The sequence below is a fragment of the Listeria grayi genome, from assembly GCF_900638015.1.
Classification (GTDB): domain Bacteria; phylum Bacillota; class Bacilli; order Lactobacillales; family Listeriaceae; genus Listeria; species Listeria grayi.
In genome coordinates this window covers 455,687-571,029 of record NZ_LR134483.1, presented here as the reverse complement: position 1 = coordinate 571,029, position 115,343 = coordinate 455,687, and the positions used below count along the sequence as shown (strand labels likewise).

The 115,343-nt window shown below is 42.5% G+C and carries 111 protein-coding genes and 3 pseudogenes (2 of these 114 running past the window's edge); 25 read left to right on the top strand and 89 right to left on the bottom strand.

Features of this window, described 5'->3' with window-relative positions; translation table 11 throughout:
- From EL241_RS02705 to fdrA, 6 genes and pseudogenes are all read right to left on the bottom strand, one after another.
- On the bottom strand, nucleotides 1–1,210 hold the 5' portion of the coding sequence (locus tag EL241_RS02705; protein ID WP_003757760.1) for an amidohydrolase family protein. The gene continues 17 nt to the left of window position 1, outside the view; only the first 1,210 of its 1,227 coding nucleotides appear in the window; it begins with the start codon at nucleotides 1,208–1,210; its stop codon lies off the left edge, out of view.
- Nucleotides 1,211–1,230: 20 nt separating this feature from the next.
- A complete protein-coding gene (locus tag EL241_RS02700) occupies nucleotides 1,231–2,589 on the bottom strand; it encodes a hypothetical protein (protein WP_003757758.1) in 1,359 nt (452 codons plus the stop codon).
- Between the two features lie 34 nt (nucleotides 2,590–2,623).
- Nucleotides 2,624–3,571 carry a carbamate kinase gene (gene arcC / locus EL241_RS02695; protein WP_126320328.1) on the bottom strand — a complete coding sequence of 316 codons (948 nt, stop codon included), beginning with the start codon at nucleotides 3,569–3,571 and terminating at the stop codon, nucleotides 2,624–2,626.
- On the bottom strand, nucleotides 3,568–4,407 hold the full coding sequence (locus EL241_RS02690; protein WP_036107794.1) for an oxamate carbamoyltransferase subunit AllH family protein: 840 nt from the start codon (nucleotides 4,405–4,407) through the stop codon (nucleotides 3,568–3,570). The genes arcC and EL241_RS02690 overlap by 4 nt, the downstream gene beginning before the upstream one ends.
- Nucleotides 4,408–4,411: 4 nt before the next feature.
- Nucleotides 4,412–5,665, bottom strand: a complete 1,254-nt coding sequence (locus EL241_RS13775; protein ID WP_232020862.1) for a YlbE family protein — start codon at nucleotides 5,663–5,665, stop codon at nucleotides 4,412–4,414.
- A gap of 18 nt (nucleotides 5,666–5,683) precedes the next feature.
- Nucleotides 5,684–7,402, bottom strand: a pseudogene (gene fdrA / locus EL241_RS13770) (acyl-CoA synthetase FdrA); the annotation flags it as partial.
- A gap of 194 nt (nucleotides 7,403–7,596) precedes the next feature.
- On the opposite strand from fdrA, the gene EL241_RS02680 reads away from it, so the two are divergent.
- Nucleotides 7,597–9,225, top strand: coding sequence for a PucR family transcriptional regulator (locus tag EL241_RS02680; RefSeq protein WP_036107790.1), 1,629 nt, complete (start codon nucleotides 7,597–7,599; stop codon nucleotides 9,223–9,225).
- 88 nt (nucleotides 9,226–9,313) lie between these two features.
- Here the strand turns inward: EL241_RS02680 and EL241_RS02675 are convergent, their stop codons facing one another.
- The 3 genes and pseudogenes from EL241_RS02675 to EL241_RS02665 all read right to left on the bottom strand — a co-directional run bounded on the left by EL241_RS02675 (nucleotide 9,314) and on the right by EL241_RS02665 (nucleotide 12,835).
- On the bottom strand, nucleotides 9,314–9,865 hold the full coding sequence (locus EL241_RS02675) for an NADPH-dependent FMN reductase (RefSeq protein WP_036107788.1): 552 nt from the start codon (nucleotides 9,863–9,865) through the stop codon (nucleotides 9,314–9,316).
- Between the two features lie 193 nt (nucleotides 9,866–10,058).
- On the bottom strand, nucleotides 10,059–11,399 hold the full coding sequence (locus EL241_RS02670; protein WP_003757744.1) for a PTS sugar transporter subunit IIC: 1,341 nt from the start codon (nucleotides 11,397–11,399) through the stop codon (nucleotides 10,059–10,061).
- Nucleotides 11,383–12,835 (bottom strand): annotated as a pseudogene (locus EL241_RS02665) (glycoside hydrolase family 1 protein). Before EL241_RS02665 ends, EL241_RS02670 begins: the two are co-directional and overlap by 17 nt.
- A 163-nt stretch (nucleotides 12,836–12,998) precedes the next feature.
- Here EL241_RS02665 and EL241_RS02660 point away from each other — a divergent pair.
- On the top strand, nucleotides 12,999–13,715 hold the full coding sequence (locus tag EL241_RS02660) for a GntR family transcriptional regulator (RefSeq protein ID WP_003757739.1): 717 nt from the start codon (nucleotides 12,999–13,001) through the stop codon (nucleotides 13,713–13,715).
- On the opposite strand, the gene EL241_RS02655 is transcribed toward EL241_RS02660, so the two are convergent.
- The 19 genes and pseudogenes from EL241_RS02655 to ssuE all read right to left on the bottom strand — a co-directional run bounded on the left by EL241_RS02655 (nucleotide 13,709) and on the right by ssuE (nucleotide 32,179).
- Nucleotides 13,709–14,548: a fructosamine kinase family protein gene (locus tag EL241_RS02655; protein ID WP_036107783.1), complete on the bottom strand. Its 840-nt coding sequence runs from the start codon at nucleotides 14,546–14,548 to the stop codon at nucleotides 13,709–13,711. The genes EL241_RS02660 and EL241_RS02655 overlap by 7 nt on opposite strands.
- 118 nt (nucleotides 14,549–14,666) lie before the next feature.
- Nucleotides 14,667–15,389: a hypothetical protein gene (locus tag EL241_RS02650; RefSeq protein WP_126320327.1), complete on the bottom strand. Its 723-nt coding sequence runs from the start codon at nucleotides 15,387–15,389 to the stop codon at nucleotides 14,667–14,669.
- A gap of 166 nt (nucleotides 15,390–15,555) precedes the next feature.
- Nucleotides 15,556–15,993 (bottom strand): Lrp/AsnC family transcriptional regulator, encoded by a 438-nt coding sequence (locus EL241_RS02645; protein WP_077912834.1) that lies wholly within the window; start codon nucleotides 15,991–15,993, stop codon nucleotides 15,556–15,558.
- A 35-nt stretch (nucleotides 15,994–16,028) separates the two neighbouring features.
- Nucleotides 16,029–17,144, bottom strand: coding sequence for an alanine dehydrogenase (gene ald, locus EL241_RS02640; RefSeq protein ID WP_126320325.1), 1,116 nt, complete (start codon nucleotides 17,142–17,144; stop codon nucleotides 16,029–16,031).
- A 16-nt stretch (nucleotides 17,145–17,160) separates the two neighbouring features.
- Entirely contained in the window at nucleotides 17,161–18,444 is a 1,284-nt protein-coding gene (kynU, locus tag EL241_RS02635; RefSeq protein WP_036107770.1) for a kynureninase, read from the bottom strand.
- On the bottom strand, nucleotides 18,441–19,634 hold the full coding sequence (locus EL241_RS02630) for an MFS transporter (RefSeq protein ID WP_036107769.1): 1,194 nt from the start codon (nucleotides 19,632–19,634) through the stop codon (nucleotides 18,441–18,443). Before EL241_RS02630 ends, kynU begins: the two co-directional genes overlap by 4 nt.
- Before the next feature lie 259 nt (nucleotides 19,635–19,893).
- Nucleotides 19,894–22,095, bottom strand: coding sequence for a Cna B-type domain-containing protein (locus tag EL241_RS02625; protein WP_052009278.1), 2,202 nt, complete (start codon nucleotides 22,093–22,095; stop codon nucleotides 19,894–19,896).
- A 459-nt stretch (nucleotides 22,096–22,554) separates the two neighbouring features.
- Nucleotides 22,555–23,397, bottom strand: coding sequence for a pyridoxamine kinase (locus tag EL241_RS02620; protein ID WP_050777018.1), 843 nt, complete (start codon nucleotides 23,395–23,397; stop codon nucleotides 22,555–22,557).
- A 126-nt stretch (nucleotides 23,398–23,523) separates the two neighbouring features.
- A complete protein-coding gene (locus EL241_RS02615; protein WP_036107767.1) occupies nucleotides 23,524–24,651 on the bottom strand; it encodes an amidohydrolase in 1,128 nt (375 codons plus the stop codon).
- Nucleotides 24,644–25,951, bottom strand: a complete 1,308-nt coding sequence (locus EL241_RS02610) for an LLM class flavin-dependent oxidoreductase (RefSeq protein ID WP_036107765.1) — start codon at nucleotides 25,949–25,951, stop codon at nucleotides 24,644–24,646. The genes EL241_RS02615 and EL241_RS02610 overlap by 8 nt, the downstream gene beginning before the upstream one ends.
- The gene (locus tag EL241_RS02605; protein WP_003757716.1) at nucleotides 25,952–26,221 is read right to left on the bottom strand and encodes a glutaredoxin family protein; all 270 of its coding nucleotides are present in this window, start codon (nucleotides 26,219–26,221) and stop codon (nucleotides 25,952–25,954) included. It lies immediately after the preceding gene.
- Nucleotides 26,208–27,221 (bottom strand): MsnO8 family LLM class oxidoreductase, encoded by a 1,014-nt coding sequence (locus EL241_RS02600; protein WP_036107763.1) that lies wholly within the window; start codon nucleotides 27,219–27,221, stop codon nucleotides 26,208–26,210. The genes EL241_RS02605 and EL241_RS02600 overlap by 14 nt, the downstream gene beginning before the upstream one ends.
- Nucleotides 27,218–28,000, bottom strand: coding sequence for an amino acid ABC transporter ATP-binding protein (locus tag EL241_RS02595; protein ID WP_003757712.1), 783 nt, complete (start codon nucleotides 27,998–28,000; stop codon nucleotides 27,218–27,220). Before EL241_RS02595 ends, EL241_RS02600 begins: the two co-directional genes overlap by 4 nt.
- Complete coding sequence (locus EL241_RS02590; protein WP_036107761.1) at nucleotides 27,997–28,704, bottom strand: amino acid ABC transporter permease; 708 nt, start codon at nucleotides 28,702–28,704, stop codon at nucleotides 27,997–27,999. The genes EL241_RS02595 and EL241_RS02590 overlap by 4 nt, the downstream gene beginning before the upstream one ends.
- A 16-nt stretch (nucleotides 28,705–28,720) precedes the next feature.
- Nucleotides 28,721–29,437 carry an amino acid ABC transporter permease gene (locus EL241_RS02585; protein WP_036107759.1) on the bottom strand — a complete coding sequence of 239 codons (717 nt, stop codon included), beginning with the start codon at nucleotides 29,435–29,437 and terminating at the stop codon, nucleotides 28,721–28,723.
- 14 nt (nucleotides 29,438–29,451) lie between these two features.
- A complete protein-coding gene (locus EL241_RS02580) occupies nucleotides 29,452–30,249 on the bottom strand; it encodes an amino acid ABC transporter substrate-binding protein (protein WP_036107755.1) in 798 nt (265 codons plus the stop codon).
- Between the two features lie 14 nt (nucleotides 30,250–30,263).
- Nucleotides 30,264–31,070, bottom strand: a pseudogene (locus tag EL241_RS02575) (amino acid ABC transporter substrate-binding protein).
- Nucleotides 31,071–31,083: 13 nt separating this feature from the next.
- Nucleotides 31,084–31,623 carry a GNAT family N-acetyltransferase gene (locus EL241_RS02570; RefSeq protein ID WP_036107752.1) on the bottom strand — a complete coding sequence of 180 codons (540 nt, stop codon included), beginning with the start codon at nucleotides 31,621–31,623 and terminating at the stop codon, nucleotides 31,084–31,086.
- Nucleotides 31,624–31,636: 13 nt separating this feature from the next.
- Entirely contained in the window at nucleotides 31,637–32,179 is a 543-nt protein-coding gene (gene ssuE, locus EL241_RS02565; RefSeq protein ID WP_003757701.1) for an NADPH-dependent FMN reductase, read from the bottom strand.
- A 226-nt stretch (nucleotides 32,180–32,405) separates the two neighbouring features.
- Between ssuE and EL241_RS02560 the strand changes: the two genes are divergently transcribed.
- Complete coding sequence (locus tag EL241_RS02560) at nucleotides 32,406–33,305, top strand: LysR family transcriptional regulator (protein WP_036107748.1); 900 nt, start codon at nucleotides 32,406–32,408, stop codon at nucleotides 33,303–33,305.
- A 4-nt stretch (nucleotides 33,306–33,309) separates the two neighbouring features.
- On the opposite strand, the gene EL241_RS02555 is transcribed toward EL241_RS02560, so the two are convergent.
- Nucleotides 33,310–34,074, bottom strand: a complete 765-nt coding sequence (locus tag EL241_RS02555) for a flavodoxin family protein (protein WP_126320323.1) — start codon at nucleotides 34,072–34,074, stop codon at nucleotides 33,310–33,312.
- A gap of 135 nt (nucleotides 34,075–34,209) precedes the next feature.
- Complete coding sequence (locus tag EL241_RS02550) at nucleotides 34,210–35,178, bottom strand: YeiH family protein (protein ID WP_232020861.1); 969 nt, start codon at nucleotides 35,176–35,178, stop codon at nucleotides 34,210–34,212.
- A gap of 152 nt (nucleotides 35,179–35,330) precedes the next feature.
- On the opposite strand from EL241_RS02550, the gene EL241_RS02545 reads away from it, so the two are divergent.
- On the top strand, nucleotides 35,331–36,215 hold the full coding sequence (locus tag EL241_RS02545) for a LysR substrate-binding domain-containing protein (protein WP_036107741.1): 885 nt from the start codon (nucleotides 35,331–35,333) through the stop codon (nucleotides 36,213–36,215).
- 181 nt (nucleotides 36,216–36,396) lie between these two features.
- Here the strand turns inward: EL241_RS02545 and EL241_RS02540 are convergent, their stop codons facing one another.
- Nucleotides 36,397–37,251 carry a CPBP family intramembrane glutamic endopeptidase gene (locus tag EL241_RS02540; protein ID WP_036107737.1) on the bottom strand — a complete coding sequence of 285 codons (855 nt, stop codon included), beginning with the start codon at nucleotides 37,249–37,251 and terminating at the stop codon, nucleotides 36,397–36,399.
- A gap of 124 nt (nucleotides 37,252–37,375) precedes the next feature.
- Here EL241_RS02540 and EL241_RS02535 point away from each other — a divergent pair, with 124 nt between their 5' ends.
- Nucleotides 37,376–38,278 (top strand): MerR family transcriptional regulator, encoded by a 903-nt coding sequence (locus EL241_RS02535; RefSeq protein ID WP_036107735.1) that lies wholly within the window; start codon nucleotides 37,376–37,378, stop codon nucleotides 38,276–38,278.
- Between the two features lie 116 nt (nucleotides 38,279–38,394).
- Here the strand turns inward: EL241_RS02535 and EL241_RS02530 are convergent, their stop codons facing one another.
- The 5 genes from EL241_RS02530 to norA form a co-directional block, all read right to left on the bottom strand.
- On the bottom strand, nucleotides 38,395–39,201 hold the full coding sequence (locus tag EL241_RS02530; protein WP_036107731.1) for an ABC transporter ATP-binding protein: 807 nt from the start codon (nucleotides 39,199–39,201) through the stop codon (nucleotides 38,395–38,397).
- A complete protein-coding gene (locus EL241_RS02525) occupies nucleotides 39,201–40,241 on the bottom strand; it encodes a FecCD family ABC transporter permease (RefSeq protein WP_036107729.1) in 1,041 nt (346 codons plus the stop codon). Before EL241_RS02525 ends, EL241_RS02530 begins: the two co-directional genes overlap by 1 nt.
- Nucleotides 40,238–41,233 (bottom strand): FecCD family ABC transporter permease, encoded by a 996-nt coding sequence (locus EL241_RS02520; RefSeq protein WP_382311535.1) that lies wholly within the window; start codon nucleotides 41,231–41,233, stop codon nucleotides 40,238–40,240. Before EL241_RS02520 ends, EL241_RS02525 begins: the two co-directional genes overlap by 4 nt.
- A 28-nt stretch (nucleotides 41,234–41,261) precedes the next feature.
- Nucleotides 41,262–42,299 carry an iron-siderophore ABC transporter substrate-binding protein gene (locus EL241_RS02515; RefSeq protein WP_036107726.1) on the bottom strand — a complete coding sequence of 346 codons (1,038 nt, stop codon included), beginning with the start codon at nucleotides 42,297–42,299 and terminating at the stop codon, nucleotides 41,262–41,264.
- A 133-nt stretch (nucleotides 42,300–42,432) separates the two neighbouring features.
- Nucleotides 42,433–43,575, bottom strand: coding sequence for a multidrug efflux MFS transporter NorA (gene norA / locus EL241_RS02510; protein ID WP_003757679.1), 1,143 nt, complete (start codon nucleotides 43,573–43,575; stop codon nucleotides 42,433–42,435).
- 122 nt (nucleotides 43,576–43,697) lie between these two features.
- On the opposite strand from norA, the gene EL241_RS02505 reads away from it, so the two are divergent.
- The 3 genes from EL241_RS02505 (at nucleotide 43,698) to EL241_RS02495 (ending at nucleotide 45,957) form a co-directional block, all read left to right on the top strand.
- On the top strand, nucleotides 43,698–44,228 hold the full coding sequence (locus tag EL241_RS02505) for a TetR/AcrR family transcriptional regulator (RefSeq protein ID WP_003757677.1): 531 nt from the start codon (nucleotides 43,698–43,700) through the stop codon (nucleotides 44,226–44,228).
- Between the two features lie 79 nt (nucleotides 44,229–44,307).
- Nucleotides 44,308–45,378, top strand: a complete 1,071-nt coding sequence (locus EL241_RS02500) for an LLM class flavin-dependent oxidoreductase (protein WP_126320322.1) — start codon at nucleotides 44,308–44,310, stop codon at nucleotides 45,376–45,378.
- A 12-nt stretch (nucleotides 45,379–45,390) separates the two neighbouring features.
- Nucleotides 45,391–45,957, top strand: a complete 567-nt coding sequence (locus EL241_RS02495) for an NADPH-dependent FMN reductase (protein WP_003757673.1) — start codon at nucleotides 45,391–45,393, stop codon at nucleotides 45,955–45,957.
- 43 nt (nucleotides 45,958–46,000) lie between these two features.
- Here the strand turns inward: EL241_RS02495 and EL241_RS02490 are convergent, their stop codons facing one another.
- The 11 genes from EL241_RS02490 to EL241_RS13880 form a co-directional block, all read right to left on the bottom strand.
- Entirely contained in the window at nucleotides 46,001–46,864 is an 864-nt protein-coding gene (locus EL241_RS02490) for a PRD domain-containing protein (protein WP_126320321.1), read from the bottom strand.
- A gap of 6 nt (nucleotides 46,865–46,870) precedes the next feature.
- Nucleotides 46,871–47,647, bottom strand: coding sequence for a sulfite exporter TauE/SafE family protein (locus EL241_RS02485; protein WP_036103276.1), 777 nt, complete (start codon nucleotides 47,645–47,647; stop codon nucleotides 46,871–46,873).
- Complete coding sequence (locus EL241_RS02480; protein ID WP_036103273.1) at nucleotides 47,647–49,113, bottom strand: sulfatase; 1,467 nt, start codon at nucleotides 49,111–49,113, stop codon at nucleotides 47,647–47,649. The genes EL241_RS02485 and EL241_RS02480 overlap by 1 nt, the downstream gene beginning before the upstream one ends.
- 1 nt (nucleotide 49,114) lies before the next feature.
- Nucleotides 49,115–50,227, bottom strand: a complete 1,113-nt coding sequence (locus tag EL241_RS02475; protein WP_036103271.1) for a radical SAM/SPASM domain-containing protein — start codon at nucleotides 50,225–50,227, stop codon at nucleotides 49,115–49,117.
- 19 nt (nucleotides 50,228–50,246) lie between these two features.
- Entirely contained in the window at nucleotides 50,247–51,653 is a 1,407-nt protein-coding gene (locus EL241_RS02470) for a PTS transporter subunit EIIC (RefSeq protein ID WP_126320320.1), read from the bottom strand.
- Nucleotides 51,654–51,857: 204 nt separating this feature from the next.
- A complete protein-coding gene (locus EL241_RS02465) occupies nucleotides 51,858–53,189 on the bottom strand; it encodes a GntT/GntP/DsdX family permease (protein WP_036103267.1) in 1,332 nt (443 codons plus the stop codon).
- A 16-nt stretch (nucleotides 53,190–53,205) separates the two neighbouring features.
- The gene (locus EL241_RS02460) at nucleotides 53,206–54,207 is read right to left on the bottom strand and encodes a sugar kinase (RefSeq protein WP_126320319.1); all 1,002 of its coding nucleotides are present in this window, start codon (nucleotides 54,205–54,207) and stop codon (nucleotides 53,206–53,208) included.
- A gap of 17 nt (nucleotides 54,208–54,224) precedes the next feature.
- Complete coding sequence (dagF, locus tag EL241_RS02455; RefSeq protein WP_036103265.1) at nucleotides 54,225–54,965, bottom strand: 2-dehydro-3-deoxy-phosphogluconate aldolase; 741 nt, start codon at nucleotides 54,963–54,965, stop codon at nucleotides 54,225–54,227.
- Nucleotides 54,965–56,080 carry a DgaE family pyridoxal phosphate-dependent ammonia lyase gene (locus EL241_RS02450; protein ID WP_036103260.1) on the bottom strand — a complete coding sequence of 372 codons (1,116 nt, stop codon included), beginning with the start codon at nucleotides 56,078–56,080 and terminating at the stop codon, nucleotides 54,965–54,967. Before EL241_RS02450 ends, dagF begins: the two co-directional genes overlap by 1 nt.
- A complete protein-coding gene (locus EL241_RS02445) occupies nucleotides 56,070–57,173 on the bottom strand; it encodes an amidohydrolase/deacetylase family metallohydrolase (protein WP_036103259.1) in 1,104 nt (367 codons plus the stop codon). The genes EL241_RS02450 and EL241_RS02445 overlap by 11 nt, the downstream gene beginning before the upstream one ends.
- Nucleotides 57,174–57,238: 65 nt before the next feature.
- Entirely contained in the window at nucleotides 57,239–57,940 is a 702-nt protein-coding gene (locus EL241_RS13880; protein ID WP_003757646.1) for a GntR family transcriptional regulator, read from the bottom strand.
- A 150-nt stretch (nucleotides 57,941–58,090) separates the two neighbouring features.
- On the opposite strand from EL241_RS13880, the gene EL241_RS02435 reads away from it, so the two are divergent.
- Complete coding sequence (locus EL241_RS02435) at nucleotides 58,091–59,023, top strand: DMT family transporter (RefSeq protein ID WP_036103253.1); 933 nt, start codon at nucleotides 58,091–58,093, stop codon at nucleotides 59,021–59,023.
- Nucleotides 59,024–59,172: 149 nt separating this feature from the next.
- Complete coding sequence (locus EL241_RS02430; protein ID WP_036103250.1) at nucleotides 59,173–60,696, top strand: AMP-binding protein; 1,524 nt, start codon at nucleotides 59,173–59,175, stop codon at nucleotides 60,694–60,696.
- Nucleotides 60,697–60,837: 141 nt separating this feature from the next.
- Here the strand turns inward: EL241_RS02430 and EL241_RS13755 are convergent, their stop codons facing one another.
- Entirely contained in the window at nucleotides 60,838–61,224 is a 387-nt protein-coding gene (locus tag EL241_RS13755; protein WP_003757640.1) for a 3D domain-containing protein, read from the bottom strand.
- 251 nt (nucleotides 61,225–61,475) lie between these two features.
- Here EL241_RS13755 and EL241_RS02420 point away from each other — a divergent pair, with 251 nt between their 5' ends.
- From EL241_RS02420 to EL241_RS02410, 3 genes are all read left to right on the top strand, one after another.
- A complete protein-coding gene (locus EL241_RS02420; RefSeq protein WP_036103244.1) occupies nucleotides 61,476–61,868 on the top strand; it encodes a DUF4064 domain-containing protein in 393 nt (130 codons plus the stop codon).
- A 215-nt stretch (nucleotides 61,869–62,083) separates the two neighbouring features.
- The gene (locus EL241_RS02415) at nucleotides 62,084–62,950 is read left to right on the top strand and encodes an LptM family lipoprotein (RefSeq protein ID WP_036103241.1); all 867 of its coding nucleotides are present in this window, start codon (nucleotides 62,084–62,086) and stop codon (nucleotides 62,948–62,950) included.
- A 135-nt stretch (nucleotides 62,951–63,085) separates the two neighbouring features.
- A complete protein-coding gene (locus EL241_RS02410) occupies nucleotides 63,086–64,453 on the top strand; it encodes an amino acid permease (protein WP_003757635.1) in 1,368 nt (455 codons plus the stop codon).
- A gap of 40 nt (nucleotides 64,454–64,493) precedes the next feature.
- Here the strand turns inward: EL241_RS02410 and EL241_RS02405 are convergent, their stop codons facing one another.
- The 12 genes from EL241_RS02405 to EL241_RS02350 all read right to left on the bottom strand — a co-directional run bounded on the left by EL241_RS02405 (nucleotide 64,494) and on the right by EL241_RS02350 (nucleotide 77,722).
- The gene (locus EL241_RS02405; RefSeq protein WP_036103238.1) at nucleotides 64,494–66,254 is read right to left on the bottom strand and encodes an oligopeptide ABC transporter substrate-binding protein; all 1,761 of its coding nucleotides are present in this window, start codon (nucleotides 66,252–66,254) and stop codon (nucleotides 64,494–64,496) included.
- A gap of 18 nt (nucleotides 66,255–66,272) precedes the next feature.
- Nucleotides 66,273–67,175: an ABC transporter permease gene (locus tag EL241_RS02400; RefSeq protein ID WP_036103235.1), complete on the bottom strand. Its 903-nt coding sequence runs from the start codon at nucleotides 67,173–67,175 to the stop codon at nucleotides 66,273–66,275.
- Nucleotides 67,176–67,194: 19 nt separating this feature from the next.
- Complete coding sequence (gene opp4B, locus EL241_RS02395; RefSeq protein WP_003757628.1) at nucleotides 67,195–68,163, bottom strand: oligopeptide ABC transporter permease; 969 nt, start codon at nucleotides 68,161–68,163, stop codon at nucleotides 67,195–67,197.
- The gene (locus EL241_RS02390) at nucleotides 68,163–69,104 is read right to left on the bottom strand and encodes an ABC transporter ATP-binding protein (RefSeq protein ID WP_036103232.1); all 942 of its coding nucleotides are present in this window, start codon (nucleotides 69,102–69,104) and stop codon (nucleotides 68,163–68,165) included. Before EL241_RS02390 ends, opp4B begins: the two co-directional genes overlap by 1 nt.
- Nucleotides 69,105–70,112 carry an ABC transporter ATP-binding protein gene (locus tag EL241_RS02385; protein WP_003757622.1) on the bottom strand — a complete coding sequence of 336 codons (1,008 nt, stop codon included), beginning with the start codon at nucleotides 70,110–70,112 and terminating at the stop codon, nucleotides 69,105–69,107.
- Between the two features lie 357 nt (nucleotides 70,113–70,469).
- Nucleotides 70,470–71,195 carry a DUF981 family protein gene (locus EL241_RS02380; RefSeq protein WP_036103229.1) on the bottom strand — a complete coding sequence of 242 codons (726 nt, stop codon included), beginning with the start codon at nucleotides 71,193–71,195 and terminating at the stop codon, nucleotides 70,470–70,472.
- Between the two features lie 301 nt (nucleotides 71,196–71,496).
- The gene (locus tag EL241_RS02375; protein ID WP_003757618.1) at nucleotides 71,497–71,748 is read right to left on the bottom strand and encodes a hypothetical protein; all 252 of its coding nucleotides are present in this window, start codon (nucleotides 71,746–71,748) and stop codon (nucleotides 71,497–71,499) included.
- Nucleotides 71,749–71,762: 14 nt separating this feature from the next.
- Complete coding sequence (locus tag EL241_RS02370) at nucleotides 71,763–73,067, bottom strand: PTS sugar transporter subunit IIC (protein WP_003757616.1); 1,305 nt, start codon at nucleotides 73,065–73,067, stop codon at nucleotides 71,763–71,765.
- A 304-nt stretch (nucleotides 73,068–73,371) separates the two neighbouring features.
- Nucleotides 73,372–74,127, bottom strand: coding sequence for a MurR/RpiR family transcriptional regulator (locus EL241_RS02365; protein ID WP_003757613.1), 756 nt, complete (start codon nucleotides 74,125–74,127; stop codon nucleotides 73,372–73,374).
- A gap of 97 nt (nucleotides 74,128–74,224) precedes the next feature.
- The gene (locus tag EL241_RS02360) at nucleotides 74,225–75,211 is read right to left on the bottom strand and encodes a sugar kinase (RefSeq protein ID WP_036103224.1); all 987 of its coding nucleotides are present in this window, start codon (nucleotides 75,209–75,211) and stop codon (nucleotides 74,225–74,227) included.
- Nucleotides 75,208–75,861, bottom strand: coding sequence for a bifunctional 2-keto-4-hydroxyglutarate aldolase/2-keto-3-deoxy-6-phosphogluconate aldolase (locus tag EL241_RS02355; RefSeq protein ID WP_003757611.1), 654 nt, complete (start codon nucleotides 75,859–75,861; stop codon nucleotides 75,208–75,210). Before EL241_RS02355 ends, EL241_RS02360 begins: the two co-directional genes overlap by 4 nt.
- 25 nt (nucleotides 75,862–75,886) lie before the next feature.
- Complete coding sequence (locus EL241_RS02350; RefSeq protein ID WP_126320317.1) at nucleotides 75,887–77,722, bottom strand: glucose PTS transporter subunit IIA; 1,836 nt, start codon at nucleotides 77,720–77,722, stop codon at nucleotides 75,887–75,889.
- 255 nt (nucleotides 77,723–77,977) lie between these two features.
- Here EL241_RS02350 and EL241_RS02345 point away from each other — a divergent pair, with 255 nt between their 5' ends.
- Complete coding sequence (locus EL241_RS02345) at nucleotides 77,978–79,177, top strand: enolase C-terminal domain-like protein (RefSeq protein ID WP_036103222.1); 1,200 nt, start codon at nucleotides 77,978–77,980, stop codon at nucleotides 79,175–79,177.
- A gap of 37 nt (nucleotides 79,178–79,214) precedes the next feature.
- On the opposite strand, the gene EL241_RS02340 is transcribed toward EL241_RS02345, so the two are convergent.
- From EL241_RS02340 to EL241_RS02315, 6 genes are all read right to left on the bottom strand, one after another.
- Complete coding sequence (locus tag EL241_RS02340; protein WP_036103219.1) at nucleotides 79,215–79,937, bottom strand: GntR family transcriptional regulator; 723 nt, start codon at nucleotides 79,935–79,937, stop codon at nucleotides 79,215–79,217.
- A gap of 125 nt (nucleotides 79,938–80,062) precedes the next feature.
- Nucleotides 80,063–82,654, bottom strand: a complete 2,592-nt coding sequence (locus tag EL241_RS02335; RefSeq protein WP_126320316.1) for an alpha-mannosidase — start codon at nucleotides 82,652–82,654, stop codon at nucleotides 80,063–80,065.
- Between the two features lie 14 nt (nucleotides 82,655–82,668).
- Nucleotides 82,669–83,775: a PTS fructose transporter subunit IIC gene (locus tag EL241_RS02330; protein WP_003757600.1), complete on the bottom strand. Its 1,107-nt coding sequence runs from the start codon at nucleotides 83,773–83,775 to the stop codon at nucleotides 82,669–82,671.
- A gap of 11 nt (nucleotides 83,776–83,786) precedes the next feature.
- Nucleotides 83,787–84,107: a PTS fructose transporter subunit IIB gene (locus EL241_RS02325; RefSeq protein ID WP_003757598.1), complete on the bottom strand. Its 321-nt coding sequence runs from the start codon at nucleotides 84,105–84,107 to the stop codon at nucleotides 83,787–83,789.
- The gene (locus tag EL241_RS02320; RefSeq protein ID WP_036103215.1) at nucleotides 84,104–84,568 is read right to left on the bottom strand and encodes a PTS sugar transporter subunit IIA; all 465 of its coding nucleotides are present in this window, start codon (nucleotides 84,566–84,568) and stop codon (nucleotides 84,104–84,106) included. Before EL241_RS02320 ends, EL241_RS02325 begins: the two co-directional genes overlap by 4 nt.
- Nucleotides 84,568–86,541, bottom strand: coding sequence for a BglG family transcription antiterminator (locus EL241_RS02315; protein ID WP_036103212.1), 1,974 nt, complete (start codon nucleotides 86,539–86,541; stop codon nucleotides 84,568–84,570). Before EL241_RS02315 ends, EL241_RS02320 begins: the two co-directional genes overlap by 1 nt.
- Nucleotides 86,542–86,698: 157 nt before the next feature.
- On the opposite strand from EL241_RS02315, the gene EL241_RS02310 reads away from it, so the two are divergent.
- Complete coding sequence (locus tag EL241_RS02310) at nucleotides 86,699–87,556, top strand: GRP family sugar transporter (RefSeq protein WP_036103210.1); 858 nt, start codon at nucleotides 86,699–86,701, stop codon at nucleotides 87,554–87,556.
- Between the two features lie 85 nt (nucleotides 87,557–87,641).
- Here EL241_RS02310 and EL241_RS02305 read toward each other — a convergent pair whose 3' ends face one another.
- The 4 genes from EL241_RS02305 to EL241_RS02290 form a co-directional block, all read right to left on the bottom strand.
- On the bottom strand, nucleotides 87,642–90,839 hold the full coding sequence (locus EL241_RS02305; RefSeq protein ID WP_036103206.1) for a CDP-glycerol--glycerophosphate glycerophosphotransferase: 3,198 nt from the start codon (nucleotides 90,837–90,839) through the stop codon (nucleotides 87,642–87,644).
- Nucleotides 90,840–91,012: 173 nt separating this feature from the next.
- Nucleotides 91,013–92,092: a hypothetical protein gene (locus EL241_RS02300; RefSeq protein WP_036103202.1), complete on the bottom strand. Its 1,080-nt coding sequence runs from the start codon at nucleotides 92,090–92,092 to the stop codon at nucleotides 91,013–91,015.
- Entirely contained in the window at nucleotides 92,089–92,973 is an 885-nt protein-coding gene (locus tag EL241_RS02295; RefSeq protein WP_036103200.1) for an ATP-binding cassette domain-containing protein, read from the bottom strand. Before EL241_RS02295 ends, EL241_RS02300 begins: the two co-directional genes overlap by 4 nt.
- A gap of 1 nt (nucleotide 92,974) precedes the next feature.
- Complete coding sequence (locus tag EL241_RS02290; protein WP_036103198.1) at nucleotides 92,975–93,343, bottom strand: GntR family transcriptional regulator; 369 nt, start codon at nucleotides 93,341–93,343, stop codon at nucleotides 92,975–92,977.
- Nucleotides 93,344–93,544: 201 nt separating this feature from the next.
- Between EL241_RS02290 and EL241_RS02285 the strand changes: the two genes are divergently transcribed.
- Entirely contained in the window at nucleotides 93,545–93,985 is a 441-nt protein-coding gene (locus tag EL241_RS02285) for a hypothetical protein (RefSeq protein WP_036103195.1), read from the top strand.
- Nucleotides 93,986–94,028: 43 nt separating this feature from the next.
- Here the strand turns inward: EL241_RS02285 and EL241_RS02280 are convergent, their stop codons facing one another.
- Nucleotides 94,029–95,000: a Gfo/Idh/MocA family protein gene (locus EL241_RS02280; RefSeq protein ID WP_036103192.1), complete on the bottom strand. Its 972-nt coding sequence runs from the start codon at nucleotides 94,998–95,000 to the stop codon at nucleotides 94,029–94,031.
- Nucleotides 95,001–95,135: 135 nt separating this feature from the next.
- Here EL241_RS02280 and EL241_RS02275 point away from each other — a divergent pair, with 135 nt between their 5' ends.
- The gene (locus EL241_RS02275) at nucleotides 95,136–95,501 is read left to right on the top strand and encodes a cupin domain-containing protein (RefSeq protein WP_052009038.1); all 366 of its coding nucleotides are present in this window, start codon (nucleotides 95,136–95,138) and stop codon (nucleotides 95,499–95,501) included.
- Here the strand turns inward: EL241_RS02275 and EL241_RS02270 are convergent.
- The 3 genes from EL241_RS02270 to EL241_RS02260 all read right to left on the bottom strand — a co-directional run bounded on the left by EL241_RS02270 (nucleotide 95,498) and on the right by EL241_RS02260 (nucleotide 98,506).
- Nucleotides 95,498–96,817 (bottom strand): FAD-dependent oxidoreductase, encoded by a 1,320-nt coding sequence (locus EL241_RS02270; protein WP_232020845.1) that lies wholly within the window; start codon nucleotides 96,815–96,817, stop codon nucleotides 95,498–95,500. The two genes, EL241_RS02275 and EL241_RS02270, sit on opposite strands and share 4 nt — an antisense overlap.
- Nucleotides 96,818–96,906: 89 nt before the next feature.
- On the bottom strand, nucleotides 96,907–97,857 hold the full coding sequence (locus EL241_RS02265) for an alpha/beta hydrolase (protein WP_003757584.1): 951 nt from the start codon (nucleotides 97,855–97,857) through the stop codon (nucleotides 96,907–96,909).
- Nucleotides 97,858–97,963: 106 nt separating this feature from the next.
- Nucleotides 97,964–98,506, bottom strand: a complete 543-nt coding sequence (locus EL241_RS02260; RefSeq protein WP_036103187.1) for a DUF924 family protein — start codon at nucleotides 98,504–98,506, stop codon at nucleotides 97,964–97,966.
- Between the two features lie 109 nt (nucleotides 98,507–98,615).
- Between EL241_RS02260 and EL241_RS13875 the strand changes: the two genes are divergently transcribed.
- The gene (locus EL241_RS13875; protein WP_077912677.1) at nucleotides 98,616–99,230 is read left to right on the top strand and encodes a pentapeptide repeat-containing protein; all 615 of its coding nucleotides are present in this window, start codon (nucleotides 98,616–98,618) and stop codon (nucleotides 99,228–99,230) included.
- Nucleotides 99,231–99,234: 4 nt separating this feature from the next.
- Here EL241_RS13875 and EL241_RS02250 read toward each other — a convergent pair whose 3' ends face one another.
- Genes EL241_RS02250 through EL241_RS02230 form a run of 5 tightly spaced genes read right to left on the bottom strand, consistent with a single transcriptional unit; the run spans nucleotide 99,235 to nucleotide 102,433 of the window.
- Nucleotides 99,235–99,990, bottom strand: coding sequence for a class II aldolase/adducin family protein (locus EL241_RS02250; protein WP_036103183.1), 756 nt, complete (start codon nucleotides 99,988–99,990; stop codon nucleotides 99,235–99,237).
- 18 nt (nucleotides 99,991–100,008) lie between these two features.
- Nucleotides 100,009–100,227: a hypothetical protein gene (locus EL241_RS02245; RefSeq protein WP_036103181.1), complete on the bottom strand. Its 219-nt coding sequence runs from the start codon at nucleotides 100,225–100,227 to the stop codon at nucleotides 100,009–100,011.
- Nucleotides 100,228–100,239: 12 nt separating this feature from the next.
- Entirely contained in the window at nucleotides 100,240–101,601 is a 1,362-nt protein-coding gene (locus EL241_RS02240; RefSeq protein ID WP_036103178.1) for a PTS galactitol transporter subunit IIC, read from the bottom strand.
- Between the two features lie 49 nt (nucleotides 101,602–101,650).
- The gene (locus EL241_RS02235) at nucleotides 101,651–101,956 is read right to left on the bottom strand and encodes a PTS sugar transporter subunit IIB (protein WP_036103175.1); all 306 of its coding nucleotides are present in this window, start codon (nucleotides 101,954–101,956) and stop codon (nucleotides 101,651–101,653) included.
- A 12-nt stretch (nucleotides 101,957–101,968) separates the two neighbouring features.
- Nucleotides 101,969–102,433: a PTS sugar transporter subunit IIA gene (locus tag EL241_RS02230; protein WP_036103172.1), complete on the bottom strand. Its 465-nt coding sequence runs from the start codon at nucleotides 102,431–102,433 to the stop codon at nucleotides 101,969–101,971.
- 233 nt (nucleotides 102,434–102,666) lie between these two features.
- On the opposite strand from EL241_RS02230, the gene EL241_RS02225 reads away from it, so the two are divergent.
- The 3 genes from EL241_RS02225 (at nucleotide 102,667) to EL241_RS02215 (ending at nucleotide 104,891) form a co-directional block, all read left to right on the top strand.
- The gene (locus tag EL241_RS02225) at nucleotides 102,667–103,425 is read left to right on the top strand and encodes a DeoR/GlpR family DNA-binding transcription regulator (protein ID WP_036103169.1); all 759 of its coding nucleotides are present in this window, start codon (nucleotides 102,667–102,669) and stop codon (nucleotides 103,423–103,425) included.
- A complete protein-coding gene (locus EL241_RS02220) occupies nucleotides 103,426–104,370 on the top strand; it encodes a 1-phosphofructokinase family hexose kinase (RefSeq protein WP_126320313.1) in 945 nt (314 codons plus the stop codon).
- Between the two features lie 92 nt (nucleotides 104,371–104,462).
- Complete coding sequence (locus tag EL241_RS02215; protein WP_036108258.1) at nucleotides 104,463–104,891, top strand: YybH family protein; 429 nt, start codon at nucleotides 104,463–104,465, stop codon at nucleotides 104,889–104,891.
- Nucleotides 104,892–104,932: 41 nt separating this feature from the next.
- Here the strand turns inward: EL241_RS02215 and EL241_RS02210 are convergent, their stop codons facing one another.
- From EL241_RS02210 to EL241_RS02200, 3 genes are all read right to left on the bottom strand, one after another.
- Nucleotides 104,933–106,066, bottom strand: a complete 1,134-nt coding sequence (locus EL241_RS02210) for an MFS transporter (protein ID WP_036108261.1) — start codon at nucleotides 106,064–106,066, stop codon at nucleotides 104,933–104,935.
- Nucleotides 106,067–106,130: 64 nt separating this feature from the next.
- A complete protein-coding gene (locus EL241_RS02205) occupies nucleotides 106,131–106,682 on the bottom strand; it encodes a TetR/AcrR family transcriptional regulator (protein WP_036108264.1) in 552 nt (183 codons plus the stop codon).
- Between the two features lie 75 nt (nucleotides 106,683–106,757).
- Nucleotides 106,758–107,249: an AAA family ATPase gene (locus tag EL241_RS02200; RefSeq protein ID WP_036108267.1), complete on the bottom strand. Its 492-nt coding sequence runs from the start codon at nucleotides 107,247–107,249 to the stop codon at nucleotides 106,758–106,760.
- A 260-nt stretch (nucleotides 107,250–107,509) separates the two neighbouring features.
- Here EL241_RS02200 and EL241_RS02195 point away from each other — a divergent pair, with 260 nt between their 5' ends.
- Nucleotides 107,510–107,887 (top strand): hypothetical protein, encoded by a 378-nt coding sequence (locus EL241_RS02195; protein ID WP_126320312.1) that lies wholly within the window; start codon nucleotides 107,510–107,512, stop codon nucleotides 107,885–107,887.
- Between the two features lie 33 nt (nucleotides 107,888–107,920).
- Here the strand turns inward: EL241_RS02195 and EL241_RS02190 are convergent, their stop codons facing one another.
- Nucleotides 107,921–108,685 (bottom strand): MerR family DNA-binding transcriptional regulator, encoded by a 765-nt coding sequence (locus EL241_RS02190; RefSeq protein WP_170166137.1) that lies wholly within the window; start codon nucleotides 108,683–108,685, stop codon nucleotides 107,921–107,923.
- A 74-nt stretch (nucleotides 108,686–108,759) separates the two neighbouring features.
- On the opposite strand from EL241_RS02190, the gene EL241_RS02185 reads away from it, so the two are divergent.
- Entirely contained in the window at nucleotides 108,760–110,106 is a 1,347-nt protein-coding gene (locus EL241_RS02185) for an MATE family efflux transporter (RefSeq protein WP_126320310.1), read from the top strand.
- A gap of 22 nt (nucleotides 110,107–110,128) precedes the next feature.
- Complete coding sequence (locus EL241_RS02180; protein WP_036108273.1) at nucleotides 110,129–110,617, top strand: GNAT family N-acetyltransferase; 489 nt, start codon at nucleotides 110,129–110,131, stop codon at nucleotides 110,615–110,617.
- A gap of 396 nt (nucleotides 110,618–111,013) precedes the next feature.
- Here the strand turns inward: EL241_RS02180 and pdxT are convergent, their stop codons facing one another.
- Entirely contained in the window at nucleotides 111,014–111,586 is a 573-nt protein-coding gene (gene pdxT / locus EL241_RS02175) for a pyridoxal 5'-phosphate synthase glutaminase subunit PdxT (protein ID WP_036108275.1), read from the bottom strand.
- Nucleotide 111,587: 1 nt separating this feature from the next.
- The gene (gene pdxS, locus EL241_RS02170; RefSeq protein ID WP_036108277.1) at nucleotides 111,588–112,475 is read right to left on the bottom strand and encodes a pyridoxal 5'-phosphate synthase lyase subunit PdxS; all 888 of its coding nucleotides are present in this window, start codon (nucleotides 112,473–112,475) and stop codon (nucleotides 111,588–111,590) included.
- A gap of 121 nt (nucleotides 112,476–112,596) precedes the next feature.
- Between pdxS and EL241_RS02165 the strand changes: the two genes are divergently transcribed.
- Nucleotides 112,597–114,027 carry an aminotransferase-like domain-containing protein gene (locus tag EL241_RS02165; RefSeq protein ID WP_036108279.1) on the top strand — a complete coding sequence of 477 codons (1,431 nt, stop codon included), beginning with the start codon at nucleotides 112,597–112,599 and terminating at the stop codon, nucleotides 114,025–114,027.
- 118 nt (nucleotides 114,028–114,145) lie between these two features.
- On the opposite strand, the gene EL241_RS02160 is transcribed toward EL241_RS02165, so the two are convergent.
- The 4 genes in view from EL241_RS02160 to EL241_RS02150 are tightly spaced (at most 8 nt apart) and all read right to left on the bottom strand, a layout consistent with a single transcriptional unit that may run on beyond the window.
- The gene (locus tag EL241_RS02160) at nucleotides 114,146–114,421 is read right to left on the bottom strand and encodes a hypothetical protein (protein ID WP_036108282.1); all 276 of its coding nucleotides are present in this window, start codon (nucleotides 114,419–114,421) and stop codon (nucleotides 114,146–114,148) included.
- 8 nt (nucleotides 114,422–114,429) lie between these two features.
- Nucleotides 114,430–114,603 carry a hypothetical protein gene (locus EL241_RS13605; protein ID WP_159099871.1) on the bottom strand — a complete coding sequence of 58 codons (174 nt, stop codon included), beginning with the start codon at nucleotides 114,601–114,603 and terminating at the stop codon, nucleotides 114,430–114,432.
- Nucleotides 114,600–115,235: a hypothetical protein gene (locus EL241_RS02155; RefSeq protein ID WP_036108285.1), complete on the bottom strand. Its 636-nt coding sequence runs from the start codon at nucleotides 115,233–115,235 to the stop codon at nucleotides 114,600–114,602. Before EL241_RS02155 ends, EL241_RS13605 begins: the two co-directional genes overlap by 4 nt.
- Nucleotides 115,235–115,343, bottom strand: partial view of a DUF5344 family protein gene (locus EL241_RS02150; RefSeq protein ID WP_036108289.1) — the final stretch only. The gene runs 182 nt beyond the window's last position; only the last 109 of its 291 coding nucleotides appear in the window; the start codon falls outside the window, past its right edge — the gene reads right to left on this strand; it ends in the stop codon at nucleotides 115,235–115,237. The genes EL241_RS02155 and EL241_RS02150 overlap by 1 nt, the downstream gene beginning before the upstream one ends.

The window sequence follows — 115,343 nt, the reverse complement described above, 5'->3', positions numbered from 1 at the left end:
TTACTTCTTTGGTCGTTTCTACGGTCACGCGGCCGCTTTTGATCACAAATAGCCGTTCTGGGATGTCGATAATAGCATCATTGACCACTTTTGTATCTAATAACACTACATCTGCTTGATTGCCGACTGCAATGCCATATTTTTTAAGTCCGATCGCTCTGGCTGGATTAGTCGTGATCATCGGTAAAACGGAAGGCAGGTCATCAGCACCACCCAAATGCGCTACTGGTACTGCAAGCATGGCGATTTGCACTAGATCGCCATTGCCGTATGGTGTGAAAGCATTGCGAATGTTGTTAGTCGCCAAGCACACATTAACGCCGGCATCGCGTAATTTACGAATCGGTGTCACGGCACGGCGGACATTATATGGATCTTTCCGGGCACCCAAGTGCAGATCCGTTGCCGGCAATGCCATCACGCTGATGTCGGCTTTCGCCATTGCTGCAATGATCGGTGTTAGTTTTTCTTCCGGTAAAGCGTGCAGCGCAGTTAGATGACCTACTGATACGCGGCCTTGATAGCCCTCTGCAATTGTTTTTTCGCAAAGGTATTCGATCGATATCTCATCAGCTTCATCAGCAAAGTCTTGATGTAGATCGACATCCGCACCGTATTTCTTTGCGATCTCAAAAACAAGATCGATATGTTCTTTTGCAGGTGCATCGTTGTAAGGGATCCCGCCGACAACATCGGCCCCCATTTCCATAGCTTCGTACATCATTTTTTCCGTTCCTGGTGCCTTAAAGATACCTTCTTGCGGAAAAGCGACGACTTGCATATCTACCAGATCTCTATACTCTTCTTTTAGGCGAAGAATCGTTTTGAAGCCGGTAAAGCCTTGCGCTGGATCGAATTCCGAATGAGTCCGGATCGATGTGACGCCATGTGCGATCACCATTTCTAAGGCTTCTTTTGCCCGGCTGTACACATCCTCTTCCGTGAAAGTCGGTTTTAATTCAGCGGTTACGGCGATTGCTTCTTGCAACGTCCCCGACTGATTGGGTTTGCGACTTGCGATCAATGCTTTATCTAAGTGGATATGGCTTTCTACTAGGCCCGGGATCAGCACGCGGCCTTCCCCTTCGATCACACGATCTGCTGTTTCTGTGATGGTTTCGTTGATTGCGATAATGGCACCTTTATCGATTGCCACATCTTTTAATGGTTCACCGTCTTTAAGACGAACTTGTTTGATTAATAAATCCATTTTCTATCACCTCATCCTTTTTATGCGAAAATCAATGCAATGATAAGTAGCAGTACCGAAGCTAAACTTATCCACTTCACGTTTCCTTTTACAACCTCTAAAATCGGTATCTGGAATCCGGAAGATAATGCCTGCATCGTAATATTGACAAAACTCATTTGACTTCCAAGCCCGACCCCGATCGTTACAAAACCTAATGCAAGCGGTGAAAATCCTAATGATACGGCAACCGGAAGCACGAGTGTCAGTACCGAGCCGACATAGGCGCCAGCAGGTATACCAATCAAAATACCTGTTATCACGGCAACTGGAACAACCACAGCTTCCGGTGCTGATCTTGCAACACCGGCGATAACACCGAATGTACCAGTTTCTGCAATAATGTTGATAAAGGATAAGAAAATCCCTACTTGGAATAATCGTGTCAAAATGTATGTAGAACCGTCTACCATAGATTCTACCGTCTGATTCATTTTAAATTCTGTACACAAGAAAATCAAAATAAAGGTAACGACCATGTAAACTAATGGCGATAATAACTCAAAGCCGATCAATTTATTGACTACCGGTCCTAAAATAACGGCAAATAGTAAGAAAATAGCTGGAATGGTGATCTTAAATAATTGTTTGTTGTTCATATGTTGGAAGGTGTCGTTCTCATCCTGTTTGAAGCCGACGTTTCTTCTTTTTGTTCCCCAATAAGCTAAGATCACGGCAACAAGGACGAAAAACAGCCAGTACGGACGCATTGTTGCTACATAAGAGCCGACACTGATATCACCTAATTGCGACACGATGCTCGATTCTAATGATGCCGGTGAGGTGGTAAAAGATACTGCCGCTGCCAGCGACATCCCGGCAATCAATTCTGGAATAACACCAACTGCTGCAAACGCTAGCGGAGCAATAACCATTGCACTACCGCCGCCGATACCGGACATGTAAGTGGCTGCTGCGAGCAAGATAACGATAAAGGCAGATACTAATTCTACGCGTCCTTTCGTTGCTCGTTTTGCCAGTGTAAGTGCTGCGGAATAGCCACCCGATTTAAAAACCGCCATGGCGATCGCTGAGTTGATGATCGGTACTGTGTTTGTCAGCATTGTCGGAATCGTTTCGATAAACTGTTTGTTTGCTTCCGCTAAGCCGATTCCCCCGATCAGCATGGCGATCACGCCGCCCACAAGTCCTGCAATGATCATATCCACTTTTAAGAATAAAAGCAGCAAGACGATGATAAGCGGGATAATCACTAAAATAGCCATGAATCCTTTTGGATGAGCGGCTTTATCGATCTCTGCCGCATAAACAGGAATCGCGGATACGAGATAAAATACGATCCCAAACAATGCCATGATAAGCGTTCTTTTTCTGGTCATGCCGTTGTACCTCCTTTTTTTGGCCAATCTGTTTTTACGAAACTGTATGACTTGCTTTGGAAATCACGGTTCCCTCTTCGGGATGCTGTAAGTTTTCTAAAGAAGTGATAATTGCTTGTTTCCCAGTACGTTCGACAAAATCGATCGCTGCTTCGACTTTCGGCAGCATGCTTCCTGGCGGGAATTGTCCTTCTCCCGCCCAAACGCGTAGTTCTTCAGAGGTGACGTGTCCTAATTTCTGCTGATTCGGTTTGTTGAAATTCACATAAACATTATCGACACCTGTCAAAATAATGAGGATATCTGCATCAATGTCGGCAGCCAAACGCTCCGCGGCAGAGTCTTTATCGATCACTGCTTCGATACCTTGATAACTGTCGCCATCTTGATAGATCGGAATGCCTCCGCCACCACAAGCAATCGTGATAACGGCTTCGCTGACAAGATTGGCAATGACTTTGCTCTCCTTGATCGCCAGCGGTTTTGGCGAAGAAACCACGCGGCGAAAACCACGGCCGGAATCTTCAATAAAACGAAAGGCCTTATTATTTGCTGCAGCTGTTTTCACTTCTGCTTCTGATAAGAAAGGACCGATCGGCTTAGTAGGATTCAAAAAGGCATCGTCTTGTTTATCAACTATGATCTGTGTCAATACTGTAGCAACTTCCCTATCGATATGATGCGCCGCTAACGCATTGTCCAATGCGTTTTGCAGCCAATAGCCGATACTGCCTTGTGTCATTGCCACGGCAGCGTCTAGCGGCATTGCTGGATTTTCTTCTGAATCGCTTGCTGCCTGTTGCAAGATCAAATTTCCAACTTGCGGACCATTGCCGTGAGCGATCACCAATTCATCGCCATTTTGGATAAAATTCAGCAAATATGCTACTGTTTTCTCAATATTGGCTTGTTGGGCTTCTGCGGATGCGTCACCGTCTAAAATGGCATTACCGCCTAATGCGACCACAACTCTTTTTTTCATAATGCTCCCCCTATGTGTTTCGTATGATTTGTTATTTTTAAATAAATCAGTGCTGCTTGCATACCAAGCAATGTGTCATTCCCAGATGTATGTCCCAGCTGCAGCAGCTTTTGGAAGGCTTCTTGCTGCATTTTTTCACCTTCCGCTGTCAAACTGTCAAAAAGTGCTTCGCTTACTTGCCCTTCGCAGACTGCTTCTATATAGGAGGCTGCTACACTAGTAGTTTTTTCCAGCGGCAGGCTGCGGAGAGCCTTTAGCCATAATGGTAAAAGCGAGGCATTGGCGATTTGCAAAACGGCGGTGTAGCCGACCAGCATATCATCTCCAGAAGGTGTCAATCCTTCGCCCAAACCTAGCATATCAAGTTGCAAGCTACGATGATCCCTCTCTACTAACGGAGTGGCTAACTTTGTCAGCGAGCGTGCCAATTTTTCATGGGAAGGGAGCGTAAGTAGTGGTAAATTTCCCAGCTGATCTGCTGCCTTTCCACTCGGTAGCTTCAGCGAACATTGTTTGAGTTTTGACAAGTCCAGATGGATAACTCCCCCTCTGGTGAAAATACGCAGTAAGCCGGAACGGAACAGAACTAGATCATCGATCGAAGCAGTTGCCAGTAACGTGCGTATGCCTGCTCGAGTCAATGTACAACCATTGCAGGAAAGTCCGGCAGTTTCTTCCCCGATGTGAAATAGAAAACCTTCCGCTTCAATGTTCAAGCTGGTTTGAAAGATACTTCGCACATAGCCGGCTCGTCCTTCTTCAAGGCGGCGCAGCGCGTAACTGCTGCATGCCGTCCCCTCTGAAGTCAGCGAAATAGTCCCAACGGAAGAATTCACGGTCTTACACCAGATCCCATTTTTCAGCAAAGGCAACTAGTGCTTTTTCAAAACATTGGATCGGTGCGCGAACGGTTCCTGCACCAACTTGGCCCAGACCTGCCACTTTACCTGCAATCCCGGTATTGATGAGTGGTGTGATTCCTGTTTCGACGACTTTGCAGATATCGATCCCTAGCGGTGTGCCTTGGAAATCCCAAGTCGGGATCGTGAAATTCGCATTGTTGGCGATACAGATCTCATCCATCTCGTCACTCACGCGTTTGGCGTCATCAAATCCGCCTGCTCCAACAAAACGTGTCACGCCTGGTGCAGCAATCATTGCCATACCGCCAAAGCCGACTGTTTCTGCAATCGCACTGTCACCCATATCCGGATTTGCGTCTTCTTGGCTGAACCCTGTGAAAAATAATCCCTCTGGAGTATTAACAGGTGCTGTGAACCACTCTTCGCCTAGTCCGCTTACTTTGATCCCGAAGTTTTGACCATTGCGTGATAAGGTTGTCACGATAGTTCCTTCTTCCACCAGTTTCGCTGCATCGACGATCGATTTCCCAGTAGCCATCATAATATTGAGGAAAAATTGATCGGTATCAGCTAAAAATTGAATCACTGCTTCTTTTTTATCATCGGTAATATCAAGTGCTACGATCAGCGGTGCGACTTCTTTTAGGAAAACAAGGCTCGCCGCAATATTACGTTGGTGGAATTCATCTCCCATCGTGATCGCTTTTGCCATAATAACATTGACGTTGATGCCTTCTTTTTTGGAACGGATCGCTTCTCCTAAAACTGGGCCTAATGTATCTTTCATCCAAGTCAGACGGTCGATCACTTCGCTGTCGTAAGCACCAAAGCGTAGCACCCGGCCGATTCCTTCGTTTAATGTACAGTAAGCGCGATTTCCTTCTAAGCGATTTTCTACAACTAAGACAGGCATGCTGCCGGATGTGATTCCACCCATCGGGCCGACTGCATTGACATGATGACAGGGGATCAAGTTGATCTCGCCGTTTTCCAGTAAGGAACGTGCTTCGCTTTCTTCTTTTGCCCAGCCTTCAAAAAGGACAGCTCCGACGCAAGAACCTTGCATTGGATCAGACATATCTTCATATTTGATCGGTGGCCCTGCATGAAGTAGCGTTTTGCTGTTCAATTCATCGATCACACTGCCAGCCGGTACAACATCTACAAGATAAGGCGAACCTTGTCTGAAACGATCGACAACGGCATTATTCTGTTGACCAAGGTCTTTCAGCTGTTTGATTTTTTGCAGTATCTGGATCAACTTCACATTGCCACCAGCAGCTGGTTTCCAATCAAATTGAACGGATCTACTACCGAATTTTTGGATCGGTTCATTGAAATCAGCAATGCCGATATTGATGACTTCTGGTTTTTGATTTAAAAAGGCGATGATATTTTCGTTTGCGGCTGGTAATTCGATTTTTTCGCCTTGGTATGCTTCTTGTGTTTTAGCAGTTGCTGTGATGTGTTTGCTTAATAATTGCAAGCTGTAATCAACTGCTTGTGCATTGCTGTCTGTGACATGCATGCCTGCTTTTTCAAGCACTTTTTTTGCAGCGTCGAAATCTTGTGGATCGTTTTTCGTACCAACGATCGTCCCGACAATATGAAGCGAGCGAGTCGCTTTTGTTGCTTCGGCAAGCACTTCTTCGATCACTGGTGCCAATGTTTCTGCCATGTCTGCCGCTCCATAGCCTAAAACAACATCTAGCAAAATGATCCCGGTGCTGTCTTCTTGTGCTGTTTCTTTTATTTTCTGAACGCGGATCTCTGGATCGATCATTGGATGCGGTCTGCCTTGCGTATAAAGATCGTCCCCTAAATCAAGTATCTCGTGACCGTGCGCTCGTAGAACATAGCCTTCTTCTTTGATAACGCCACCCAGGTCAAGTGCTTCTGAGATCAACATCCCTGCTTCATTTGCAAGCGTACCGCCCGAATACAATCCCTTGATCACCTTACCTTCAAGTTTGGCATCCTTTTCTACTTGCGGTTTAGGGATCTCAGCTTCGATCGACTTCCCTTGTGATAGCGCCACTGCCAAGTGAGCTGTTTCTTCGAGCGTATGTGCAAAATAGACTTCGCCTTCATGTGCTGTTGGATTTTCTCCCAAGAACACTGCTACGACAGGTTTATCAATACCATGGAGCAATGTCACGACTTCATCGCGAACTTCCTTTGCAGGCGGCTTGGAGATCACGACGATCACCTCAGTTGGATCGTGCTCTGCAAGTGCTAATAACGTATCTTTCATTGTAATAGCGCCAACTTCATCGGATAGATCGCGTCCGCCTGTACCGATCGCATGCGTTACCCCGCCGCCTAAGCGGTCGATAATCGTGGATACTTCTTGGATCCCCGTCCCAGAAGCACCAACAATGCTGATATTCCCGGGGCGGATCACATTAGTGAAAGCTAATGGAATACCACCGATCAGGCCGGTTCCGCAATCCGGACCCATTACAAGCAATCCTTTCTCATGCGCTTTCTTCTTCAAACGAACTTCTTCTTCTTTAGGCACGTTGTCACTGAATACAAACGCATTTAGCCCATTATCCAAAGCATTCTCGATCTCAGCTGCAGCATATGTTCCTGCTACCGAGATCAATGCGAGATTAGCATCAGGCAAAGCTTTTAAGGCACCATCCCAGTTTCTTACGGAAGCTGGTCCATTGCCTGTATCTTCTTTTTTCACAGCAAGATCTTTTAAGAACTGATCGATTGCTTGTAGAGCCTCTTCTTCTATATCTTTACTTTCGATATCTAAAACGATCATCATATCATTCGAAGATGCTTTTTCAGCTTCTTCTGTAAGCAGCCCGGCTGCGTCAAAAATGGATTTATTGGCATCTGTCCCCATCATAACTTGGAGTTTATGGATGCCCTCCATTTTACTGATTTCTTTGGTCAGTAGCATGAGGCTGATTGAATCTTGATAGTTATTCGGCTTGATTACTGTACTTAACACGATAAACTTCCCCCAATCTCTTCTATAGCTTCATTCTATTCCAATTATTCGGCAATTACATTCTCATTATCAGATAAACAAATTCCATATTTTTATCTCTAAGGGATAAAAGAAAGCGAAATCATAACTTTACATTTTATCCTTTCCAGTGTAAAGTATGTTTTATGATTAGTTCCTGAGAGGAGAAAATGACGATGACTGTTCTTGTTCGCGACTTACTTTCGCTACATTCTTTCCAAAATGCCAAGCTTGTTACTGGCCAAACGGGCATTCACAATGAGGTCGATAATATCATGATCATGGAAGCTCCTGATATCGAAAATTGGGTCACTCCAAATGAACTGCTGTTAACGAGCTTATATGGTTTTTCTAATTACAGCGAAGCAGAGTTGGAGTCATTTATCGCGAAGATCCATCATTTTGAATGCGCTGGTCTTATTGTCAAAACGGATCGCTTCGTTTCGCAGATTCCCAAAGCGATTATGGATAGTTGTACGAAATATCATCTGCCACTTTTCCAGATCGAACGTGACATCAAATATAACGACATTATGGTAGAAGTCATGCAGTTGCTCTTTAACGAGACGAATATGCTGCTTCAGCAATACCGGCTCATCAACCAAAAATTTATTTCCCTTGCGATGAATGGGACTTCTTACAAGGAGATCCTCGTGCTGTTGGAAAAACTGATCAACAATCCAGTATATTTATATAAACAATTGCATACTTCTGCCAAACCGATTTTGAGTGGGGATGAAGATTCAGAAGACGTAATGATTCTCTCTGATCTTTCTTCTGTCGAAAAGAAAGAACATACTAGTTATCACTACAAAGAACGGAATTTCCGCTATAAAAATAACGATCCGCAAGTGTATCGCGAGATCGTCGTTCCTATTCCTCAAATCAAAGAGGAAAATCTTTATTTAGCTATTCGGGAAGCGGGAAAAGCCGTAGTCGCAATCGACTACATGGCGATCGAAAATGCGATCAGCTTTATTCAAATGGAGTATTTGAAGCAGGCTTCCATCAGAGAGATGAAATATGGTTATTCCAACGACTTGATCGATGATCTGATCTCCGGCAAAGTTGATTCCAAGGCACAGCTTGAAATGATCCTAAACCAGTTTCGCATGGATATCGGCGGGCGTTACCGCTTTTTAACTGTCGAATCGAAGAATATCAACAATCAGCTGACGACCGACTTCAACAAATCGGATAAACATACCAATAATCTGATCGCTGCCTTCAAGAAAGTCTGGCCGGATATCGTTTACCGGATTCGACCTTATCGGATCAACTTTATTCTAAACACAAAAAATGAAACGATCATTACGCTGAAAAAGAAGCTCCAACAGCTGATCGATCAAACTAAAAGCCAACATTCCTACTTGCAGATCGGGATCAGCGAGGAAGGCACTGTCGACCTATTTCCGAAGCATTCGCAACAAGCATTGGAAACGCTGCAGCTAGCGGCGAAGATCTATCCGCAGGCTTTCGTTATTTCATATGGCGATCTCGGTTTTTACCGCCTATTATTGAAACTGCCGAAAGACAGCAATTTCCTAGACTTTGTCCCCGAAGAACTTATCCAGCTGCAAACGCATAAAAATGAATTATATCGTACGCTTGTCACATATCTGGATAATAATCAAAATATCAAAGCAAGTGCCGCAGCATTATTTATCCATCCAAAGACGATGAGCTACCGCATGAATAAAATCATTTCGATGCTGCAGATCGATTTGACGAATGCAGATGAAGTGACCCAGCTCAATATCGGGGTGCGGCTTTTGAAAGTCGCAGAAGAACGACTAGCAGACTGAACAAAAAAAGCGCATGAAGTCCTATTAATACTAGCCCCAGAAAGGATGGTTCATTAATAGTAACTTCATACGCTTTTTATTTATAAACTCAACGAATGCTTTTAAGTGCTTTACTCCACGACAGTAATTGATCAAGTAATTCGATCAATTCTGCATCATGAAATTCTGCAGGTGTGAATTCACTCATATTCAAAAAGTCTGTCATCAACGATAAATTGACTGTGCGTTGAACCGATGCAAGACCTTGCTCTGCAACGACAACACGCAAGTTTTCGATAGAACGAGCTGCTCCTAATCCGCCATACCCGATAAAGCCGACTGCTTTGTTTTTAAATTCTGGTTTCAAAAAGTCTAACGCATTTTTGAACGCTCCGGCTACCCCATGGTTATATTCTGCTGTGATAAAAATATAGCCATCGAAAGACGCGATTTTTTCAGACCAGTCGCTGATTGCTTTTTGTTGCCCTTCTGTCGGAACCTTTCCCAGAAATGGTAAGTCATAATCTGCAAGATCTACTAATTCATAGCTTGCTTCTATATCTTTATTGAAACCCGCCGCTTTTTCTAAAGCCCAATCTGCAACGGCCTTACCGTTTCTTCCTTCTCTGACACTGCCTAATATAATTCCAATTTTCACCATACGATCACCTCATTCAATTATTGATCAGAAACACAAAATGTTATTTACTAACCAAAAGTAAGTATACACTCTTACTTTTAGTAAGTAAACCTTTTTGCTTTATTTTTTTGGACTTTTTCTTTTTGTCTTACTACTAATGCCTGCAAAAAAGCATCTCCACTATTGTGAGAAGATGCTTTTTAACGCGAACAAATTAATTTTCCTGTTCCACTTTGTTTTCTTTTTCAGAGGCAAACGCAACTCGTTCATCCAATCGTAAGAACGGCAGGTATATAAAGATCGTTATCACGATTATGACAACCTGCAAAGCTGCTGCCCGCCAGTCACCGCCTGTTGCCAAGAATCCAGATAAGATCGGCGGGGTCGTCCATGGTGTCTGAACGACAACGTGATTGATCCAGCCGGCTGCAGTCGCATAGTATGCCGTTGTCAGCGAGAAGATCGGTGCGATCACGAACGGGATGATCAGCATTGGGTTGAAAACGATCGGTAATCCAAAGATGATCGGTTCACTGATATTGAAAATCGATGGTGCCGCTGATAATTTGGAAATATCTTTATAATCTTTTCGTCTGCCGAAAATAAAGATCGCGATCAGCAAGGAAATCGTATTTCCCGAACCACCCATAACGGCAAAAGTATCTTTGAAGGCCATATTGATGATATGTGGGATCGCTTGATGATGTGCATAAGCAAGCATATTTTCCTGCATATTTTGCAGTAAAAACGGATCTAGTAGCGGACCGGAAATGACCGCTTGGTGAATCCCTAATCCAAAGAATAGATTGGCGATCGACGTGATCAGCAAGAATCCAGGCAAACTTGTAGTTACATAGCTTAATGGTTTTGTGATGATCGTAGAGATCAGTGTATTGACATCCATATTCGCAAATGTTTGAACAACAAAGCTCAAGATTCCGAAGATAACAACGACCAGCATAATTGGGATCAATACGTTAAAAGAGCGGATAACTGCCGGCGGGATATTCCCGCTAATGTTGATTTGCATCCGTTTATTTTTAGACAGTTTGATAAATACATCCGTTGCCAGCAAGCCGACGATGATCCCCACGAACAGTCCAGCTGCGCCTGTGTAGCTTACAGGAATGATATTTGCAATCTCAACTGCTTTTTTGGCACCAGTTGGTACCATGTCCGCAACAAATGGCGTTACCACAATGATGGAAGAAAATGATACTAATATCGGAGCGATAAAATTCGTATAATTGCGGTTTAAACATAAATGATAGGACACCGCGATCGTTACCAGCAAAGTGATAACACCAAGCGTTCCGTTCGAGATCGATATCCCGATACTTTGCCAATGAGCAAGCGATTCAGAGGAAACGACATGGCTCATAAAACCAGATGGATCTAAAATCACTGAATTGATCAGTGTGATAAAACCCGCTAAAATCATAAAGGGCATAATACTTGCGAAAGCATCACGAAGAGAACGCAAATGAATTTGTCCTCCCAGCCTTTGTGCAACATTGATAAAACCATCTAATACTTTTTTATTGGATGAAGCCATTATCAATTTCCTCCTTTTTTCGTCCCTGCCAATTTAGTTACTTCATAGTCAAATCCGTTTTGATCTGCCATTTCCTTAAAGAACTTACCACTCTTCTTGATTGTCCGCTTCTGTGTTTTCAGATCCAGTGACACTAAGCCATAACGATTTTTGTAGCTATTGATCCACGACCAGCAGTCGATGAACGTCCATAGATGATAGCCACGGATCGCACATCCTTCTTCAATCGCCTGATGCACATATGCCAAGTGGTCTTTGATAAAATCGATCCGGTAATCATCTATCACTTGACCTGACTCATCCATAAAACGTTCTTCATCCGCTACACCCATCCCGTTTTCCGAGATAAAGGCTTCAATGTTGCCATAGTTGTCACGGATATCGATACAAAGATCATAAATACCGCGTTCATAAATTTCCCAGCCGCGATAAATATTCATCCGTTTCCCCGGCATATCATGTGCTTCAAAGAACCAGTCCGGTAAAAACGGTCCCTTCTCATTGATCGCTGTTAGTCTGGCTTTCACTCGGCGCGGCTCATAATAATTAAGCCCCAAGATCTGCGAAGTATTTTCCTTGATCGTTTGCAGTTCCTCCGGCTCCACTTGTGGCAATTGGTCATACTCGCTCAAAAGCGTCGTCAAACGTTCCGGAAATGTCCCTTTTACCATTGGGTCTAAAAAGCTGCGGGTATAAAAAGCATCACAGATTTCTGCCGCTTCCAGATCAGCTGGATGTTGACTGCGCGGATAGGTGGGACTTAAATTCAAGATCACGCCTATTTTCGAATCTAGGTCGCGTTCCTTAAACGCCTTTATCGCTTCAGCGTGCGCTAGAATCGTGTAGAATGCTGCTTGCGCGCCACGTTTGAAGTCGATCAAGTTCGGATAATGGAAGTCTTCCAAATACCCGCCTAATATCGGACCTAGTGGCTCATTAAAAGTGAACCAATGGTAAACCTGATCCCCAAATGCGTCGAAACAAGCCGAGGCATAATGAACATACGCGTCCACTACTTCTCTTGCTTCAAAACCACCTTTTTCTTGAAGTGCAAATGGCATATCAAAATGATACAAATTGGCAAACACCTTGATACCGCTTTCATTCATACGTGAAAATAAATCCCGATAAAAAGCGATCGCCTTCTGATTTACTTCACCAGTGCCCCCATCCGGAAACATTCGTGCCCACGAGATCGATACTCGAAATGAATTATGTCCCGTTTCTTTCATCAATGCGACATCTTCTTGATAACGATTAAAATGATCGGTCGTCACTTCTGGTCCCACGCCTTGATAAAAGCGGTTCGGATCTTGCTCATACCAATGTTCCCAGATTGTTTTCGCTTTCCCTGTGTCGCCTTTTCCTTCTGCTTGTTCTGCTGACCATGCCGAGCCCCACCAGAAGTCTTTCGGAAATGTTAAAAATGTTTTCATGTTCACGCCTCCTTCATTACAGCCTAAATATAACACAGCTTCTTATAAAAGACAATATCTTTTTAAAAAGATATATACTTTTACTGAAAAGAACGTGTTTTTAATTAGAAGACATGATAAGTATATGTTATACTATACTTATTACCAATGAGGGGTGGAAAATTTGACAGAGATGGCAAAATACATGCAGATTTACATGGATATTAGAGAGAAGATCAACCAAAACCATTATGAGATCAATGAAAAATTACCGGATGGCAATTCGCTTGCTGTTCACTATCAATGCAGTAAATTAACGGTTAAAAAAGCATTAGATATGCTAGTGCAGGAAGGAATGATCATTCGCAGGCGTGGCTCGGGAACATTTGTTAAATCACATGCACCGAATGCCAACGAATTTATTCTTTCTCCGCTTGCTGGGCTTGCAGATACCGTTGGGAGCGACCATATCCACTCCACAGTTGCTGTCTTTTCGATTGAAAAACCCTCCGCAGAGATCGCTCAAAAACTGGAGATCGAGGATGCTTATATCTACCGGATCGTCCGCGTGCGGGAAGTCGATCATCGTCCCTATTCGATCGAACATACTTTTATGCCGCTTTCGATCATTCCCGGTTTAGAACCGAAACACCTAGAGGGCTCTGTCTACAATTACATTCGTGAAACCTTGCATTTAAGAATCAAGAGCAACCATGTCTGGATTCGCGGTGATCGTTCCAACGCTGAAGACAGCAAGCTTTTGAACCTAAAAGAACCTACTTTTATGATGGAGATCGAAAAAGTAGGTCATTTAGAAGATGGCCGTGTTTTTGAATACTCAATCACGCGCCATACTTATGAAACTTTTGTTTTTGAAACTGTTTTTGTCCAAAATCAATAACTTTTCAAAATGCGATCAATGGAACCTAGATAGCTCGTACCGAAGACATTTAAGTGCACGAGCAAATAATATAATTGGTACCAAGCTATCCGCTCATCGGCATCATCACGAAGCGGATAGTTTTTTTGATAGGCTTCATAAAAAGCATCATCAAAACTGCCAAATAGTTTTGTCATGGCGATATCTACTTCCCGATCGCCGTAATAAACCGCTGGATCAATAAATGTTACTTTGTTTTCCCGATTGAATAACACATTCCCGCCCCAGAGGTCTCCATGCAGCAGACTCGGCTCCACTTCGATATTCGTATAGGTTTTACGAATCTGCTCAGCCAATCGTTGCCACTGCGTCTCCCGATTTGCATTCCAATAACCATTTTGAATAGCAAAATCGATTTGTGGCTGTAGACGGTTTTCAATGTAAAATTCCGCCCAATCTGCCTTCCAGCCATTGTATTGCGGCAGGCTGCCGATATAATTATCCTCTTCCAGCCCAAATGCATCTGCTGTCTGCCGGTGTATCTGTGCTAATTGTTCCCCTAATTCCGCTGGGTTACTGCGGTTTCCCGGTTCCACATAGGTCATCAATAAAAAAGCGTCGCTGTCCGTTTCTCCGGTTTTCAATACAGTCGGCGTATTTACTACTTTATTTAACTTTTCCAATCCCATCGCTTCTGCTTCAAAAAAGTCGGCATCCGTTTCCGGCTGCACTTTCAAGAAGTATTCCCCAGTTTCCGCGATCACTTGATAGTTGTCGTTGATATCTCCTCCTGCAACGGGTTTGATTGCATGGATCTCCCCAACTTCTAATAGCTCTTTCCATTTCGTATCCACCAAAAAAACCTCCTTTGTTAGTTATTACCACAATAACAGTGATGGTAAAACTATATTTGGAAGTTTCATGCTATAAAAAAAAGAAATGGAGATCATTATCGTGATCTCCATTTCTTTTTTATTTTGCCACGCGGAAATTATAATCGCTGTATTTCCCTGCGTCATATCCTTTATAGCGGAAAGTATACAGGGCATCGCCATTGTTATTTTCGACAAAGCCATATGCTTTCAGTTTTGCTTTTAATTGGTTTGCTCTGCCTTTATTAACAAAGTAATAATAATTGGAATAAGCACTTTGACTTTCGTAGTCTCGTTTTGTTTTATGTTTGATTGCTTTGAATGCTTTACGAACCTTGCTGACTTTATAGTCGATATTGATATTTAAAGAGGTTGTATAGTAATTTTTTCCTTTATAAGTGATTTGTACAAGATAGTTGCCTGGTTTTTTATGACTGACAAGGGAAGCGCCTTTCGCATTCTTCAAATGGGTAGAGCTTGTTTTTTTCGCATTCTTGTATACGAAGATGTTTTTATAGTTGGCTTTGTATACCCATGTTGGTTTTGTGTACATTTGTGACTTTGCAACATAACCGCTTGTTTTCCCAACTTTTACTTTGAAGTAACTTGCTTTTTTACTTGTTTTCGTACCTACTTTTTGATTTTGATTCAATAACTTGAGTTTTTTTGATTTCGTACTTTTGCCTTTATAAATATAGGCACCTTCTTTAGCATAATAGGAGATCGTTTTTGCTGCAGCTGTTGCTTTAGGTGGATTCAATCCGGCAACAACACTTAAAGCTAAAATTAAAACTAGACCTAATTTCATTAATTTTTTGTACATTTTATGTCCTCCTTTTTAAGTTGTTGTACTCTATTAAAGTATACTGCATTTACGCGCCACAAAATGTGACAAACTTTCGAACTTTTTTGTGAAGCGCCTTATTTATTTGCACAAATGACAATGATTTTTGCTTAAAATAAAAAAGCTCGAGTAGATTCGAGCTTTTTTATTCAATTCGGATTTCCCGCTCGATCGGCGATTCTAGAATAATCGACGTATTGATCGTGCCATATGGCATAAGCTGATTCAGCAAACGATCGATCTCTGCAATATCTTGGGCCCGACCTTTCACGATATAATTTTCGCCGCCGGTCACAGCATGTGCTTCCGTAATGTTCGGATAGCTTTTGAGGACCTCGACAAGTTCGTGGATCGTTACTTGGATATTGCTGATCTTAATAATATACGGGATAGTCAAGCCCAACTTAGCTTCATTGATCTGGATCGTAAATTTCTCGATTACTCCATTTTCGATCAATCGATCCATGCGTGTTTTAACGCTGGGTTCCGATAATGAGATTTGCTTGGACATTTCCTTGATAGATATGCGGCTGTTGTGCTGTAATAACTGTAGTATTTTTTTATCGATCTCATCCATTTTCATCACCGTTTATATTCTATCATAAAATGTCATAACGGTTACAGTAAATCCGCGATAGCGCTGTATGGAAGTTGTTGTTCTTCGCTTACTTTTTTTATGGTGAGTTTGCCATCTATGGCATTGATCCCCTTCGCTAGAGCTTCGTCATTTTTTGCTGCTTCACGTACTCCTTGGTTTGCGATTTTGACAGCATAAGGCATAGTTACATTAGTCAATGCTAATGTGGAGGTCCTTGGCACAGCGCCTGGCATATTGGCAACTGCATAATGGACGACGCCGAATTTTTCATAGGTGGGATCATCATGGGTCGTGATCCGGTCTGTTGTAGCGAAAATCCCTCCTTGGTCGACCGCAATGTCTACTAAAACAGATCCCGGCTTCATCGAGCGCACCATTTCTTCGCTGACAAGTTTTGGTGCTTTGGCGCCGCCTGGCAAAAGAACAGCCCCGATGACAGCATCGGCATCTTTTACGACTTCTGCGATTTGATGGCTATTCGACATGCGGGTTTGAATCGCGTTCCCAAATAAATCATCTAATTGCGCCAGCCGTTTGGCGCTGACATCTAAGATCGTAACATTGGCACCAAGTCCGATCGCGATTTTCGCTGCGTTCGTTCCTGCCACGCCACCACCGATGATGACGACTGAGCCACGCTCTACCCCGGGAACCCCAGACAATAAAATCCCTTTTCCACCATGTGGTTGTTCCAAGATTTGCGCAACTACTTGGGCAGACATTCTGCCCGCTACTTCACTCATCGGCGTCAGAAGCGGCAGACTTCCGTCAGAAAGCTGTACTGTTTCATAAGCAATTGCTGTCATTTCACTTGCTAAAATCGCTTCGGTCAGCTCTTTAGCTGGTGCTAAGTGGAGATACGTAAATAAAATCAGATCGGAACGGAAATACGGATATTCTTCCGGAAGTGGTTCTTTTACTTTCATGACCATATCTCCCTGCCACGCTTCCTGTGCCGTTTCCACAATTACTGCACCAGCTTCTTGATATTCTTTATCTGCGAAACCGGAACCTTCGCCAGCTTGCTTTTCGATCTGAACTTGATGACCGCTTTTTACCAGTTGTGAAACTCCTGCTGGGGTGATCGCTACTCGGTTTTCACGATTTTTGATTTCTTTTGGTACACCTATTTTCATGTTTGTTTCCTCCTTTTTATACGACTAACCCGCGTTTGTCGCTGTACTCCAGGAATGTCTTTTCAACAAAGATCTCCTCTAGTATCTCTACTACCCGATAAACTTCCTCATAAGACGTATAAAATGCAATTGGTGCTAAACGAATGACATTTGGTTCTCGAAAATCTGGGATCACACCTTTATCTTTCAACGCCAGCGAAATGCGGTAAGCCTCATCATGTTCCAGACAAACATGTCCGCCGCGCGCCTCGTTTTCCCTTGGATTTCCCACGCCGTAGCCATATGCCTGCAATTTCTCATCGATCAAATACATCAAATAGGCAGTGATCTGCAGTGATTTTTTTCTGATAGCTGGCATTCCAACTTGTGCAAAAATCTGCAATGCCCCTTCTAGTGGTGCCATGGAGAATAGTGATGGTGTTCCCACTTGCCAGCCGCTAGCGTCAGGTGCTGGTTCAAATGTATGTTTCAATTGGAATTGTGTTTCATCTTTATTCCCAAACCAGCCTGTCATCCCCGGCATTTTCGCAAAGTGTTTCTTATTGATGTAAAGACCGGCAATCGAGCCTGGACCGCCGCCTAAGTATTTATAGGTACACCAGACAGCAAAATCAGCCTGCAGTTCGGTAAAATCCATTTCGATCGCCCCAATCGCATGACAGAGATCCCAACCGATATAAATGCCACGTTCCCGAGCTGCTGTTGTGATTTTCTTCATATCGAGGATCTGGGCACTGCGATACAGTACTGCCGGCAACAAAATGAGCGCTACATCTGGCGTCATGGCTGCGATGATTTTCTCTGCTGACAATGTCTTGCCGTCCTCACTTGCCACCACTTTGACAGCTTCGCTTGGGTCCAGCCCCTTTAATCGAACTTGGCTGTCCACAGCGTATCGGTCTGTCGGGAAATTCAAGTCATCCACCAAAATTTTATATTTTTCCGTAGTCGGCTGATAAAACGTACTGATACATTGATGGATATTCGCAGTGGTACTGCCGGCAATTGCGATCTCGCTAGCATCTGCATGAATCAGAGGAGCCGTCAATGCAGCAAGTTTATTGGAATAATGATAATACTTGCCATCTTCCACATTCCAGATCTTGATTCCTTCTTTTTTCCATACTTCCATCATTCTTAACAACGCGGCCTCAGCTTCTTTAGAAGAAAGCCCTAAGGAGTTGCCGTCCATATAAATTTCCCCAGGTTGAATATAGAAATGTTCTCTCATCTGCTTTAAATCATCTTGCTGATCCAATTCCCTCGCATAAGTTAGTCCGGTTTCAAATTTAGTTGTCATGATAATTCCTCCTCTTGTAATGATAATGTTCGCGTACTTGTGAGCCAGAAGAAAAGCGCTGCTGTAAATCCAATCGCTGCCACTCCTGCTAAAAGAAATATGCCAAAGCGCCAAGATGTTTTCTCAATCATTTTCGTAATGATCGGGGCGCCGATGAAAATGCCTAAATAATAAAGTAGATTGACCAGTGACATACTGTAACCGATCATCTTGCTATGTTTCGCAATGTGCGGCACCATGATCGTAACGGCGGATGACGAAAGACTCGCCGCCACCGATAGGCAGAAGATCTGCAGGATGTAAGTGGATGCACTCAAGTATGCACTGCCGAGACAAGCACACACCATTAGCAGAAAAGCAGTACTGATAATCAATCCCGGTTTTTTCGTCTTGTCGATCAGGTAGCCTGCCAGCACTCCAAATGGAATCCCGAAAAGCCCGAATAGACTTGCATAAAAATTAGCGACCGTCTTCGATAATCCATAATAATCAGTAAATAGCAGTGGATAAATATTGATAAAGGTGAATAACACGAATGCCATACAACCCTGCATCACCGCTAGTAGCCAGATCTTTTTATTTTTAGCCGCCATCCTAAACAAACCTTGCTCCCCAGCACTTCCCTCCGCTTTTGAGGAAGGCGCATCGAGAAACAGTGCAAAGCAGAAAAATAAAAGCAGACTAAGACAGCCGGTAAAGATCCATAACGACTGCAGACCAAACTGCGCCGCCATCGGTGCAAAGATATTCATGGCGATCAGTGACCCGGCAGCAGAAAAAGTCGTAAATATCCCGATCGCCGTACCACTATTATCGCTCTCCTTAAACCAATAACTGATCAGAACCACACCAGTCATCACGATCGTAGAAAACGATATCCCCTCAACAGCCCGTGAGATCAGCATTACCGTATAGTTCGAACTGACCGCTCCAAGAAAATTTCCTAATGCTAGACAAGCGGTTATGCCTAATAATAGTTTTTTCGCTCCAATTCGGGCAACGATCATACCACCGGGCAACGCAATAAAAATCCCTGAAACAGTGAAAATCGACATTAGCCAAGATAATGCGGAAACAGATGTGTCGAACTTTGCTGCCAATTCTGGAATGACAGGCGGTACTTTCAACTGACTTAACGAAATAACGACCCCACCTGCATAAAGAAGTAAAAATTTGCCCCATCGACCCATTCTTTTAACCTCCCCTTTTTAGTAAGCGCTTTCATTTATAATTTTATATTGTCTGCTCATTTCTGTATATAGCTTTCATAAGGAAATCGAGTACGATAACTTTATTAAATAAGTTTTTTAAGGTTTTTGTTTTCAAAAAGACAAAAATCTTTTTCGATCCATACTTAGCTCTCTTTTAAAGTTGTTCAATCAAAAAAACGGACGTCCTACTCGTTCACAAATGAAAAAGTAGGACGTCCATTTTCGGTTGAAATTACTATTATTTTACAAGATATTTTATATATTTTTTGCGAAGTATATAGGCAACTGCTGCAAGAATAATGATTCCTAATGCTACTGCACTTACGGATAATGTATCTCCCGTAGCAGGCAGATGTTTTTCGATCGTTCGGTGGATGTGATTTCCCGCAGGATCAGGGTCTTCAGGTTTATCGGGATTGGAATGATGTGGCGGCACCACACTATGATCGCTAGGGATATATTTATTCGTAAAGTCAAAACCGTCTTGTATCGTTTGATATCCTTTGACAGCCTTTTCTTTTACTGTATACGTGTACTGCTTTCCTTGCTTATCATATTTAGGAAGTCCATCGAATAAATACTTCCACTCCATTTTCTCATCGACTTTCTTGGATTTGAAGTATTTTCCATTCTGATAAAGCTTGATCGTAATACTAGTTGGTCGCTTACCGGCTTTATCATGATCGTCTTCCCATGTCTTAGTACCGGATACACTTGTTGCTTCTATGTTTTCTTTAGTTACATGGACTGCTCCTTCTGCACCAGCTTGTACCTCAAAGGGAATAGGAGATGGATCTAAAATATAACCGGCGGGTGCTTTAGTCTCGATAAATCGATATTTCCCTGGCGCCAGCAGGCCTGACTTCACCAATCCGTCCCCATCAGTTTTCAATTCTTTTTTCACTGTTTTGCCAGAAGCATCGATCACTTTAAATACCGCTCCGGCTAATGGATCTTTGGTCCTCGCATCAGATTTTTTTAAGATCGCACTGCCCTCTAAGGTAGTTGTAGCATCATTACTGTAAATATTTGTGCCTTCATAATTGATATATGCCTTATTCGTCACTTCATCCCCTTGTTTGGCCATCGGGTTAGAATAATCCACTTGAAAATCGATGGTCTGATTCGTTCCTTCGATGATGTCCTTCAATACCGTATAAGTGACCGTATGGCTTTTAGCATCGTATTCCCCTTTAGAAATCGCCTCATTATCGCGCTTCACGGTATGATCAAAAGTCGTATAGTCCGGCAGTGGGTCAACAATTTTAGTTCCGGCCGGGATGTTCCCACTTTTAGCTTTTGCTGTTAGCGAGTAAATAAATGTTCCTTTTGTTGTCGAGATTGTTGATTGACTAACCTTTTTAGAGAGCGTAATAAAATGGTAATTCGAACTATCCAACATCAGCGGTTCAGTTGCCGTTCTAAGCGTTGATCCATTACTCTCTAGTGTAGCCGTATTCATCTTGACTCCAAAGGTATCCGCCGTACTTCCGTCTTCTACTTTTTCTGCATACATAACGACAAAACTGTCTTTGGGAGTCAAATCACCAAAGTTGATAGCAAATCCATTTTTATCACTAGTGATTTTATCTGCATAATCAGCTGTGACAAATTTCCAAGCTATCGGGTTGCCGGTTTCGTTTTTATCCGTTACTTTAGCTATCTGAATATGTTGTACGGGCGTTTTATCTCCGCTAACTGGAATATATTTTCCCGGATCATGTAATTCTGTTTTTTCTGGCGTTTTATCTCGTAAAACAGCATTTTTTACATTTTGTTGATTATAGTTGACGACAATGGCAAAAATGTTGGAAGCCGGGTTATCCATACTCATCACTGCTGCACTGACTCCATCCACTGTTTTATGTGGTCGCGTGCTGAATTTGGATAATAGCGGTAAGCCCGAATTATCCGTTTGGATCTTGGATTGGTCTGTATCTTGACTGACTATTTTATCCCCTTTCGATAAGTCAGCTTGAAATTTCACATTATCTGGAACATTTTCGTCATTTTCTTTATAAACAGGAGCTTGATATTTGATTGTAAAGGTTTCCCCTGTAGCTTCATTGGGCTCGATCTTAGTATGATCATAAGCCACATTCAACACATAGTTACCCTCGGAATCCTCTGTTAACGCAGGATCTAGCAAATAAAACGGGTCTCCCAGAATCAAATTATTTGTTAGATCATTTTTCTGTGCAACACTATTTTGGGGAATCTTTATTTCTATTTTCCCATCTTGATCCAACTTTCCTGCTGAGGCGGACAATGTAACTTTTAATTCGACTTGTTGTCTAGAAGATATGGTATCTGGGGAAGTGATCGTTACCCCTGGATCATCCCCTGCTTTTGCATGTACTTGGTTAACGGCAGTCGTTCCCCCTAAACACATACCAAAAATCAGGATACTGGTGATGATAATCTGCACTACTTTTCTCATGATTTATTCCTCCTTTGATCTGGATGTTAAATATATTACTTTTTGTCCACTGAAAAAGTATATACGATTTAATATACAAAAGGAATGAATTATTTGTGACGATATTTTGTCTTTTTATTGACGAATGTACAAGAAGATATGTTTTTAGTAATGATGTTTTTTTCGCTCTATTTAAGCAATTAAGGTACACACACTCTCTGAATGCTGCTAGTTTCCTGCTAAACCTAATCTACAAAAAAGATATCGTTCCGCCTATTGGCTTTGCATAAAAAAAGACCCTTTTGATTATTTATCAAAAAGGTCAGCTACTATTAGTTGCTCCAATATAATAAAGGACAGCTAATTAACAAAGGAAGTATTTATAATATCATATCGTTCTTGTAAATACATAAAAATGTCCTAAAAGGTCTCTATTATGTCTTAAACGCTTAAAAATCCAGCCCATCATCTATATTTGCATCACCGATACGCTAGCCGCATCATCCGCATCGACAACTCCGGTAAAAATGGTTCAAACTGGATTCCATAGCGGACATCTTCCACTTCTTCATACGTGCTTTCAATAATCTTACTGGTAAAATTGATTGCTAAAGCCACTGCCTCTTGCAAGGATGCCCCGTGCACAAGTGCCCCTGTAACAATGCTGGCAAATAAATCACCGGTGCCAAAGTAATGGCCAGGTACTTTCGGAGCAAATTCATGGGAAAGGCGTGCTTCGGATTGTGACATAAAGCTGGCACCGATATCTGGTCCCCGCTCCGTTCCAGTAATAATGACATTTTTCGGTCCTAAGCGGAATAAGGCTTGAAAATCTAGCAAGAGTTCGCTCCTGCTTAACGTTGGATTATATGCTTCACCGATCAACAGTGATGTTTCTGTCAGATTGGGAACGATGACATCTGCTTGCGCCACCAGTTTTTCCATTTCTTTCACATAAGCTGCATCAAAACCGCGATAAAGCTGACCACGGTCTGCCATGACAGGATCTACTAATAAAAAGCCGTTTTCATTTAAAAGCGCTTCTTTTGCCTCTGCTAAAAGTTCGATTTGCGCTCGTTCCCCTAAATAACCGGTATAGATCGCGTCAAATCGTATGTCTAGCGATTTCCAATGTGCGATCATTTTTTTCATTTCTTCTGTCAGTGATAAATAGCTATTTCCCGCAAATCCCGTATGTGTAGATAAAACTGCAGTTGGAAGGACACTTACTTCGATTCCCATGGCAGAAAGCACTGGCATGGCGATCCCAAGCGCAACTTTTCCGACGCCTGATAAATCATGTGCAATCAATACTTTTTTCATTTTTATATCTCCCTCTAATCGCATAGAATGATTTCTTACCAAGCATACTAAATTGGCTCCGCATAGTCAAAAGCAAGCCTTTACATTTAGGCATGCAGAAAAAAGAACCGAATCGGAATCCGGTTCTCATTTTGCGAGATAAGCGAGGGCAACTGCTTCAAAATAATGAGCTGCTTGGAGAATCACCGCTTCATTTGGTTCGATTTTAGGATGATGCAAGTCGAATTCCGACTCGGATCCGATCATCACAAAGGCGCCTGGCACTTTTTCTTGATAAAAAGCAAAATCTTCGCCGATCGCCATTTCCTGTAGTTCCCGTGTAGTCAATCCCAATTCCGAGGCCACTTGAAAAGCAAGTTCCGTCAGTGCTTCGTCATTGTTTGTTGCCGGCGCGCCATTATACCAGTTAAATCTAATTTCTGTATTTGTCAGGTGGGCAAGTCCTTCTGTGACCCGTGTCATTTCGGCTTGGATCTGTTGCCGTACGCTTTGATCAAACGTGCGAACGGTTCCTTCCAAATAGGCTTGTTCCGGCAACACATTCCAAGTTGAACCACTGTGGAACTGAGTAACGCTGATTACGGCGTGGCTGGCTGGTGAGATCACTCTGCTGATGATCCGTTCCAAATTTTGGACAAGTTCTGCTCCGGCACTGATCGCATCTTTTCCTTCGTTCGGTTTGGCAGCATGCGCGCCTTTTCCAGTAATCGTTACTTCAAAACGGTCAACGCTTGCAGTCAATGCGCCTGTCTTCGTTCCAAAAGTTCCGACTGGAAGCGAAGGATCATTATGAAACCCGAAAATCGCTGCTACCCCTTCCAAAACGCCGGCTTGCAAAATGCTGCTGGCACCGTGACTTGTTTCTTCTGCGGGTTGGAAAATAAAGCGGACGGTTCCGGCCAGATCGGCGCGGTGTTCTTGGAGTAACAGAGCAGCACCGAGAAGAGCAGCGGTATGGATGTCATGTCCGCAAGCATGCATGATGCCAGGATGAACAGAGCGGAATGGCAGCTCTGTCTGCTCCTGGATCGGTAGCGCATCAATGTCTGACCGTAACGCGATCAATTTACCAGGTTTATCGCCCGCGATTTCAGCAATGATACCTGTTTTGAGTGGAAAATCCAAGATGGGAATGGCTGATTCTTCTAAAAATGCCCGTATTTTTCTAGTCGTTTCAAACTCTTGGTTAGAAAGTTCCGGATGCTGATGCAGATCGCGGCGGACTGCCGTCAATCTCTCTTCCAAATTACTCACTATAGATCACCTGCTGATCACTTGGGATCGGCAAATCCAAATTTCCTCTTAACAAGTTACTAGCATATTCTGTTTTATATAAACCACGTTCTTGCAGGATCGGAATGACTTTATCGACAAAATCGGTCAAGCCATGCGGATTATCAGAAGAGATAATAAAACCATCGGCTGCTTCGTTGACAAACCACTCTTCGATCAAATCAGCCACCCGCTCTTTAGTCCCAATAAAAATCGGGCGCGGCGTCGCTGCTTCAATGGCAACTTCTCTAAGCGTCTGCCCTAATTCGCGTGACCGCCGCTTGATGCGATCTGTTGTGCTTTGAAAGGCATTTTTTCCGATGTCGCCCAACTCTGGGAAAGGTTCATCCAATTCATGTTTTGTAAAGTCATAATCGTCAAAAAACCTTCCTAAAAAAGTGACAGCGTGTTCGATCGGTACCAATTCTGCATACTGCTGATATTTCTCTTCTGCTTCTTCCGCAGTCTCTCCAATGATTGGTCCGATGCCCGGAAAAATCTTTGGATCATGGCCGTAAGCCGCCGCCTTCGATTTGACATCTTGGTAAAACGCCTGCGCTTCTTCTAAAGAATTAGCGTGGGTAAAAATCGCATCGGCATTTTTAGCAGCAAATGCTCTTCCAGTTTCTGAGGAGCCTGCTTGAAAAATCACCGGCTCGCCTTGTTCGCTTCGAGAAACATTCAGCGGACCCTCCACTTGAAAATACTCCCCTTTATGATGCAGCGGATGTAGCTTTTCCGAATCAAAAAACTGGCCGCTTTCTTTGTCATAAGTAAAGGCGTCATTTTCCCACGATTTCCATAAGCCGCGTACTACATCTAAATGCTCCTGCGCGATCTGATAACGTTCGGAATGTGGTGGCAGGTTTTTTTTACTATGATTGCGGGCCGCCCCTTCTTGCGGAGAGGTGACTAGATTCCAACCGGCGCGTCCGGCGCTGATCTTGTCCAATGACGCTAGCTGGCGTGCCAAGGTAAAAGGCTCTGTAAAGGAAGTTGAAAATGTCCCTACTAAGCCGATATGATTGGTTGCAAGTGCCAGTGCTGACAAAATCGTGATCGGTTCAAAGCGGTTTAAGAAATGTGGAATCGATTTTTCGGAAATAAACAAACCGTCTGCAATGAAGAGAAAACTGAATAAGCCGCGTTCTGCCGTTTGTGCTCTCTGAATATAAAAATCTAGATTCGTGCTTGCCTTAGGATCGACATCTGGATGACGCCACGCATCCATGGAACCGCCGACACCGTGAATGATCGTTCCGAATTCTAATTGTTTCCCCATTCAATTCGCCACCTTTGCAATCGCATTTTTTACATGATCCAAACCAACTTCGATCACCGCATGATAATCGCCTGTTTCTTGATTCCCGATTTCCACTACCGGCACATGTCTGATGCCGTATTTGGTATCTAAGACATCTCTTAAATAATCATGTTCTGTCACATCGACTTCCTGATAAAGAATCTCCTCGGTCTCAAAATATTCCTTGATTTCTTGGCAATAGTGACATCCTTTTTTACTCCAAATAACGATATTATTAGATACGGACATGTGCTTCCTCCTCCACAGCTTCTTTCAACCATTGGTATGACTGCTGTTTTTTCGTTTTATTTTTGATCGGGGTGAGTGCTAAAAAATCGTTGATCTGATACGTTTTCGCAAGTCTATGGATCTCTTTTCCGACTATCTCTTTCACGCCAGTAATGACGCCAGCTTTTTGGATAATGAGCTCATAATCCTGCGTAACATTTTCCAAATAGGCTTCTGCACGCTCTTTTGTTCCGACATTGACACGCTTTCCATCGGCAAGTACGATTTTAACGGACTCTCTGGTTTCTACATATGCATGTGCTTCTTCGGCTTGCTCACTGATTGCAACGATCGCCGCCAGCTGGAATGATTTTGCTGCGTCGTTGCCAGTAAAGTTTGCTTCATATGCTTCCCGTGCTTCTTTTAAAACCGTTTCTTCTCCGTTGATAAAATAGGCAAAGACAAATCCAACACCAGCTTTGGCTGCCATTACAGCACTTTCAGCACTTCCGCCTAATAGAAATACCGGCACTTCTTCTTGCGGCAGTGGTCTCGCTTGCAGATCTACATACTTCCCGCGCGGATCCTGTCTGGTGAACGTCAGTAGTTCAGCCAATTTTGCTTCAAAGCTTGTTTTCTCCGCTTTGAATTCTGCTTGAAGTGCTTCCGTTGCCAGTTGGAAACCGCCCGGCGCTTTTCCGACACCTAATGCGATCCGGTTGGGCGCCAGATTAGCTAAGACATGAAACTGTTCGGCTACTTTAAAGGGACTATAGTGCTGAAGCATGATCCCACCGGAAGCCAACTGAATGGTTGTTGTTTTGGCAGCTAAATAGCTGAGCAGGATCTCTGGTGCTGGGCCGACGACTTCTTCGGAAGCGTGATGTTCTGCCACCCAAAAGCGATGATAGCCGATCTGTTCGGCAAACTTGGCAAGTTCCACGGTGTTTCGCAGTGTTTCCCCAGGCGTTTCCGCTTCACCAGCAATACTTTGATCTAAAATACTGAGTCTGATTGTCATATCACCCGCTCCTCCTTTGGGACTTCTTTGATCTGATATAAGTAATCCGGTGAAACCCGGCGCAGAAATTGTTTGGTTCGTTCTTGCTGCGTATTTTCAAATACCTCTTTCGGTGTGCCTTGTTCGACAATGATCCCGCCGTCCATGAAGACAACTTGATCGGCTACCCGCTTGGCAAATTCCATCTCGTGGGTAACGACGATCATCGTTACACCTAGACGCGCGATCTCCAGCATCACCTCCAGCACTTCCCCTACTAGTTCTGGGTCAAGCGCGGCCGTTGGTTCATCAAACAAGATGACTTCCGGGTTGATCGCAAGTGCTCTTGCGATTCCCACCCGTTGCTTTTGCCCACCGGACAATTGACTGGGATAAGCGGATAATTTATCTTTCAGTCCAACTTTCGTCAACTCTTCGATCGCCCGTTCTTTCGCGATTTTTTTCGGGATCTTCCGAGCGATCACTAATCCTTCCATGACATTTTGCAAAACTGTCTTATGGGCAAATAAATTATAATGCTGAAAGACCATCGCCGTATGCTTACGCAGCGCAAGCACTTCTGCTTTCTTCGGATTCGTCGTTTGGATCACTTGCTCGCCGATCGCGATCTCGCCTTGTTCCGGACGTTCAAGCAAGTTTAGGCAGCGCAAGAAAGTCGTTTTGCCCGAGCCACTTGGGCCTAAAATCGTCACAACTTCGCCTTTTTTCACTTGCAGATCAATACCTTTCAAGACTTCATTATCACCAAAACGTTTGTGAATATTCGTTGCCTGAATCATCTAACCCCTCCTTGATAAACAGTCAATTTTTTCTCCAATAATGCGTGGATCGCCTCAATGATCATCGTGAGTAGCCAATAAATGATCGCCGCTGCGATAAATGCCTCTAAAAACGCGTAGTTATCGGATGCCACGATTGTTGCTGTCCCCGTTATTTCCGGTACTGCCACGATCGCTGCAATCGACGTGGTATGCAGAAAGCCGATCGCCAAATTGGTAAAGTTCGGCAGCGCGATAATGAAGGCCTGCGGGAAAAGTACCCGTCGCAACATTTCACGATGTGTCATCCCAATGGAATAGGCAGCCTCGATCTGTCCAGCATCGACTGCGATGATTCCGGAGCGGATGCTTTCAGTTAAATAGGAACCGGCAGTGAAGGACAACGCAATGATCACAAAAATCGCTACCGGGATCTTATTTGCCGAGAGACCTAGGTCAAACTGCGAACTTAATTTATCAACGATGAGTGGGATCCCCAGATAGATAAGCATGATATGCAGGATCGCTGGTGTACTCCGGAAAAAAGAAACATAAAACTTACTGATTGGTTCCAAAATGCGCACATGTTTGATTTGGATAAAAGACATCAAGATCGCGATCAAAAAGCCGAACAATAGTGGAAAGAACGTCATGGCAAGTGTCAGCGGAATCGTTTTTACCATCGCTGTCAATGCTGTCCCAATAAAAGGAATATCTAATCCCATTTTTTCTTCCCCTCCTTTATATCTCCATATCGTAAACGGTGATAACGCGTGTATCATCCCGTTTCATAAACCGTTCTACCCATTTGAAGCCTTGTTCTAGTACAATCGCCGTTAAGTAATAAATAACTGCCAGTGCAATGTAAACTTCCAAAGAATGATTGCTGGAAGAAATCAGTGTCTGTCCTCTCCCTGACATATCCATGACACCGATTGAAAAAGCGAGGGATGTATCTTTCAGGAAACCGATGATCACATTGCCGAAATTAGGCATAGCTTGCAAAAGTGCTTGCGGCAGAACGATTCGCAGAAAAGTTTGTCTGCCGGTCAAGCCGATGCTGTAAGCCGCCTCTTCCTGTCCCTTTTCTACACTGTTCACTCCGGCGCGGACGATTTCTGCGATTCCGGCCGCGCTACTGAGTGCGTAAGTCGCGATCGCTGCGTACAGCGGGTCCATTTTGGATGTATCGATTCCTACCAGCGCAGTGATGGCCGGGATTCCATAAAAGACAATGAATAGCTGCACCATGATCGGTGTGCCGCGGAAAAAAGATATATATAATTTTCCGAGCTGACTTAAAACAGGAACACGGTAAATTCGAGTTAATGCCAGTAACAATCCCAAAATAAAGCCGAAAATCAGGGAGACAATCAAAATATAGAGCGTGATTGGTAAATATCCTAATAATGTCGGGATAAAGTCCCCGATCATTTTGATACTGAAACCTTTATCCATTTGCATTCACCTTCTTAATACTTCGATTTAGAATAATCTGCACCAAGCCATTTTTCGCTTAGTTTTTTCAAAGTCCCGTCATCAATGATCGACTGCAACGCTTTGTCGACATCTTTGCTTAATTTAGTTTCTTTCTTATGGAACATGAAGTAAACTTTTGCGTTTGACAATACATCGCCGACTACTTTTTCTTTGATGTCGCTTGTTTTATTTTGGAAATCCACGGCGAAAGGAGTTGAGATCGTTGCATCAGCGCGGCCCGTTTTCAATTGATTAGCCGTATCATTGGAGCCTTGACCTGCATAAGCGATCTTGAATTTATTGCCATTTTCTTCATTTACTTTTTTGAGGACAGTTGCTTCATTACTTGTTGCGCTAGTGATCACACGTTTTCCTGCTAGATCGTCAATGCTTTTGATTGTCTTATTGTTTGCTAAAACTGTGAGTTGGATCGGGAAAACATTATACGCTACGTCATTAAATAAGAATTTTTGTGCCCGTTCTTTATTTTTTTCCATTTGGTGGGCGACCATATCTACTTTTTGGGAGCCGAGACTCACTAAGAGGTTAGAGAAGTCCATCGTTTTGAATTTAAATTTATAATTCGGCAGTCGTTTGTCGATCTCACGAATAAGTTCTACATCGTAGCCAGTCAATTTACCATTTTTATCAATAAAGCAAATGTTGGGAAATTGTGTTCCCGTTCCAACGGTGATCGTTTGTACCTTTTTGTCTGAGGCATCGGCGTTGGAGCAGGCCGTCAGTACTGTGAGTAATAGAACTGCAAGAATGCTTATTAATTTCTTTTTCATAAATATCCCCCTTTTTATTTAGCAAAGCTGGACTTGGAATAATCGCCGCCAAGCCACTTTTCACTCAATTTTTTTAATGTTCCGTCTTTTTCAAGTTCTTTGATTGCCGTATCCACTTCGTCCGCTAATTTTTTATTGTTTTTGGCAAAAATGAAATATACTTTGGTATCCAGGATTACTTTGCCAACTGTTTTTTGTTTTGCTGATTGTGTTTTGTTTTGAAAATCAACTGCAAACGGTGTGGAAAGTGTCGCATCTGCGCGTCCCGTTTCGATTTGGTTGGCGGCATCATTGGAGCCTTGGCCCGCATAGCGTAAATGGATCTTGTTGCCATTTTTCTTGTTGTAGTTGCGGATATAATCCGCGGCATTGCTGGTCGCGCCGACAATAACATTCTTGCCGTTTAGATCATCTAAGGTATGGATACTGTTATTGCTCTTTTTCGTGGTGATGTAGAGCGGTGAATAATTATATGGTTCTTGATTGAATAAAAATTGCTTTTCCCGTTCTTTGTTTTTCGCCATATTATGTGCCACGACATCGATCTTGCGATTTGCCAAACTTGTTAATAGGTTGGCAAAATCCATCGTTTTGAATTTAAATTGATAATCGGGAAGTTTCTTGTCGATCGCCCGCATAACTTCCACATCGTAACCAGTCAGTTTTCCGTTTTTATCAATAAAGCAGATATTCGGAAATTGTGTTCCAGTCCCAATAATAACTTGTTTTGGCCCACTTGATGCCTCCCCTTTTGCTCCTCAGCCCGAGAGCACGAGTGCCAGCAAAATTGCCCCTAAGATAATACGCCACTTTTTTCGCATTTGAACTCCCCTTTCATGTCCAGCTTGGAATTCCAAGCAAGCTTTCATCGAAACGTTCTGGTATCAATACTTTTCGCATCATCACCCCAACATCGCCATCGGGTGATTCATGTTCAAAATATACTTCATAGCCGCGTCTTTCATACATCGCCAGCAGCCATGGATGCTTCTTCGCTGAAGTCCCGAGTGTGAGCGCCGGTGCTTTGAGGGTATCTCGTAGCACCCGTTCTTCCACATAGGTCAACAATTTATTCCCGACTCCTTGGCCTTTGAGTTCCGGCTTCGTTGCAAACCACCAGACAAAAGGATATTTAGAAGGCGGGTTATTGCTTTCCCATGGAAAACGAATCGTGATCGTAGAGATGATCTCTCCATCGCGTTCCAATACAAACGCTGAGGAACGGATAATGTTTTCCGTTACCAATTCCAATGTAGCATTAGCCGATGGCCAGTCGATTCCCAAATCGCGGATCGGTTCAAAAGCATCTCTCAATAATTGTAAAAATGCCGGAGCATCCTCCACTTCTGCTAAACGAAAAATATCTGTCGTCATCTTGATTACCTCCTTATATATGAATCGGTCTTTTGAGTGCATCTTCAAACTCAGCAAGTGTTTGTGTCAGTCTGCTTTCTACTTCCTCTGCCAATTTAAATGTATTTTCCTCCGTAAGTTCTATTTGTTTATCGACTACGAATCTTCCGCGATGGATCAGCTCGGCACCAAGTTCTTTGATGACCGGATCCAAGGTGTATTGAATCGCTAGCACGTGGCCAACGGATCCTCCGATCGCAAGTGGTAAAACCGTCTTTCGTTCAAAAGCCTTTGGTGGCAGCAAGTCGAGGTAAGTTTTCAAGATACCGGAATAGGCTGCTTTAAAAATAGGAGTAAAAATAATGATTCCATCCGCTTCTAAAACTTTCTGATTAGCAGTTTGGATATCTACAGCTGCATAGTCAGCTTCGATCAGTGCACGTGCTTCGAGCTGATGCACTTGGATAATGTCGATCTGAATTCGTTCCCGTTCCAAGTACTGCTTGGCGAACTGGATCAGCCCTGTCAGTCTAGATCGTTCCCGATTACCTCCGGCGATAAAAACAATTTTGGTCATTTCATTTCCTCCCTTTTCAATTCATACTCAACTACTTGGTTTTAATTACTATAGCGGATAAACGCATCCTTTTCCAATCAAAAAAAGTAATATCACACTTTAGTATTCTTAATAATTACCTATTCCCAACGTTATTCTTAGTATTTTAATCGGAATAACCATTGAATCTAACATCGCTTCATTGTATAATGTTAGAAATATCCAAAAAATCAAGGGGGCGATTTTATTGGAACTACGAGCTATCCAAACATTTACAACGATAGTCCAAGCCGGCAGTTTTCAAAAGGCGGCCAAGATATTGAATTATTCTCAGCCAACGATCTCGATGCGAATCAAACAGCTAGAACAGGACCTTGGCGTCCAATTGTTTGAGCGCGGGAAAAGTTTGAAGCTGACAAAGGCTGGCAACATTTTTTATGAGCGTTCCAAGCAACTTTTGATCCAATATGAAGTGCTGGATCATACGATCTTCGACTTGCGTGCTGGCAATACTGGCGAGATCAAGATCGGTATTTCCGAACCAACTGCGAGCCTGGTACTTCCACACGTACTAACACCGTTTTTAGAAGAATATCCTAACTTGAACATTACCATTCTGGTGGAAGATGCGAATACCTGCAGCAAGAAGTTAGTGAAAGGTGAGATTGATTTTGCGATTTGCGGGGAGCCGGAATTGATATTGGAAAATTATTACAAAGTCTTCTACCGAGATTCACTCGATATTTTAGTCGCGGAAAAAAACCCGCTGGCATCGAAAGAAAGCGTGACGCTAGCAGATCTGAAAGAGGAGCGTTTTATTTTCACGCCTGCTAATTGCCCGATTCGGATCCAAATCGAGCAGGAATTGAAGCAGGCAATCGGCAGTACGTACAAGAAAATGGAGGTCTCCAGTAGCATGGCGCATAAGCATTATGTAGCGCAGGATCTGGGCATTTCTATTTTCACGAAAACAGCGCATTTGAATACGGTTCCGGGCACAAAAGCGATTCCTGTGGAGGATCTCGATATCCATCCGCCAATCGGTATTTTGACTAACCAAAAAAAGGAATCCTTCGATATGATGACCGAAGAACTCCTTGAGCGGATAACCGCCTTTTTCCAAGCAAAAACGGAATTATCTTTATGAACGGCTATTTCCGCTTGTGATTATGAACTGTTAGTGAATGTAGCATAATGGAAAGAAAGAGAAAGAAGATAATAACAAAAACAGCATAATCCACCCAAAAATTCGTCGTGTTGAACCAGCCGATCTTTTCAATCCCGACTTGGATACCACGAACGATCAATGTCGAAACTGCCAGCATAACGAATAACTGCACATATCTTTTCAAAATAAATCCTCCTCTGTCTAATTTTTGCCCGATTCTGCTCCCTACTTGTTTTGCTTCTTCTCTTTTTTTGGTAGGAAGCTGTTTTAAATGATAAGTTCCCGGCAGCACGATCTCGCCTACGCGGTGCATTCCTGCTGCTGTGAATACTTGGTCGATCGTATTGAATGTGCCATTTGTTACTCCAGCTACGATGTTTTCAAAAGCACTTTTATAACATGAGGTAATGGAAATATACGTTTTATTTTTATAGCGCGTCGGCTTGACGTCGCCTCTTTTCGTCGTCGCTACAAACCTCGGCCGCATTGCATCTAAAAAGTTCTTCGCCAAGCCGCTGATGCCTCCCCAATATGTGGGAGCCGCTAAGACGATACAGTCCGCATCTTCAATTTGTCGGCTGATTTTATTGATGACTGGGCCATTCATTTTCACATCATGATCCGCTAAATAAATGCAGTCGACTTCATTTCCTGCTTCAGCCGCGCCATCTAAAACAGCGTGGAGCATTTCGGCTGTCAGTCCCTCTTTATTGGTCGTCCCCAGAATCCCAATGACTTTTTTCACCATTCATTCGCCTCCTTTTTGTTCAGATTATCACATGTAAACGGAAATGAAAATAGGGGATTTGCCTCGGGTAATAAAGAAAGAAGAAAATCACCTACATGATTTTCTTCTTTCTCATAAACCTATTCTTCATTTTTCTTATATAGAAAAATAAGTAGCTACCGCCAGCAGAATGGAAGTGATCCCCATCGCCAACAACGGACGCAGCGCTTTTTCTTTCAATCCTTTCAAATGAACATTAAGTCCTAGCCCAGTCATCGCCATCGTTAGCAAGAACGACGTCAAAAAAGAGATAAAAGCTAATAGCTGATTTGAAAGATGGATGTAATTGCCAAGAACGTAGCTACCGAATAAACTCATCGCGATAAAGCCAAGCAGGAACCATGGGAAGCTCACTTTCGTTTGCGTCCCGCCTGATTGTTTTTCGCGGCGTTTCATCCAATATACTAAAATAAAACTTAAAGGTACTAATAAAAGTACTCGGCCCAGTTTTGCTAGTAAGGCGATCGCAAGCGCATCTTTCCCAGCCGGCTCTGCAGCCAGGGCAACGTGCGCGATCTCATGCAGACTTACCCCTGACCAAATACCATATTGTGTTGCTGATATCGGCAGAAATTGTAGCAATACGGTATAGCCGACCGCAAATATCGTTCCGACTAAAGCGATGATCCCGGCTCCGATCGCCGAATCCTCTTCCTTTGCTTTCAAAATTGGCGAAACAGCCGCGATCGCTGCCGCTCCGCAAACGCCTGTCCCGATTCCTAGCAAGAGTGCCAGCTGCATATCTGCTTTCAGCCACTTCGCGATCAGTAGCGTCAAGCCGATCGAAAACAGAATCGTTAAGATATCTCGAGCTAAAAGGCCTAGTCCTTGATGTAACACCGTATCAATGTTTAATTTCAAGCCAAACAAAATAATCGCAAAGCGCAGTAATTTCTGCGAAGAAAATTGAACGCCACTGCGGATTTTTTCCGGATACCCGGCGATTTGACGATAAATGATTGCTAAAATAATCGCACAAGCCAGTGGTCCTAACAAATGCAGACCTGGTAATGCTGCCAGCAAATAGCCGGCTACTGCCACTATAAAGGTGAAAATTATCCCCATCGCAAAGGGAATTGCTTTTTTATTTACCACTTATCTGTTACCCCCTTCATTCTCTCTTTACTATAAGCGGAGATCAATCATTAGTAAAATCAATTATTTATATATTAATCATTGAGATTTTCTATTATAATCAGAGAAAAGGAGGTTTTCAAGTGGAACATTTACTAACCGTTTTTATCGCTGTCACAGAGCATGGCAGTTTTACTAAAGCAGGCAGCTATCTTCATTTGACTCAGCCAACAGTCACAGCTAGTATCAAACAGCTGGAACGTAAATATAATGCTGTTTTATTAGACCGCACTAACAAATATGTTCGCTTGACCAAATCCGGCGAAGTTGTCTATCATTATGCAAAAAAAATGCAGCAGTACCAGATCAAGATGGAAAACGTTTTGGCCGATATGCACCAAAACGCCGCCGGTACAGTAACTATCGGCGCCAGCTATACCTACGGCGAATATATGCTTCCCGCTGTTATCGCCAAATTGCGAGCTACTTATCCCAATATCACGCCAGTCATCACGATCCAGAATTCAGAAAACATTTTAGACTTGCTGGCACATAACCAGCTGGACATCGGCATTATTGAGAAAAAACTGACCAACGATGTACTTACTATTCAGCCATTTCAAAATGACGAATTGGTATGTGTTTTCCCAGCAGATCATCCCGCTCTTCAAAAAAATCCATTGCTCCCAGCAGATTTAACTAAGGAAGATTGGATCATTCGTGAGGAAGGATCTGGAACAAGAGAAATGCAGATGGCTTTCTTGGAACGCGAAGCAATCCGTCTAGAAAAAACACCACTTGTTTTCAGCAGTACACAGCCAATCAAGGAAGCGATCAAACTTGGACTCGGAATCTCCTTACTGTCACGGTTGTCAATACAAGCTGAGCTAGCAAGCGGTGAATTCCTTATGATCCAAGATCCAGCATTCACGATCAGCCGCTCGTTTTCGCTGGTAAAAAATAAAAATGATTATCCGCTAAAAATCACCGAATTAGTCGAAGCGATTATTTATAGCATGGCAAATTAAATCTGGTGGTCAGATACGCATCTATTTATTTGCATAGAAAAACACGGATAGGATCTCTATCCGTGCCAGCACAAAAAATGATTAGATTCTAGGCAAAGTCGAGTACGTACTTGTGACGCGTGAATCGAAACGTAGGCTTTAACGACGAAAATGAGCGTTTTTTGGGCAAGCTATTCGCTATTTACTTCCAATCTTCCCTATAAAAGCCGGTTTCAGGTAACGGGATCGTCTTCAATTGTCTCCAAGCACTCACGACAAGTGGTATGTAAATCACTATGAAAGCAGTGTTTACTATTAGAGAAGACATTGCTTGCGAAGGATCGGAACTGATGTAGGAAACTGAGTTCGTCCCAGAAAAGATAAGTGATCCCACCATAAGCAATAAGTCCGAGGCTCCATGAACGAGAGCGATGCCCCAGATGTTTCGGGTTTTCAAGTAGATAGCACCGAAGAAGAAACCAGCCATTCCGGCACTAATTGTTTTCAAAAGTGCTTGCAACAGCCCCAAGCCGCTTAGATCCAAGCCTGTCTGGAACCAAGAAAGCAAGATATGAGCGAAACCGAAGATAAAACCGCCAATGGCAACCGCAGCGATAAGTCCTTGACGCGTTTTGCCCATTTTCACTAAGAAAGCTTGCAAAATCACACCGCGAAATAATCCTTCTTCAAATAAGCCGAGCAATAGATAGAAAATCAACGCTTGAAGAAGCATGATCAACCAATCTGGGTGTACAGCCCGATTGGAAGAAATAGCAGCAACAATAGTAAAGACACATCCCAAAATTCCTGGTAGAAGATAAAGAATGCTCTTTCTAAAGGTAAAGCCGATTCCTTGCCGTTTGAATTTAATAAGCGTGGTGCCGCCTATAGCAACAAGGAGAAGCATCGTCAGTAGCGTCAGTGGTATTTCTTGGCGCAGTTTCTCTAGGACTGTATCGCCAGCTGGAACCGTCAACAGAATGATGAAGGCAACGGTCAAGGCCAAAAAAGCCGTAAGCAAAGGGTATTTCCTTAAAAATGTTCGTAATTTTATCATATTTGATTCTCCTTTAGTTAGAAGCTAGAACATTTGATTGGCGTCTAGCTTTCTATTATACTAAACTGTGATGTAACATCATAGTCAAGCATAAAATCAAATTTTTTTATATAAGGAGAACTTTATGAACGAAACAATGACCGCAAGTGCGTTTGCCAAGCTATGTAATACGACAAAAGCAACCCTTCGCTGGTATCGTAAAATAGGTGTATTAGAACCAGTTCAAGTAGGAAGCAATGGCTACGCTTATTATACAGTCGATCAAATGATCGAGTTCCGTATTATTCAGACATTGCAAAGCATTGGATATTCTCTCAAACAGATAAAGGCATACAATAATGGGGGCTTAGCCGAAACAGCTTCTTTCTATGACGAGCAGATCAGCCTACTTGATCAGCGAATTACGGAACTGAAAGAGAAACGTAATTTCTTGAAACACTTGCAAAGTGTCCAAAGCGAGCTAACTGATAAGTGGGGAGAACATCCGAAAGATGGGGATTGGCACATTCGGTTCTGCCAAAAGGAATCTTACTTGGTAATGAATGCGCCTATCAACGATACTTCTGTTTATCTGCAGCGCTTAGCAAACTTCCAACAATTATGCCAACAGATCGGACTTGGTACTAACGCTCCCATTGCGATGTTTTTTAATGAGAAAACCCTCGCTAAGCGGGAATTTGCCGAAGGATATTGTATCGCAACAAAAATCAGCGATCCTACTGCCATAAAGGAAAAACTTGCTCATCTAGATGCGGGAAACATAGAAATGCCTTACCTCATTTCCAGAGAAGCGGGCAATTATTTCGCCTACCTCACCACCCTCCCGCTAGCTGAAGATGCTACCACTACTACAGATGTCGCCCCTTTCAGCAACCCTATGATCAACGGCCAAAATGCAGCGCTGGATCTTGCTTTACGAGAAGGCGCCACGCTGGAAATGGGATTGCTAGAAAGCCCACTTGCAGCGCCACCGCAGAAAGATGGGGGACAGCGGCTGTTTTTGGAATTACTATTTGCAGCTTTTTGATAGAAAGAAACAGCAAAAAAAGACTGGCTGTCCAAATTTGGAGCAGTCAGTCTTTTGCTTGATAAACTTATTTTCTTTATAACTTAATTTATCTGATTCTAAAGTAGATCGCTCTTTTACTTCTTATCCCGATGATACCTTCCTTTCGGCACAACGAGTGGCGTTCCAGAAACAGGATCTGTGATCACTGTACAGTCTAGCGCAAATACTTCTTTGATCAACTCGCTAGTAATGACCGATGAGGCTTTCCCCTCTGCGATCAATACACCTTCTTTAAGGGCAAAAACATGCTCCGCGTAGCGAACAGCCAAATTAATATCGTGCAGAACCATCACGATCGTGGTTCCATATTTACGGTTGAGATCCGTTAGCAGATCCAATATCTCGACTTGGTACGTGATATCGAGAAAGGTCGTTGGTTCGTCAAGAAACAAAATATCCGTTTGCTGAGCTAATGCCATCGCAATCCAGACACGCTGTTTCTGTCCTCCCGACAATGCCTCGATATCTCGATTGGCAAAAGCAGTGATATCCATCATTTCCATTGCTTCCGCTACTGCTTCATAATCCGCTTTTGACATACTGCTAAGCAAAGAATGATGCGGATAACGTCCGCGGCTGATCAGGTCAACTACTGTGATCCCCTCCGGCAAGACACGTTCTTGCGGAAGCACGCCAAGTGTTCTGGCAAATTCTTTCGCAGGAATCTTGCTGATTGCTTTGCCGTCTAGGATCACTTCTCCAGACATTGGCTTGATCAGCTTTGCCATGGTTTTCAACAGCGTCGATTTCCCGCAACCATTGGCTCCAATGATCACACTGATCTCGCCATCCAGTAGTTTCAGGTCGATATCATGGAGAATCGTTTTACGGTCATAGCCCGCTGTCAGTTTTTCCACCCTGAACTCATGTTTTCGTTCCATCATAATTCTCCTTTTCGATTCATTCGAATAAGTAGCCAAATCAAGTATGGTGCGCCGACAAGCCCTGTCAAAACACCAACTGGGAAGCGGTAGGCAAAAGCAAATTGACCAACCAGATCCGCTGCTAAGACCAAACTCGCCCCCACAAGACCTGCTGGCAGACTATTTGCTTTCACCCCGCTGCCAACTAGCCGATTTGTGATCGGACCTGCTAGAAAACAAATAAAAGCGATCGGACCAGTTGTTGCCGTTGCCATAGCAAGCATCAGAACCGTGCTGATTATTAGAATGATCCGTGTTCGATCCGTCGCTACCCCAAGTGAAGCAGCTGTCTGCTCACCAAGTTCCAGCATCGTCAGACTTTTTCCGCAAAACAACACGATAACCGTAAAAATAAGAACAGTAATGATCAGCGGTGGCAGCTCCTCTGACTGGACGCCGTTCAAACTACCATTCAGCCATCGCAGTGCTGCCGGGATATCCTGTTGTTCACTAACAATCAGCAGATACGATATAAACGCGTCCAACATCGCCTGCATCCCGATCCCGATCAAAATCAGCCGACCGATCGAAAATGCTCTTCCTTGCGCTAAAAAGTAAATCACAAGCACTGTTGCCAAGCCACCTACAATGGAAGCAATAGAAACAACTGTCTGGCTAGTATGAAAGACAATAATACATAAAACCGCTGCTGCACTCGAACCTGAACTGATCCCTAAAACGTTCGGATTTGCCAACGGATTGCGTAAAATCGTTTGAAATACATAGCCGGCGATGCCAAATGCAAAACCGGCAAATAGACCTGCGAGCATTCGAGGCAGCCTTAGCTCACTGATGGTAAACGAAACGCCGGGAACTTGCTCACCCAATAAAGCTCGGAAGACATCTTGGACAGGGTAGATCGTATGACCAAGCATCAGCATCGCTATGCAAAGACCAATTGTCAATAGCGCAAGCAAACTGGTAACAACGATCCAGCGCGCCTGTCTTTTTCTTGCACCTGCAAGGATAAATTTTATATCTCCTGTACTATTTTTCATAATGACCGCACTCTCAATCTTTTTGCCAATACAATCAGGATCGGCGCGCCAATAAACGCAGTAACGATTCCGACATTGATCTCACCCGGACTGGCGATCACACGACCAATAATATCCGCAAGTGTCAAAATGATTGCGCCGGAAAGTGCCGATATTGGAATAAGCAGCCGTAGATCTGGTCCCACTAGCAGTCGCGTCACATGCGTAGCTAGCAAACCGATAAAACCGATCGGTCCTGCTAGCGCAGTTGCCGCAGCGCACAGAATCACACCACCGGAAGCCGCACTTAACCGTAAAACACCTGGCTTGACGCCAAGTCCAGAAGCAACATCATCTCCAAGTGCAAGGGCATTGAGCGCCGGCGCCGTTAACAAGGCAATGCCAAAGCCGATGATCAAAAATGGCAAAAAAGCAGTGATCCCATTCCAAGTTGCAGAACCGACACTCCCTACTTGCCAAAAACGGAACTGATCCATGGCATAACTATTCGGAAGCATGACTGCGACCACAAGTGAAGAAAGAGCTGCACTTATGGCAGCTCCCGATAATACCAACTTGAGTGGCGTAACTCCCCCGCGTCCGGCCGCTCCGATACCAAATACCAAGACCGCCGTAAGACCCGCTCCCAGCAAAGCCAGCCAAATATAAGCACTAGCCGTACTGATTTGAAAAAAGGCGATTCCGCAGACTACGAATAAGCTAGCTCCCATATTGACTCCTAAAATGCTCGGATCAGCAAGCGGATTTCGTGTCACAGCCTGCATCAGGGAACCGGCAACGCCTAAAGCTGCTCCGCATAATAAGCTGAACACCGTTCGCGATAGCCGTTTCTGAACGATATTCGCACCATAGGAATCCGATTGATGATAAAACAAGCCGTCCATCAATTCATGGAAATTTACAAACCGAGCCCCTAAGCATAGCGACAATATCACACTGATGATAAGCAGCAGGCCGAGAAACATGACAAGTCTTTTCACCTTTTTCGGCATGATCTTGCTTACGTGCTTAAATGCTGGTTTATTCATCAACTTTATCAGCAGCTTTTCCTAACAGCTTCAAATAATCATCGATCGTGTATTCAATAGAAAGTGGCGTTGGCGTTCCAGCTGCAACAAGTGGCGTATCGCTAGCGATAAATGCTACCGAACCACGTTTGATCGCTGGGATCTTGCTCAACAGTGAATCTTTTTTGATTGCTTTATAAAGCGCATCGTCGCCGTAACCGACAATAATATCTGCATCGTTCAGCGCTTCGGCATTTTCAGCACTCAATTCTAGCGAATAGCTCTTCTTATCTTTGATCTTATCGGTAATACTCTTTGGATATTCCAAGCCCAATTCGCTTAAAAAGGCTGCACGTGAATCAATTGGTGTATAGAGATGTAATTTTGACAAATCTTTGGCAGAGAAATTGACCCAAGCAACTTTTTTCCCTTTCAGCTGCGGATATTTGCTCGCTTTATCTTTGATAAGTTTTTCAGTATCCTTGATTAATTTGTCACCTTGTTTTTCCATTCCCATACCGGCCGAATCCAGTTTCACTTGCTCTCTCCAAGTCGTTGTCCACGGTGCATTTGGATAAGCTACTACCGGTGCGATTTTGGAAAGTGTTTCATAATCTTCCTTCGTGATCCCGGAGTATGCCGCAAGAATCACATCCGGTTTAGCATCTGAGATCGCCTCAAAGTCCAATCCATCTGTATCTTTAAAAACATTTGGTTTTTTTGCATCCAATTCTTTTAGTTTTTTCGCGGTCCAAGGCAGTAATCCGCTATCGTCCTGCACACCGAAGTTTGCTGCCGAGAAACCGACAGGCACTACATTAAGCGCAAGTGCGATATCTTGGTTCCCCCACTGAATCGTGACCACACGTTTTGGTTTGCTTTTCAGCGTCGTTTCCCCGAATGCATGCTTGATCTTAATCGGATATCCTGCCGTTTTTGTATCTTTTCCTGCATTCGATTTTGAATCAGACTGATTAGAACAGCCCATTAATAAAGCGATCATGGCTACTAATGCAAATAACACGACCGACCATTTCCTTTTTTTCAACATATGTAAACTTCCTCCCTTTGAGACGATTCTTTTGTAATTGATTATCATTCTCAATTATGATACTTGTTTTCCAGCTCTCTGTCAATCGCTTCCAGCCTTTCTAATCCAAAAAAAAGGAAACAATCGTTTCCTTTTAGGCCTCATGTGCAAATTTATGGAAAATCAAAATCACACTTCCAACTAAGAAAAAAGCAATGGCGATGTAGATCGGATAGTGAATATCAAAATCATACACTAATCCGGCAAACAATGGGCCGATCAAGTTACCAACACTTGTAGCTGCTGAGTTCAATCCGCCAGCCGTTCCTTGATTCGCACCACCTAAGATCGAGAAATAATTTGTCATCGCCGGTCGAATCAAATCAAACCCGATAAACATGACAAAACTGATCACCATGATCCAGCCGTAACTGTTTGAAATCGAGAATAAGCCGAAAATAATAATGGAATAAACTAATGAAATAAAGACCAGCTTGATCTCTCCGATTCGATGCACGACCCGTTCAAACAAACCGATTTGAAAAATCACCCCAATAATAGCACCACCTGTGATCGCGATCGAGATATCCTTTGGTGTGTAGCTCGCTTTATCTGCCGTATATAGTGGAAACATCGTCTCGATCGAAGAGATGCCATACGAAAGAATAAACATAATGATTACTGGAACAATAAAAGGTTTGTAAGAAAAAGCTTTTTTCAAATGCGTCTTTTCTGTCAGCTCCTCTGGCTGGTTCGTTTCTTCCAGCATAAACACCGAACTTAAAAAAGCAAGTATGCCCAATGCCCCAGCAAAAATAAACGGCGCACGATGCGAGATCTCTGCTAGAAAGCCGCCGATCCCTGGACCTACGATAAAACCGGTGTTGATTACTGCTGACATGTAGCTAAAGTTCTTTGCTCGTGTTGCCTTGGTCGAAAGGTCCCCGATCATGCCATTAACGCCCGGCATGATGAAAGCCGCACTCACCCCGCCGAGAATTCGGGAAAGCATCAGAATGCTCAGCGAACCTCCCATCGCAAAAATAAACTCAGATATCGAAAACAACAATAAGCCGATACAAATAATTTTTTTCTTGCCAAATTTATCTGCAGCTCTTCCGCTAAACGGGGAGCCTATCATTTGAAATAATGCAAAAACCGATACCAATACGCCCAGATCCCCACCTGTCAGATCAAGGTCTTTCAGAATCGTCGGAAGGACTGGAATCACGATACTGATTCCTAAAAAAACTAAAAACACGTTGAAGTAGAGGATATTTAATTTACTATTTTTCAATTAAAAACCACCTTTCTATACATTCTCACTTGTAGATAAGAAAGTTGTTTGATAAAATTTACTATACTAAACGTTCAGTACAGTAGTCAACCTTTATCGAAACTTAGGAGGCCATAAATTAATTGGTAAACAAACGAAAAGTGATTCTGACAACCGCTGCAAAAATCATTTATGAAGAAGGTATGCAGAAACTGACCATGGAGAATATCGCTAGCCACTGTGAAATGACAAAGGGCGGCTTATTATATCATTTTAAAAGTAAAAGCGATCTGCTACTACAAATGAATCAGATGGTAATTGAAGAATACGAAGCGAAAATCGAAGCTTATCAGCACGAATTGCAAGGTAAAAACATCTATACCCGTGCGTATGCCCTCGTCACCCTAGATTATATCAATAATAGTGAGAATATTTTGTTCCCCGCCGTTTTCATTTCTTCACACGAGCATAAAGAAAGCAAGCAGTTATGGGATACGTATAATGAAAAATGGGATCTTGAATTTGAAAAAGATGAAGCTGATTCGGAAGAGATATTGGCGCTCCGCCTAATGTGCGACGGGATCTGGTTTAGCATCATGTACAATTATACTTATGATACCAAAGAGCCGATCATTCAATTGATTCAAAAGTATTGCCGACTATTAGAAAAGTGAGCACTATTTTTTACTTATTTTTAGTAAGGTGTTAATATTAAATAAGTGATAAAGTCCATAAAAGAGAGGTCGTCGCAAAATGAATCAAAATCCTTATATGCCTACATTTGATCCAAAAAAAGGATTGGAATTTGGCATTTATACTCTTGGAGATCATTTGACAAATCCACATACTGGAACAAAGATCTCTGCGCAAGAACGTTTGAAGCAAATCAAAGAAATGGCTGTTTTAAGCGAGCAAGCAGGCCTTGATGTCTTCGTTGTCGGTGAGAGTCATCAGGACGGATTCGTTTCTCAAGCCCATGCTATCTTGTTGGCAGCAATCGCCGAAGCCACCAGTAAAATAAAAATCTCTAGTGGCTCTACGATCATTAGCACTTCTGATCCCGTCCGTGTTTTCGAGAATTTCTCTACGATCGATCTATTATCAAATGGACGCGCTGAGATCGTCGCCGGTCGTGCATCGCGCGTTGGTTTATTCGAGTTGTTGGGCTACGACCTAGCGGATTACGAAGAATTATTTGAAGAAAAATTTGATCTGCTTCTGCAAATCAATCAGTCAGAGTATTTAAATTGGAGCGGAAATTTCCGCAAACCACTTCGAAATGCCCAAGTTCTGCCCCGACCGTTAAATGGTCATCTGCCGATCTGGCGTGCCGTTGGAGGTTCTCCGCAAAGCGCAATCAAAGCCGGTCGTGCAGGCGTCCCGATGTACATGGCTCATTTAGGCGGACCTGCTTCTGTCTTCAAACACACGATCGATAGCTATCGGGAAGCAGCAGACAGTAGCGGTTTCGATGCTAAATCGTTACCGATCGCAACTGCCGGATTTTTCTACGCTGCTGAAGATACGAAAACTGCTTTGCGCGAATATTATCCGCATATCAATGAAGGAATGCGGGTAACAAACGGACAAGGATTCCCTAAACAGGCTTTTGCCCAAGCCCAAGATAAACGCAGCATCATCAATGTCGGCTCTCCCGACGAGATCATCGAAAAAATTCTTTATCAGCACGAAATGTTTGAAAATCAGCGCTATATCGCGCAATTGGATTTTGGCGGTGTTCCTTTCGACAAAATCATGTCCAATATCGAACTGATTGGGGAAAAGATCCTTCCCGCAGTCAAAAAGTATACCGCCCAAAAATAGGAGGATAATCAGATGAAAGTAACTCTATTAGCAACTTCTGTGGTCGGCAGAAAGACCCGTTCAAGCTTAGAATTGGCAAAATCGATTCTTACGGAAAAATTTCCTACTATTGAATGCACATTACTTGATTTAAAAGAATTGGATCTTATCTTCAGTGACGGTCGCAACTACTTGGATTATCAAGGCGATACTTTGCTCGTGACCAAAACATTAATGGAATCTGACATTATTTTGATCGGCACGCCAACTTTCCAAGCTTCGATCCCCGGCACGTTGAAAAATGTATTTGACCTGCTTCCGCCAAAAGCTTTTTTCAGAAAAACAGTCAGCGTCATTGCGACTGCTGGTTCTCCTAAACATTATCTCATGGTGGAAAATCAGCTCAAACCGATTCTTAATTACATGAAAGCGAATGTCGTTCCCAATTATGTTTTTTTGGAAGATCGGGATTTTGATCAGCAGAAGGTCATCAATGACGATGTCCATTTCCGGCTTGAGACCCTGATTGAAGATACGATCGTCCTCTCGCGGACGTATCAACGTATTTGGGAAGAACAAGAAGCAGAATATGATTTTTAAAAGAAACGCCGCTCATTTGTAAGCGGCGTTTCTTTGTTGGTTTTTATCCATTTCGGGCACTTTTTCGTAAGCGCTCGATGTGTAAAACGAGGTATCCTACTTCCTCTTTAAGAGGCTCGCACTTATATTCTGCAGCTAAGTATTGGTTGATCTTCTTCGCGCATATCAACGTATCCCGATAATTTTCGCTAATCAGCTGTGTCAGCATATCTATCTCTGACTCCTCTGACTTTTCCACCTGTCGTGATTCGAGCATCCGGTAAAGGTAATACTTCAAATGGGTCACGAAACGAATATAATCGATCGATTCCCGATTGATTTGGATGTTGTAAAAGCCATTGATCAAATCAATGATATCCCGTACGATCAGCGAAAGCTTTTCTGTTTCTTTGATGAGCAAGTTTCCTTTGTTGGCATTCACAAAGTGTAATGCGATCGCGTAAGCATCTTCTGAGGGGAGATCCGCGTCTATTTGCGTATTGATATAATCGATTGCTTCATATCCGGCGCGGACTTCCAGCGGGAAAAGGGTTTTCATCTCCCACTGCAGCGGCGATTTGATGCGGTATTCTTGCTGGGCACATTCTACAGCAAACTGGATGTGATCTGCCAAAGAGAGAATAATGCCGAAATTAAATTGCTGTCTAGTCGCTGCTTCTCCTAGCGCCGCTATTTTCTCAGCGATTTTCAAATAAAACTCCGGTACCGCCGCAATGACCTCTTCGATCTGCGTGGATGCAAGCTCATTTTGTGCTTTAAAAACGCGAGATACTTTATTAATATCGATCTCGTCTCCGATTTTCTTTCCAAAACTGATTCCTTTTCCAATAACGATCAGCTCTTCACCTTCTTGACTGACCATCGCAATATTGTTGTTGAGTGGTTGTTTGAGTATGATTGGAATCACCTGACTTTATTTAGTGAGTAGATTGAAGCTATTTAGAAAAATAACACCGATTATCATCCATTGATAGACGAGTACTACTTTCTTTTCACTCCAGATCCCGCTTAGCTTGGCACCGAAATAACCGCCGCATATGGCTGCCGGAATAATAACAGCCAAATAACTTAGGTCAAAGCTGGCAAAACCTGTCGAAATCGCGATACCTGCTAGTTTGGAAAACTGTGAAAAGAAAATCGTGATAATCGAATAAACTGCCGCCGCTTTGATCGGCAACCGAAAGCAGAACATCAGAAGTGCTACATTGATTGGTCCGCCACCGATTCCTAAAAAAGAAGCGAGACCCCCTAGCAAGAAACCGACCGCCAAAACCCAGCCGCTACTTTTTAAATGAATAGATGGCCAATTAAATCTACTGTACAAAAACGCATATCCTAATGTTAAGATAGTGACGATGATCTGGATATGCAGCACCATGTTATCCTCCATATGGCTGGCAAGTAACAACTCCAGCAGTTTCCCACCAGCCAATCCGCCGAGAATCGATCCCAAGGAAATATAGATAGCCAACCTTGCTTGAAGTGCCATTCCGTTTCGCCACTGTTTTATAGTAGAAACAATAGCCATTGTCAGCACTGCCGCCGAGGCGTAAAACGATATTTCCGCTACGGAATGGATACCGATCAAATCAAACAGCGGCTTGATCAGTACCCCTCCGCCCATCCCTGATAAAGCACCGAGCATATTAGCAATGAGTATGATCCCAAAATACAAGAAATAACTGCTCACTATTCTGCTAATCCCAAGCGGACGAATTCTTCCGGCGGTGCATCTACTTTCTGCATCGCCGCGATCAATTTCCGGCACATCATTTTCTCTAATGCATTGTCGCTGATGGGATGTGCTTGTTGTGGATCCTGTTTCATATCAAATAGCAAATGTCCAAAAGGATAGGTATCAAAGTGATTTTCCATTGGGATCCGAAGTACAGGTGCGCCATTTGTAAAACGTGTTCCCCCAGTTAGCTCTATTTGATCCAAAGCTTCTTGGTTAATGAAGCCGCGCATTTGTGCAGTGCTTAATGTGTAGCTGGCAAGCGGCTGATTATCCGGATAGGTGGAACTTCTCATGTATAGATAGCGGCCGTCAAAGATATTCACTTGCCCGCCATTTGTTCCAAACAGGATCGTTTCATGTTGCTTTTTTTGTTCTTTTAACACTGGCAATAGTGACTTTCCATCCCGGGGAAGCGAATCTGGCACCTTAAAATAGTCCAGCAGTGTCAGTGGGATATCGATTGTCTGGCATAGTGCTTCGACCCGTTCTTCTGGTATCGTTTGATCAGGAACATGGATAAAAAATGGTAGATGAATCACTTCCTCGTACATAGGCGGAAAATTTTTACCCAGCCAATCATGCTCGCCTAGCAGAAAGCCATGATCTGTATTGATAATAATCAATGTGTCGTCCCACATCTTATGGGTATCAAAGAAGTCCAGGATCTTCCCTAACTGGGTATCGCACATCGATACTAAAGCTGCATATTCTAGGCGCAGATCATCGATTCCTTCCGGCGTATCGTCTAAGTGCTGATATGCCGGCCAGTATGGTACTTCTTCGCTTGCTTTATCTGTGTAGATAGCCCGATATTTTTCCGGTACATAAAATGGCTCATGCGGATCAAAACATTCGATCTGTAAAAACCAATCCTCCTTGTCATGATGCTGCGTCAGAAAATCAAGCCCAGCCTGAATCGTCCGTACTGTTGGCATTTCTTCTTCCTTTACTTGTCGCGTACGGTTCGCATAATGCTGTGTAACAGAGATTCCTTTCTTATTCAACGGATGTTCGTTCTGATTGGCCGAGGCCTGCGATCGTGGGACATAGCGGTCGCCTTCCTGACCGCGAAAACCTTCCCATGTCGAATATCGATTATGATACGTTGCACCTCCGTCCTCAAAATAATGCGAATGATCTGTTACCAAGTGCGTATAAATACCATGTTCCTGGAGTTTTTCAAAAATCGAGCCGTCAAAAGACTCTAGCGGTCCCCAGCCACGATGCAGGAAATTATATTTTCCAGTATGCAGCTCTCTTCTCGCTGGCATACAAGGCATGCTTCCCCCATAAAATTGATCAAACGTCGTGCATTTTTCCCGTAGTCTTTCAAAATTAGGTGCTTCGACCCAATGATTCCCGTAATTGGGCAAAAAATCTTTCGACAATGTATCGAACATTAGCATCACTGCACGCATCTCATCGACTCCTTTCTTCTTTTCTTGCTAATTGCTTTAACGTTTCGGCACATTCGCGCAAAAATGCTTGATACCCACAAAATGTGTCGCTTTCGTTCACATACATTACCTGTTTCATCCGCTTGCAGCCACCATTGCAGGATGCTTGAAATTCGCAGTTCCGACAATAATCGCTTTGTTGTTTAGCTGTTTGCAAAAAACAAGCGGCTGTCCGCCCGGCAAATAATTCACGCAAAGTATGTTCTTGGATATTTCCTAAGCAGTATGCATCCGTCGCATAAAAGTCGCAGGCATACACGCTTCCATCCGCTTCAATGACATATTGGATATTACAGTTTCCCAGCATTCCACATGCTCCTATCAATCCTTTTCCATATAGATTCCCGACATCATCAAACAATTTGATGCTGATATAATGCCCTTGCTGATACTCCCGTAGCCAATAGCGGAACAGCTGTGTATAAAAAGAAGCAAAGTACTCAGGAGTGAGCGCAAAAGCAGATCTTTCCTCCGCTTCCAAGTCATCTAAGCATGGAATGAACTGAACGTAGCGGATTTGATTTTTTCGCAGAAATTCAAATACTTTTTTAGGATGTCTAGCTGTTTGATTGGTTAAAACCGTTAGAATATTATAGTCGACTTTATATTTATCCAGCAGTGCTTTGGTGCGGATCACACGTTTATACGTACCTTGCTGCTTGGCATCGACGCGATTCAAGTCATGAAATTTTTTGTCCATATCGATCGATAACCCTACAAGGAAATGATGCCGGCGAAAAAATTCGCACCATTTCTCTGTAATGATCGAGCCATTGGTCTGAATGGCATAATGTATCGTTACCTTTTTATCCTTCGCCGCTGCATAGGCCACAAATCGTTCAAAATAGTCCAGACCGGCAAGGGTCGGCTCCCCGCCTTGAAAAACAATACGTAAATGATCGTTTTCATCCAGATCGATAAAAATCTGATCGAGCATGGTTTTCATCACTTCCGGTTTCATTTTCCCAAACGATCTTACTTCCCTAGAATTCACGACATCCGCATAAAAACAGTATTTGCAGCGTAAATTACAAAGCGAAGAAGCTGGCTTTATCATCACAGAGATTTGCTTCATAGTCTCATCCTTTCATTGCTCAAGCAGCATTCGGCTTATCTTTCCAGAATAATAAAGTCAGCGCTAATGCAACCAGAAACGCAACTACGATGCCGATCACAGCACCAAGCATCCCGCTATCCATGACGCCGTTATTGATATAATTCGGTAATGCGAAGATCCCCATACCACCTTGCAGATATGCTTTTGACCCAAGCGTCCCCATAATACCGCCGCTTACACCAGCACCACATAATGTAAAAATGAACGGCCACTTATTCGGCAAAGTCACTCCGTAGATGGCGGGTTCGGAAATACCGAAGATCCCCGTTGCAAAGCAAGGTACACATAATGATTTCAGTTTCTGATTTTTAGTCTTGAGAAAGACACCTAGTACAGCGCCGATCGTTGCAAAGGGAGTTCCAAGCATAAGGGCAATGACAGGATCGTAACCGAATTGGCTAAGATTTATCAACGCGATCGGAATCAAGCCCCAATGTAGCCCGAACATCACGAATACTTGCCAGAAGCAGCCAATCAGCAAACCGGCGATGATCGGATTGATGTCGTATGCTCCTTTGATGACCATGCCGACAAAATCACCCAGCCAAGTCGCGATTGGACCAATCACTGCAAAGGTAAGCGGAATAACGATCAGCAATGTGAAGAAAGGCACTAAAAAGGCACTAACGATAGGATGAATCACCCTTTGCAGCCATTTTTCGATTTTTGCACCGAAATAGATCGCTACAATGATTGGAATAACGGATTGCGCATAATTCATCAGTAGGACGGGAATACCGAAAATTTCCATATGGATCGGTGTTTCAAAGATCGTATGCTTGAAAAGCACATAGAGCGGCTTCCCATTTTGGACCAAGCCTACAATACTCGGATAGATGAGGGAAGCGCCTGTGATGATCCCTAGCAATGGACTAAAGCCGAATTTTTTACTAGCCGTATAGCCTAAGATAACGGGGAAAAAGTAAAAAAAGGTATCGCCGATCGCCCACAAAAGAGTATATAGGCTGGATGTATTGGTCGTGGCTCCGACCGCAACAAGCAATGCTGCCAATCCTTTTATCATCCCCGACGCAGCCAGTGCTCCTAATGCCGGCGTGAAAATCCCGGAAATGACATCGATCAATTTGTCAAAGAGTTTCTCTTTTTTGTCGCTTTTTACAGCTGTTTCTTCTCCCTGCAAGCCGCTTGCTTCCAAAACAAATGGATAGACTTGCGCCACATGGGTGCCGATCACTACTTGATATTGTCCTGCACTTTGCATGACCGTGACGACATCCTCACGGTTTTTCAATTCTTCCGTGGCAGCTAAGGTCTCGTCTTTCAATTTGAACCGGAGCCTTGTTGCACAATGTACGACACTAATAATATTCTGTTTTCCGCCCACTTTTTCTACAATTATTTTTGCTAATTCTTGGTAAGTCATTTTTCTCCTCCTTGATGTTGGTTTTGTTTAGTGGCCAATAAACAAAAAAAACCTAAGAAATAGACAAACTCCGCTAATGACGAAGTTTTCCATTTCTTAGGTTATGCCAACTTAATGTTACACCCGAAAGAAAACGTTTTCAATATTATTTTATCATAGCCGCTTTCAAAGTCAATACTAAATTTCAACTCGGGTTTCATGCTACTATACAAAGATGTCCACGATCAGCACAATGATAAAGACAACAAATGAAAGCAACGTTTCTAGAACTGTCCATGTCTTGAAAGTTTCTTTGACAGATAATCCTAAGTACTCTTTCACCAGCCAGAAACCACCGTCATTGACATGGGAAAGCATCAGCGATCCGGCTCCTGTCGCGATAACTAGCAAGGACATGTTGACCCCTGTCATATTCTCTACGATCGGCGCCACGATTCCTGCAGCTGTAGTCAAAGCTACCGTTGCTGATCCAGTTGCCACACGGATCAATCCAGCAATGACGAAGCTCATGACGATTGGCGATAAGTGCATATGCACGGCTAGATTCGCGATCGCATCTGCTACGCCTGCATCTGTCAGCACTTGTTTAAATGCTCCGCCAGCACCAATGATCAAGATGATCGAAGCGAGCGGCTTCATGCTCTCTTCTGTCAGGTCTTTGATCAATTTTCCTGATGCACCTAGTCGATGTCCCAAGAAAAAGTATGCAGCGAAGACGGAAATAAGTAGTGCAACAAGCGGACTTCCGATGAAGGAAAGGACTTGATTGACTACTTTCGGCATGCTGATAAAGTTTTCCAACATCGATAGTAGCATCAAAATGATCGGTAAAAAGATGATCAAAAAAGAAATCGGCACGGAAGGCAGTTTATCTCGGTTCAACTGCACATCCGGGCGGATCAACTCTGGTTCGTTTTCTGGTGTTATCCGTTTGCTGATATATTTCGCAAATAATGGCCCGGCAATGATCCCAGCTGGCAAAGCGAAACAAAGTGCATATAATAATACCGGTCCGACTTCTGCGTGATAAATACCAATGGCTGTCATGGCACCGGGGTGCGGCGGCAAAATGCCGTGAACGATCGATAATCCGGCTAATACCGGTAATCCCAACAGCAAAATATTCTTTTTAACAGTTTTTTGGATTGAGAGAACGATCGGTAGCAAGATAACTAATCCGACTTCAAAAAAGACCGGTATCCCAATGATCAGTCCGGAAAAGAACATCGACCAAGGCAGACGTTTCGTCCCGAATTTTTTGACAAAAAAGTGCGCGATTTGCATACCGGCACCTGATGTCGACATCATTTTCCCAAGGATCGTCCCTAATGCCAAGATCCCGACAAGATGTCCCAGTACACCTCCAACGCCAGTTTCAAAGGAAGTTGTGATTTTTGCCCAATCCATGCCGGCAAAAATCGCTAAAAATAAGGTTGCTACTGATAAACTGATATATGCGTGCCATTTCCACCAGGAAACCCCTAAGATAACAATCCCGATTGCTATCACGGTAATAATCAATAAATAGATATCCATCTTCTCTCCTCCGTTCTTAGCGGATCAGTTCTTGGTGTGTTTCTTCCAAATAACGATAGACTGCTTCCAGCGACATCAAAGGGACGTCGCCTTCCGTAGTATGCGCCAAGATCGCATTTGCAACAGCAAACTTGAGCGTTTCCGCTGTCTCCAGTTGTTTGATATCGCCATAAATGATGCCGGCTGCAAAAGCATCCCCAGCTCCGATCCGGTCTAATGTTTTGACTTCTTTGCGCATGCTTCTCTGCAGTTTTTCGCCTGCTATAAAGCCTAGCAAGTAATGTTTCCCGTCTTCATACGTTCGCTCTGTTCCTATCAGTGCTTCGATTTGATAACGCTTTCTAAAAACTTGGACCGTTTCCTCGAAATTATCTGCGCCAACTTCGCCTTGCTCCATCTCCAAAAGCTCAAACAGATCTCTTTTCCCGCCGAAAACAATGTCGCTATTTGCGAGCAGCGCTTCATACCGTTCTTTGATTTCCGCCGTTGTTTTATCTTTGTTAAGGCTCGGCCGGTAATTGAAATCGAAATATACTTTTTTATGTTGTTTTTTTGCTTCCGCTGCTAATCGAATAGCAGTTTCGTAAGTCGCTTCATTCAACAAAGCCGTAATGCCGCATATGTGGACAAGATCAACGGCACGAACGGCTTCTACAATGGGATAATCGGCTGTCTCTGCTTTGCAAAAGGCGCTTTCCGAACGATTTTGATATGTCACCATGCTCGGCCGTTCTCCAAATCCCATTTCGACAAAATAGCTCCCCATAAATTCGCCTTTATAATGGATGAATTTATCGGAAATGCCATATTTATTGATCTGCGACCGCGCCATTGTCCCAATGCGATTGGCTGGAAGCGCGGTAAGCAGATACGTTTCAATCCCAAATGCGCCCAGACTCGCCAGCAAGTTGACACCTGTGCCAGTGATCTGGTAAGTCAATTGGTTCGTTTGTTCCAATAATTGTTTGCCGGGTGGTGTATAGCGGATATTCGCCTCACCATAAGATAAGATCTTCATCTTTTTTCACTCCTAGCTTACTTCACGATTTCCTTGCAAATGCGGTATAATTCTGCCACATCGGTTGCTCGCGTATTGCCAGTTTCCGAATCAATGATCGAGCTGTAGACATGTGGAATGATTTTTTTCACGCCAGCGTCATAAGCAATGCGAACGATTTCTTCAAAGTTATCCAAATCGATTCCGCCTGTAGGCTCTAATGCAAAATCGTTTTCTGCGCATGCTCGTGCTACAGCTTTGAACTCTTCGATGTGTGCCAGCCCTTTCATCGGGAAATATTTGATGGAACTCGCACCTAGATCTTTTAATAGTGCGATCGCTGTTTCGACAGGTACTTCGGCGGGTTCTGCTTGGCTGCTGAGCGGTCCGGTGGCGATGTTTACGAGACCCACTTTACCAGTCGGTGATACGAGCGCATTGACGAATGTTTCCGTTTGACCAAGCAAGGCGCGGGATGCACTTGCACCAGTAAAAACTTGATTGACATGCTGCGGCTGCAATTTTGCCGATACGCGTGTCACCATCTCACTTTGATTCGGATCACCAGCGCCGAGACCAACAGAAAGCGCATTATCGGTCGCTGCGATATATTCTTTCATGTCTTCGATCGCGGCTTCATCGGTATCATAATTTTTCGTAAGGACGCCAAGCACAACATGTCCTTCCGCAGCTTCATAGCATTCTTTCGCGTTTTCTACGGAGTTTGCTAATACATTCAAACAAATTCGGTCATTTAAAAAATTTGGTGTTTTTTGCATTACTTATTCCCACTTTCCATACTATTTTTTAGTCTTTCCGCGATTTTTTGTAGTTCTATATCGGTTACTGCTCGAATATCAAATTCGATAATGCCGTTATTAGCACGATATTCCCTTGTATAGACGGCTGGGCTCGTTTTTTTCAACTGCTCGATCAGCGGACGTGCTACGGCTGGATCATCCGTCGTAACGGCAGCACGATAGATATCGCGTCCTGCTCCGTCCTGGACGATTTCAGCTGACAAGCCCTCCAATTGGTTGACAGCCTCCACGAATGGCGCTAAACGTTTCTGCATGGATTCGCCTGACTCCGTTCCTTCTTTTAAGTACTGTTCGATTGCTGCCGTGAAGCCGATGATATTTTCTTTGCCGATTTTCATCGCTCTGCCGATGCCCTTGCCTTGTTCACGTACCCAACTAACCGGGATCTTTTTGCCGATCACAAGTCCTGATGACGGCCCTTCGATCGCTTTTGCACCACTATAGATGACTAGATCTGCTCCTAAGCGGTAATATTTTTCAAGCTCTTCTTCTGCTGCAGCATCAACGATCAGCGGCAATTGGTATTTTTTCGCGATCTGCGCCATTTCTTCGACTGAAAGCATACTTTTTTGAACGGTATGATGACTTTTGATATAAAGCAGTGCGGCCGTTTGTTCAGTGATCATCGCTTCGACGTGATCCGGCGCACACATATTCGCATAGCCGGCTTCTGTTACTTTACCGCCGCCAAGTTCTACCATTACTTCTACCGCTGTGCCGTAATCTACATTATGCCCTTTTGGAAGAATGATCTCCCGGCGTGTGATCCGCTCGGTGTAAGGGTGGTAGGTATGATAAGCATCACCTTTGCCAATAACTCCAGCGACTGATTGAGCAATTCCTGCTGAGGCGCTGGAAACAACGATCGCGTCTTCTGCTCCTACTAAATCGGCAATATAAGCACCTGTTTTTTTGACGAGATCGCTCATTTCAAAAAAGCTTTGTCCTGCCAGTTTCTGTAGTTCGGCTACATGATCGGAAATTTTTGATACGCCTAAAATCGTCATTTTTCCAGAAGCATTGATTACTTCTTTTAATTGATATTTATCATAGATTGCTTCTTTAGATGTCATAAATGGCCCCCCCAATAATTGCTGTTGTTGGTTTTATAAGTTGGTTGATCGTTCTTGTGTTCCCGTTAGAATCAACGAGTTCTTTGGAACCGCTTCCCACATTAAAAATCGTAATGTCAGCGTCGGCGCCTTTTTTCAATTCCCCTTTCCCCTTCAGTTTAAAACTTGCTGCTGGATGGGAAGTTACCATAGGAATGATTTCTGCCAGCGAATAGCCGACTGCTAATAATTTTTCCAATGTCGTCGCCATATTATATACCGGCCCGCTTTCGCGATTGCGGTGATATAAGTCTGTACTGATCGTATATGGTGTGATATGTTCTGCTTTCGCTGCTTCGGCGACATCAAAATTGAAACTATCTGTACCATGGCCGACATCGAAAATGATACCTTTCTCGTATGCTTCTTTTGCAAAATTTTTGATGCTGTGATTTTCCTTGTCGAAAATCCCGTTGGCTTTGCCATTAAAGCAATGTGTCACGATATCACCTTGTTCCAATTCTGCCAGGATGGTTTCTAATGTCGGCGGGTTTGAACCGATGTGGACCATAAGCGGCAAATCGACTTGCTGCTGGATCTTCTTTGCTTCCTCTAACGGCAAAATATCATTATCACCAACGACGGTCTTACTCATCCGTGCTTTCAAACCAACAATAAATGCTGGAAACGCTTTAACTTTCTCACGCACCAATTCAGCTTGGATATTGCGCATGTCCGATAATTCATCCTGCCGTACGATCCCTGTTTTAGAAATATTGATCATCGCAAAAACATTCGTTTTCACATCTTTCAATAACTGATGAAAACGATCCATGTTTTCTGCACCCGTAGAACCCGCATCAATGATCGTTGTCACGCCAGCTTTATAACCTTGTTCATCCGGCGAATCATAGTAAAGATCCATTTCTTCATAGCAATGAACATGATCATCGATCCAGCCTGCACTCACATAACTATCGCCATGTAGATCGATCACACGCTGCGCTTCTACTTCCAGATTGCTGCCGATCTCAGCGATTTTATCTGCTTGAATGGCAATATCAATGGTTTCTCGAGAAGGCGTACGTCCATTTTTTATCAAAATATCATACATCGTCATCCCTTCTTTCTCGTACATGATAACATTATAATGTTATCATGTAAAGAAAAAGCTTATCGTTAAACTTCATAGTGAATGCGATAAGCGTGAAGGTCGGTATTATAAAGGCCTAGCGAATATTCAATGATTTGTCCCGCTTCATTATATGAAAAACGGCGGCGTTCTAGCAAATGCGATGTTGCCGTCTTCAGAATTTCTTGTTCAGCTGCTGTCAACAGCTTGACATCGAATTCATCTTCAAAACGCGCGACTGTTTGACCATTTTCCTTCATTAATTGATAGAGCGATAATTGATCAAGCTGGGATTCGTTTATGCCATGATAAATATCGGCAAGGTAATGGGTATAGTAGATGAATGGTGCTCCGTCCAAATAATAGAGCCGCTTCACTTCTGTGACATTTCCTTGGAAAGCAACGCCCAGATCCGCGATTTCTTGTTTTTTCAGCGAGCGGATCGTTAAAATTTTCTTATCGACTTCCAGCCCTTCATCCGTCAAGATCGTAGAAAACGATTGGGCCTTCGCAAGTTTATTGAAAAGCCGGTTGCTGATGACTTTTGTACCGATCGCCCGCTGCTTTTCTAAATAGCCTTCCGAAACTAATAATTCGATTGCTTTACGGATCGTGATCTTGCTGACTTCGAACATCGCTTCTAATTCGTTTTCTGTTGGTATAAAGGAATCTACTGGGTATTTTCCTGTTAAAATATCTTTTTTGATTGCTTCGGAGATTGTTTGGTAAAGAATTGTTGTTTTTTTCATTCTGTTCTCCTTTCCGCGTCATTAGTCTATTATTTCCATAATTTGCCCAAAAATGCAATAGGGATCTTTTTTACAGACAAGTAATTAGACAAGCCGTTCATTCTATTGTACCATTTGAAGGATATCTATTTTGAAAGGACGATTATTTTTATGATTGCACTCTTACTTATTGCCGGCTTGCTAGTCGGAATGATGCTGCCTGTTCAGACATCCGTAAACAATCACTTAGGCAAATTCACCCGCTCTCCGCTATTGGCATCCTTTATCTCTTTTTCCGTCGGTGCTTTATTTTTACTTATTATCAACATAATCATCAATCCCGCGAAACTGACTTTTTCACAAGTTTCTGGCCATTATCCCCCTTATATCTGGTTTTTGGGAGGGCTATGCGGAATTATCTTTTTAACAGGAAATATTTTACTTTTACCGCGGCTTGGCGCTGCGATGACTGTTGTTACAACTGTGACTGGTCAAATGGTGATGAGCATCCTGATCGACTGGTTCGGTTTTTTTCATGCTCCCATTCACGGGATCTCGCTTGGCAGGATCATAGGCGTCATACTGATGCTCTTTGGGATTCTGTTGATGAACTATCTGCCGCGGGCAAAACGAAAAATCCAGACAACTGGTTCTTCTAAATGGTGGTTGATTGCCGGGTTTGGTTCTGGGTTATTGCCACCGATCCAAACTGCTGTAAACAGTCAGTTGCGCACAGCTGTCGATTCCTTTTTCCTGGCTTCCTTGATCTCTTTCGTAGTGGGTGTCATCATTTTAGCGCTTGTCGTAGCAATCTTCGTCCGCCGTTTTACTTTTTCAAAACGCAAGGATACAGGCGAAGAACTTCCATTATGGGCGTTTATCGGCGGCTTCCTCGGTGTAGCCTATGTGACAGCTAATATCGTGCTGATGCCGTATTTGGGCGTTGCACTTACGATCATGATCCTGCTTTGCGGACAAATGGTCATGGCGCTTTTGATCGATCATTTTGGGATGTTTTCGATTCCGAAACAGCAGATCGATAATAAACGGATCATTGGGATCTTATTTATTATTGTCGGAATCATACTGGTTCATAGTTTTTAATTATTTTCTTATCGGCCCATCTTAAGTTACTCCTAAATATAATAGGAGTAACTTTTTTTCAAATTCACTTGTGAATTTGTTAACATCTTCTAGACAATACCGCTGTAAATGCTATAATTAGTTCATAAACGAACAGAGGAGAAATGAAAATGTTCCATAAATATAAACCCCTTAATCTTTTCAGTAATTTTGCAGAAGCGGCAGAACGCTTTCCGCAAAGCCCCATGTATTTTGATGAAGTTTTACCCGCCTTCCCAGAGCTGCAGCTAGAAACGAACTACTTGGATTGTAAACAAGCGGTCATCCGCCGTGCTAGACAATTGAACGAAATTGGTGTTCAAAAAGAAGAAAAAGTCGTTATTTTCAAATCGGCTAAATTCGATACCTATCTCTTAGCAGTTGCTGTTTCTTATCTCGGCGCAGTACCGATCATGATTTCTCCTCATTTCCCCGCCGAAACAATGGATATCTTAGTTGGCCGGTTAGACGATCCATGGTTGATCAGTGATTCCCACACTGCTACTAAATGTAGTGAACTGAAAAATCTTTCTGCTGACAAATTGATCGCATTGTCCGAGCTTCTGGAAGTCACCAGCCAAAAGCCATGCGAACAAGTTTTCCTTCCGAAAGATATGATTTCTTATATGACACATACATCTGGCACGACTGGTGTTCCCAAATTGATTGCTCACTCGGCTAATTCGATGGGCTGGCGCACAAAATTGCAAAAAAATGTGCTTAGCTGGATCGATAAAAAAGGCTTAGTCGCTTTCCACATTTCACCCGTCCATTCCCGCTACAACATTGGCATATCTTCGCTCATGATAAAAGGCTTTCCGCTCCTTGCGATCGCAAATCCTTCTTTAGATAATGTGGAACAGACCTTATTGAAATATAAGCCGAAAGCGTTGGAAACACACCCAAATCATTTTGTACAATGGGTCTCTTTGGCAAAACGCAAACCAGAAGTATTTGCCAGCTTGAAATATTATCACTCTACTTTTGATGCGATCAATAAAGAAACAATGTCCGCTTTTCTACACTGTTCTTCCTATAAACATCCCGTCTTTCTGCAAATTTATGGACAAAGCGAATGCGGTCCGATGATCATTCGCCCGCATACCAAACGTTCGCTAAGGAAGACGAATGCACGCGCAATGGGTCTAGGCATGCCAAATCTGACAAAAGCACGAATCGTCGATACTGATGGAAATGTTGTCCCAGCCGGTACAAGTGGCAATATCCAATTGCTTTCTAAAGGACGCGCACTCACTTATTTCAAAGAAGACGCCCGCTTCCAAGAAAATGTGTACGGCAAATGGTGGGATAGCGGCGATTATGGTATGAAAGACCGCTTTGGTATTTTGTACTTGCAAGACCGTCAAGTCGATTTGGTAGAAAACATTGAAAGTACACTTGCGATCGAGGACAAACTGCTTGATGAACTGGATTTTCTAGAAGAAGTCGTGATCATTCGCGGAAAAGAGGGAAGCCCGCAGCCGATCCTTGCTACCCGAGAAGGAATGGAAATGAATTGGGACGCGTGGTTTGAGAAAATTTCTGACTTACCGCACCTGAATCAGCCGATCTTGATGAGATCTGAAGAGATTCCGCGCACAGCGACCATGAAAGTACAGCGCCTACGCTTGGAAAAAGAACTAACAGAAGCTTAATAAATCGAAAAAAGAAGCCGAGTGTTGTGATGGCTTCTTTTTTCATTTTCCATAAAAAAAGACAGCCACAAAACGCGTGACTGTCAACTACAAAATAAATGAGTTAGTAAACTTTACCCGTTTATTTGGTTCGTTAATCTATTATTTGTATACTTTTATTTTTACTTTTTTACGTCCCCATTTTTTCGCTTTCGCTACGGTCTTCATGTGGACATCGATTTTCTTTCCTTTGATCGCGCCGCCAGTATCACCAGCCACAGCATAGCCATAACCTGGGATATAAACTTTGCTTCCAAGACGAATAACTTTAGGATCTACGGCAATTACACGTGGATGTTTTTTTAAGTTGATACCTTTTGAAGTAATGTGACCCATTCCTTTTTGTTTGTAGGAATAAGCACTAGCATTGACAGTGATCGTTTTTGCTTTCTTCGGTTTCGCATCTACATTTACGGAGTGAGGAACTACTAATGCTAATCCCAACACGACTATACATAATAACCCAACTAGACCTTTTTTAAAATTCAATATCGTTACCTGCCTTTTTTTATTTTACGTTTCGTATAAGATTTTTTAATCTTACCATTTAAATATTGCGGCAAGGTTACGAAACGAAAGCAATTTGACGACTTTATTTGTGCAGGACCACACATTTTGTAACAAAACTAAATAAAAACCTCGTTTTCCGGTGTTATTCCACGAAATTGTTCACAAAATCTCCACATTTGCTACATGTTTTTTATGCTATACTCAAAAAAGGGAAAAAAGGAGGAAATGAAATGAATCCACGCAAACCAGAGTTTATTTTAACACTTATTGGAGGAATCACAGGTATCATTGCTGCTATTACTGGAATGATCGGAGCAAGTGCTTCTAAAATGATCGGTAATTCAACTGACATGCAAAGCAGTTTGGAAATGTCTAGCAGTGATATCCAGCAATTCGATTCTATCGGTAGCAAGCTGATGATTTTAGCTGTTATTGCTTTGATCGTTGCAATCATCTTATTTGTACTTTCTTTTCAGATCAAGAAGAATGCAAAAATGTTCGGTATCATCATTTTAATTCTTAGTGTCGCAGGATTTTTCTTACTGCAATTTTTATGGATCGTTCCTGGTGTTTTAGGAATCATTGCCGGGATTTTATGCCTAGCGCGTAAAGTTACACTTTAACTTTCATGGTCACCCTCCTAATATATGGGTAGGGTGATTTTTTATGCCCACTATTCCTAATTTCAAAGAAAATAGAAATATTTTTGTTTTTTATGTAAAAATATTGTAATATATGGTATCATCATTCTTGTAAGCTTTTTGCTTTCTTAAAAATAAAATATCGTTTTCTATGCGTTATTTTCATCATAAATATCTACCCCCTGGGAGGGATTACTTTGAAAAAATCACTATTTTTCTTGATTTTCATCATTTCCATTGTACTCCTTGCTGGTTGTTCTCAAAAAAATGATACCCCCGCTACATCTGATTCATCGAGTAGCAAACAAGAAAAACAGGATAAGCAAACAACTAGTAAAAAAGACAAGGAGAAATCTCAGCCAGCTCGCGCGACAGGCGACAAAGAGAAGGCTGAACCAAAAGTCAAGGAAGATACGAAAGCTCCTGCTCAAGATGCCAAGCCCTTAACAGAATCACAAGTTATCGAAGCAGTAAAAGGTCAAGTGGATGCTGCCATCTCACTGCCACAAGTAGTACCGCTTTTAAAAGAAGGCAATCATCTTACTGCAAAGACCAGCGGCGATTTCAACAATTATACGGTCACATTCTTTGAGAGTGCTCAGCCGATTCCAATCAATAATAAGAAATTGAATGATCCTAAAGCTGCGCTAAAAAACAGCGTTGTAATGAAAAAAACTTACGCTTCCATTGATAAAGCGCAGGCGGCTATCAATTTTGAAAATTACAGCAATACCGGGAGCAATCCTGTTAATTTAGGTTCTGGTATCCAAGGTTATTCGGATGCCGGTGCAGGTCAAAAATATTTGTCCTGGAATGAAGGCAGATGGGCTATCTCCGTCCATTCTTCTACGATCGATGCAGAAGCAAATCTGGCACTTGCACGAAAAACCGTTGCTTTATTGAATAAACTGACATTGCCGATACCACATCAATTCGGTAGCATTATTTTCAATCTCAATGAAGATGACCATAATATTATGTGGCAAGAAGGAACCGTGGTCTATTCGATTTCCGGAAAAGAACCAATCAAGATTTTACAAGAAGCTTTGCATTTTGATAAATGATCGAAAAGCTGTGACGATTCTCATTGTTACAGCTTTTTCATGTTTTCGTTTAATTTCGACGAATTCTGTATGATATAATTGATTTCTAAACAGCTTTTGTCGAACTTAAAAATGGATTAAAGGGGTTTTTACAGAATGCAACCAAATAAGACACTCGCAAGGAATCTAAAAAATCGGCACATCCAACTTATTGCTATCGGTGGCGCGATCGGAACGGGATTATTTTTAGGTTCAGGAAGAGCTATCCATCTTGCTGGTCCATCGATTTTATTTGCCTACTTGATCACGGGGATCATCTGCTTTTTGATTATGAGAGCATTAGGCGAACTATTGTTATCTAACACAGAATATCACTCTTTCGTGGAATTTGTTCATGACTATTTAGGCAAAGGAGCAGCATTCGTAACGGGCTGGACCTATTGGTTCTGCTGGATCTGTATCGCTATGGCAGACCTTACGGCAGTTGGGCTTTATATTTCTTTCTGGTTTCCAAGCGTACCTCAATGGATTCCTGGATTGATCGCGTTGCTTATTCTTTTGATCATGAACCTGGCAACGGTCAAGCTCTTTGGAGAAATGGAATTCTGGTTTGCGTTGATCAAGATCATTGCGATCTTGGCATTGATCGCAACGGGGATCGTTTTGATCGTCTTGCATTATCCTACTAGTACCGGACATGTGGCGATCAGCAACTTATATAGTCATGGCGGCTTCTTTCCGAATGGGTTTCATGGTTTTGCACTCTCTTTCCAAATGGTCGTTTTCGCCTTTGTTGGGATCGAACTGGTTGGTCTGACTGCTGGGGAAACAGAAAATCCGGAAAAAACACTGCCAAAAGCGATCAATAATATCCCGCTACGGATCTTGATCTTCTATATTGGCTCGTTGTTTGTGATCATGAGCGTCTATCCTTGGAATAAAATCAGCATTTCAGAAAGTCCGTTTGTTCAGGTATTTACTACTGTCGGCGTTATCGCAGCGGCGGGCATCGTCAATTTTATCGTTCTTACTTCTGCCGCTTCAGCTTGCAACAGTGCTGTATTCAGTACCAGCCGTATGGTTTATTCACTGGCGATGGAAAAAAACGCCCCGCAGACGCTTAGCAAGATCAATAAACGTCATGTACCGTCACGGGCATTATATTTTTCTGTTACCGTCATCTTTATTGTTATCGCGTTGAATTACTTGATTCCAAGTGCGGAAACAGTCTTTACATTGATATCCAGTATTTCAACCGTCTGTTTCTTGTACATATGGGCCGTGATCGTGATCTGTCATTATAAATATCGCAAAACAATGGCACCGGGAGCGAAGAAACACCGTTTTAAATTACCGTTTTTCCCGATTTCCAATATCGTGATCTTGGTATTTTTAGCAGCCATTCTGGTCGTGCTAGCATTCTCGGCGGAAACAAGGCTAGCGCTCTTTATCACACCTGCGTGGTTTATCTTACTGCTTGTGGTTTATACGTTTGTAAAGAAACGAAATCAATCCGTTAAATAGAAAAAGTCCTCCAAGGCTGTTGCTTTGGAGGACTTTTTCTTTATTTTGCTGCTTTATCAGTAACGTACATTTCTTGATACGTATTGTAAACTTCTGGATCTAAGCTATAACCTTGAAGACGTTTGTTGACTGGATTGAGTGAATAACGGAAAAGTGTCGGTACAACTGGTGCATCTTTTACCATCAGTTCTTGCCATTTTTTGTAAACATCCGCACGATAAGCCGTATCGAAGGCTTTTTCAGATTGACCTTCTGCCAGTAGTTTGTCATTTTCTTTACTTACATATCGGCTATAGTTGAAAGCTGATGTGCGGCTGTAAAGTCCTGCTGGGTTAACGTCTGTGCCTGTTCCCCAAGCGCCTAAGTAAATGTCGATATCTTTGTCATCTTTTTCGATTCGATCATAGAAGGAGTTGAATTCCATCAAGCGGCCGTCTGTCAATTCTACATGGATACCGATGTCTTTCCAGTTTTGGATGTAAAATTTAGCTAGCGGTTCAGCGATCTTGTCTCCGGACATCGAAGCAAGGTGGATAACAAGCGGTTTGCCGTCTGGAGTCAGTAGATAGCCATCTTTGTCTTTCTTCGTATAGCCAGCATCAGCTAGCAATTTCTTCGCTTTTTTAGGATCATAGGTGTAGCCTTTCAGATCTTTATCATAGAAAGAAGTGAAGTTCGGGATGATCAGGGAGTTAGCCGGAGTACGCAAACCTTTGTAGAGTGATTTACCTACTTCTGCATTGTTCATCGCATACGCCATAGCCTGACGAAGTTTCGGATCGGCCATTTTGGCATTTTTATCCATTACGTTCTCTTGTTTTTCCTTGTCATAATGTCCTAGCTTGAAACCTAGATAGCTGTAAGAAAGATCATTGTCCCCTAGGAAAGTGACATTGCTAGGTACTTTTTTAGGGTCATATTGTGCGGTCGGATACGAGAGCGCTAGATCATATTTCCCTTGCTTCAAGGATTCATTGATCGTATCTGGACTTGCGACAGACAAGTTCACGCCTGCTAATTTTGGTTTGCCAGCATAGTAATGTTCATTTGCTACAAATTTGACAGATTCGCCGGTAACCATTGATTTGATTTTAAATGGTCCATAGCCGACTGGGTTTTTACGAACGGGGTCAGAAGCGCTCATTTTTGCAACTGGGATGCCTTTAAATGCAGCTTTTTGGATTGGGTAAGACCATAAGCCGGCACGTAAGGTTGGATTGGCTGCTTTGTATGTGAGTTCGACAGTTTTATCGTCTACTTTTTTGATTCCCGAAATCTTATCTGCTTTACCTGCATGATAACCATCCATGCCTTCGATCCCGCTAAAAGTATCATCATAACGAACGCCGTCATAATCTTTATTACCGATAACTTCAAATGCAAATATGTAGTCATCCGCTGTAACTGGTTTTCCATCTGACCATGCTAATTTATCATCGAGAGTAACGGTCACTTTTTTATTGTTGTCAGAGAATTTGATTTTCCCTGCCCCGTTATTGGCGATATTATAATCTTTATCTAAACCGAAAAGTGATGGATAAAAGAAACTTTCAATTTCTTGATCCGGAGTACCTTGTGTGAAAGCCGGGTTTAAGATCCCTTGGAACGGCGTATCGGATACGAGTGCTACATTAGCAACACCGTCCGCTTTTGCCTTCCCGTCTCCCTTAGTAGCTAATGGGAAGTCTTTCTTCACTTCTTTCGTTTTATCACTTGAGCCCGAGTTCCCGCCACAAGCTGCAAGTACAAGCAACACACCAATGATGATACTGATCAAACTGATTCTAGTTCTTTTTTTCATTCTATTCCCTCCAATTTTTTATGATTGTCTTTGACGAGCATCGGTCGCACGTTTAATGGATTGTCCGACAAAATTGATACTCAGCATAAGCACTAATATTAATAAACAGGCCGGCAGCCACATCCACCAATAACTTTGAATGATATCGGGGTCCGTCGCATTGCTGACCAGTGTTCCTAAACTTGGGGTGCTGTCCGGTAGTCCAAAACCGAGATAACTTAATCCCGTTTCGATTCCGATATTTCCAGCTAGCGTCAGCGTAAAGTTGACAATTATCAGGGAGCTGAGGTTAGGCAATATCTGGAAAACGATGATCTTCCAATTTGCCGTTCCTAATGTCTTGGAAGCATTCACATAATCGGCTTGGCGCTCAGATAATACTTTGGCGCGGATCAGCCGGGTTTTTCCTACCCAGAGAAAGAGTGTCATGATCCCGATAAAAGCCCAGATGGAATAATTGGGAATGATCGTTACGACCACGATGATCATCATTAGCATCGGCAAAATATAAACAAAATCAACTAAACGCATGATCAAATTGTCTAATACCCCGCCGAAATAGCCAGAAATAAGTCCCAGAGTAAGTCCGATGACCGCGGAAAAAAGGGTAATGCAAAAGCCGATCGTAAAGGAATTGCGCGCGCCGATGATCAGCTGACCGAAAATATCGCGTCCTGCTGTATCCGTTCCTAACCAATGGGCGGAACTTGGCGCGCTTTGGAGTGCTAATAGATCGACATGTGTGACCGTATCTTGATTGACCACGAAGATCGAACCATAGATAACGACGATAAAAATGGCTAGAAAAACAAGCGAGATCATCGCCATTTTATCTTGAAAAACTTCCCTAATTAAGATCCGCATGCTCGAAGGAGCTTTCTGATTTTGTTCCAGTAATACTTCGCTTTTTTCAATTTCCATCGTTTTCACTTCCTTTCTCTTAATCGACGCGGATGCGCGGATCGATCAAGCTGATGATAATATCGCTTAACAGTGTTCCCAGCAGTGTCAACAGCCCGGAGATCATCAATAATGCCGTGACGACCGGGAAATCACGCTGGGTGATGGAAGATAAGAACAGCTGACCTAGCCCTGGATAACTGAAGATCTGCTCGATAAAAATATTGCCGGCAATGACGCCTGTGATCTCTAAACCTAGAAAGGCAGCAATCGGCAACATGGAATTGCGCAAAATATGCCGACGATAGACTTTGGATTCCGGAACGCCCTTGGATCGGGCTAGTTTTACAAAATCTTTCGGCTTCGTATCAATGATCTCATTGCGCAAAAACTGGATCGTCGTCGTCGTTTGCAGAAAGGCGATCGTAACGGCGGGCAGCAGCAAATGATAGAACTTACTCATAAAATAGCCGAACGTTCCTTTCACTGCATCCGGTGAAACACTTCCGGATGTTGGGAAAAGATTCAGCACAAATCCGAAAACGAACAGCATCAGCAAAGCGAATACAAAGATCGGCATCGCGTAACTCAAATAGTTATAACCGACAACAAATTTGTCGATCGTCCGGTCTTGATACCGACCACTCAATATCCCTAGTGGAATAGCGATCGCATAAGTAAGGATAAGACTGACAACACCAAGCCAGAAAGTGTTCATGATCCGATCACCGATAATATTGACAACAGGAACCTGGTGACCGTATGATATGCCCAAATCACCATGCAGCAACTGCAAGATCCAATGGTAATACTGGGTATACCACGGATCGTTCAATCCGAGCGACTGCCTGATCTCTTCCAGACGGGCAGCACTTAAATGCGGGTTGCTGCCAATCATTCCAGATAACGCATCTCCCGGCATCAATTTTGCCAAGACGAAAATCAAGATACTCAAAATAAGTAACTGCGGCAGCATCACAATGATACGCCTCACAATAAATTTCCCCATCAGTAACTCCCTCCTTGCGGCAATGCAACATAATGCGACTCGCTGACTTGTTTTAGAGGATAAGGGAGCCCTTCCTGGTCAAAAAATTCACCTTGTCTTGTTTCAAACGCCTTTAAAGTGTTTTGCCGCAGCAAATGTTGCTGTTCTCGTTTTTTAGGATCGATATTTGGTATTGCGGCGATCAAACGTTGGGTATATATATGCTCAGGATGTTCGTAAATATCTTCCGCCACGCCCGACTCTACCAGACGACCGCGGAACATGATCCCGATCTCATCACACATATGGCGCACGATTCCCAGATCATGACTAATAAATAAGTATGTAAGCTGGAATGTTTCTTGAATCTCTTTCATAAAGTTGAGTACTTGTGCTTGCACGGAAACATCCAGTGCTGACACGGGTTCATCTGCAATGATCAGCTTCGGCTTCAACGTCAGGCTTCTGGCGATTCCGATCCGTTGACGCTGTCCACCTGAAAATTCATGCGGATATTTATAGATCACATTAGGATTCATTCCGACTTTTTCCAAAATATCCTGCACATAGAGCTGTTCTTCTTTTTTCGTCATTTTTTCGAAATTCCGCAGCGGTTCTGCAATGATATCGAGCACCCGTTTTTTGGGATTCAGTGAACTATAAGGATCTTGGAAGATCATTTGGATATCACGGCGCAATGGATGCCTGTTTTGATGCATCAGCTGCTTTAGATCCTGTCCTTCAAACGAAATATCTCCGCTGGTCGATTTTGTCAGTCCTAAGATCGCCCGCCCAGTCGTGGACTTCCCGCAGCCGGATTCTCCGACCAGCCCATAGGTCTTACCTGCTTCGATATCGATCGACAAACCATCTACTGCTTTAACATGTCCGACCGTTCGCTTTAGAAGACCGCCGCGGATCGGGTAATGCACTTTCAGATCTTTTATTTGTAATAACGCCATTTAAAGTCCTTCTTTCTGTTCATTTTCCGTCCGAAAGTGAAAATGTTTCCAGCATGTACATCGTACGAAATGGCCTTCAGAAAGTTCATGCAATTCTGGATTTTCTTCATGGGCTTCGGCATCGATCCACGGAATCCGCGGGGCAAAACGACAATGTTTACGATCGATATCTTGCAAAGCTGGCACTACTCCTTCAATGACATGTAAGTTTGCTTCTTTTTCTGCCACTTGTGGCATGGAATTAAAAAGCGATCTCGTATACGGATGTTTCGGATCATCGAACAACTCTGCCACCGGGGCAAGCTCGACGATTTCTCCTGCATACATCACTGCAACGCGATCAGCCATTTCTGCTACTACACCTAAATCATGCGTAATCAAAATAATGCTGGAATCATATTCGATTTTGATCTGGCGCAGCAGCTCCAAGATCTGTGCTTGAATCGTTACGTCTAATGCAGTAGTCGGCTCATCCGCAATAATGACGGAGGGATTATTGATCATCGCGATCGAAATAACGATCCGTTGTCGCATACCGCCAGAAAGTTCATGCGGATAGCGTTTATATAACGCTTCCGGTTTATCAAAGCCTATCTTCCTAAGCAGATCACATACCGCTTGATACTTGGCTTTACTTGATTGATTACTATGATAATCCAAGTTTTCTTCAATTTGTTTTCCAACGGTCATCAAAGGATTGAGTGCTGTAAGCGGATCTTGAAAAATAATACTGATACCGGAACCGCGAATTTTATTCCATTCTCTATCAGAAAATTCAGTTATTTTTTCTTCATGAAAAAAAATATCCCCGCTGATGCGTGTATGGAGTGGGTCGTGTAATTTCATCAGCGCCAAAGCAAGCGCGCTTTTTCCACAACCTGATTCCCCCACAATCGCGATCGTTTCGTTGGGATAAATGTCAAGGCTCACGTTATCAACTGCTGCATAGTAGTTGTTATCGATCCGAAATGAAGTTGTTAAATTTCTAACTTCTAAAACTGCTCCCATTTATCATTACCTCTTCTCTTTATAGCGATCCATTATTTCGTTTGAAATATCTGAATATTACATAATTAAGATAAACCAATTACAATTAGTTGTCAATAGTTTTTCACGACATTAAAAAACGCCTATTTTTTGTAACCTATTTCATAAAAATCGATATTTTTTGTAGTTTTTATTATATTTACTTGTATATTTTTGTAAAAACAGTTTCAGTGAGGAATTAAATATTTCTTTTAATTTATAAATAAAAAAACTACTTTGCCCACTATTTTTCTATAAAATATTTTTTATTACCTCACATATTCATGTTTTTTTAATCAAAAAAAAGAACTTCCTTTATCGGAAGTTCTCGAAATTTCATTATTTCATTGTATGCACGATAAGTCCAATGTGGGTAAAGTAGTTCATGACACCGAATGCTACAAAGACAATCCCGGCAATAAGCCAAAGGATTCGGATCCATTTAACAAGCCCGGCGGATGGCTGCGGATTTAATATAAATGGAAATAGCGCAGCGCCGACTCCTGTGATCGCATATAGCAAAGAAATGAAACTGGCTTCTATAAATGGATAATTTGCTAACAGTCCCGAAATCGGTTCTTGAGGCGGTGCAGCGAATAGCTGAAAGCCGACACCTGCAAAGCCGATCGCAATCAGTGCTAGACCCATCGCAGCTCCGAAGTAAGACAGCGGTTTTAATAGATAGGGCAAATCGGTTGCTAACCGTTCGGAAATCGCTTTGCCGTCTCCTTCCTCTACTCCTGCCCTGCGATAAGCACTAACGCGCCTAAATAAGAGCACGGTGGCGCCAAGCAGTAAAACTCCAAATGCGAAGACTGGCTCACCGAAAATGATGTCATCGAATGGGAATCCGATTTTTGACAGCGGCCATGTGAGCGACATATGGGCGCCCGTTATCGTCAAAATAACCCCTAATATCCCAAAGCCTACTGCCCAGCCTTCTAAAGGACTAGCTTTTCCCTTTTTGATGTGCGAACCAAATCGTAAAATCAGTAATAGTGCTACCCCTGTTGATACTGACATGATGGTGTTGTATACTGCCGTAACAGACCAATTAATAACCATTATCGACCCCTCCTTTTGATTTCGCTTACATCTTAAATATAGCAGTAACTTACTTATTGCGCTCACTTTCTGCTTATAAAAAAAGCCCTCTTCATCAGAGAGCTTTCAGACTAAAGAAAAACACTATTTTAATCATTTCCGGGCTATTCCCAGCTTGGCGAAAAATGATTAGATTCTAGGCAAAGTCGAGTACCGAAGCAGAGCGTACTTATGTACGTGAGCATCGGAACACAGACTTTAACGACGAAGATGAGCGTTTTTCGTCAAGCTGAGCCCTCTTCATCAGAGAGCTTTTTCCATATCAGCGGCTGCTGAATTTTCTTCTAAAGGTGCCCGTCAACCAACTACCAATAAATGCTACCATAATAACTAATAGATAAGCATTGCCGATTACGAGTGCACTGAAGAATGCTCCCACCAGCAGAGCGACTAAGCTGACAATAAATACGAACCGAAAACGGATACGATAACTATTCGGCCATTTGTATAGAAAAATTTGAGCAGCGATAAATGAAATAATAAATAAGATTATCAACACGGTTTCATTTCCCATCGTCTTCCTCTCCTTTATGCTTCTTGTTCTGCTTCTCGCTGCGCTTCCAGTTCTAATTGTTGTTTCTCAAAGATTTTAAAGAACGGATAATAGATTGCAAGTGCGATACATAGATTGATGATCGCTAAGATCGCAGCTCCAATACTCCAGTTTGTACTCATCATCGCACCAAGCGGCCCGATCATGGTAAATGGCAGCTTGGCCATCATCATTGGGACAAGCCCTAAGATCGTTGCGATGTAAGAAATAATCGTCAAGACGATTGGTGTCAAAATGAAGGGAATAATCAAAATGGGATTCATCACGATCGGTGTACCAAATACGATCGGCTCATTGATGTTGAAAATACCTGGAACGATCGTCAGCCGGCCCATCTGTTTTACGAACTTCACTTTTGATGTCAGGAACCAGATCGCAAGTGCGATCGTAGTTCCGGAACCACCGATTTGGACAAACCATTGTAGGAATTGTTCTGTAAATAAGTTTGGCAAGTGTGCCGCAGAACCGCTTTTTTCAAAAGCATCCATATTTTCCAAAATAGCGGAATCCCACATCGGCCGAATAATTGGACCGAGAACTGCCTCGCCGTGGATACCGAATGACCAGAATAACTGGATCAAAAGAACAGTCAACAAGCCTCCAAATAGGCTGTTTCCGACTAATAACTGCTTGAGCGGACTTACTAATAATGTGACGGTACTGTTAATGTCAAAATGCAGACCATAGCGGATGATCGCGAATAAAATAATAATGACAAATGTCGGGATCAATGCGGCAAAGGACTTGGATACAGCAGGAGGAACACTGCTCGGCATTTTGATCGTGATGTTTTTTTGAAGCAGAAAACGATAGATCTCAACGGAAATAATGGCAGTAACAATTGCTCCAAATAGGGAAGTAGAACTTAGATCGCCAATCGACAAATAGCGACCCGCATCGATCACTCCCTTTACATTATCCGTTACTTGGATAGGTACCACTACACTTATCAAAAAACCAAGCGTTGACAGCAATCCGGAACTGAGCGGATCTACTTTATAGGATTCTCCCAAAAAATGCCCAACACTGAATGCAGCATACAATGCCATTACACCAACGGTAAATCGAAACGGAATATCGAGGATTGGTCTGATCGGGGCGATCCACTCTTCATAACCATTGATCGGCAAGTTAAGGAAAATAACGAACAAGGAGCCAACCACCGTAAGCGGCAATGTTGAGATCAAACCATTTCGGATAGCGACCAAATGTCTTTGCTTTCCGATTCTGTCAGCAACTGGTAGAAAATATCGCTCTAAAAAACTCATGATTCTGTGCATAATTATTTACTCCTTTTTTTAGAAATGTAAGTAAGCGCTTTTACAGTTGCATGATAACATTCCAAATTTTAGAAGTAAATGCTCGTAGCAGTGCGATGTCACTTTTCCAATTCAAGATGTCACAAGAAAAAGAATTGTTACAAATCGATAACGTTTGATCATGCTGACAAAGCCTTTATTTCCAATGCTTACCTTTCTATTTATTCGTTGCTTTTTTAAGTCAGAAGCAAAAATCTCGTCAAAATGTCACACCTTGTTACTTTTTTGTATTCTGTCTCTTTTTCACCGGTTTGTCACAGAAAAATCATTTCGCTGATTCTGCTTTCTTTTTCCGCACTTCTTTTGCCAAATATTCGACTGTATAAAGTGCTGGCACTTGCGAAGTAATGTCACTGTCGCCGATACTTTCGGTCGAGATGTAATAAGGGATATTGATATCGGAAAGTCGGGCGATCGTCGAGTTGGCACTATTGGTGATCGAAATGATCGAGCTGTTGCTCTCAATAAAATGATTGAGATAATTCGTGATACTTTTCGTTTTCCCACCTACTGAAAGGGCGATCACACAGGTTTTTTCGGCCAATCCTTTATTGAAAAAGGAAACGGGATGGTTCTCCGGGTCTTCGATACTGAAAGCCATACTGAAGATAGAAGAAAAATACAGCGCGCCGTACTCGGCAATGATGTTCGAGGAACCTGAGCCAATGAAGACCACAAGATCTTTATCCGCTAGCAGATCAGCTGCAGCATCGATTCGTTCTTGATAAAATGATTCAGAGCTTCGCTGGATAAAATTCATAAAGGCGGATTCATCGACGGTATGTGTTTTCGGGATTTCTTCCATTTCTTCTAAGTAGATGCGCAGTTTGATTTTAAACTCGGAAAATCCGGCACAATCAAATTTTTTACAAAACCTAAGAATGCTTGCCGTACTACAATGGGTTGCTTTTGCTAAGTCACGGATTCGCATCAGTACGACTTTTTCTAAATGAGAGGTCACATATTTATATATTTCCACATCAATATTGCTTAATTCTGGATTATAATTCAGGAACAGCATATCTTCACCTTGCTTTCTGGGCTTTTTCTCGTCATTCTACCCCATACTACTATAGTTTTACTTATTTAAAAAGAGCAGCACGTATTGTGCTGCTCTTTTAGCGAACGATCGCGCGACTTTTATCAGCCGCAAAATCAGCAATCGTTTTTTCATCAAATGGGTTGATATCACCGTGGATACTATGCTTTAAACCTGCTGCTGCAGTTGCGAATTTCACCGTTTCATCCGGTCGCCATTCGGAAAGGATACCGTGGAGGACTGCGGCAGTATAAGCATCACCGCCGCCGACACGATCCACGATTGGGTAGATCGCATACTCTTCAGATTCCCAGCACTCCCCTTGTGTCCATAAATGTCCCTGCAACAAATGATGCGAGGCAGAAATCACGGTTCGCTTTGTTGCATAGAAGAGTTCGATATTGGGAAATTTATCGTGCATTGCTTGATAATAATCCTTGGTCTCGCTTGGGATCTCAAAGAATGCTACAGCGTCCATCTGACCTGCCGAGCAGTAATCCACTAAAGGTAGCAGTTGCTGATAGGCTCGTTTCGCTACTTCAAGTTTCCAAAGTTTGGCGCGGTAATTCATATCGAAGCTTATCTTGATGCCGTTTCGCTTGGCTTCGCGAATGATTTTTACTACCACTTCCAACCAGAATGTCGATAAGGCGATCGTGATGCCTGACACATGCAGTACCCGAATATCTTTCAAAAGTTCTGATAGATCCCAATCCATTGACTTGTGCCTGGCAAAACTGGAATGTTGGCGGTCGTACACCACACTAGGAGCTTTCAGCGCTGTGCCGCTCTCTAAATAATAGGTTCCCAACCGATCGCCTGCTTCTACCACAAACGCGGTATCCACCTGATGGCGCCATAAATGTTCTACTGCCATTTTCCCGATCGGATTAGCCGGTACGACTGTTGCGATTCTGGTTGGATGGCCTAGTTTCGACAAATTAACAGCAACGTTTGCTTCCGCTCCGCCAATATGGATATCCAGAGCGGTCGTTTGCGAAAATGGGATACCTTGTTGCGTCGATAAGCGCATCAGCATTTCGCCGATTGTTACAACTTGTTTCATGCTGAATCGCCCCGTTTAGCCTTTTGGAAAGCCTCGGAATAAGCTCTTGCAAGGTCGGTCACTGCTGCAAAATCATTCTGTTCTGCCGGAGCAGTTAGATTACCGCCCACACCGACGGCAACGGCGCCAGCATCGATCCATTCTTTTATATTATCTGTACTCACTCCGCCGCTCGGCATCATGCTGACATATGGAAATGGTCCTTTGACTGCTTTGATATAAGAAGGTCCAAATACATTGCCCGGAAAGAGTTTGATGATATCTACACCATAAGTCAATGCAGTTTGCACTTCTTGTGGGGACAAACAACCTGGTAGATAAGGGACTTGATAGAGATTGCATAATTTCGCCGTTGCTTTATCAAAGGTAGGACTCACGATGAAAGAAGCACCTGCCAAAATGGCGATCCGGGCAGTAGTGGCGTCCAAAACGGTTCCGGCACCGATCACAATGTCGTCGTCAGCATATGCTGCTTTTAATTTGTGGATCAACTGATCTGCGCCCTCGATCGTGAACGTGATTTCCAGTACGCGGATATCGCCAGCTACGATAGCTTCACAGGTGCGAAATGCTCTCTCGATCGACTCTCCGCGAACAACTGCGATCACACCTTTTTCTTCTAATTGTTTCAAAATCCCTACTCGTTTCATTCTAACATCTCCAAATCTGATTCTTTTAACTTAATGCAATGAAGCCGATCTCTTCGCCTGCCGTGTATGTCGCTTTTTGTTCTTTCGGCATTGCTTTGATCTTATCCATATTCGTGATAACTACCATGATCGTAATATCTTTTCCAGCAGAAGCTACTTCGGCGATATCCATAGAAGCGATCTGTGTTTTTGTTCCCACCTTATCACCAACTTGGATAAGCGTTTCAAATGGTTTACCTGCTAAGCTAACAGTGTCGATCCCCATATGGACTAATACTTCTACCCCAGAAGGTGTGGTGATCCCGATCGCATGCTTTGTCGGGAAGATCGTGCTGATTACTCCGGCTACTGGCGCAAATACCTCATTTCTATCTGGTTTGATCGCATAACCATCGCCAAGTGCTTTTGATGCAAATGCTTGATCTGCTACTTGTTCCAGCGCTATATATTCTCCAGTTGTGACTGCAGCTAATTCTAATTCTGTTTCCTCACTTTTTTCGCTTTCATCGTCAGCAGGTTTTTTCACAAGGAAAATACCAGCCACGAAGGAAACAGCAATCGCAATAATGATACCTAAGACAGCGAAGATAAAGTATTTACCGATATAGGCCGGCAAACTGAAAATACTTGATAAAATATAACCATAGATCCGAACGCCAAAGGCACTGATAAAGGCAGAAGCCACGGCACTACCGATCGTTGCTGCTAGTAATGCTCGTTTATATTTAGTCAAAACACCGAAGAGAGCTGGTTCTGTGATTCCAAGCAGTCCAGAAAGTGCGGAAGAAATAATAACCGATTTTTCTTGTTGCGTTTTTGCTTTGCGGTACATCGCAAGTGTTGCACCGGTGATTGCCATATTTGCCATGAACATCATTGGCATCAGCATATCGTAGCCTTGATTCGCAAAGTTTTGCAATGCGATCGGTGTCATCGCGTGATGCAGACCGGTAAGAATAGCAACTGGTCGAATCGCACCAACGACGATACCAGCCACGATCGGAGAAATTTTAAACAAGCCTTGAACGATCCAAGCAAGTCCGTCGCCTAAATAAATGCCGATCGGTCCAATAATAACTAAGGCAATCAAACCACCAATAAATAAAGAGAATGTCGGTGTGAAAACTGTTCGCAACACTCTTGGCAGTAGTCGATCGACCCAGCGATAAACATAACTTAATACTAATACTGAGAAAATGATTGGAATAACCGTTCCTGCGTAGTTAAATACTGGAATCGGGATAAATCCAAATAAATGGAATGCTTTGACGTTGCCAGCTGCTACTGCTGCTGTCATCGTTGGATACTGCATCGAAGCGGCAATAGCGACCGCTAGATATTGATTCGTCTTAAAGATTTTTGCTGCCGAGATAGCTACAAAGAATGGTAAGAATACAAAAACGCCACTGGCAAGCATATCTAAAACTTGAACGGTCGGACTTTGGTCGGAAATGACTTTCAGCGCCACCAACCCGGCGATAAGCCCTTTGATCATTCCGGCACCGGCGATCGCAGGTACGATTGGTCCGAATACACCAGAAACGATATCCATGAACATCGCTACAAGCCCACGTTTTTCACGTTTCCCATCGCTTTCTGTACCATCTTCATCAATGCCTAGCTCTTTCGCGAGCGGTTGGAAATAATCGTCAACATCTGTTCCAATAATGATTTGATATTGATTGTTTTGATTTTGTGCTCCTACTACTTCGGGAATGTCTTTAATGGCTCCCTCTTTTATTAATGATTCATCTTTTATATCAAAACGTAATCGAGTCATACAATGCCACGCATTATTGATATTGGCTTTTCCGCCAAGGTTCTCAATGATGGTTTTTGCGACTTGCTCTTTTTTATCCATGATTACCCTTCCTTTTTTTCAAATTTTTGTGCGCGCTTACAAGAAAAAATATAACATAGAATGCCAGATAAGCAAAACGGACAAAAATCAATCAATTGTTAATTAAATCATTGATATAAAGCCGTTTTCTAAATATAAATTTCGAAATTGGACTGGTTTTTATTGTTAATAGCTCATTCTTTCGATCCAAATTGACAGCGCCCGTCTTGAGGTGGTTCAATAGAGTTATCCAAGAATTAGAAAAGAGGAATTTTGATGAATCCGACATTGATCACAAATATCCACTGCTATGTTATCCGGCCTGATCGGCATAACCTTGTCGTGGTAAAGGTAGAAACTGATAAAGGTATTGCGGGATACGGATGTGCTACCTTTCAACAACGTCCTTTGGCAGTCAAAACAATGGTAGAGGAATACTTAACGCCGCTTCTGATTGGAAGAGATGCGAATAATATTGAGGATCTGTGGCAGATGATGATGGTAAATAGTTACTGGCGCAATGGTCCTGTGACGAATAACGCTGTTTCTGGAATCGATATGGCGCTTTGGGATATCAAAGGGAAGCTCGCGGATATGCCGCTTTATCAACTTTTTGGCGGGAAATCACGCGATGCGATCGCTGCTTATACGCATGCAGTAGCTGATGATCTAGACGAACTTTATGGTCAGATCGATCAGATCCGTGCAGAGGGCTATCACCATATCCGCTGTCAGCTTGGTTTTTATGGTGGAAACGCTACGAATTTCCATACGACCGATAATCCGACTTCCGGTTCTTATTTCGATCAAGGTCATTATATGCGGACAACGGTCAAAATGTTTCAAGCGATCCGTGAAAAGTATGGCTATGACTTCGAGATCTTGCACGATGTCCATGAGCGTTTGTTCCCTAATCAAGCGCTGCAGTTTGCCAAAGATGTAGAGCCTTTCAAGCCTTATTACATTGAAGATATCCTGCCGCCTGATCAAAATGAGTGGCTTGCGCAGATTCGTCAGCAGACTGCTACCCCGATCGCAACGGGAGAATTATTCAATAATCCGATGGAGTGGAAAGCATTAGTTACTGGGCGCCAAGTAGACTTCATGCGTTGCCATGTTTCCCAATTAGGCGGTATTACGCCAGCTCTCAAACTCGCTCATTTCTGCGATGCAATGGGGATCAGAATGGCTTGGCACACGCCTTCCGATATAACACCGATCGGCATGGCTGTGAATACACACTTGAACATCCACTTGCATAATGCGGCAATCCAAGAAAACATCGACATCAAAGAGAATACAGAAAAACTGTTCACGAATATACCGCGCCCAAAAGCTGGCTACTTCTATCCAATCGAAAAAGCTGGTATCGGCGTGGCGTTCGTGGAAGAACTTGCGGCAGACTATCCAATCGCTTATCGTCCCCATGAATGGACGCAAAGCCGGATTCCTGATGGAACGATCGTAACGCCATGAAAAAAGCGTGAACCTATTCAAAAGGTTCACGCTTTTTTTAAATAAACAACTGATCACTCTGACGCTGGCGGTGATTCTCTTTATTAAACGGTGTAATATACGTACAGGTGTAATCAAGGGCTGTCACCTCGCTATATTCATAGACGATCCCGCCCTTCAGAATACAGCGGTTCTCGATTTTCATAGCTGGCATTCCTCGTTTGCAGCCCATTAGCTGTGACTGCTCTTTATTGATGGTGACAGGGCTGTAAGAAGTGATATAGTGAGAAATCGTATAATTTTGTTGCTGGATATAGGCTTGGATCGAGTGGGCAATGTCTTCTACCTTTAAAGTTGGAAATAGTTTATACGGCAAACGGGAAGTTTCGATCTGAACGATTTGATAATTGACGATCCGAATGCGTTGGAATACCCAAATATCCTCATTCTCCGCCAATTCAAAAATCCGTTGATCTTCTTCTGTCGCTTTTTCTTTACGCAGGTAGATTGGTTTGGAAGTGATCCGCCGATATGGCGTCGCGGTGATCGAGTTATAGATAAGCGGATTTTGGTTCACATTCTTCCGCACAAAGATACCTGATCCCTGGATCACATCGATCACGCCGATATCACGCAGTTTGGCGATCGCATCCTGGATCGTATAACGCGAAACTTCATAAAAAGTAGCTAAACTCCTTTGCGTCGGTAGCTTGCCTTCTGGATAGTGATTTTGGTAGATCTTGCTTAATAGATCTTGGATAATAAATTCTTTTTTCTTCATAACGATCCGCTTCTTTCTTTTAAAAATAGGCTCATAATGAATATAGCATGTTTGCGGAAAATGTGTGGAGCTAATTTGCTTTTCAACAAAAAAAGTACGCCACGGGATCTGGCGTACTTTTGCTTTTATAGTGGTAAACGGAATGTTAGTGCACTGTAGGCAGGTACATTTCGCTTTGCTTCCTGTATTTCTTCTAATGCGTTGATTTGCTCAGCCTGCTGTAAGATCGTTGGAATCTCGATTGCTTCGCCAGTCGGGTTTTCGATCCGAATCAGGTACTGATCTTGTTTGTAATAAGACGGATGACAAGCCGATACCAGAATATCTTCTGGCAAAGAGATCACTGAGAGTGTTTGCGGCACGGTGAGTTGTTGTCCGGTCGATTGGATTTTATTATCTAGGCGGTGTAGAAAATAATTATAATCCTGACGCAGATAATCCACGTTTTCTGCTGCAAAATATTTACCTAGTTGAGCTGTGTTTTTTTCTGAAAAGGCTCCTTGTGCGAAAGAAATAGCAAAGTCATAGTTCCAGTCGCCCATCAACTGGGCTTTTTCTGTCGCCATCAAGATGTGTCCGCGCTTGGTCGTATCACCAGATGCCCGGCCAGGACGATAAACAAGATCCGGTTTCCCCAGCTGATCCGTCGTTGCTAGTAACGTCAGCGCCAATACCGTTCCCTGATGCTGATACTCTTTTATCCCTTTTGTAAATACCGAACAAACTGCTTCTTCATCCGAAACAGAGATATTTTGTTCCAGTGGTTCAATGTCGATCGGCATTTCACTATAGGTAGCTTCCCAGTCCGCCGGCACTCCTTTTGTCCGTTTAATAAAGCCAAACGGAAGAGACGCGTGATTATGATCCGTTTCGATGCCCGTCTCGACCAATAGGCGTAAACGATGGCTCCTAAGCGAGTTCTTGACATGCAATTCTCCATGTAAAAGTGGATCGCCCGTTTTTAATGTGAGCGTAGCAGTTAGTTGTAACACTCCTTCTTTGTGCGGGGTTAGCAGTCGATTTTCCAGATCATAAGGCAATGTATAACTTCCATTCAGTTTCATTTTTTGTACGCCTTTTGCGGTACTTATTTCTGCTGTTTGGAAGGTTAGTTTGACTGGCGTGTCGCCGACTAACGGAGAAAAATCATAGGTGTCTCCAGCATTTGCTTCATCTACAAAGGAAAGGAATTGTTCGATTCTTTTTCCAAATGCTGTTTCAGCGGTCAACACACCATTTTCAAAGGAAACGGTAATAAAGTCATTGCTGATCTGAGCAGTTGGTTTTTGTTCCATACTAGGAAGTTCTTGCTTAGTAGAATGGAAAGAAACGACTTGATAACTTAGCCCCGGCAGTTTAACAGGCAACTGGATGCGTAGCAAATAATATCCAGGTTCTTCGATATATTCATTTCCTGCCGGCGTTTCAAACAATACATTTTCGCGTACTTCGACATAGTCTGCCTCAACAATCACCGCCTCCGGATGCTCTGGAAAGCTGATTTGTTTCGTCGAAGAAATGACTTGGACTTCTTTTGTACCTTCAAAAGTCGTTAGCGCTGTATTGAAGAGTAGTATTTCCTGATTGCTGAGTCCCAAAGCTTCTGCTAGTTTTTTGCTGATGGTATTCTCGATGCTATCGGCGATTTCTTCTGCTTCTTTAAAACGATGCAGGATATCTTCAGCGACGGTATCAGAAACGCAGCCTCCTAAACTATCATGAGCGGCTCCTTCCAGCACTTTTTTCCAAGCAGTCATCAGCAAACGTTCACTGATATGGATCCCAGCTTTTTTGGCAATGACAAGCAGCGGCTCGATCCGATAAAGCAGTTTTGCTTCCAGCTGCGCGCTTTTCAACTTGATATCCATTCGGCTGGAACCAATCGTTTTATGAACGCGTGCTAGAACTGGGCTGCGGAACTCGCCTTGGTATGTTTCCAGATCTGGCAGCGCTTTGACATATTCTAGAAAATCCGCGTACGTACTCAATTCGTAGGTGTATTTTCCAATCGTATTGATTTTGGTGATCTTTTCCGAGAAATCTTTAATAATCGCTAGCTGATCATTTCCGGAAGGGATCAATACTTCGCGGTTGTCACCGAATTGCTGAATAAATTCGATCGCCGGATCTAATCTGCCTTCGACAAACTCTTTGGTTGGTTCGAGCAGCATGCCTGTACCGTAACCTTGAGGCATATTGACCGCATATACTTCGCTTTTGCCGTTTAAGCCCTGCCATTTGAAATAGGGACTGCTGACATGTTTGCCAAGATGAATCCCCCGCCAAAAGATAAACGTATCGAGACCAAGTTGTTCCAATATAGCTGGCACCTGAGCGTTAAATCCGAATGTATCCGGCAGATAGCCGATATCCATATATTCTCCGTACTTTTTACTTTCAAAAACACCGATCATGCCATTGCGAAGGATAGACTCAGCATGCGCATGAAATGCGTCTGATTGCGTAAACCATGGTCCAATAAAAAGCTGTTTCTTGGCGATCAATGCTTGGATATTCGATAATTTTTCCGGATATAGCGCCAAATAATCATCTAAGATCGAAAGCTGACCATCTAAAACAAAACTCGCTTCGGGATTTTTTTCTAATTCGGTGATCGCATCGGTAAAAAGCTGTTCGCTGAGTACTAAAGCGTCCATCGCTGTAAAGTACCACTCTCTGTCCCAATGTGTATGATTGACGATATGTGCTTTAATCATATGCTCCTCCTAACTCAAGATTCCCATTCTGCGTCATCAAAATAATCTTCTACTTCTTCTTGTGCTTGATCCGTAGCTGTCGTTTTCCCGCGGAACAATACTGCTAGTCCAGCTACGACGCCAGTTCCTACTGCGATCGATAAGACATAAATCGGCCAGTGCATGACTGTAAACCAGCCATAAAAGCCACTGATCGGTGCTTGGTTCACTGCACCTAGTCCTACTGCGAGTGCTCCGCCGACAGCGGAACCGATCACTGTAGAAGGAATTACTTTTAGCGGGGATTCGACAGCAAATGGAATCGCTCCCTCGCTGATACCAACGAGCCCCATTACGAGCGAAGATTTTCCGGCTTCGCGCAGTTCGGCGCTATATTTTTTCTTAGCGATCAGAGTTGCTAGACCCAATCCAAGTGGAGGAATAATAATGGCTACTTGCGCCGCTGTATTTGGTGCATAGATCCCGCTTGTCAATAGTGCCATTGCTGTAGTCACAGCTGCTTTGTTTACTGGTCCACCTAAGTCAAAACCGACCATGGCACCGATAATTGCTGCCATTAAGATCTGATTGGTACCGGAAAGACCATTGAGCCAGCTTTCAAGCGCGGTGTTCAGATTGGCAAAGGGAACACCGACCACATAATTAATAACTAATACCGTTATCAGCGTTCCGAAAACAGGAACTAAAAAGACGGGAACAATCGATGCTGCAGCTTTTGGTAATTTTACATATTTTTTGATCAATAAGCAGGCATAGCCGGCAATCAAACCTGCTGCCAAAGCGCCTAGAAATCCTGCACCGAGATCTTTTGCCAACAATCCGCCGACAAGTCCCGGCGCGATCGCCAGTTTATCCGAGATGGAATAGCCGATAAATGCGGCGATCACTGGGAACATCATCCCTAAAGCTAACCCACCAAAACCATCTAAACTATGAAGCAATGCGATCAAACCATTGGCACTGTCGCCATATTTCCCATCCCAGATGTCCGTGATCCCATAAAACGTTGCCCCTACCCTTGCTACTGCCATGATAACGGCGCCAGCGATAACAAGCGGGATCATGTATGAAATACCAGTTAAAACATGTTTTTTCAATTCATTTCCTATCTTCTTAAACATATTCGTCACTCCTATTTTTCATCGATTTTTGCTAAGGCATCTTGAATCACTTGCTCAGCGTTTTTGATTGGCGCACTTACTGGAACTTCCAAGATCGTTTTCCCTTCAAAACGCTCACGATCGCGAACTTTGGTATCTACTGCGAAAATAACGACTTCACCGATCTGTACGTCTTTTTCTGTTAGTGTTCCTTCGATCCCTGTTGCTCCTTGTGTTTCTACTTTGATCAAATGGCCCATTTTTTGTGCACCTTTTTTCAATGCTTGTGCTGCCATATACGTGTGTGCTACACCAGTAGCGCATGCTGTCACTGCGATAATTTTTCTTTTCATTGTTCATACACTCCTTCAGTAAATGATTGGATTACTTGTTCCGGACTTTCTGCCGCTTTTAGATCAAGCACGACTTGATCGTCCATTAATTTGGTTGCTATTTCAGCAAGGATCTTCAAATGGCCATCCGATTTGTCGTGTTCCGCGATCGCCAGTAGAAAAACGATCTCGACAGGCTTGTCATCCAGTGATTGCCATTCTACCGGCTGCGCAAGTTTTGCAAAGCCGATCGTAGATTCCGTGACTACTGTACTTTTGCCATGCGGAATCGCTACACCAAACCCAATTCCCGTTGTCGCATGTTCTTCCCGCTGATTCACTGCTTCTAAAAACTGGGCGCCATCTGTTACGTTCCCGCAGCTTACCAATCGTTTGGTCAATGCTTGGATCACTTCCGCTTTTGTCGCCGCCTGCAAATCAAATTGCATCGCATTTGCTGATAAAATATCTGTTACTTTCATTACATCTCATCCTTTACTAAACATTCATTTAACGCTGCTATCGTTCTCGCATCCGTTACTTGTTCTAACCATCTTTTGTTATCGATTCGTTCATAAAATTCTTCGTAGAGTTTATCTAAGCTCAAATTGTGATTGTCATCCAGTGCTAAGAAAAATACTTTATCTACTTGCTCTTCGCCCCATTGGATCGGATGCACCAATGTCGCTACTATGATCGCTGATTGTTTGATCAAAGCCGGATCGGCATGTGGTGTCGCAAGTCCGTGGAAGGACGTATAGGACAGTTGTTCTCGCTGAATCGCACTCTGTAAAACGCCCGGTTCGGCATAACCACTCTGCACCAGTTGCTCAGCAATAAAAGCTAGTACCTCTTCAAGTGTTGTCAATTCCAATTGTGGAAATAAAAGCTCCTCGTGGATCAGCTGCTTCAAAAATGAATTTTTTTGTTTTCGCACTTGTGGCTTCATGATCTGCAATTGTTTGGTCACATTAGCTAAATCGCTTTCTGTCATCATCGGACTAACGACAATGACTGGAATCGCGCTGTGTAGATCTAAATAGATCGTACTAATGATCAGATCCGCTTCGATATTTGGCTCTTCCATGATTTTTTGAACAGAGAATATCGCCGTCACTGTTAAATTTTTGAAATACTTTTTGATTCTGGCAGCTAATAACTGCGATGATCCTAAGCCAGTGCTACAAACTAACGCCACATTTAGTCCTTCCGGCTGCGATTTGGTCCGTTCATAAAATGCTTCGAAGTGGAGTGCGATATAAGCACTTTCATCTTCATTGATGTGTACATGGAATTTCTTTTCAAACGGAACTTTTACTCGAAGTGCTTGTTCAAACGCCAACGGGAAATTCTGTTTGATTTTACTTAGAAAAGGATTCGTGAAATTCATGCCTAGTTTCAAGCGGTTAAGCGCCGACTTCAAATGCGTTGCCAATCCCTCGATCAGCTCAAAGTCATAAGCAGTGCCTGTCAATGTACTTTCGACAAACTGTTTAAAGTCATCATTTTCCGGCAAGCTAGAGGGTTGGATCAGCTCATCATTCCACTGATTATAGGCAGCGGATAAATGGATCTGGATATAATCCGCTTCAAACGCGGGGATCTCCAGTTCAAATCGCGCTTCCAACAACTCAACCAAATAGCGGGTGTTTTCTTTTTGCGTCATCACTAGATTTTTCACCGGGGAAACTTGTAACGCTTCGATATAATCGGCACTCTTGATCCTTTCCAGTGCGATCGCCAAATGGATAACTAATGATTCAAACGCATAATCCGTAAAAGCAAAGTTCTTTTCCCTGCTGAAAGTATGGACGACATCAATGATCTCTTTCAGCCCATCGGTCGGAAAAATCCCTGTCAAATTGACTTCGATCTGCTCAAACGCCTGTCTTACCTTGCCGTTTTCCTGTTTCAAGTACCAGTTATCTCCCCAGAAGTGATTGATCAATTTCGAGGTCAAACTACGTCTTTCCTGTTCGGTCAACCGCAATTTCATTCCCTTACTGGGCTTCTTATAGAGCGTTACTCCTTCTTTTTCCAGCATGTTCGTTACTTCTGCCATATCTTTTTCGATTGTTCCGCGACTGATAAACAATTCGTCTGCCAGCATTTGGATCGTAATAAAATCTGTCGTTTTCAATAGTTTGATAAAAATATAAACTACTCGTTCCTCCTTCGTCTGCGGCAGAGAACTTACTGGTTGATCAATATTCTTCAACATGTCGCGGATCGTTTGCTTATCGCCTTCGATATAGATCCCGATCTTAGGTTTTCGAACGAGGACTAGCTGACTTGCTGTTAAAAAACTATCGATGACTTGCAGCGATCGCGAAACGGTTTTTTCGGAAACGGCCATTTCGGCAGCAATACGTTTGACAGTCGTGTAGCCATTTTTGACAATGAATTGGATCATTCGTTTTTCACGTGGACTCAACATTTTGGTTACCGCTTTCATTTTTTGAATTCCTTTCTGTAACTGTATTCTATCTTGAATAAAAGGTCCGGAAAACTCCCAAAACGACCACATTATATCTGGTCATTTTCGGTTATTGTTCCGCACTTGCTACTAATGGTAGATTGATAGAGAAATTAATATAGGAAGGAAGCGTATTATGTCTGGATTTATGTTTGCACTGCTTCCAGTTCTAGGCTGGGGATTTATGCCGATCTTGGCAAATCTGCGTAAAAGCACACCGGAAGAACAGCTACTGGGAACGTCGATCAGTGCCTTTCTTTTTGCGGTCGTGGCGACACTCATTGTTTTACCTGCATTTACGGTGACATCCTTTGTCATCAGCTTATGTTCCGGAATCTTTTGGGGGATTGGCCAACTTTTGCAATTTCGTGGCATCCGGCTCTCGAGCGTTTCTACCGCCATGCCGATTTCCAATGGTTCCCAATTATTATTTGCTACTTTGATCGCCGTACTTTTTTTCCATGAGTGGAAGACCGCGGGACAAGTGGGCGTTGGTATTTTGGCTACTTGTTTGCTTATCATTGGGGTGATCATGACTGGCTTTAAAAAACAAAACCAAACTGTAAAAGAAGCAGTACCTTGGCAAGTTTATCAAACGATCCTTTTATCGTCTTTGTTTTTATCTTTCTACGTTGTTACTAACCAAGCCTTTCACATCACTGGTTTTTCCATTATTTTACCACAATCAGTTGGCATGCTTATCTTTGCATTTGCAGTAAACTATTTTAAAGCCAAGCGTCCAATTTATAAAAATGTCCGTTTTAATCTTCTGACTGGCTTATCTTGGTCGATCGCCAACATCGGGATGTTCCTAGCAACGATCACTCTCGGCGTCGCAACTAGCTTTTCAATCTCCCAAGCCTGCGTGATCATCGCGACATTGTTTGGGATTTGGATTTTCAAAGAGAAGAAAGCCCCGATAGAATGGAGTTTTATCTTGACAGGTATCTTATTGATCATGGCTAGTGTGGTATTGTTGGGAATGATGAAATGATCGCTTTTCCACGACTTTTCAAACAAGAACTATGGTTGAATAGTAATAAAAGAGGCTTTAGCTTTGGCGCTAAAGCCTCTTTTGATTATTTCCCGATCACTTTCTCTACCACTTGTTCTGCAGCGTGACCATTTTCAAAAGCACAATACTTATTATAAAAAGCAGCATATTTATCTTGATATTCTGTTTCGATTGCTTCTATGTTTTGAATCGCGCTGATTAATTGCTGATTATTAAAAAGCAGCGGTCCTGGGGCTTCTTCTTCAAAATCCATATAAAAGCCGCGAAGATTATTTTTATAATGCTCAAAATCATATGTGAAAAACAGCAGTGGTCGTTTCGTATTGGCAAAATCGAACATTACAGATGAATAATCTGTGATACAGATATCACTGATCAGATACAGATCACTGATATCGTCATAGGAAGCCACATTTTTCACGAAACTATCTAAACTCGAATCCAAGACCAGAGCATTGCTAATAATAATATGCGGCCGAAGAAGCAGCACATATTCGTTGCCAAAAGCCTCTTTCATTTTAAATAGATCCATCTTCAAGTTTATGAGATGTTTATTGGCTTGGTTGACTTCATCATCTCTAAAAGTTGGCGCATACAAGATGACTTTCTTATCTGCCGGTAAGGAAAGTTTCTGTTTGATCAATGCTTCTTTATTATGCAACTCTTCTACCGAAATATTGTAAAAGATATCGTTTCTAGGATAGCCAACTTCTAAGATTTCTTTTTTGTACTGGAATGCAGACTGGAAGCATTGCGTTGCATATGGGCTTGGTGAAATCAAGTAATCCCATTTGCGCGTCGCAATATTTACCCGATCTTTATATCCATCATCTTTTCCTTCGAAAGTATCTACGTCGTTCAACATCTTTTTCAATGGTGTGCCATGCCATGTTTGGATATATTCCGTTTTACGTTTCTTGCGTATATAGTAAGGGAAGTTTTGATTATTCACCCAATATTTTGCTTTCGACAAGTATTTGTAGTAACTAGGACTTAATCGATCGACTGAAATAACATTTGGATCATCGAAGGGATAAATATTATTATTCACCCACACAATCTTATATCCTGCTTGTTTATTTTTCAAAACCTCATAGATGACTTTAGGGCTGTCTGCAACGGCTTTTCCCACATTGCTTTCAAAAACGATCAACTTATCGTCCAAACGTCCAAACGTAACAAGCCATTTATTATATAGTTGCATGGCTTTGAAATAATACTTACTTTTTCTAAAACGTAAGAAAACACGTTGTGCAAGCACATCATATTGAACCATATCTTTGATGCGGTTTTTCTTTTTAAAAGCAAGTGCTGCTTCGAAAATCCGCTTAGAGTTGCTTTGATCTTGATATTGATTGAACTTATCAGCTTTAATCATCAGTTCTTTACCCATTTCAAAATCATTCGATTCAAAAGCAGTCAAAGCATCGATCAAACTAACTTCATCGCTTACGATCCTACCTGGCAACTCTTTCTCAATATCCAGATGGGACGGATATTTACCAATAAAACGATCACGGTCAAATTGATAATAGATGACCGGTTTATGCATGAAACTAAAGTCAAAAGCCACACTTGAATAATCGGTTATCATCAATTTGCTTTCTTTGATGAGATCCTGTACGTTTTCTTCACCTTGTTTGATTACTTTGATATGAGCGGGGACATCAAAATATTGGATAAACGGCTGCATGTTGGGATGCAAGCAAAATACGATCGTCGTCCCAGCTTCAGCTAATGCTTTTATTTTCGGATGTGCAAGTAACTCTGTATAGCGTTCCAAGTATTCAGAAGCCTGTAATAATTCAATATTGGAAAGCCAATCTCGCCAAGTCGGAATAATAAGGATCTGGTCTTTTGTTTCCCGCTTTTCTGTAAATAAATTATCGAATCGCGGCAGACCTGTAACCTTTATTTGATAGTTGTCATAGCCTAAATCCCGTTCTACGATTTGTTTTTCGCGTTCAGAACTCGTAATGAAAAGATCAATATTAAAGTCTTTCAGTTGTTTGCCGTAAATTTGCGATAAATTCTTCAATCCTAATACACCATGTTGTAAAAAGACTTTTTTGGCTTTGATTTTCTTTGTGTAGCGATAACTATCGATTGGATAGATTTGTTCTGGATGGTGTGTGGAGCAGATAAAATCTGCCTTTAGCATGATATCAAAATGCTCTGGAGATTGATAGTAAATAATATTTCCAAAAGGTGCTACATTTTTCAATTCACTCGAATTCCGATCAATGACATAATAGACTTTTTCCTCTGGATGGTGTGTACGCATATATTTAAAGAAGTGTAGTCCATTGTCTTGCGCTTTATAATATTTTTCACCCACGACCCAGATTTTCTTTTTATTCCTCACAAATAAGTTAGAAGAACGTTTCATACTTTTTAAATACGCTTCATAACTTTCCGTTGTATATGCATTTATTTTAAATGATAGATTTCTTCCTTTGAGCGTAAAATACGGCGTAACCGACTTCACTTGATTTTCTATTTTTTTGGAAACTTCGCCTCGCAAGAATCTTTCTACAATGACGCGCGGATTCCCTAATTTAACTCGAACCGGCTCTCTAAGTTCTACTGTCTTTGCCTGAATAAAAATATCGATAACATCTTCAGGATCAAAGTCATTTGTCATAAAGTCACGGAGACTTTCAATAATGTCAATGTCAAAAGCGTATACTTTTGTATTTGTTTTTTTGCTTTTAGAAAAAAAGGTGGCATTCAGTGGGATGATTTTGGCATTGTTTGCCAGACGGGAAGTGATTACCAGCGAAGATACATCTAAATTGACATTCCGCAAACTAAATTTCCCAGTCATACGTACCTGTTCCTCATTGATTTTCATTTTATCAATATGTCTTCTTGCAATATAATTAGTCGCCGGCAATTCATCCCCGATAAAAAATTGGAAAAAGCCATTAACGGTGATCCATGGATAGATCGCTGTTTCTTCGTCTTTTACATCAGTTAAATCAGTCATGATTGTTTCGAATTTCTTCACATTGATTTTCATTTGATTTAAAAGAATACCATTGTTTTGTTCAAGAATAAGATAGATCTTATCCTGTTCATACTTTTTGAAAACTTGCAGTGCTTGCCTTAAATCCAAAATAAACTTATTCGTATCTTCTAGAGGCTCAAATTTGATCTCATCAAATTCATTCCGTAGATACAAACAAGTAATCGTCGTAATGGAGCTATCAAACTCTATCGTTATTTCATTTTTCAATTGTTCAACTTTTAGTAAATTCATTTTTTTCGCCTTTCTGTACATGATTATTCCTTAAATCTATTATCATAGCGGTTCAAACTATATAAGCGAAGCATTTCATTAAATATTTTACCATATAAAGCAAAAATAACTAGCTTTATATTAAAAATTCCACGTAAAAAAAGAAGCATTTAAAGTGCTTCTTTTTTTACCACTCATTTTCTTGTTTTTCTGATCACGTTCCATTTATACATTAAAAGCCAAAAAATCACACCTACAGTAGTAGCAATCACTACGAACCAAATCGCTATTTTGATTAGATCGCCTAAGGTTGTTATCGTTGGATCGCCAGCTGCATTGTATGAAACGTCCGCATAAAGGCTACCCAATGCGATCGGGACATAAATCATCGCGACGCCGATCACCCATGGGCGAAGACGTGGAAACATCAGGAATTTCCCATTATTTTCAAGCGAGATCCGCTTAAACAACAAAAAGCCACCAACAAATAATAGCAATGCGATCACAAACAGCAATAATGCCATTAATAAGTAAAATTTATCGGAATTAGCTTCTTCATAAGTCCATTTCTGCCAAAAGAAACCACTCTCTTCAAAATTTTTCCCCGTCGCAAAAGAACGGATGTTTAAAATAATATTATTAAGACCCATAGCGAAGAACACCGTTGCACTAATAAAAAAGCCAACTGCAACGATACATGCAGTAATTATTTCGCCAACCACCACGCCTACAACAATTCCAATTTCCCAAACAAATAGATAGAAAGCCGTCACCCAAAATAATCGAATAATCAGGCTGCCGAAGTTTGGTAAATATTGACTTGGGATTTGACTATATATATTTATTAATCCGAGTCCCATAAATAAGATCACACCAAGGATCAAAGGAACCAGTATGGTCAAATGCTTTACGAGAAATATCCTGGTTTTGCTAAACGGGATTCCAAACGTAAAGTAGTCCATATGTTTATTTTTTTCAAACACAGTAACTTTCAATCCAATAAATAAGAATATAAAGCTAAAAAATATCGACCAAGTTGCGAAAGAATCTATATTGACATGTAAACTTTCTTCAATCTCTTTGGGACTCATATGGGATTCTTTGTCTGCCTGATTATCTTTTATGAACTCAGCAGATTGATAATACTGCTTGTCATCTTTATATTGAGTAACTAATCCTGTACTATTCAACCATATCATCGCACCAAATAATACTAATGTCGCGATCACGATCCAGCCGGACTGCCGCCATTCTTTCCATATCAAACCGCTCATCTCGCATATACCTCCTCTTCGTCGCCCAAATGGTAAAGGAACAGGTCTTCCAGTGTGACCGCCAATTCATCCATAAAAATAGGGTCTAGTGCTTGGAACTGTGTACGGAGTTCCGGAGTCAGTTCTGGAATCAGCAAGGTATAGACGCGGCCGAATTGCTGGATTACGGTGCCGTGTTCCAATAATAGTGCAGGTAGCTTTTTCTCTTTAAAAGCGATTTGCAATTTGACCGCTTGTTCCCGCATGCTTTCCAAATGATAGGTCTTCGCAATACTATTGTCTTTGAGGATGTGGATATAATCCGCGATCGGTTCCAGTTCTTGCAGTCGGTGAGACGAGATAATGATGCCTAGCTGATTTTTATCGACTTCTTCCAGCAGGATCTGCATGATTTTCTTTTGAGCGATAATATCCAGTCCTTCCATTGGTTCGTCGAGTAAAAGATATTCTGCTCCGATCGAAAGTGCTAATATCAATCCGAAAAGTCCACTCATTCCTTTGGAGTAAGTTCCTAATTTATGCTGCGGATTCAATTTCACTTGTCTTAGCAAGACATCAAATTTTGCCCCATTAAAATTAGGGTATGTTTTTTGATAAAATTTCTTGATCGTTTTCACCTTGTAGCCATCCCAAGCATGAAGCTGATCTTGCAACATGAAGATTTTTGCTTTAAGTCGTGGATTTGCCAATAATGGTTGATTGTCGATCTCCACGGTTCCGCTATCCGGGGTATAATATCCCATTACAGTTCGAAACAGTGTGGTTTTTCCTACGCCATTGCGCCCAACCAAACCAACTATTTCACCTGGATTAATAGTTAGTGAGATGTTATCCAATAATAGCTTCCCATTGATCGTTTTACTTATGTTTTTAATCTCCATGCTACTCCTCCTCTGCTTCTTTGACCCAGTTATTGATCTCTATTTCACTGATGCCCAATGCTTTTAAATGAATAACTGCTTCCTTCAAGCGTTTTTTTGCATCAAGCAGCGTCTTTTCTGAAAGCATTTTGCCTGTCTGTTCTGTAATAAATGTGCCCCGTCCTTTGACAGTGCTTAAAATTTCCAGCCGTTCTAGCTCTTGGTATGCTTTACTAACTGTATTTGGATTGATACCGAGTAGCGCTGCTAGCTCACGGATCGAAGGTACTCTATCACCGGGTTCCAGTATGCCTTTCACTACTTGCGCCTGCATTTCATTGACGATCTGTTCATAGATTGGCAATCGACTTTTATTATCTAATTCAAACATGTATTCACCTGCTTTGTTTTTTGTATTAAGTGAACTACTTCAAATAGTACACTCGAGCCATCAAAAAGTCAACTCATAAAATATTTAGCCAGCCTACTGTGAGCAACTTTCCGATTTCTTGATAATCGTGCAAAAATGAATCCCTGTATCGTCAACTTATCTGCTATACTAAAAGTAAATCGTTCAAAGGAGCATCATCCTATGCAGCCACTATTATCCGAACGCATTATTCGTTCGATTTCCAAATATATTCTTCAGTTTACCGATTATTGGTTTGAAAATTATATCCATCAGATCTTACCAACTGAAGTGACCGATCAGAAGGAGATTCTTACGGACTTTCGCCAGCAGACTGTCGAGACGATCGGTTCCGGTTTAAGAGCGATCGCCACCCAACGGATCGACGAAAAAGCGTATTTCGAGCTTGGCGCTGCTCAATTTGAAAATGGGATCACTTATGGACAAACGCTGGAACTTCGCTATGCCTTTGAAGAAGCGATGGAATGCTTTCTGATTCAAATCAATCAGCGACATGATCTGGAGCTTTCCGATCAGGAAATTGCCAATTATATCACTGCACTAAAGCAGTTAAATGATATTTTGACGCCGATCATTGCCGCTGGTCATACCTCTAAACAATAAAAAAAACACCAGCTCTGCTAAATTGCCGCAGCTGGTGTTTTCTTTATTTCTCAAATGGGAAAACAATGCCCCATTGCTCTCGGATCGTCGTCATAAGTGCTACCACATCTTCTGTCAGAGAAGCAGTCGGATTGGTTCCTGACGCAATAAAATTTTCCATACCGCGAACTTCATAGCGCATCGCATCGGCTCGATTGCCAGCCGTGATTTCTTCTTCCGTTCCGTCCTGATACGTGATCAGCGCTTTATCTGCCCGTGAGAAATGATTGATCGTAATATAACCATGCTCATAGGCGACTATTCCCTGTTGTGGCATGCTCGCACGGAATGTCATTGTCACTACGGCCATTTCGCCAGCTTCGTTTTGCAAAACTACCCCAGACTGTTCGTCCACGCCAGTTTCGTATTTTTTCACACTCGTAGCGATCTCCGTCGGTTGCGAATTCAGAAAAACGCGTGCAAATGTCAGCGCATAAGTACCGATATCCAGTAATGCGCCGCCCGCTAGATCCATGCTGAAAAAACGATTATTGGGATCATTGGGCTGGTTTGCTCCAAATGTGACTTGGATCATTTTCAATTTCCCAAGTTTGCCGGAAGTGATTCGTGACTGCAGTTCCTCATAAAGCGGCATATGAAAGATCGTCATGGCTTCCGCTAATACAAGCTCTTTTTCCTCAGCCAATTTCTGCACCTCTTCCAGTTCAGCCGTGCTCACAGTGATCGCTTTTTCGGAAAAGACATGTTTCCCATGCTGAAGCGCCTTTTTGATATAGCCGTAATGATCCGAATGCGGGGTAGCGATATAAACGACATCGATCTTTTCATCGGCCATCAACGCATCAAAATCTGTATACACCTGCTTGATCCCGAATTCCGCTGCAAAAGCCTCGCCCTTTTCTTTATTCCGTGCGCCAACTGCATAGATATTGCATGCTTCCGCCTGCAGAGCTTTGGTAAATTGGTGAGCGATCCCGCCTGGTCCGACGATTGCCCAATTAAGTTTTTGCTTCATTTTCGTCATCCTTCCTCGCTTGATTCTTCATTTTATTATACCTATCCAAGAATGCGCTTTCAATAATTTACATCGCTGACTAACCACATACTTTATGCTATAATCATACTACTTTTATGAGGGGGGGATATATCTATGATTGAAAAAGTAAGTATCCAAGCAAAGGCGAAGCAGGTCACTCATCATTATGAACCAAAAGAAATCGCCGTAATCAACGATATGTCAGTAAAACTGGCAAAATTCGAAGGGCCTTTTACATGGCACAAGCATGATGACTCCGATGAATTATTTCTAGTCATCAATGGTGAGTTGACGATTGAAATCGAAGGTCAATCTCCTGTCCATGCCAAAGAAAACGAATTGATCGTTATCCCTAAAGGCGTCAAACACCGCCCTAATCCGGATAAGGAAGTATTGGTCGCCCTACTCGAGCCAACTGATCTATTGAATACCGGCGATGTCACTAACGAGTTCACTGTGAAAAATATCGAAAAAATCTAACGCAACTGATCTGCTAAATAAAGCCCGCTTGCTGCCGCTTGACTCAGTGAGCTGGTTATTCCAGAACAATCACCGATCAAATACAGGTCGGTGATTGTTGTTTCAAACACAGCATTCGTTTCTAGTTTAGGTGTATAAAGCTTGCTGTCCATTCCATATACGACCGTATCCCCATTGATTGGCCGCTCCAGCAGCGTTTCCAATTGTTTGAGAAAGTCTGTTGTAGCTGTTACATATTCCGCGGGTATCTCCGCTGTTAAATCACTGAAATCAGCCTCTAATGTAGGCTCCACTTCTAGGTTATTTGCTTGAAAATGGTCGTCCAATTCTGTTAGCCGACCGGCAACGATTCGTTCTTCGCCTTGATTGATGCCTCCAACCACCTTTTGCAAATACGCATTTGCCGCTGTTGCCGTAGGGAAATATTTCGGATAAAACAGTGTGAAATTTAAATTCGTGCTTGCCCCGGCTTCACGATAATTTTGTCCATCTGGCATGACCAGCCCTTCCTGCCGTTTTCGGATCACATTCCCATGCCTATTCATACAATAAGTAAAAGTTTCCCCATATCGTAGTTTTATTTCCTTTGCTCCTTGCAACAGTTGATCCAACTGGTCACCCGGCATTTCCACGCGCAATCCCAGATCTAGTCTGGCAGGCGCAAATTCCAACTCCCAGTTTGCAGCTATTTCCTGCAGCCATGTATTTCCCGATCGCCCTGTAGCCACAACGATTTGCTTTGCTTGAATCACATCCTGCGATGCAAGCGTCAACGAAAACGAGCTCATTTCTTTTTGCAACATCGCAACCTCCGTATCAAAGCTGAAATCAAACTCCGCTTGCAAAGCTTGGAAAAATGCTGCAAAAACAGCAATCGAAGTTTCCCGTCCTAAGTGTTTGGTCATCGTCGTCAAAACAGAAAATCCTAGTTTTTCTGCCCTTTCCTGCCAATCCACATGACCAGTTATATACGGTTCCACTTTTTCCGCACCATAGCCATTCAGCAGCTGTTCCACCTTTGCTGCGTATCCTTGCGCTTGTTGCTCTCCGATTTTCTCAGCCAACTCCCCACCAAAATCGTTGGTGAAATTATACTTTCCTTCTGAGATCCCTAGTCCGCCGAAACCCATAAATGCAGCGTCTGGCTTATCGCTTTGCAGCCGCTCTGGAAGCGGTCTGCCTTTCTCGATGACGAGCACTTTTTTTCCGCTTCCTAAAAGTCCCAGCGCGGTAAAAACACCACTGACTCCAGCGCCAATAATGACGATATCATACATCCTGCTTCCCTCATTTCTCGACTCATTTAGCTTTATCATAGCGCATCTCACTCTTTTTCTAAAGCATTCTATGCGAAAAGCCAGTTATCTAATACAGATAACTGGCTTTTCGCTGTTTTCAACCAACCTTATTTACGAAGATCCTTCACCCAGCTAACAGCCTGGTTCATTGCTGCTCGTGTTGCTTTTGTTTGATCTAAGACATTCAGCATCACAAAATCATGGATGATGCCTCCATATCTTGCCGCTGTAACAGGTACGCCGGCTGCTCTTAATTTATCAGCATATGCTTCGCCTTCATCACGAAGCACATCCGCTTCGCCAGTCAAAACCAGCGCTTCGGGAAGTCCTTTTAATTCATCCAATGAAGCACGCAGGGGTGAGGCGGTAATTTCTGCGCGGTCTGATTCTGAAGTGGTATATTGATCCCAGAACCATTTCATACCTTCTCTATATAAGAAGTACCCTGTGGCAAATTCCTGATACGAATCTGTGTCAAAATTAGCATCGGTTACTGGATAGAACAATAATTGCCCACTTAATTTCGGACCATTATTTTGTTTAGCCAAGAGCGTCATCACAGTAGCCATGTTGCCGCCGACGCTATCTCCTGCTACGATCAAGTTATCTGTATCCCAGTTGCGTTCCTCGCCAAGTTCTTTTACTTTTTTCAAAACCTCAAAGTTTTGATGAATCGCGGTAGGATATTTTGCTTCTGGTGAAAGGGAATATTCTGGGAAAACAACCACAGAATTAGTGCGGTAAGCAAGTTCACGAATCAATTTATCATGTGTATGCGCGTTTCCGAACACCCAACCAGCACCGTGAATGTAAAAAATAACGGGTAGTTTTTCTGTCGTATCTTCCGGTTCTACAAAACGAACATTGATCTTACCAAGCTCACCCAGATCGACTTCCTTGTCTTCCAGTGTCGCCGGATATTTATGGATCTCTGAGCTTTGGACTTCATCGACTAATTTTCGTCCTTCTGCTGGTTCAAGTTCAAATAAAAATGGTGAACTTGAATTATCATCACTGAATTTTTGAGCTGCTTCTTCTAACCGTACTTTTTTGGACATGTTAATTCCCCCTATTATTTTAAGTTGCGCACAATTTAATTTTGCATAACTTAATTATACGACTTTTCGAATGAAAAGCAACTAGCTTGCTTCAAAAACTTTTCAATTAAAAAGAACTGCCTGGTTCTTTCAAGAAAACCAACTCGTCCGCAGTGGATCTCCTGCCTAAGATCTGGTTGCGGTGCGGGTATCTACCGAAGCGTAAGATAATATCCCGGTGCCGATGTTCAAACTCCAGATTTTGTTCCAGACCTGGTTCAGAAAAATATTTTACAGCCTCTTCATGAATAACGAGTGATTCAGCATGCATAAGCGGCATGTATAGAAACCCACGTTGCTCTGCAGGAAGCTTGACATTTTCCCCTGTCCGGATCGCCTCTTGCGCAAGTACTAGCGCCATACCGTCGCTTGCGAAAGAGCGTGGATCATTTCGATAGATATTTCGTGAAAATTGATCCAACACAATGATTTCTGCTAACCGGCCTTCGATCGTTTCTCGCCAGGAAAAACATTCTCCCCTCGCCGCTTGTTCTTGTAATTCCCCAAAGCGTGCCCGAATCTCCTCATCAAGCTTGTCGTCTTTCGCAAATCGCTGCTCTGGTGTTAATTCCTGAAACCAAAAATGCATCACTTCTGCTACTGTTACCATGCTGTCCACTCCTTCATCTAATTCGTTACTCTTCTCCTATACCCCAAAATAGTTTTTGCACACGCTAGACTTTTTTCGTTCGCAGCCCGTATAATGAGAGGTATCCCACATAAATCAGGAGGTCTTTATTATCATCATTACAGAAGAAACTCTGCCTATAGATGAATTTGTTGAAGAAACTGTTTATCAGCATTGCCATTTTTTATATGCCAATACATATGCAAGTGTTCAAAATGTTACTTTTATCGGTTGTACATTCGAGCAGCATGATTTTTCCGATTATACGTTTTTAGATTGCACTTTTCGAGGTATCGACTTCTCCAATCAAAAATTTGATCTTGCCAAGTTTTACCGCAATAAGCTGGAAAACTGTAAATTTTTAGGAACTAGCTTTTATAAAGCTGTTCTTGTCGACAATCACTTTAGCGATTGTGTCCTTGATTTCAGTAATTTTAGTGAAGCAAAATCGAAAAACAATCGTTTTACCGCTTGCCGCCTGCAAGAAAGCTACTGGCAGGAAGTTACGATCGAAAAAGGGACTATATTTGAAAACTCCGAGCTCGGTGCAATGGATTTTATCGGCACAAATCTAAAAGGAGTCGATTTTTCCTCCTCCAACCTTTCTGAACTGCGTATAGACAGCAAAAAAATGAGCGGGCTGATTATCTCTCCCGCTCAAGCAAGCTATCTGATTCAATTATTTGGTGTCAAAATCAAAGACTGACTCCTTATTCTGCATTTTTATCAAATGCCACATAGCCATTCCAGATCGGCACATGATTTTTCAAGGCTTCGATGTCGCCAACTTTCACACCCTTGGAATAATAACCATCGATCAATCCCAGTGCTTGAAAGACCGTTTGCTTATAAGCAATATCCGCGTTCCATTCCATCGTATCCAAGATCGACAGCGCTTTATGGATCGCGGTGATACCGTCTTCTCCGGGCGTATTGATGAGCACACCGTGACTGTTTAGCAAAAGCATGTGGGGTACTTCGACATTATCCGTTTGGATATAATCGCTTACCAATTTCGCCAGCTCTTCTGAACAGTTTGGCTCAAATGGAAGAACAGGAACATATTTCACTTTCTGAGTAGCCTCCGTCAAATTAGGTAGATCTAATCCGCTTGTTGCCCAAAACATCGCATTAGGAGCATGTGCATGTAAAACTGCCTTGATTTCTGGATTGGCATCATACACGGCTTCATGCATATTGATCTCTCTTGTCAAACTGCCGACGCCATCCACGATTTTTCGCGTATGTGGCTCAACCACAAGGATCTGTGCTGCACTCAATTCCCCCAAGTAAGCCTCTGACATCATTGTTGGCGTCATAATAATATATTCTTTTCCAGATTCATCTGTCGTTTTAAAGGAAAAATTCCCTCCGGCTACGTTTGTATTTTTTCGGCTGAAAATCAAATGTACGATTGCCGCTAGATCCGCACGTTCTCTCTCGAATATCATTCTTCCTACTGGCATAATTGATGACCTCCACTTTCAAATTTTATTTCGTTTTGCCATTCTTTCCACATATTCATTTCGCAGACGTTCTCTTCGTTTATAATATTTTTCAAATAATATCGGGCTTCCTTTTGAATAGATCAGAAGCGCTAATAAAATGACGATTAGATTCAAATAAAGCAGCTCTGTACGGAGTGCTACCAGAAACAGCAAGATCGCAAGCAGTAACAAGCCAGACCAAAAAAATCGTTTCATTTTCTTCACTCCTTATTTTGTTTCTTCTTTATAACGCTCGCTTGGTACAGGTAATTTATTCATGTATTTGTAAAGCACCACGAATAATCCGAGGAATAATACAGCTCCGATAATGGCAAGTACTCTACCATTGAATGCTTCGGCGAAAAGGATCCGTAACTCAGGACCTTCGATCGATGACCAAGTGATTTCTTGTCCGCGTTTGATTCCTTCAACTGCTCCTGTTTTATCTGCCAAACTTGTTAAGATCGGTGTAAAATAAGTAGCGCTATACACATAAAGTGGCATCGAGATCACACCGAGTACCAGCATGCGGTACAAATTTCCGCCTGTTAAAAGCAAGCCGCCTACTGCGATCGAATAATTGATGATTCCTGCAAGCGGCAACACAACATTGCCCGGCAGGATGATCGAATAGCCGATAAAAACGGGCACAAGCAGGATCGCAGTGACCCAAATTTCCGAACGACCTGCTAAAACAGGCCAATCTAGCCCAATAAAAACTTCGCGATCTTTGAATTTACGTTTCATAAATTCAGACATGGCATCTGCAAGCGGAGATAGCGACTGCATGAATAACTTGGAGATCATTGGAAACAGTGCCATCGCCGTTGCGATCTGTACCGCTAAATTGAGTGATTTGGAAACACCATATGCTGCTGCAAAACCAAGCAACAGACCAATAATAAATCCCATAACCGAGTTTTCCGAAAAAATACCGATTTTCTTTTTCAATGCATTCGTATCCGCTTTTTTATTAAAGAACGGAATCTGATCCAATACCCAGTTGAACGGCATCAGCAAAACAGCTGAGATGTTCATGATGTGTGTGACGGTAACCAATGGGATCCCCGTCAGATCTTGGATATGACGCTGAAACATATCCCCCATTTTGAGTTCCAAGATAACTTGTACCGTAGCTGTCAAAAAGCCTGCTGTCAAACTTCCGCTTACAAAAAAGACCAGATATGCAGTGAGCGCTTTCCCCCATACATTCCACATATCGACATTAAGTGTCTTCGTCCAATTGAAAACTAGCATCACAAAGTTCACGATAAGCACGACTGCAAAGAAGAAAAAGGCATAGGACCAAGCCCACGTAATACTTGCTGCACCAGTCCATCCTAGATCAAGCGCCGGGAGGTTGATGCCGGTATTTTTCGCGAGTGCCTCTGAAGCCGGGCTTACTGCATTTGACATAAAACCGATCAGCATGGACATCCCGGTAAAAGCGATCCCTAGTGTAAGCGCTGACATAAATGCTTTTTTGAAAGGCATTCGCGCAATAAGACCAAGAATCAAAATGATAAGCGGGACGAAAACTGCTGAACCTAGACCGAGCACATAATTGATAACCGTTTTGAATACTTCCATCCTTTTTTCACCTAGCTTTCTATTAGATTGTTTCTTACCTTAAAAAGCATTACCGCCCTTGCGTTGCTTCGACGATTCCTTCATAAATTTGATCCATCCCCATTCCAGTAAGAAAAGGGATCCCGCCGAATACCGGGATGTTCAGTTCCTTTGCCTTATCAAGCACTTCTGCATCTGGCTGCGCGATATAGACATAAATACTTGCAGACGGCAATTCATTCATGATCGATTTGTAATCGACTGCTTCTACTGGGTAATCGATCCCATCCGTTTCAAACTTACTTTTGATTTTTTCAGCAATCGTGGTACTTGTTGCGACACCACTACCGCACGCTACAATCAATCTTTTCGCCATTTTGGTTTCCTCCTAATTATTCAAATTTTCCATGATCAACTGATATACTTGCTCCGCATTATCCATCTGTTTGTACTGTGCTACAAATTCTTCCTGCATAAATAGATCCATTAGTGCTTGCAGCAGTCCAACTTGTTCTGCTGGGTCTTTGATCCCGAGGAAAAAGAAATCTCGCGCCTCCATACATTGATTGTCACCCATCTGTTTGACCGTCACCGACTCTTCCAATCTGACAAGATATACAAAAGGTGTTTCAATATGCACGGTATCGCAATGTGGTAGGGCAATGTTCAAATACTTCGTTATCAGTCCTGTCGGGAACGCCGCCTCTCTATCCATTAATCCTGCTAAATAACTGTCTTTCACAAGTCCTTTTGCCAATAATTCTTTTGCTACCTGCTTGAAAAGCTGTGTTTCGTCTTCCGCTGTCCAATGAAAAGCAATCAAATCTTTGCGAAACATATGTTGATAAGCCATTCCGAATCCTCCCTTCTGCTAAAGCTCCTTTTGTAAGGGTTTACATATGACCTCAAAAAAATTCGCTTTATGTTCATCTTTGTTTGTTTTTGTTTTACAATGTAATAATAATCGTGATTATAGCATTTGTCAATATCTATTTTTTAAGCGTTTACTTTTTTATTTTGTTGCTATATAATAAAGCAGACAAGTCGAACAAAATCGAACATTTTTGAAGAAAGCGGGATGATCTCATGTTAAAAAAAGAAAGACAGTTGAACATATTAGAATTGCTCGACGAACATCGTTTTTTGACCAATAAAGAATTAGCACAAAAACTAAACGTTTCCGAAATGACCGTCCGCCGCGATATTGATGAACTCAGCAAATATAAAAAATTGATTCGCGTATACGGTGGCGTTGAAAAATTAAAATCCAAAGGAAAAGAATTATCGACGAAGGAAAAAATCGATCAACATATTGAAGAGAAAAAACAGATCGGCAAAATCATGAACAGCTTGATCCAAGAAGATACCACCATTTATTTAGGCGCCGGTACTACGATCTATTACGCATTACCAGAATTAAAAAAAGAAAAGCTATTTGTGATTACAAATAGTCTGATCTGCTTCCAATATTTGATTGAACACACCGATTATAAAGTCATGCTGACTGGCGGCTATTTCAACAAAACGACCGAGGAATTTATCGGCGAAGTAGCGGAACAATCTTTCGCTAATTTCAACATCCACGTTGCTTTTATCGCAACAAATGGTATCTTCAACAACAATATCACGACATCATCGCCGCAAGAAGGTTCGATCCAAAAGAAAGTTATGGAAAATTCGCTAACGAAAGTATTGGTTGCCGATCATTCCAAATTCAACGTAGCCGACACTTATACATTCGAACACCTCGCTAATCTCGATTATGTGATCACTGACGATAAACTAATGCCACAGATCGAGGATCACTACGCAGCTTACACAAAAATCATCAAGGAGGAATTTTAAATGATATTGACGATAACCTTGAATCCTTCGTTGGATTACATTTATTTGACTGATACTTTACAATTAAATGCCTTGAATAAAGTGGCTGCTCCCACCAAGTCGATCGGTGGAAAAGGCATCAACACTTCAAGAACCTGTGCTACATTAGGCTCCGAAGTTATTTCTACTGGATTTTTAGGCGGGGATACGGGCAAGTTAGTAGCGAAGATCCTGGAAAAAGAAACCTTCCAGCGCGATTATTTGCCAATCGACGGGGAAACCAGAAACGCGATCACCGTGATGCACGACAACGATGACCACACGGAGATCGTAGAGGCTGGTGTTTATGTGACCGCAGAAAAAGAAGCCGAGATCATCGCTAAAGCCATCCAAATCTACCAAGCGAATCCCGCGATTCGCGTCATATGCCTTGGGGGTTCAGCCAATACGGACAACCATGCGATCTACACAAATATCCTTCATTCACTTGAACAGATCGTTTCTCCAGATGTTTGTGTCCTAGCCGATATTTCCGGTCCTTTTTTGACACATGCCCTTCATCATACTCCGCTCCCTTATTTCATTAAGCCAAATATTCTTGAATTTTCCCAATTGATCGGGCAAACATTGACGACCAAACATGAAGTCGCTGCCGCCCTGCGTGAAAATCATTTTGACATGCCTTTCGTGATGATCTCTTGCGGAAAAGATGGTGCCGTCGTATATTATCAGGACAAAATTTACGATCTAAGTGTCCCGGCGATCAACCTTGTCAATCCGACCGGTTCCGGCGATGCAACTGTAGGAGGGATCGCTTACGGATTGGATCATGATCTCCCGTTAGAAGAAATGCTGCGTTTAGCCATGGCATGTGGTGTGTCAAATGCATTGCATGAAGAAACCGGATTTGTCACTATCCCAGAAGTAGAAGAATTAATGCCGCAGATCGGCATCAAACAACTTTAAACTTTTTTATTAAGACTGACAGGATGTTGTCATATTAAAAGTGTTACGCTATGAAAGTAAATATTTTTAATATGAGTTATGGAGGTATAAGCATGGACAAACAATCATTACATTTAGAAAAAGATATTGAGGTGCTTCAATCCATTGTAAGAGAGATGGCCGCATCAATGAGTGGGGAACAAAGCACTCGACATTGGGCAGAGGACGCGATTTGGTTCGATATTGGTGCTACTGCATCAAAAGGGGTAACACCTGCATATAAAGAATTCGATGAAGCTTTCTCCAATCTAGCATCATGTGACGTTACTATTAAAGAAATGGACGTACTTATCACGGAAAGAATGGGAATCGTTTGTACCATTCAAAGCTGGGATCTGATTACCAAAAAAGACAACGAAAAAAGCAATCTCCTTGTTCGACAAACAGATTGTTTTGAAAAGCAAAATGGCGAATGGAAACTGATACATCAGCATTCCTCTACTCCCGCTGGTGGAGAATGGGACGGAAAATACGTGTTGTAAGCATTAAAAAGCCCTGTGCATTTGTACAGGGCTTTTTAACATCATTTTTTGGAGCGAGTGTCTGGTTTCAAAAGCAGTGTCGCATATCCGACTAATGCAGCACCAAAAAATAATGTTTCGTATCCTATCCAGCTTGCCACTATCCCCGAAACGGCTGCGCCAATAGCCTGTCCAAAGGCAAGTAGAAAAAACGGTATCCCCAAACCAAATGAAGGATTATCTTGAAACACCGAGATCCCCCAGACCAACAAAACTCCCGACATAAAAATATACGCACTTCCAAACAGCATCGGCGAAAGAAGCCCAAGAAAGTTATTCAGAGCAGGAATACTCAACAACAAAGAAGCAGTTGAAAGCGCAACGATCGACATAATGTATGCCATCGTGATCCCGAACTTATGGATAAAGATCCCAACCGTTCCTCCCAATATTCCTGTTGCCCCAATAATCACCCAAAACCATTTTCCCACATAAACAGAAACAGTATCGACGTGCAACATAAAATCACGTGAAAATAGCCAATAGGCAGAACAGGAAAAACCGATGACTAGCGCGGCAATTCCTAATTTGACAGCATGTCCTCGCTCTTTTTTAGATAGTTTCAGCCTTAGCTGGTGCTTAGTCTTCTCCTGTTTGGGCGTAACTTTATAATTCACAGCTGTTACCAAAATAGCGATTCCCATAAACAATACATAGGCTCCCCGCCAATTATCTACTAGCCAAATCGCTGTCAATCCTGCCAAAGCAGTTCCAATACTTGTCCCCGAATTGATCCAGGAATTCACTTGATTTTGCTTACTTTTTTCTATTTGACTGTCAACGATATCCGCATACGGCGGTGACGAAAATCCAGTACTCAATCCTGCTAAAAACACTCCCGTCCCTAATAGAACCGCATTAAACGAACCTGCGATCAACCCCAGCCCAGTAATAGCCGAAATCCCCGCAATCATTAAAATCGTTCGCGGCGGCCATTTATTAGCGACAACCATCGCCGTAACAATTGCCAGACAATACGCTATATAGGATAAAGCCGAAACAATCCCGCTCGTTGCTTGGTTCATATGCAACGTTTGATTTATGCCTGGAAGCAACAACCCATAACTAAACCGTGAAAGCCCATAAGTGACTGCGATCATTGGCAATCCAGCTATTACTAAAACTTTACTTTTCATATCAACACCTCTTTATATAGAACGTTCATTATAATAAAACTAAAAAATGATATGCAGCCTTCCATTAAGAAGAAAGCTGCATTTTCTTCGCTAGCATCAATGCGGTTGCTTTTACTGTTTCTATATCTAGTACTTGTGCCATTGAAGTTATTCCTTCCAAGATCATCACTGCCTCTATACTAAATGAGGAAGAAGCATGAAAAAATGCCTGATCTGCAGCAATTTTGGCCAAAAGTCGTTTTTTATGATCGGTAGATAAAGCAACGATTTCTTCATTCACACCCGAATATTCTTGTTTTGCTCGTAAAAACATACAGCCATTCGCTGCTTCTTGATCGATCCATTCGATATGAGCGTTTATCAACGAATCCAAATAGCGTCCGGCGCCATTTTTACGATCGATTTTCTCTTCTAATAATTGCAGATACTTCGCTTCTCGGCGAACTAACACTTCTTTGATCAATTCTTCCTTCGATTGAAAATGGTAATACATCGTCATCGAAGCGACTTGTGCTTGCTCTAATATATTTTTTACACCAACGGCATGAAACCCATGTTGATAAAACAACGAGGTGGCTGTTTGAATCAGTGCTTCCTTTTTCAGTGATTTTTTCATTCCATCCTCTCCTTTATATAGAACGACCATTATAAATAATTTAACATGTCTATTGACAGAAAGCAACTTGCTTTTTTAAAGTGCAGCTCGTATAAATGCCACGGATTCCTCTAGTGTCAGTGCTTCTCCAAGGAACTTTTCTCCCGCTTCCCCCAACCAATCCGCGGGCAACCACCATTTTTCAAGTTCTGCGATTCCAAAATCAGCCGCTTTCCCTTTCATCTTGTGACGTCTTACCGTTTCTGGAAAAGAAATATCACAATAATAAACTGCCGCCTCATCCTTGAAAAGCGTGATTAGCTCATGAAGCATGTCGCCATATTTGTGTTTAGCAAGAATCCCCTCCACAATCACATAGGCATAGTTCGCTCTCCCGTACTCTGCCAAATGACGAATCAGCTCGATGCTTGCGTTGCCGGCTGTATCTTTTACCGCCAGCATCTCCCGCCGAATCACGTCCTGCGAAAGAAGCAACGCTCCTGTTCCTAAATTTTTTTGTAATGCTTTTGCGATCGTAGTTTTACCGCTGCCGGAATTTCCTCGAATAATAATTAGTTTTGCTGTCATTCTTTCTACTCCTTTCTCCAATTAGGAGATATGTTTTTAAATAAATAGACAGGGTAAACATGAACAAAGTAGCTTGGAGGCATCCTTCCAAGCCCAATAGTTTCATCCTTTATGATACGTTAATTTACGAAAAGCTAATTCATTTGTTCATTTTCGTAAACATAAATAAATATTTGAAACTTATTTGTAATATATGTATTTACTTTGTCATCAAGACGTGTTATATTTTCTATAGAAGCAAATTTAGGAGGTCTTTACTTATGAAATCTTTAAAAATCGTGGCCGTTGCGCTTTTAACAACTATCCTTATTCTCCCAACTGCATTTCAAAATACGGCTACTGCTGCTACCACAACGCAGAAACAAACTGCCGTGAAAAAAACGAAAACGACAAATAAAGCAGTGAAAAATCTGCATTTTAATAAGAAAACAAAGAAATTCACTGGAACAGCCAAAGCTAATCAACAACTCTACATCTGCTCGCCAGCTGATAAAAATTTCGGTGAAGGTGTCGTAAAAGCTAATAAAAAAGGACATTTCACAGCCGAATGGGCAACTGTTCCCGATAAAATCTATGTTTATCCTTTCAATAAAGAAGGGCGTATCAGTAAAAAAATCACTTATATTGTCCATAAATAAGATTTAACAAAAAGCGTAATTTTCCTAGGAAAATTACGCTTTTTTATTAAGCTGGATAGATAGTTTAATAATAAAGTGATCTTTCACACCGACAAGTTCGCTGCAATAGTCCTCGTGATAAATGGGACCGATTGTTGCCAAAGGCCGGATATTTTTAATAAACTCCGGTATACAAGATGTAACTTCTTCATTCTTAAGAATTTTAAATAAACAGAGATACTCTCCTGCCGGTTTAACATAATTGCTTCGTTTCTTTTCAACTCGCTGAAAAAAATTTGTAGCCTTGGTTACCGCTTCTTTTTCCACATCCGTCCAATTTTCAAACAAAAGACCATATTGATAGCCATAATGGAGGAAATTGTAAGAGTCAGATGGCAACGCTTGTCTTGGCAGAACTTGATAGTATTCGTCTTTTACCAGTTGTTCATGAAAAAGCACATTTGGTCCTTTAGCTTTGAACACAGCGAAGCGTTCACTCATAAACTCAATACCAGCATAGATTCGCTGTAATTCTGTGATTTTTTCTTGAATTGCTTGTTTTTGATTCGTGAGTATTTCTTCTTTGTCTGCCGTCTCCTGATCCCGGAAAAGGGCGGCGATTTCTTTTAAAGACAAACCGATTGTTTGATAAAGTTTAATAGCACTGACTACGTCAAATTGATATAGCGTATAATAGCGGTAGCCATTTTCATCTACTCTGGTCGGTTTTAAAAGATCGATCTTATCATAATGAAAGAGCGTTTTTTTTGTAATATTACAAAGTCTGGCAAAATCCCCAGTCGTATATTCTATTTTCACCTTTTTCACCCCTTGACCATAACCCTAGGTTATACTTTATAACTAGTATAACGGTACAAGGAGGTGAATACAAGATGGATTTTCTATCTAATAATACAATACGCAAAAATTTATTTTTCTTTTCTCTGCCAATTATTTTTAGTCTGATAACCGAACAGCTTTACAATGTGGTCGACATGATTATTGTCGGACAGTTTTTAGGAGGAAAAGCTCTTGCTTCTGTGGGTAATGCTGGGAATATCATGCTGCTTTTCATCTTTATTTGCGGCGGGATCGAACTGGCAGTTTCAGTCATTTTTTCAAGATTCATAGGCGAGAAAAATGAAAAAAAAATTGCTGAAGGAACGATCACTATAATGAAATTGGGGGTTTCTCTAGGGGGGCTATTGGCTTTACTTGGACTATTTATTATGCCGTTTACGCTGGAATGGATACGAGTCCCCGCTGATTTGCTCGCTTCAACCAAACTATATTGTTCTATTTATTTATTAGGGCTCCCTTTCATCTACTTATATATATTGTCACGGGCGATATTAACCTGTTTAGGTTATGCTAAGCATAGCTTTTACATGGTATTGGCATCTTCCGTCTTAAACCTGCTTTTCAATTTGCTGAGTGTGGGCGTCCTAGGAATGGGAGTAGCTGGTAGTGCAGTAAGTACCGTCGTCGCTCAAATTATCTTTATGACTGTCAGCATATTCTTTCTCTATAAAAAACTTCAATCCAATTCGTTTTTCAGGTGGAAGGCGCCAATCGATTTTTCTTTATTAAAATCGGTTGCCATTAATGGGCTACCTTCTATTTTTCAACAATTCGTAATTACTTTAGCTTCCCTTCTTCTACAATCATTTGTTAATCCGTTCGGCTATGAGATTATCATTGGCTACCTGGCTGTTACGAGAGTCGTCAATTTAAGCAGGGTTGTTGTGTCTGGCTTTTCCCATGCATTTTCCTTTTTCTCTGCTCAAATGTTAGTTCAAAACAGATATAAAGAGCTCAAGGCAGGCTATAGCTTCATTACTAAAATCTCTATCGGCTTTACACTGCTTTCATCAGCTGTGCTGTTACTCTTTTCGAAAACGTTCTGTCAATTCTTCTTCAAAATTGCAGATAATCCAGAAGGCTATGACTTTTTCAATCTTTATATGCAAATAGCGGTTCCTATTTCTTTCTTAACAGTTTTTAAATTTATGAACGAAAGTATTTTGCGAAGTGCTATGGAGATGAGAGAATATCTGATCTGCAATATCGGCGATTTAGCCATCCGGATCATTTCTACGTATGGATTGATCATGCTTATCGGTACCTATGCTTTCCCAATCGGGGAATTAGCAGCCCGCATTGTTTCTTTTTTACTATCGCTGTATTTCTTATATCGATTGCTGCATCAAAACGAAAAGCAGACGCTGACAGAAAACTAAAACGAGTAAAGGAGTATTTATGATGAAAATTCTTATTACAACTTTAAACGAAGTAGATATACCAGCCCTCTGGGTAATTGAAAATGCGGCGATGACCTTAAAAGAAGCCCCTTTTTTGATAAAGGATGTTGGATACGATTCTTATAAAGCAGGACTGCTTGCTAAAGATGTGTTAGTGGCTCGCGATGACAATGATGAAATCCTTGGTTCCTTGGTCTTTTCTCCAGCCGGACGACTAAGCGTGCAAAAGCATCATTGGCAGTTCGGTATGAGCGTGGCACCTAAGGCACAAGGTAAGGGAGTAGGCAGACTACTGATCGAGGCGCTGTTGCGACAAGGCAAACCGGCAGGAATCAAAAAAATATCCATGCGAGTAATGGGGACTAATCCAAATGCCATCGCTTTTTACAAGCATTTGGGGTTTACGGAAGAAGCGCATTATCGCTTGGAGTTTTGGATCGATGGAGAATGGGTGGATGATTATCAGTTTGCTTATTATTATGATGTTTGAAAACAGGTGCTAATAACGTAAAGCCAGTTTATAAGGCTGCACTAGCTTAAAAGATGTTTACATGAGAGCTACGTTAACGCATCGCTCTCTTTTTAAATCCAAAGACTGCACATGTATAATTTTTCTTCTTGAATAGTATAAAGTCATGTACCTCCGGGAAATGCATCACGTTCTTCGGCATGCTTTTTGGGTTTGGCGCGAACTCTGCTTTTTGTACTCTGTGCTGCTTGTAGATCATTGCAACCGCCCTCAGGATAATCGCTACTACTGCAGCCAACCAAATGATTTTGTCATGTTTTATCCCTCATCCCGGATTTGCTTTTCTTTTATTATATTATTAAAAAAAGAAGCTGATGCATAAAACAAACCTAGTTTTATGCATTAGCTTTTCCTTTTTTATCCCTCACAACACACATCTACAAAATACTGCATCAACCGCTCATCCTCCGTCAACTCTGGATGAAAAGCTGTCACTAGCACATTGCCCTCACGTGCTGCAACGATTTTACCATCTACATGCGCTAACACTTCTACTTCTTCCCCCGGCTCAAGCAGATAAGGTGCTCGAATGAATACAGCTCGAAATGGTTCTTTTCCTAAGGCGTCTATGGCAAGATCGGCTTCAAAGCTGTCCTTTTGTCTGCCAAAGCCATTGCGCATGGAGGTATAGTGGCTAAATCCCAGACTTTCTTCGCCGCCTTCGATCGCAGTTGCCGAGAGAACCATCCCAGCGCAAGTTCCGAAGATGCCTTTTCCGGCTTTATGGAAAGCTTTTAAAGGTTCCATAAAATCGTAGCGCAGAATGAGTTTACGAATGGCCGTACTTTCGCCGCCGGGGATTATCAATCCCGCTAGTTCATTTAGTTGTTCGGGTTTCTTCACAGTTACCGGGCTATTACCGGTTTTACGAATCATTTCTACATGTTCGCTTATAGCACCCTGCAATGCTAATACACCAATTTTTTTCATTTTACCAGCCCCGTTCTTGCATGCGTTCTTCTGGTGATAAATGGCTGATTTCGATTCCTTTCATGGCTGCGCCAAGTTCTTTAGATAGATTTCCGATCAGTTCATAATCATCATAATAAGTGGTTGCTTGAACGATCGCGTTTGCGAATTTAGCTGGATTATCCGATTTGAAGATCCCTGAACCAACGAATACGCCGTCAGCGCCAAGTTCCATCATTAAAGCTGCATCAGCTGGTGTCGCAACGCCGCCTGCTGCAAAATTGACCACTGGCAGCTTGCCAAGTGTTTTGATTTCCTTGATCAATTCATATGGTGCGCCTAGATTTTTGGCTGCTGTCATCAATTCATCGTCGTTCATGCCTTTGATCTGGCTGATTTGGCTATTCACGCGGCGCATATGTCTAACTGCTTCCACGATATTTCCCGTTCCCGGTTCGCCCTTTGTTCGCAACATTGCAGCTCCCTCGCCAATTCGGCGCAATGCTTCTCCTAAATCACGACAGCCGCATACAAATGGCACGGTGAAATTGCTTTTAAGCAGATGATATTCTTCGTCTGCTGGGGTCAGAACTTCGCTTTCATCGATATAGTCGACGCCCATTGCTTCTAGGATACGTGCTTCGGTAATGTGGCCGATACGTGCTTTAGCCATAACCGGGATCGATACGGCGTTCATTACTTCTTCTACGATACGTGGATCAGCCATTCTTGCAACGCCACCGGCTGCGCGGATATCAGAGGGTACGCGTTCCAGCGCCATAACGGCTACAGCTCCTGCTTCTTCAGCGATTTTCGCTTGTTCGGCGTTGATGACGTCCATGATAACCCCGCCTTTTTGCATTTGCGCCATTCCTCGTTTTACTCGCTCTGTTCCAGTTGTTTTTTCCAAATTAAACTCCTCCAGTTCGTGATTTGTATTCTTTATCTCTCTATGATATGCTAGAAAATAATTTACCAAAACAGCCAATTGGATGTTGTTTTTACCATCCAATTTTCAAAGGAGTAAAGACATGTGGCATTTAGAGTCAAAATCGGACTTGCCGCTTTACGGGCAGATCATCCAGTTGATTGAGAGAAAAATCGAAAATGGCGAACTATTGCCGGGGGAAAAACTGCCGGCGGAAAGAAAGCTAGCACAGTTGCTTGGGGTCAATCGCTCAACGATCGTGCGGGCACTCGACGAACTGGCAGCAAGTGGGAAATTGGTTCGGACGCAAGGAAGCGGTACACATGTAAATGAAGAAAAATGGGGGGTACTCACTACGGGGAAAACCAATTGGCGGCACTATGTCGACCAGGGCGGTTTTCATGCCGAAGATCCTTATATTCGAGATGTACATGCGCTTGCACTTCATGATTCAAAACAAGCGATCGACCTTGCAACTGGAGAATTGCCTGTGGAGCTGATGCCGCAAATCGAAACGCCTAGTCTTTCCTGGCAATCTTTTTTAGCAGAAGAATCGCAACACGATATACTCGGGTATTCACCACTGCGCCACACGATCCAAAAGCAAATGGCCGCAGCAGCTGGTATCAAAACGAATGCTGATCAGATTTTGATAACCTCGGGCGCTCAGCAGGCCATTTTTCTGATTACACAATGTCTACTTGCTCCCGGCGATGCGATCGCGATCGAGTCGCCTTCTTATTTTTATTCGCTTTCCCTTTTCCAATCAGCAGGACTGCGCATTTTTGCGCTACCGATGGATGAAGATGGTGTGATCATTTCAGATCTAGAAAAATTGTATCGCAAACACCGTATCAAAATGGTTTTTGTAAATCCGACTTTTCAAAACCCGACCGGTCTGCTTATGCCAGATAAGCGCCGGGCGCAACTGATTGAATGTTGTGCTGCACTTAAAATACCGATTGTGGAAGATGATCCTTTTGGTCCTCTCCTTGATTATTCGGACCAAGCGGTCACACCACTTAAAAAGCTGGACCCGGATAATGTACTTTACATCGGTTCACTTTCCAAAGTAATGGGCTCCAACACTCGAATCGGCTGGCTGGACGGACCTCCTGCTGTTGTCAACCGGCTGGCAGAAGCGCGTCAGGAAATGGACTTTGGATTAAGTATTTTCCCGCAGATCTTGGCCAATTATGTCTTGCAAACCGATTCGTTCCAGCAGCATTTAGACTTTTTACGGATCGAACTGCTCAAAAGGCGCGATCTGCTGATTGCGGCGTTAGAGCGTCACTTACCGGGCAAACTTGATTATCTTGTTCCTGAAGGTGGCTTCCATTTATATGTCAAACTTCCTGTAGCAACGATGCGAAAAAGTTTGTTCCCCTTTTTTCTCGATAAAAAACTGCTTGTGATGCCAAGTACGACTTTTGGAGAAAAGGCTCCCGCTGTTCGCTTGACCTTTGCCAGAATAACAGAAAAAACCGCCGAGCAAGCGGCGGTGATCTTGAAAGATATCTTGGATAGTAATTAGTTTTCTCCATACTGATGCAGGTCTATTCCAACTAGAATCGTATTCGCAGATTCTAGCACTGTCTATCTTAATTTTAGGAATATACCCTAATTCTTCTGATCGTTGTTTAATTTTTTCCCTATGTTGTTTCTTTATAAGGAGTATATCCATCGAAACTTTTCCAGTTCCATCGTTGATTACTATGAATCCTACTCGCATACACAGCCACATACTCATCCAAAACCTCTTCAAATGCCTTCGTTCCTGAAATAAATTCATTGATTTTCTTCGTATTCGGCTCTGGGATCTTCTTCGCTTTATTTCTTTTAAAGAAATCCTTCGCACTCTTGATTGAGCCAAACTTCTTCAATCTCGCAAGTCGATTTATTCCACCTGCTACCCCGATAACACCCATCACGCCTGTTACGGCATTGGTATAACCCCTTGTTCATAAGGTTCTAACATGCTTTGATACGTCACTAACTTTGTTGTTTCTAATGGATCAGCTAGAAAAGAAGTCGCTAGGCTTCCTAATCCTTTTACCGTTTTAATAGGATGGAAAAACACATCTAAAATACTGGTTGCCGTGACTTTCATGCCTGCTCCGATTTGCCTTGCTTTTTTCTATCATAATTCCGATAATCTTTTTCAATTCGGGAAGCATGGCGCTGCTCCATTTGTAGTAGTTGTTCCATTTTCTTGGCAATCTTGGCAAGTTCATGCCCTTCCAAATCCTGTAACTTTCTTATTTTCTGTTTGAGTTCCCTATCTAAATCTTCCAGCATCTGTTTATTATGCGTCTGATTGGCTTTCATATCCGGTTTATCATCTAAAATCGAAAACATACTTCTGGGTGGCGCATGAGAAGCGAACACGCTATAACTAAGGTCGTGCAGCGCTTGCTCCTCTGATTTTGCCACGTTTCGTAAATAGCTTGGATTAATGATACTCGGTCGATTCGGATAGATCTCGCCGTCAATACTACGAAAATCTTCCATGTAACTCGATAAATATGTAAAAAGTTTTTCCACCGCAACCGTTTCCCGGTCGACCGTGTCACGATGACCGCCATATGCAATATTCATTGCCTTCGCTAGTTTCCCGTCTTGTTGTTGGATCTCTCGCTGTAATTTTGCTAGTGAACTATCCAATGTTTTTAGGGACTGTTTCATTTTATAAAGCGCTCGAACCGCTTCTTCCATTTCTCCCATAATAACTTTAAATTCCACTATTTTCCACCGCCTAGTTGTTTGTCTTGTTGGATCACGCTCTGCACGGTTTTCTTACTTGTTTGGATATCTTTCTGTAAACGATTTAAGCTCCACGTATGGATCGTC

What these genes read in the sequence shown, in the direction of transcription:
- opp4B (WP_003757628.1), bottom strand. Translation starts at nt 68,163, where the DNA reads ATGGGGAAATTTATTGTGAGGCGTATCATTGTGATGCTGCCGCAGTTA.
- EL241_RS02375 (WP_003757618.1), bottom strand. Translation starts at nt 71,748, where the DNA reads ATGGGAAATGAAACCGTGTTGATAATCTTATTTATTATTTCATTTATC.
- EL241_RS02275 (WP_052009038.1), top strand. Translation starts at nt 95,136, where the DNA reads ATGATTGAAAAAGTAAGTATCCAAGCAAAGGCGAAGCAGGTCACTCAT.
- EL241_RS02405 (WP_036103238.1), bottom strand. Translation starts at nt 66,254, where the DNA reads ATGAAAAAAAGAACTAGAATCAGTTTGATCAGTATCATCATTGGTGTG.
- EL241_RS02530 (WP_036107731.1), bottom strand. Translation starts at nt 39,201, where the DNA reads ATGGAACGAAAACATGAGTTCAGGGTGGAAAAACTGACAGCGGGCTAT.
- arcC (WP_126320328.1), bottom strand. Translation starts at nt 3,571, where the DNA reads ATGAAAAAAAGAGTTGTGGTCGCATTAGGCGGTAATGCCATTTTAGAC.
- EL241_RS02460 (WP_126320319.1), bottom strand. Translation starts at nt 54,207, where the DNA reads ATGAAGATCTTATCTTATGGTGAGGCGAATATCCGCTATACACCACCC.
- EL241_RS02475 (WP_036103271.1), bottom strand. Translation starts at nt 50,227, where the DNA reads ATGAAGCAAATCTCTGTGATGATAAAGCCAGCTTCTTCGCTTTGTAAT.
- EL241_RS02435 (WP_036103253.1), top strand. Translation starts at nt 58,091, where the DNA reads ATGATTGCACTCTTACTTATTGCCGGCTTGCTAGTCGGAATGATGCTG.
- dagF (WP_036103265.1), bottom strand. Translation starts at nt 54,965, where the DNA reads ATGCAAAAAACACCAAATTTTTTAAATGACCGAATTTGTTTGAATGTA.
- EL241_RS02305 (WP_036103206.1), bottom strand. Translation starts at nt 90,839, where the DNA reads ATGAATTTACTAAAAGTTGAACAATTGAAAAATGAAATAACGATAGAG.
- EL241_RS02260 (WP_036103187.1), bottom strand. Translation starts at nt 98,506, where the DNA reads ATGGTAACAGTAGCAGAAGTGATGCATTTTTGGTTTCAGGAATTAACA.
- EL241_RS02385 (WP_003757622.1), bottom strand. Translation starts at nt 70,112, where the DNA reads ATGGGAGCAGTTTTAGAAGTTAGAAATTTAACAACTTCATTTCGGATC.
- EL241_RS02630 (WP_036107769.1), bottom strand. Translation starts at nt 19,634, where the DNA reads ATGGGTCGATGGGGCAAATTTTTACTTCTTTATGCAGGTGGGGTCGTT.
- pdxT (WP_036108275.1), bottom strand. Translation starts at nt 111,586, where the DNA reads ATGAAAAAAATTGGTGTATTAGCATTGCAGGGTGCTATAAGCGAACAT.
- EL241_RS02670 (WP_003757744.1), bottom strand. Translation starts at nt 11,399, where the DNA reads ATGGCTTCATCCAATAAAAAAGTATTAGATGGTTTTATCAATGTTGCA.
- EL241_RS02390 (WP_036103232.1), bottom strand. Translation starts at nt 69,104, where the DNA reads ATGGCGTTATTACAAATAAAAGATCTGAAAGTGCATTACCCGATCCGC.
- EL241_RS02650 (WP_126320327.1), bottom strand. Translation starts at nt 15,389, where the DNA reads ATGTACAAAAAATTAATGAAATTAGGTCTAGTTTTAATTTTAGCTTTA.
- EL241_RS02350 (WP_126320317.1), bottom strand. Translation starts at nt 77,722, where the DNA reads ATGGATAAAAAAGAGCAAGTCGCAAAAACCATCATTGAGAACCTTGGC.
- EL241_RS02580 (WP_036107755.1), bottom strand. Translation starts at nt 30,249, where the DNA reads ATGAAAAAGAAATTAATAAGCATTCTTGCAGTTCTATTACTCACAGTA.
- EL241_RS02290 (WP_036103198.1), bottom strand. Translation starts at nt 93,343, where the DNA reads ATGTTTGAATTAGATAATAAAAGTCGATTGCCAATCTATGAACAGATC.
- EL241_RS02165 (WP_036108279.1), top strand. Translation starts at nt 112,597, where the DNA reads ATGTGGCATTTAGAGTCAAAATCGGACTTGCCGCTTTACGGGCAGATC.
- EL241_RS02625 (WP_052009278.1), bottom strand. Translation starts at nt 22,095, where the DNA reads ATGAGAAAAGTAGTGCAGATTATCATCACCAGTATCCTGATTTTTGGT.
- EL241_RS02285 (WP_036103195.1), top strand. Translation starts at nt 93,545, where the DNA reads ATGCAGCCACTATTATCCGAACGCATTATTCGTTCGATTTCCAAATAT.
- EL241_RS02610 (WP_036107765.1), bottom strand. Translation starts at nt 25,951, where the DNA reads ATGGGGAAACAATTAGAATTCGGAACGATCATTCACGGTGTCGGCGGT.
- EL241_RS02380 (WP_036103229.1), bottom strand. Translation starts at nt 71,195, where the DNA reads ATGGTTATTAATTGGTCTGTTACGGCAGTATACAACACCATCATGTCA.
- EL241_RS02400 (WP_036103235.1), bottom strand. Translation starts at nt 67,175, where the DNA reads ATGGAAATTGAAAAAAGCGAAGTATTACTGGAACAAAATCAGAAAGCT.
- EL241_RS02230 (WP_036103172.1), bottom strand. Translation starts at nt 102,433, where the DNA reads ATGGCTTATCAACATATGTTTCGCAAAGATTTGATTGCTTTTCATTGG.
- EL241_RS02555 (WP_126320323.1), bottom strand. Translation starts at nt 34,074, where the DNA reads ATGGTGAAAAAAGTCATTGGGATTCTGGGGACGACCAATAAAGAGGGA.
- EL241_RS02585 (WP_036107759.1), bottom strand. Translation starts at nt 29,437, where the DNA reads ATGGATAAAGGTTTCAGTATCAAAATGATCGGGGACTTTATCCCGACA.
- EL241_RS02500 (WP_126320322.1), top strand. Translation starts at nt 44,308, where the DNA reads ATGAATCAAAATCCTTATATGCCTACATTTGATCCAAAAAAAGGATTG.
- EL241_RS02535 (WP_036107735.1), top strand. Translation starts at nt 37,376, where the DNA reads ATGAACGAAACAATGACCGCAAGTGCGTTTGCCAAGCTATGTAATACG.
- EL241_RS02250 (WP_036103183.1), bottom strand. Translation starts at nt 99,990, where the DNA reads ATGCCAGTAGGAAGAATGATATTCGAGAGAGAACGTGCGGATCTAGCG.
- EL241_RS02620 (WP_050777018.1), bottom strand. Translation starts at nt 23,397, where the DNA reads ATGAAAAAAGTATTGATTGCACATGATTTATCAGGCGTCGGAAAAGTT.
- EL241_RS02310 (WP_036103210.1), top strand. Translation starts at nt 86,699, where the DNA reads ATGTCTGGATTTATGTTTGCACTGCTTCCAGTTCTAGGCTGGGGATTT.
- EL241_RS02480 (WP_036103273.1), bottom strand. Translation starts at nt 49,113, where the DNA reads ATGCGTGCAGTGATGCTAATGTTCGATACATTGTCGAAAGATTTTTTG.
- EL241_RS02465 (WP_036103267.1), bottom strand. Translation starts at nt 53,189, where the DNA reads ATGGATATCTATTTATTGATTATTACCGTGATAGCAATCGGGATTGTT.
- EL241_RS02445 (WP_036103259.1), bottom strand. Translation starts at nt 57,173, where the DNA reads ATGTATGATATTTTGATAAAAAATGGACGTACGCCTTCTCGAGAAACC.
- EL241_RS02515 (WP_036107726.1), bottom strand. Translation starts at nt 42,299, where the DNA reads ATGTTGAAAAAAAGGAAATGGTCGGTCGTGTTATTTGCATTAGTAGCC.
- EL241_RS02360 (WP_036103224.1), bottom strand. Translation starts at nt 75,211, where the DNA reads ATGAAACAAGTTGTAACAATCGGCGAAATGCTGATGCGCTTATCGACG.
- EL241_RS02335 (WP_126320316.1), bottom strand. Translation starts at nt 82,654, where the DNA reads ATGATTAAAGCACATATCGTCAATCATACACATTGGGACAGAGAGTGG.
- EL241_RS02340 (WP_036103219.1), bottom strand. Translation starts at nt 79,937, where the DNA reads ATGAAGAAAAAAGAATTTATTATCCAAGATCTATTAAGCAAGATCTAC.
- EL241_RS02345 (WP_036103222.1), top strand. Translation starts at nt 77,978, where the DNA reads ATGAATCCGACATTGATCACAAATATCCACTGCTATGTTATCCGGCCT.
- EL241_RS02355 (WP_003757611.1), bottom strand. Translation starts at nt 75,861, where the DNA reads ATGAAACGAGTAGGGATTTTGAAACAATTAGAAGAAAAAGGTGTGATC.
- EL241_RS02470 (WP_126320320.1), bottom strand. Translation starts at nt 51,653, where the DNA reads ATGACTTACCAAGAATTAGCAAAAATAATTGTAGAAAAAGTGGGCGGA.
- EL241_RS02570 (WP_036107752.1), bottom strand. Translation starts at nt 31,623, where the DNA reads ATGACGACAGATATTTTTCGTTTAGCAGAAGTGGAGGATGCTCCGGCA.
- EL241_RS02495 (WP_003757673.1), top strand. Translation starts at nt 45,391, where the DNA reads ATGAAAGTAACTCTATTAGCAACTTCTGTGGTCGGCAGAAAGACCCGT.
- EL241_RS02245 (WP_036103181.1), bottom strand. Translation starts at nt 100,227, where the DNA reads ATGAAACGATTTTTTTGGTCTGGCTTGTTACTGCTTGCGATCTTGCTG.
- EL241_RS02590 (WP_036107761.1), bottom strand. Translation starts at nt 28,704, where the DNA reads ATGGGATTAGATATTCCTTTTATTGGGACAGCATTGACAGCGATGGTA.
- EL241_RS02645 (WP_077912834.1), bottom strand. Translation starts at nt 15,993, where the DNA reads ATGAAAATGGATGAGATCGATAAAAAAATACTACAGTTATTACAGCAC.
- EL241_RS02600 (WP_036107763.1), bottom strand. Translation starts at nt 27,221, where the DNA reads ATGACAATCAGACTCAGTATTTTAGATCAAAGTATTGCTGGTGAAGCG.
- EL241_RS02160 (WP_036108282.1), bottom strand. Translation starts at nt 114,421, where the DNA reads ATGGGTGTTATCGGGGTAGCAGGTGGAATAAATCGACTTGCGAGATTG.
- EL241_RS02450 (WP_036103260.1), bottom strand. Translation starts at nt 56,080, where the DNA reads ATGACATCTAAAGAAGCAATCTATGATAAATATCAATTAAAAGAAGTA.
- EL241_RS02410 (WP_003757635.1), top strand. Translation starts at nt 63,086, where the DNA reads ATGCAACCAAATAAGACACTCGCAAGGAATCTAAAAAATCGGCACATC.
- EL241_RS02605 (WP_003757716.1), bottom strand. Translation starts at nt 26,221, where the DNA reads ATGTCCGTATCTAATAATATCGTTATTTGGAGTAAAAAAGGATGTCAC.
- EL241_RS02280 (WP_036103192.1), bottom strand. Translation starts at nt 95,000, where the DNA reads ATGAAGCAAAAACTTAATTGGGCAATCGTCGGACCAGGCGGGATCGCT.
- EL241_RS02200 (WP_036108267.1), bottom strand. Translation starts at nt 107,249, where the DNA reads ATGACAGCAAAACTAATTATTATTCGAGGAAATTCCGGCAGCGGTAAA.
- EL241_RS02550 (WP_232020861.1), bottom strand. Translation starts at nt 35,178, where the DNA reads ATGGGGATAATTTTCACCTTTATAGTGGCAGTAGCCGGCTATTTGCTG.
- EL241_RS02185 (WP_126320310.1), top strand. Translation starts at nt 108,760, where the DNA reads ATGGATTTTCTATCTAATAATACAATACGCAAAAATTTATTTTTCTTT.
- EL241_RS02700 (WP_003757758.1), bottom strand. Translation starts at nt 2,589, where the DNA reads ATGACCAGAAAAAGAACGCTTATCATGGCATTGTTTGGGATCGTATTT.
- EL241_RS02540 (WP_036107737.1), bottom strand. Translation starts at nt 37,251, where the DNA reads ATGATAAAATTACGAACATTTTTAAGGAAATACCCTTTGCTTACGGCT.
- kynU (WP_036107770.1), bottom strand. Translation starts at nt 18,444, where the DNA reads ATGACAACTAAATTTGAAACCGGACTAACTTATGCGAGGGAATTGGAT.
- EL241_RS02420 (WP_036103244.1), top strand. Translation starts at nt 61,476, where the DNA reads ATGAATCCACGCAAACCAGAGTTTATTTTAACACTTATTGGAGGAATC.
- ssuE (WP_003757701.1), bottom strand. Translation starts at nt 32,179, where the DNA reads ATGACCAAAATTGTTTTTATCGCCGGAGGTAATCGGGAACGATCTAGA.
- EL241_RS02265 (WP_003757584.1), bottom strand. Translation starts at nt 97,857, where the DNA reads ATGTCCAAAAAAGTACGGTTAGAAGAAGCAGCTCAAAAATTCAGTGAT.
- EL241_RS02325 (WP_003757598.1), bottom strand. Translation starts at nt 84,107, where the DNA reads ATGAAAAGAAAAATTATCGCAGTGACAGCATGCGCTACTGGTGTAGCA.
- EL241_RS02430 (WP_036103250.1), top strand. Translation starts at nt 59,173, where the DNA reads ATGTTCCATAAATATAAACCCCTTAATCTTTTCAGTAATTTTGCAGAA.
- EL241_RS02675 (WP_036107788.1), bottom strand. Translation starts at nt 9,865, where the DNA reads ATGGTGAAAATTGGAATTATATTAGGCAGTGTCAGAGAAGGAAGAAAC.
- EL241_RS02180 (WP_036108273.1), top strand. Translation starts at nt 110,129, where the DNA reads ATGAAAATTCTTATTACAACTTTAAACGAAGTAGATATACCAGCCCTC.
- EL241_RS02215 (WP_036108258.1), top strand. Translation starts at nt 104,463, where the DNA reads ATGGACAAACAATCATTACATTTAGAAAAAGATATTGAGGTGCTTCAA.
- EL241_RS02320 (WP_036103215.1), bottom strand. Translation starts at nt 84,568, where the DNA reads ATGAAAGTAACAGATATTTTATCAGCAAATGCGATGCAATTTGATTTG.
- EL241_RS02300 (WP_036103202.1), bottom strand. Translation starts at nt 92,092, where the DNA reads ATGAGCGGTTTGATATGGAAAGAATGGCGGCAGTCCGGCTGGATCGTG.
- EL241_RS02595 (WP_003757712.1), bottom strand. Translation starts at nt 28,000, where the DNA reads ATGATTCAGGCAACGAATATTCACAAACGTTTTGGTGATAATGAAGTC.
- EL241_RS02370 (WP_003757616.1), bottom strand. Translation starts at nt 73,067, where the DNA reads ATGCACAGAATCATGAGTTTTTTAGAGCGATATTTTCTACCAGTTGCT.
- EL241_RS02205 (WP_036108264.1), bottom strand. Translation starts at nt 106,682, where the DNA reads ATGAAAAAATCACTGAAAAAGGAAGCACTGATTCAAACAGCCACCTCG.
- EL241_RS13605 (WP_159099871.1), bottom strand. Translation starts at nt 114,603, where the DNA reads ATGAAAGTCACGGCAACCAGTATTTTAGATGTGTTTTTCCATCCTATT.
- EL241_RS02195 (WP_126320312.1), top strand. Translation starts at nt 107,510, where the DNA reads ATGAAATCTTTAAAAATCGTGGCCGTTGCGCTTTTAACAACTATCCTT.
- EL241_RS02295 (WP_036103200.1), bottom strand. Translation starts at nt 92,973, where the DNA reads ATGGAGATTAAAAACATAAGTAAAACGATCAATGGGAAGCTATTATTG.
- EL241_RS02270 (WP_232020845.1), bottom strand. Translation starts at nt 96,817, where the DNA reads ATGATAAAGCTAAATGAGTCGAGAAATGAGGGAAGCAGGATGTATGAT.
- EL241_RS13880 (WP_003757646.1), bottom strand. Translation starts at nt 57,940, where the DNA reads ATGAAAAAAACAACAATTCTTTACCAAACAATCTCCGAAGCAATCAAA.
- EL241_RS02210 (WP_036108261.1), bottom strand. Translation starts at nt 106,066, where the DNA reads ATGAAAAGTAAAGTTTTAGTAATAGCTGGATTGCCAATGATCGCAGTC.
- EL241_RS02525 (WP_036107729.1), bottom strand. Translation starts at nt 40,241, where the DNA reads ATGAAAAATAGTACAGGAGATATAAAATTTATCCTTGCAGGTGCAAGA.
- EL241_RS02680 (WP_036107790.1), top strand. Translation starts at nt 7,597, where the DNA reads ATGACTGTTCTTGTTCGCGACTTACTTTCGCTACATTCTTTCCAAAAT.
- EL241_RS02225 (WP_036103169.1), top strand. Translation starts at nt 102,667, where the DNA reads ATGTTAAAAAAAGAAAGACAGTTGAACATATTAGAATTGCTCGACGAA.
- ald (WP_126320325.1), bottom strand. Translation starts at nt 17,144, where the DNA reads ATGAAAATAGGTGTACCAAAAGAAATCAAAAATCGTGAAAACCGAGTA.
- EL241_RS02240 (WP_036103178.1), bottom strand. Translation starts at nt 101,601, where the DNA reads ATGGAAGTATTCAAAACGGTTATCAATTATGTGCTCGGTCTAGGTTCA.
- EL241_RS02235 (WP_036103175.1), bottom strand. Translation starts at nt 101,956, where the DNA reads ATGGCGAAAAGATTGATTGTAGCGTGCGGTAGTGGTGTCGCAACAAGT.
- EL241_RS02365 (WP_003757613.1), bottom strand. Translation starts at nt 74,127, where the DNA reads ATGCTGTTCCTGAATTATAATCCAGAATTAAGCAATATTGATGTGGAA.
- EL241_RS02330 (WP_003757600.1), bottom strand. Translation starts at nt 83,775, where the DNA reads ATGTTTAAGAAGATAGGAAATGAATTGAAAAAACATGTTTTAACTGGT.
- EL241_RS02220 (WP_126320313.1), top strand. Translation starts at nt 103,426, where the DNA reads ATGATATTGACGATAACCTTGAATCCTTCGTTGGATTACATTTATTTG.
- EL241_RS02520 (WP_382311535.1), bottom strand. Translation starts at nt 41,233, where the DNA reads ATGCCGAAAAAGGTGAAAAGACTTGTCATGTTTCTCGGCCTGCTGCTT.
- EL241_RS02315 (WP_036103212.1), bottom strand. Translation starts at nt 86,541, where the DNA reads ATGAAAGCGGTAACCAAAATGTTGAGTCCACGTGAAAAACGAATGATC.